Source organism: Microcoleus sp. Pol11C3 (genome assembly GCF_036701485.1).
Taxonomy (GTDB): Bacteria; Cyanobacteriota; Cyanobacteriia; order Cyanobacteriales; family Microcoleaceae; genus Microcoleus.
Map to the genome: position 1 here is coordinate 1 of NZ_JAUBQW010000006.1, position 96,660 is coordinate 96,660.

Consider the following 96,660-nt stretch of genomic DNA (forward strand, 5'->3'; position numbering starts at 1 on the left):
TCAATCTAAAATTAGAATTGAAGTCCCAATTACCAATGAAAAAGATAGACAAACTTATTTTGGTGCACTCAATTATCAAAGTAAAGAATTCCATATTCAGAGCCATCCATCTGGTGATGGAAAATCAACAGTTACATTCATAAAATACTTACAAGATAAATATAAAAATCGCAATATTATCTTGATTTGGGATGGAGCTAGTTATCATAAATATGGAGAGTTTAGAGACTTTTTATTAGAACTAAATGGTGACAAAGAACCTGATAATTGGTCAATTACTTGTATTTTATTTGCTCCCAATGCTCCCCAACAGAATCCCGTTGAAGATATTTGGTTACAAGCTAAAAACTTTTTAAGAAAGTATTGGTATTTATGTAGGTCTTTTAAGATTGTCAAGTTTTTGTTTGAGTTTTTTACTAACGAACATAAATTTGATTTTCCCAAAATACGTCAATATACTTACACAGAGAAAATCATTTAGGATTGCTCTAGATATAGAAAATCATTTAGGATTGCTATAACTCGAAGCCGTGGTCAGAAAAATTAGAGAAACATCCGTAGTCGCCGCGAGTGCTGTAAAAGCAAATGGTCATTACCAGAAATTACCTTTTATAGCTTGGATAAATTTTAAGTAAACTTGATATAAAGCTAATCCAATTATACAATTTATACAATAATAATGAAAAAACGGAACACTAATTATGCAAATTCACATTCAAACCTTCACTCTTAACAAACGATTTGCCCTTACCATCAGCCGTGGTACAACGACTACAAGTACCAATTTATGGGTGAAGCTAGAACAGGAAGGCATCGAAGGCTGGGGAGAAGCTTCGCCGTTTTCCACAGGTTCTGGGCCTCAAACTACCGAAATTCTGTTAGCCGCATTGCAGGAAGTTGCACCGCTGCTAGAAAAGTTTACTCCGTTCGATCGCCAAAAAATCGCACAAGTATTAACAGAGGTCAACTTACCCTCAGCCGCCCGCGCCGGCATCGACATGGCAATGCACGACTGGCTGGGCAAAAAAGCAGGCTTGCCGCTGTGGAAAATGTGGGGATTAGATCGATCGCGCATCGTCCCCACCTCGGTCACAATCGGCATTAATTCGCCGTCTGGTGCAAGAGAAAGAGTACGCGATTGGTTTGGTAAAGATGCGACAGATCCAGGAAGCATCCAATACCGCGCCGTTAAGGTTAAATTAGGAAATCCCGAAGGAATCGAAGCCGACAAAGCTATGTTAATAGCAGTGCTAGACGAAGCACCAGCTAACCTTAAAATTAGTGTAGATGCTAACGGCGGTTGGAGTTTAAAAGATGCAGCAGAGATGTGTCGCTGGCTGGAAAAATACAAGATAAATTATGTCGAACAGCCGCTTTCACCCGTCGCCGATATGGATGAATTCTCAGAACTGTACCGTCAATCCCCCCTACCAATTTTTGCTGATGAAAGTTGCTTTAATAGTTCCGATATACCCAAGTTGGCGCACTGCGTCCACGGCATCAATATCAAAATGATGAAGTCAGGCGGATTGACTGAAGCGATGCGGATGATTCACACCGCAAAAGCCTGCAATTTGCAAGTAATGTTCGGCTGCTATTCAGATAGCGCGATCGCAAATACAGCAGCAGCACAACTTTCACCGCTAGCTGACTATTTGGATTTGGACAGTCACTTAAATTTATTAGACGATCCTTTCACCGGTGCTACCATAGAAAATGGGTGTTTGCTGCCAAACGGGCGATCGGGATTGGGAGTGCAGCGAATGAAGATTGTAGAATAGAAGTATCGCTCAAAATAAATCTGGAGATAGTATGATACCAGTAGAATCAATAGGACAGGGAATTGATAGAGAAGCCAAGCTTTTTTTTGAAGAACATAAACCGCCCACTGATTTAATTTTTGATGATGGTGCAGAAATAAAAAGCAACCGCCACCGTATAGCAATGACCGTTTTAATCCGTTCCGTAGAACAAGGTTTAGCTAACCGGAACGATTTTTTTGTCGGTGGCAATATGTTTATTTATTACAGCGCTAAACAGATTCGCAATCAGGATTTCCGAGGCCCGGATTTTTTCGCTGTGTTGGGTGTTGACAGCAATACTTCCCGACAAGGCTGGGTAGTTTGGGAAGAAAACGGACGTTACCCCGATGTCATTGTGGAACTGCTGTCGCCGTCAACGGCAAATCAGGATACAGGCAAAAAAAAGGATATTTACGAGCAGGTTTTTAGAACGCCCGATTACTTTGTTTTCGATCCTTTCGAGCCGAATTCTTTGCAAGGATGGCGTTTAGATGCCACACTGCGTTATCAGCCGTTAGTGCCCAACGAGCGGGGTTGGCTGTGGTGCGAAACGTTAGGTTTTTGGTTGGGTACTTGGGAAGGAATTGTCGATCGAGAAACAGCAACTTGGGTGCGTTTTTTCGATGAATCTGGCAATTTAGTTTTGTTGCCGGAGGAAGCCGCTCAACAGCAAGCCGAAGCCGCTCAACAGCAAGCCGAACAGCAACGCCAGCGAGCCTCGCGACTAGAGGCCAGATTGCGAGAATTGGGAGAAGATCCCAATGATCTTACCCTGAACCCAAATCACAGCTAACACCCAATAGATTTTAGATTTTAGATTGGATCTAAAATCTAAAATTGCCAATTTCAAAAGTGAACCAATGACTAAAAACTATCCCATCAAAAATGGCAAAGTGGCTATCCTGCTGCACGAGGGAATTCTCGGTTCTTCCGGCAAAACAGGTTTAGCATTTTTACGCTACAGCGAAGCACAAATTGTAGCAGTAATAGACTGCCAATGTGCCGGAAAATCTTTACCTGAATTAACTGGCATTCCTCAACAAGTACCGATAGTTGCTTCCGTTGCAGAAGCACTGCAATTTGGGCCGGATATTCTGCTAATTGGTATCGCTCCTTCCGGCGGTGTTTTGCCGGCGGAATGGCTGCCAGAAATTAATCAAGCGGTAGCAGCAGGTTTGTCAGTTGTCAACGGTTTGCACGCGAAACTTGCACCTTTGATAACAGTTCCGTTAACCGAAAATCAATGGATTTGGGACGTGCGTCAGGAACCGAAATCTGTCGGTGCGATCGCCTCTGCCGCCGCCGCTAAATTAAGCTGCCGCCGCGTGTTAACTGTCGGCACAGATATGAGCGTTGGTAAAATGTCAACCAGTCTGGAACTCAATCGCATTTGCTTACAGCGGGGTTTGCGTTCCCAATTTTTGGCAACCGGACAAACGGGTTTAATGATCGGAAATGAAGGCATTCCTTTGGATGCAGTGCGAGTTGATTTCGCGGCTGGTGCTGTCGAACAAATGGTGATAAAATTGGGTTCTGAATGCGATATTCTGCACGTAGAAGGGCAAGGTTCGCTATTGCATCCAGGTTCGACGGCGACTCTGCCGCTGTTGCGGGGTGTACAGCCAACTCACTTAATTTTAGCCCACCGAGCCGGACAAACTAGCATTCGCAATCACCCGCACGTATCGATTCCCAGGCTATCAAAAGTGGTCGAATTGTACGAAATGTTAGCTGCTGCTGCGGGTGCTTTTGCAGGGGGAAAAGTGAGCGCGATCGCCCTCAACACTCATCACTTAAATGAGGCAGAAGCGCTGTTAGCAATAGCTGAAGTTCAAGCAGAAACGGGATTGCCTTGTACCGATCCGGTAAGGTGTGGCGCCGAGGTTTTGTTGGAGGCGATCGACAGTTGATATGTTACAATTAACACCAACTAGCCAATCGCTACAGAAAACTATGACACAATCACTTCAAGCCAAAATACTGACACTGCGCGATGTCAAAACAAAATTTAATTTCCAACTTGCAGAAGACGAGCAATTCTTCCGGGAGTGGATTGACGATTTACCTGAAATTACTGATGAAGAAAAGCGATATCTAGACAAAATAAAAGCTGGCTATACTAACAGTGCGGAGTATCCCATGATAGAAGATACCGTAAAAATGGTGGTACTGGCTCCCTTGCTATTTTTAGCAGGTTTCTTCTTGACTCCGTTTCACATAGAGTCAGAAAAATCGGTGGAACTGGTTACAGTGGATGAAGATATACTTGTCAGAGGAAGCATTGATATTCTGCTTTTAATGGAATCTTTCTGGGTTGTTGCAATCGAAGCCAAGCGATCGCAATATTCCGTTGAGGCAGGACTTCCCCAGCTACTCTTTTATATGCTGAGTAACCCCAATCCCGACAGACCAACTTTTGGGCTTCTGACAAATGGCAGCAACTTCAGATTCATTAAATTGATTAAACAAGACACTCCGCAGTACGCTTTATCTTATGAGTTCGTAATCGATCGCGCCCAGGACTTTTACGAGGTATTCCGCATTTTCAAACGAATTGCTGCTGTAGTTACCAACTATAACTAATGACGGAATTTTCTGTTTCCTTACCCCCAGAATGCGTTCTACGCCAAGCGTCGGAGCAAGATATCAAATCAATTAGAATGTTAGTGTGGAGTGCCAAACTCGATCCTACTCAGTTGCGCTGGGAGCAATTCTGGGTTATCGAATGCGAGGGAAAATTGGCAGCTTGCGGACAGTTGCGGAACTTTGCGGGCGCGCAAGAATTGGGCAGTTTGGTGGTGGCGAAAGATTGGCGCGATCGAGGTTTGGGAAGCTACCTCACAAAATATTTAATTCAACAAGCTACAGAACCGCTATATTTAGAATGTTTGGGAAAGCGACTCGCATCATTTTATACTCGCTTTGGCTTCGTAGAAGTTTCCGTACCAGAATTACCGCAGTCGCTTAAATTCAAGTTCGGTTTGTCTCAATTAGCTAAAACTTTATTCAAAATTCCTGTAACAATTATGCAGTATCAAGCAGGTTGTCTATAATTATGACTTTTATGAATTTAAGATTCTGAATTTATGAATGGACTTTAAGTTCGACCTGTTCAATAATTGGATAACAGGGTGCGATCGCTCGGCATTGATCAAAAACTCCTACCGCCTCCTGATATCTGCGTAAGTCTCGATCGCCTATTTTCTCTGCCTAAAGAGGTAGGTACAAATCAATATCGCGTGGGGAGGGTGGGTGAAAGGCGAAGTTTACTTGCTTATATCATAGATCCGCTTACGGGCCCCTAATACCGCACAGGGTGTCAGAAACCAGGTTTTTAGGGGTTTGGTGCGTAAGTTACGGAGTAGATATTTATGGATATTCCGGATTGGGCGATGGAGACGGCGTAAGTTCATAATTCACTGTTCGCGGTAGTCCAGTTAGCTAAATTGGCACAGCTACAAGCGCGATCGGTAGGCAAAAACCCTTGCAAAATCGTTGCTGGCAGGTGGAAAGGTGTCCTGTGCCAGTACCAAAACAGGAAAGTGGACTGGCGATCGCACCAAAGACATTCGACTCCTGGCAAATTAGTAAGTGTAAAGCAAGTGAGTCACAACCCAATCAAAACATACAACCCAAAAATAAAACATCTTCACAGCAGTAGTAATGCGGAATCAGACAATCTCTAATGTAGCTAACAACATCTACCCTTAAGGTAAATCCCACCAACTGCTCAACCACTAAATCCTTAATTCAATACCTCGGAATTACTGGATTTAGACCCCCCGCAACCGCTTCGCAAATCCCCTCAACATTTCAAAAATTCTTTGCCTTTTATCCTGATAAAACCACGGAAGGCAAGAACAATGAAATATCAAGGCAATCAATCAATCTTAACCGAGGAAATGCAGCCTCTCAAATAGCATAAACAGACAATTACACATCCATATATTTTAACACCACAGGAGTAAATATCATGTTCAACGTAGTAAAAGCTTTCGGCTCGATTTTCTCTACCCAAGGATACAGCGCAGCTAACAATATGCTCATCAAAAATTACATCAACACCAATTTTAACTATTTCAACGAAGAAGCAGTAGTTGATGAATCGATTTACCCGAATCAAACAGGTCGCGTCCGCTTCCAAGGTAGCTGGTGGCCCGCACGGTGCGATCGCCAAATCACCCTCACACCGGGAGACACGGTTTATGTCATCGGCGTTGACAACATCACTCTGTTAGTTTCCCTCGCTCCCGCAGACTAAATCAGAGCATGAACAACTAGGAAATGCAACCTTTCAAATAGCATCAATAGGCGATTAAACTTCGATATATATTAACACAAAAGGAGTCAACAAAATGTTTAACGTAGTAAAAGCTTTCGGTTCAATTTTTTCTCTTCACACCTACAGCACGGAAAAGAATATCTTAATGGATAACTACATCAACACCAATTTTGTCTATTTCAACGAAGAAGCAGTCGTGGATGAATCTATTTACCCGAATCAAACAGGTCGCGTCCGCTTCCAAGGTAGCTGGTGGCCCGCACGCTGCGATCGCCAAATCACCCTCACACCGGGAGACACGGTTTATGTCATCGGCGTTGACAACATCACTCTGTTAGTTTCTCTCGCTCCTGCAGACTAAACTAGAAAGTAATCTAAACCTTTTCACGGTTAGAGCCCCGACTTCTGGAAGAAGTCGGGGCTCTTGCTATTCTGTTTATTAGAAATTAGGAGACGGCAGTGCCGTGTCCCTACAATATTATTATCGAATATCGCGCTACAATAAAATGGCATTTGTGAGAGCTTGTTTGTTGAGGCGATCGCCAATTAGAGATTCGCTACTTTCTGGACTTTCTGCTGTTGTTTCTGATGTTTTAGCGATCGGCGGTAGTGGTTCGAGCAGTTGGGCTTGAGCTTCCTGAATTGAAGGGTAATTTTCTGCCCAGGATGAAATCGCTTCTGAAAGGACATCGATCTCATCGGATAAGGGTTCGATTAGCTGGGCTAGTTCGGTTAATTGTTCGGCCGAGAAGAGCGATCGCTGCTGAGTTAAGAGTTCGATAAATGAGTCGATGTTTTGTTCGGGGAGTGACATCGATTCCCGTTGGATTTTGTTAATTGTTTGCCGAACAAATTGGAGAGACAAATCTAATAATTGCGCGATCGTCTCTAAATTTATCCCCAACCCTATCGTGCGACGAATGGCTTGTAACTTCGCCTGCCTCTCACCTTGTTCGAGTCCTTCTTCTAAGCCTTCTTGCTTGACTTCCTGGTAAAATCGAGTTTGTCTGAGTTCGCTTAAATTCAACATGGCGGCAATTTCCTCGCGGCTTTTCTGGGGGAGTTTGTAGACGATAATTGTTTCGATGAGGTTAATTAAATCGCGTTGAACGGTGGGATCGGATATCTGTTGTCGGGCCATTGCGATCGACTGGCGTGCTTGTTCTGCTGCTGTCTCTGCTGGCTCGATTACCAGTTTAACAACTTTCACTCCGAGCGATCGATCTGCGGCTTCTGGCAATTCATCGAGGTAAATCCGTTGGACGCGCTGACTGGTTAAGAGTTCCTGAAATTGCAGCATCTGTTCGTGTTCGATGCGACGATTGGGATAAATGACAACCACCCGCCAAGGATTGAGGGGTTTGTATTGTCGCAGGTAGAGAAAGAGTTCGCCAAAGATGCGGTAGTACAAGTCGGCATCGGGTTGAAACTGAACTTCAGCCAAGTAAAATGGTTTTTCAGGTTCTTCGGTTTTGGGGAGAAATAACCCGTCGATGCGGAATGCAAGTTGTTTGATTTCGCGGGAGGTGAATTCATAGGCGGTGGCTTCGTCTGGAGGGCGATCGATCAGTTCAAAGAAGAAGCTGGGAAATTCCTGAAACAGGCTGTAGAAAATAGTGTCTGTTTTCATGAGTTGTCGATGCGAATCGAAGATGGGTACTATACCATGCCAAGATTGGTAAATGCGATCGCTCGATAGTTTGAGTAGCGATCGCATCGACTCATTTTTCAGATTTTCGCTTGTCGATTTCGGCGATGGGCAACGACAATTTTTTCTCAATCTACTCGTTTAGCATTTAACTTTTATCTATTTCACTCTCCTCATCTTTCTGCAACGCAGCCAAGATTTGAAAGCACAGCCGAAGCAGAAAGAGCAGAAATCCTGCTTGGGGATTGAGCCAAGTGGCAACACCCACTATGGTAAACTCCATTACTTTGAGCCATTTCTTTTTGTTGGATTTAGACATTAGAATCACCTTTTTTTAATGCTTAAATCCATTGGAACAATTAGAATTGAGAGTTATTTAAACTGACTTGACTGACTTAGGCTGATTTAACCTGACTTAGGCTGGCTTCGGGCCAAAAAAGTAGCTAAACTATCTGTGTACCCTTTGCTCGTTTGCTCGTAATGCCCTTTCCTCATGACTTCTTGACCGAAATCGCTGGCACGAAAAAGCTGACTGACCTAGAGATAGCTGTTTTTTTGCGGCTATTTGGTCAAGATAAAAATAAGGTGCAAATTGCCATTGAGCTTGATACAACTGAAAGCGTTGTTAGTACGCGGCTAACAGGGGTTTACAAAAAGTTTGGAATCAACGATCTGGGTCCTGTTAAAGAAAGGGAGTTACGGCGCTATTTAGAGGAGCTGCAGAAACGTAAACCAGCGAGTTCACTGTCCAATCTGCCTGCGGAGAGCGTCAAAGATCCTGTTGATGCGTTAGTTCAGCAGGTACGATCGCGCCTCCACGATGACATCCAAAAGTTGCACGGCACTATGCCGCTTTGCGGGATCGATCGTTGCGTGCCGTTGGGTGACTTGTTTGTGGATGTCAATATTCTGGAGGAACTCAGCAGTAGTCGTAAATCCGAATTGCATGACTTGTGGCAGGACTTCAGCCAAAATCGCAGCTACCGCAGTTTCGATCGCATTGGTTTGGGCAAAGAGCTAAAACGGGTATCAGGTTTAGAGGTGCTGGCAAAGAATGCGAACCTGATGGTAGTGGGCAAACCGGGTTCGGGAAAGACTACGTATTTGCAGCGAGTGGTGATGGAGTGCAACGCAGGTAATTTACAAGCGCGCCGGATTCCGGTTTTGATTAAACTGCGAGATTTTGTCGAGGATGGGCGTTTTGTCGAGGATGGGCGTGAGGTTGCCTACTCGCTAGAGCGTTATCTAGAGGGATGCTGGCTGTTATCGGATGCCGAAACTAAATTGGCGTTACATCGAGGTCGGGCGCTGGTGCTGCTGGATGGGTTGGATGAAGTGACGGGAGAAGATGGGAAGAACATCGCCAAGGAAATCAAGCGGTTTGCTCGCACTTATCCGCAGGTGCAGGTAATTGTGACGTGTCGAACGCAGAGTCAGGAATCGCGGTTTGAGCGGTTTGATTATGTGGAGGTGGCGGATTTTAATGAAACGCAGGCGCGGGCTTTTGCCCAACATTGGTATAAGGCGGTGATGGGGGATGAGTCGGGGGGACTGGCAAAAGCGGAGGAGTTTCTGCGGCTGCTCTTTTTGGAGGAGAATAAGTCGGTTCGGGAGTTAGCAATTACGCCGATTTTGCTGAGTTTGACTTGTGCGGTGTTTCACCAGACGGGGAAGTTTTACTCGAAGCGTTCCAAGCTTTATGAAGAGGGGTTGGAGTTATTGCTAAAGCAGTGGGACGAACGTAGGGGAATCGAGCGAGATGAAATTTATCGCGATTTGTCAGTGGAGCGAAAGCTAGAATTATTGAGCTTTCTGGCCGTGAAGAAGTTTGAAAAAGAGCAATATGTGCTATTTGAGCAGACAGAAATTGAGGAGTATATTGCGGAGTTTTTGGGGATTGGGCAGCGGGATAGTCGGGCGGTGTTGAGGGCGATGGAAGCGCAGCATGGATTGTTGATTGAGCGATCGCAAAAAATATGGTCTTTTTCGCATCTAACTTTTCAAGAATATTGTACTGCTTACTCCTTTGCAAAGATTCACAGTCGTGACTCAGAAGACAAAGCAACATTGCAAGCACTAGCTCATCATGTTAATGAGAATCGATGGAAAGAAGTATTTTTTTTGACTACAGAAATGTTGGATGATGCCAGTATTCTAATATTGAACATGGAATCAGCAGTCCACAAATTGAGCGCCGTTGGTAAACTTACGGCTTGGTTGAACTGGGCACATTCCTCAACAAATAAAGCAACAGGAGATTTTAAACCTGTTATAAAAAGAGCGGCAGCTATGTACATAGCTTGTGCATTGTCTCCAGATATTATCCATAATATGGCTCTGGCAGAATGTATGAATTACCTTTCAAGATTAATTGATAGAATAGCACATTCTGACGATATTAATGAGGTATTGAGAAAGTTCGATACCTTAGTTCGCAATCGCGAGCGCCCTCAGAATAAAGTTACTTATTTAGCTCAAGAAATTGTGCCTATCATTCATGAATTAGAAATTTTCAGTGTTGTTGATTTTGAACTTTTAATAAAAAATCTTCAGATGTTAGAAATTGAAACTCCAAAAATTGAGAAAATTGAGATAGTTTATGACGGAGAATCCTACAATCTACTTCGATGTTTTGTAAATCGGGTTTTCCAAGTATGGGCTGAAAGTTTAAGTCTTCAGCAAGAATGGAAAGCAATATTTAGAACCGAAGGGGAATTATGGAATTATCTATATGCAAACGAAATGGTTATAGCTTGTAAAGAAAGGGCAGTAAAAATTTCGATAAAAACATGGGAATCAGTTCTTGAGAGAATGTTACTACCGATCGCCGAAATCGAAAAACGCAAACAGGAAAAAGCAGAGTAGGCTAATTCGCTATAAATCCTGTCTTATCTAATTTTGGCAGGGTTTATTTGAATAAACCCTGCCTTGAGTATGCTTAAATAAGCTTAGACACTCGCTAACCATCTTTAAACCAGTGAACTTTCAATCAGTCATTGCCACCTTAAACAAATTCTGGAGCGATCGAGGCTGCCTGATCGCCCAATCCTACGACACAGAAAAAGGTGCAGGAACCATGAATCCCCACACCTTTCTCAGAGCAATTGGCCCCGAACCTTGGTCAGTCGCCTACATCGAACCCTGTCGCCGCCCCACAGACGGACGCTACGGCGAAAATCCCAACCGCTTCCAACATTACTATCAATATCAAGTTTTAATTAAACCCTCTCCTCCCAACATCCAAGACATCTATTTAGACTCCCTCAGAGCATTAGGAATTAGCCCAGAAGACCACGACATTCGCTTCGTAGAAGACAACTGGGAATCGCCCACCCTCGGAGCTTGGGGCGTCGGCTGGGAAGTCTGGCTCGACGGCATGGAAATCACCCAATTTACCTACTTTCAACAGTGCGGTAGCATTGACTGTCGTCCCGTCTCCATTGAAATTACCTACGGACTAGAACGCCTTGCAATGTATCTCCAAGAAGTCGATGCCATGACGAAAATTCAGTGGAAAGATGGCATCACTTACGGCGACGTTCACCTGCAAGGAGAAATAGAACAGTGTACTTATAACTTTGAAGCTTCCAATCCCGAATTGTTATTTACTCTATTTGGATTGTACGAGCAAGAAGCCGAACAATTGACAAAAAAAGGATTGGTTTTGCCTAGTCTTGATTATGTGTTAAAATGTTCTCACACTTTCAATTTGCTCGACGCTAGAGGTGTGATTTCGGTAACTGAAAGAACTCGGTATATCACCAAAATTCGCAATTTGGCGCGGCGAGTTGCTCAGCTTTATTTGGAACAGCGCGAGAAGCTGGGTTTTCCTTTGGAAAAAGCTGTAAAAGTTTGAGTTTGAGTTGGATTGTGGGGCGGGCATCTTGCCTGCCTTAATAACGGGCAAGATCCCCGTTCCACGAAGAGTGAGTTGGATTGGGGAGTGGGCATCTTGCCTGCTTTAAGAACGGGCCAGATCCCCGTTCCACGAAAGCCATATTTTTAATTAATTAAATGCCTAATTATTCGGAAAATAATACAGAAACAAATCCTCAACTGCGAATTGACGGTGTAAGCTTGAAAACACCGATCGCCTCCAGTTACTTGTTGGAAAATATATCGTTTCAGGTACACAAGGGATCTCGCGTGGCAATTGTTGGCCCTTCAGGTGCGGGGAAAACAACGCTGTTGCGGTTGCTAAATCGGCTCAGCAGTCCCACCAGCGGCTCCATTTATCTGGAAAATACAGAATATCGCCAAATACCTGCGATCGAACTCCGCAAACAAATCACCCTCATCCTGCAAGAATCCAAGCTTTTGGGAATGTCGGTGCGAGAAGCATTGGCTTATCCTTTGAAGCTGCGGGGCGTGACTTCATCAAACATTGCAGAGAGAATTAGCGGGGCGATCGAACAACTGCACATACCCCAAGAATGGCTCGATCGCAGCGAATTGCAGCTTTCCACAGGCCAAAAACAGCTCGTGGCGATCGCCCGCGGCATCCTCCTGCAACCAAAAATCTTGCTTTTAGACGAGCCAACATCCGCCCTAGACGCAGGAAAAGCCGCCCACCTTTTGCAAGTATTGACACAGCTAACAAACGGCCAAACCACAATTGTAATGGTAAACCACCAATTAGAATTAGCCGAGCAATTTAGCACGCGAATTCTGCATTTACACCGCGGAAAGCTCATCGAAGACTCGCCCTCCCATCAAATAAATTGGCTGCAACTGCGGCAAAATTTAATCCAAGCAGAAGCAGAAGCTCAACAAGAATGGTAAATAAGCTAAAAAATATTTAGTTGGCATTTTGAAAACTCTTAAAATTATTGTGGGGTGGGCATCCTGCCCGCCCCAAAGATGCAACGCACTCCGCGCCCTACAGAATCAATGAGCTCCCCCACCACCCGCACCCGGTTTCACCTTTTTAAAACCCAAAACAGCAATCCCACTTAACAGCAAAGCAATTCCCACAAAGTAAAAAGAATCATTAAAAGCCATTACATAAGCTTCGCGGCGCACAAGATTATCAATTGCCTTAACTGCCTGGTCGTGGGCCACGCTCAAATCAGCACCGCGACTCACAAAATACTGAGTCATTTGATTCATTCTCTCCTGCGTCGCCGGATCGTACAAAGAAACAGATTCCACCAATCGATTCGAGTGAAATTGCTCCCGCTTACTCACCAAAGTTCCTAGCGCCGCAATCCCCATCGCACCTCCCATATTTCGCATCATATTAAACAAACCCGAAGCAGAACCAGCCTCGTGTTTCTCCATACCAGCAGTGGCAATAGTTGACAGCGGCACCATAATTAAAGGCTGTCCCATTGCTCGAACTAATTGCGACCAACGCAACTGATCGATACCCGTCTCGTGAGTCATGCTGGCATTCATAAAACAACTCACCGCAAACAAACTCACACCGATGCCAATCATCAGCCGCATATCGATTCGCTGCATCAATTTCGGCACCATCGGCACGAGGAATAACTGCGGCACGCCGCCCCACATAATCACCTCGCCAATTTGCATGGCATTGTACTGCTGGATCTGACCTAAATAGAGGGGCAAAATGAACACCGAACCGTACAATCCCACCCCCAAGGAAACATTCACAATAGTTGCTAAGCCGAAATTGCGGCGAGTCAGCAATCGTAGGTTAATAAACGGTTTTTTTCGAGTGAGTTCTATCCAGAAAAAAGCGCTAATAAATATGGCAGCAATTACGCTTAAACGTACAATAACATCCGAACTAAACCAGTCCTTGCGGCTGCCTTCTTCTAACACAACTTCCAGGGAACCCAAGCCGATCGCCATCGAGATAATTCCCCACCAGTCGCCCTCTTTTAGCAGTTCGAGTTTCAGCGGTGCGGGGGCGACGGCGTACCACACAGCAGCTAGCAGCAGCAGCCCTGGAATTAAATTTAAATAAAAGACATATTGCCAGCCATAATTCTCAGTCAGCCACCCTCCCAATGTCGGCCCGATGGATGGTGCAAAAGTAGCTGTCAGTGCGAACATCGCCATACCGATTGGCTGCTTTTTGGGCGGCAAATTTGTCAGCAAAAACGTAAAAGACATCGGAATTAAAATGCCCCCCGTGAACCCCTGAAGCGCCCGAAACACAATCATTGAAGTCAAATCCCACGCCCAAGCGCAGGACATGGAAAAGAATATAAAGAAAGCGGCATTTACCAAGATGTAGCGGCGGACTGAAAACACCTGCGACAGCCAACCAGTCAGCGGAATTACGACAATTTCGGCGACTAGATAAGCGGTGGAAATCCAAGAACCTTCTTCTAAAGTTGCGCCTAAAGCTGCTTGAATATCTTTCAGAGAAGCGTTGGTGATTTGGATGTCCAAAACCGCCATGAAAGCGCCGATAATTGTTCCCATGACCCCGATCCAGGTTTTTAAGGGAACGCGATCGCTCTGCTGTGGTATTGCACTTGTATTTGCCATTGGTTTAACCTCTGGTTGCGTAATTAATTTGGATGTTTTAACCGCAGAGGGCGCAGAGAAAGAGAAGAGATAAAGAGAGAAGTTTACAAATTGTTGAGGATTGCTAGAGATACAGTCATATCTTCGCTTTGGGAATGTGGTTTAATGTTGGCCTTTGTGCTTTTAGGCTAAATAGCTACTGCGGAATTAAACCCATTTTTTGATAAAGTGGTCGGACTAAGTTTTTTAAAGCTGGCAACTGTTTGGTAAAAATTATCGAGCCTAAAATACAAATTATACCTCCAATGATGACTGTATTGGGAGCGCCGATATAATTTGCCAATCCGCCGGCAAGTAAATTCCCAAACGGTGTCACTCCAAAAAATGCCATCGTGTATATGCTCATCACTCGGCCGCGTTTGTCGTCTTCCACAATTGTTTGCAAAAATGTGTTTCCTCCTGCAAATTGCAAAATGAAACCAAACCCAACGAACAACATCATGATTAATGACAGCCACAAGACGCGAGACAAACCAAAACCTATCAGCCCGAATCCCATAATTGCCGGTGAAATCGCAATCCATTTGCCGAGGCCAACTATAGTTTTGCGCGAAATCAAATAAATCGCCCCCGCAAACGCTCCGACTCCCGAAGCCGCCATCAAAAAGCCGAGAGTTTGGGCGTCGCCGTGCAGGATTTTGGTGGCAAAAATCGGGACTAAAACTGTGTGGGACATTCCGGCAAAACTGACTAATGCTAATAGCAGTAAAATTGCTCGAATCGGGGGAAACCCGAAGGCATAAATGAATCCTTCTTGTAATCTTTGTAAGGGTTGGGTATTAATTGCGGCAATTTTACGGGGTTTGATTTGCATCGCTAATAAGCCGGCAATTACAGCGATGTAGCTGAGTCCGTCAATAAGAAAGCAATAACTTGGGCCGACTGTAGCTATCAGCAAACCTGCCATTGCGGGGCCGATTAGTCGGGCTGCGTTGAACATCGAAGCATTAATGGCGATCGCATTTGCTAAATCTTCTTTCTTTTCTACAAGTTCCGGCACAAAAGCTTGCCGTGCCGGTGCGTCAAAGGCGTTAATTGCGCCTTGGAAGAAACTCAGTAGCAGGATCTGCCAAATGTTCACGACTCCTGTTAGCGCTAAAAATGCTAGCGCTAAGGATTGAACCATTGCTAATATTTGAGTGGCAAGTATGACTCGGTGGCGGTTCCAGCGATCGATTAAAACTCCTGCAAAAGGCAGTAAAATTAATGTGGGGATTTGACTTGTAAATCCCACCACGCCGAGCATCCAAGGTGAATCGCTCAAATTGTAGACAAGCCAAACAGTAGCGACTTGCGTCATCCAATTGCCAATCAGTGAGATGCCTTGTCCTGCAAAAAACAGGCGATAATTTCTCGATCGCAGCGCTGGAGGAAGTTGTATTGTTTTGATTTTTGCTAGTAGATTCATGCTGCAAGTACGGCTAGAGCAATCCTATTTGATTGGTAAACATTTTTTAGGGGTAGCGCCCCTGGGCCTACCCCTAATTAGCGCAGGGCAACCATCGGGGGACTGCCCCTAGACTCATTATTACGAATCATTGAGAATTGCGATATGAGCCGGAGGTTCTATTTTACAGATGCCGACAACCAGGATTTGAGTAGAGTTAAATTTTTGCCCGTAGCAAAACGAGCGCAACATTTAAATTTTTCTGTCGCGATCGCTTGACTAACGAGACATTCCTTCGCCGAACTCTTCCCTTAATCAATGCTCAACAGCCAAGTACCGAGGTAACGCAGCAAGGGAACGTCTCCGGGGGTGCGGATGCGGACGTTGAAATGGTACATTCCACCCGGAGATGGGTTTCTGACGTTGGAGAGTACAACCTCAACATTGTTGCCTGCAGGAATTGGTTCTTTGGGATAAATTTCTATGAATCGATTTTCTTTGTCCCAGATTACTTCTGCCAATTCAATAGATTTATCTTTGACGCGCACTTTAATGTCTTTTTGGTCGAATTCGCCTTTGTAGTAGTCTGGATAGGATATGTTGAGTTGGGCGATCGCCAGACTTACTTTTTTGGAAGGAATTCGCAGCCGATATCTATCGCCGCTCATCCCCGCTTTGCCGTAATCCAAGCGATAGCTTAATTGGTTGGCGCGCTCAGGGCCGCCGAAAATTGTTAATCCTGGCATGGACTGGGCTACACTGATGGCGGGTAATCCAGCCACCAAGCAACCTGTAACCGCTAGTGCTGAAAATAATCGTCGCATAACAACTCCTCTAATTAAACTCTTGGTGAACCTTAAATATTGCTCGCCCGAAATTTGCGATCGTGCCTACAATATATCGAATGTCTCAGCAATTTGATGAGGGCGAGCTACCGCCGGCTGAGGTCACTTTTTTTTGCGTATTTTTTGCGTAATACTGATAACAGACATTCAAACTACAGAATTAGGCGACATAAAATTATATCATAATCGGTGGCAAACTTAACAATTTAGCGAGTTTGAATGTATAAGATAAGTTAAAGATACGGGTCGAATTTGGGCGATCGGCTTTAGTATCAACGAGAGAAGTTTAGGGCAACGGCTGTTTCAATGTAAAGCAAGGCATCGGGCGATTAAAAATCGCACTTCAAGAAACCTGCGGAGGCAGGTTTTGTCTGTGTAGGCGCGGTTTCAACCGTCCTAGGAAGGCTTAAATAAGGAGACTGTATGAAATTAGCGATCGCAAAAGAAATAGAAGCAGGCGAACGCCGGGTGGCTTTAGTACCCGACGCTGTGGCTAAATTGGTAAAACAAGGCGTCGAAGTTTGGCTGGAAGCCGGTGCCGGCGCAAAATCCTTTTTCTCGGATCTTGCTTACGAAGAAGCGGGAGCTCAGGTTGTCGCCGATACCGCTAGGCTGTGGGGCGAAGCCGATGTCGTCGTGAAAATCGGGGCCTTGCAAGAATCAGAAGTTCATCAACTCCGGGAAGGAGGAGTTTTCATCGGATTTTTGAATCCTCTGGGAGATCCAGCTTTAGTGCAGCGTTTAGCCGATCGCCAAGTAACGGCATTCAGCATGGAAATGATCCCGCGCACCAGCCGCGCTCAAAGCATGGATGCGCTGTCATCTCAGGCTAACGTCGCCGGTTACAAAGCGGTACTGATCGCAGCCGCCGCTTTGCCGAAATATTTCCCAATGCTGACAACGGCGGCGGGTACGATTCGCCCAGCCAAAGTATTGGTAATGGGTGTGGGCGTTGCTGGCTTGCAGGCGATCGCCACGGCGCGCCGTTTGGGTGCGGTAGTCGAAGCTTTCGACATCCGCCCGGAAACAAAAGAACAAGTGCAAAGTTTGGGCGCTAAATTCCTTGATGTCGAACTCAAGGAAGAAACCGTAGCCGCCGGAGGTTATGCAAAAGAACTATCAGAAGCCGCCACAGAATACACCCGCCAAGTGCTCACTCAACACGTCAGCGCTTCCGATGCAGTTATTACAACGGCTCAAGTTCCTGGCAGAAAAGCACCTATTTTAGTTACTAGAGAAATGGTTTCTCAAATGAAGCCCGGATCGGTAATTGTTGACCTCGCGGCAGAACAAGGCGGCAATTGCGAATGTTCTGAAGCGGGGAAAGATGTTGAATGGAACGGCGTTAATGTCATCGGCCCGATTAATGTGCCCTCGTCGATGCCGGTACACGCTAGCGAAACTTACTCCAAGAATATCTCCTCTTTACTTCAGTTGATGGTGAAAGATAAAGAGCTCAATTTGAATTTTGAAGACGATATCATCGCTGGTGCTTGCGTCGCCCGCGACGGTGAGATTAGCAATCAGCGAGTGCGCGATGCTTTGGCTGCTGAGGCTTCAGCAGTCAATAGTTAGGAGTCATTATAGCGAACCTAAATCATAATCTCTCTCGTTACAATGCTCTGCATTGTAATGTACTCCAGGAGGCTCTGCCTCCAGTCTATACCGGAGGCAGAGCCTCCGATGAATGCGTTCCCAGCCCGGAGGCTGGGAACGAGTAAATGACAAATTACCAATTACCAATTACCAGTTCACACTTGTTATGGCAGAAGGATTGATTGCAGGTTTAGTGGTGTTTACTCTAGCGTCGTTTGTGGGATTTGAAGTAATTAATAAAGTCCCGCCGACGCTGCACACACCTTTGATGTCGGGATCGAATGCGATTTCGGGAATTGCGGTTTTAGGTGCAATTCTGATTTCTGGCCAAGGCAATGTGACTGTTACTTCGATTTTGGGGACGATCGCGATCGCCCTGGCCACAATTAACGTTGTCGCCGGTTTCCTAGTAACCGATCGAATGCTGCAAATGTTCAAGAAAAAAGAGGTTAAAGCGTGAGCGATTTTCTGCCCAGTGGCATTCAACTAGGTTATTTAGTTGCCGCATCTTTATTTATTGTCGGTTTGAAACAGTTGGGTTCCCCTGCAACCGCCCGTCAAGGAAATGTGTTAGCTGCGATCGGGATGTTAATTGCGATCGTCGGTACGTTGCTGGAAAAGCAAGTCATCAGCTACGAATTGATTGCTGTCGGAATTATCATCGGTTCCATTTTGGGAACAATTATGGCGAAAACCGTCGCGATGACGGATATGCCGCAGATGGTGGGTTTGCTTAACGGTTTCGGGGGCGCGGCTTCTGCACTCGTTGCTGTGGGCGAATTCTGGCGCTATCTCAGCATCCCCCAATCGCCGACGCCTGATGCGACTATCACGATCCTTTTGGGTGTGTTGATTGGCGGAATTACTTTCACTGGTAGCCTTGTGGCGTTTGCGAAACTGCAAGAATTGCTGCCGGGTGCGCCTATGACGTTTCCGCTACAACAGCCGTTTAATGCCATGCTGGCGATCGCACTTTTAGCCGGCAGTGTTTATATGCTGACGAAGCCGGAGGATGTGCCGGTATTCCTGGCTTTGGTGGCGATTTCCAATATTCTGGGAATCATGTTTGTGCTCCCGATTGGCGGTGGCGATATGCCCGTGGTGGTGTCGCTGCTTAACTCTTATTCGGGGATTGCGGCGAGTGTGGCTGGGTTCATTTTGATGAACAATATGCTGATTATCGCTGGTGCATTGGTGGGCGCGTCGGGGATTATTTTGACGCAAATCATGTGCAAGGCGATGAATCGATCCTTGGGTAGTGTGCTGTTTAGCGCGTTTGGTAGCGGTGGCGGTAGTGCTGGGGCTGCTGCTGGGGCTGCTGGTGCTACTGACAAAACTGTTCGCAGCATCAATCTCGAAGAAAGTGCGATGATGTTAGGCTATGCGCGATCGGTGGTAATTATTCCCGGTTACGGAATGGCTGTAGCGCAAGCACAGCACGCGGTACGCGAGTTAGCCGACGGTTTGGAAAAAATGGGTGTTGATGTGAAATACGCGATTCACCCGGTGGCTGGGCGGATGCCGGGGCACATGAATGTGTTGCTGGCGGAAGCAAACGTGCCTTATCCGCAGTTGTACGATATGGATGATATCAATCCGCAATTTGAAGAAACGGATGTGGCGTTGGTGATTGGTGCGAATGATGTGGTGAATCCGGCGGCGCGTCACGATACGGCGAGCCCGATTTACGGAATGCCAATTTTGGAGGTTGATAAGGCCAAGCATACGATCGTGATTAAGCGCGGGATGAGTGCTGGTTTTTCTGGTGTAGACAATGAGTTGTTCTACAAGGATAAGACGATGATGTTGTTTGGTAGCGCTAAGGATGTGGTTGCCAAATTGGTTGCTGAGGTAAAGCAGTTGTAGGATTTTTTAACCGCAGATGAACGCGGATTAACGCGGAGGATTAAACCCGGTTTCTTGTAGAAACCGGGTTTTTGTTGGGATTTTGTTTAGATCTCAATATTCTTCAGTCTCTTAGAGAGGGACTTCGTTGTCGTTGATTTGGTAAATCCGTGGGCTGATGCCGAGGCTTACCCAGACGAAATTTAAGCAACTATTAAACAAAATAAGGCTGCTTAAAACATGGCACGAATTTGCCATAACAAGACTTACGGACTCCGACCAAGAAACCGGGTTTTTACCGAATCAGTCCGCAGCAACAAAGTATTTTCGTAAAAAACCAGATTTCTGGGCCGCCATGCGTAAGTCATTATAATTAAATCCCCCATTGCTCCCCAGATTAGGTAAAATTATTGGCGTGTCTGAGGATAAACTATATGCGCTTGGTTAAATATATTGCGATCGCGATCGTCAATGCTTTCGGTGTCGTCATCGGTATTATTTGGGTTGCAGTCCCCGCAACAGTGGCTCAACCTTCCCTAAACTACCAACTCGCACTCTCTGGGCGACAGCCAGAGCGCCAAACTCCGCAATCCCTTTCCGAACTCTACAAATTGCGCGATCGGCTGAAAGTACAATTAGATAACCTTGCCAAAACTCCCGACAGCGCCCCGTTTCCGGCAGAACTTTGGAAATCAGCAATCCACCGCCAGCAATCCCACACTCTGACGCAGCAACTCCAAAACGTTCAAAGTCAGATTCAAATAGAAGAAAGAGCCAAATATAATTGGGACGATGCTGCTAAATTAGCTGCCCAAGCAGTCGCCATTGGACGCACTTCTAATCCTTCTTCTGCTACTTGGGAACAGTCCCAGCGGCTGTGGCAGTTGGCTATCAATACGCTGCGACTCGTTCCTCACGGTTCTTTTTTGACTGATGGGGCGATCGACAAAACCATCGAATACCAAGGAAACCTCAGTGTCGCTACCTATGAAATGCAAGTTGCACGTTCTGTTGAGAAAGTTAGAGCCGAAGAAGAAGAGATAAGAGAGCGAGCCCGCAAAGAGCAAGAGAAAAAAGAATTTGCTCGTCGAGAAATAGAGAGAAAAGAGCAAGAGAAAAAAGACCGGGCTAGAAAAGAACTAGAAAGGCAAGAATTCCAAAGGCAAGAATTAGCCCGTAAAGAACTAGAAAGGCAAGAATTAGCCCGTAAAGAACTAGAAAGACAAGAATTCCAAAGGCAAGAGTTAGCCCGTAAAGAACTAGAAAGGCAAGAATTCCAAAGGCAAGAGTTAGCCCGTAAAGAAATAGAAAGGCAAGAATTAGTACGAAAAGAACTAGAAAGTCAAGAATTCCAAAGGCAAGAGTTAGCCAGAAAAGAACTAGAAAGGCAAGAAGTTGAAAGGCAAGAGTTAGCCAGACAAGAATTAGCGCAAAAAGAATTAGAAAGACAAGAGTTAGAGAGAAATCAGCAAGCAACTTCTCAACCAACTCCTGAATCAACTACAACACCAACTCCCGACCCAGTTACCTCCTCCGCGTCCCCCTCTAACTTTTTCTTTGCGGGAGATACTAACAGAGATGGCCAAATTAACGAGCAAGATGACGCCGGAAAAGAACAATGGTCTTTGTCCAAGGGCGCGCTAATTTTATTTAACGATCGCAATAACGATCGCGGCAAGATACCGACTTGGAAACAAACCAAAGTTAGCGCCCCCCGTCGTGCAGCAATGCTTTCTCAAGTTAACTTAACACTGTCTGAAAACTTCAAAACCTCTCAGTTGTTTATCACGGCTGACAGCAGTGCTACCCCCCACATCAGCGTTTTTCAGAAGACGGGCGACGGCTGGCAACCTGTAGATATATCCGGTGCTAAACCTCTAGTTTTTAGTACAAATATTGTTTTAGGTGTGGAAGCCAAACAATTTGCCGATCGCAACTGGAACGGCACTGTTAATCTCAAAGCAACTGCCCAAAACAACGGTCAAGAAATTGCCTCCACCACAATCCAAATGGGCGTTAGTCCTTGGATGATAGCGCCCAATACAGCACCAGTAACCGAAGTTCAGGTCAGCGACAGAGGCTCGGTAAACAGCGAATTTATCTCGCAACTAAAACAAGCAGTAGAACCCACGGGCGCTAGAGTAAAAATTCTCCAGGGCGATCGCACTTGGATGCAAGATACCCAGAAAAACGGCTACGTTCAACTCCCAGAAAAATTTGAAATACGCCAGTTTAATGTAGCTATAAAAAGCAATAGCGAGTCCGAGAAAAACCCGCCTGTTAAATCAGCTCAAAACCGGGATTTGAAAGTATTTAAAATTGGCAATCCTCGTTCTTTAGACCCTGTAAGTCAATGGTCTGATGGATACGGTAATTTGCAGGTGACACCGCCGATTCCTGGATACCCAATGGGTCGAGTTTATTACGGGAATTCGGGAAATGCTAGTTTTAATCCCGAGGTACTTGATTTTATTCAAGCTCAGAGAATTCAAGGGCCACCAGTGGATATTGATACTTCTTGGCTTTTGACTCGCCAAGTCGATGAAATTATCAATTTTATTCCCACTCAAGCTCCCGGAAAATATGTAATGGCGATCGCCAGTCCCGAAGCCGGAGTTAAGCTGTTGGAAGAATTGGAGGGAAAAGGTTACGGCGATGTGACGATCAATCGTGGTTTGAGCACTCAAACAACAGTCAGCGCCACCTTGAAAAATCGCGCTTTAATTCAACACAATCTTAATTTACAACAGCAGAAACTTAATCCGATTGTAGAGAAGTTGAAAAGAGAGTTTTTACTCGGAGACGACCAAATTATTCAAGTTCCGGTGATGTTTGGCTACAGCGGTTATGCTTGGTGGCCGAATATGGTCAATTCGGTGCCAGTTAACGGCAAGTTGTTAGTTTCAAATCCGCGCGGACCAATGATTGAGGGTGTAGATTACACTCAGGAAAGATTGCGCCAACTGCTGCTTCCTGCTGGCGTCAGCGTTAGTTTTCTGGATGACAGGTATTATCAAGAATTGAAAGGAAATGTGCAGTCGGCTACGAATACTGTGAGGAAGCCCGAAGAGCGGCCTTTTTGGGAGTCTTTGCCTAATAATTTAGCCCGGTATTAAGTTGCGATCGCAATTTGTGAACACTCAATATTTACGGAAAATGGGTAAATTGCGATCGCCCCAGCAGATAGATTTCTCGATCGACACGGATCGCATTTTGTCAAGAGCCGTGCCGTATGAGTGCTGTGCAGGCGATCGCACCAGTAACGTAAAATGTCTAAAAGCGGTCTTTGTAAAATAAATTTAGCCCCATGAGCGACGAACAGGAAAAAAAACAAATTTTGACTCAGCAACCGGAAACAATTTCCCCTACCAGCGATGAACTCGATCGCAGTGAAATTGCCAGGACCGATGCAACTTCCGCATCAGCAGAAACTCCCGCAGAAATTGCCGCGCCCGAAGATATTTCAGCGCCAATCGACGCCGCCGAAACAATTCCAGTTGCCGCCGATAGTACCCCGGAAACAGCTCAAATTACAAGTTATCAGCCTCCAACAATTCCACCTGCCAACCCCGAACCAAAACCAGCCCGCTCGTGGCAAATCTTGGCAGTTTTTTTCAGCGGAATGTTAGTCGGTTCCGTCCTTAGTCTCGGCAGTTTGCTAGCGTGGAAAATGTATCAGGAAAGAGCGAACCTTCAAATCAGACTCCCCGCTGACGTACCCCTCCCCCAAAGCCCTCCGCCTGTGGCAGCAGCGCCCGCAAACCGCCGGCCCGGACTTCCCCCAGTACCTGGAACTCGACTGCCCGCCACAATCTATCCGTCGCCCCGTCCCACTCAAATACCCTCTCTGTCTGGTGTTCCGCAACAAGCTTTGCCCTCGCCGTCGCCGTTGCCTTCTCCAACTCCAACTCCAACTCCCGCTGCGGTTGAAACCCCTGTAACTGAGCGAGTAAACTTTCAAGCCGGTGCTACGGGAACTACTCTGAGCAGTAGTTTGCGAGCCAACCTATCCAAGCGCTACTTGCTGGAGTGTAATAGCGGCCAAACCATGACAGTAAAGGTTCAAGAAGGTGAAGTTAGCGCCGCAATTATTGCTCCTAACGGTGAAAAAGTAGGCACTGCAAATAGCACAAGTCAGTGGGAAGCTCAACTAGCCAGCAGCGGCGATTATACTATTGAAATTTCCGGCGATCGCCAAGCAAACTACGGAGTTAAAATTGAAATCAAATAGCAAGTATAATTGGATCATGGGGTAGTTACAAAATACATAAGTCCCCCCTGTTGCTAATTACCAATTACCAATTACTTATTACCATGATCGCACAAGTATCTGAAAACATCTACGAAGCAAAAACCCAGGAAATTGCCAAAGAAATCCTGCGGGTAACTCAAGAGAAAAAGCGCTCTTTTTTCGGGCAACTCCAAGACCAAATGCGCTGGGACGACAAACTGATGGATTGGGCGATGGCCAGCCCCGGACTGCGGGTGCAGTTGTTTCGATTTATTGACTGTTTGCCGGCCCTCCGCAGCAGGCCGGAAATTGCCCGCCACTTGCAAGAATACCTGAGCGCTGAAGAGGTAGAATTGCCCGAAGCATTGAAAAAATTGCTCAACTTTGCTAGCCCTGATTCGGTTCCGGGTCAATTGGCGGCGACGACGGTTGCGCCTGCTGTGGAAACTTTGGCGCACAAGTATATTTCTGGGGAAAATATCAAGCAGGTAATTAAAACCTTAGAGCGACTTCGCAAAGATAAAATGGGTTTTACAGTTGACCTTTTGGGGGAAGCTGTCATCACTGAAGCTGAGGCGCAAATTTATCTTAACCGCTATTTGGAATTGATGGCTGAACTCGCCAATGCAGCGAAGAATTGGCCGCAGGTAGATGCAATTGACAAAGCAGACGGCGAAATTCTGCCGCGAGTGCAAGTATCCGTAAAGTTAACAGCTTTTTATTCTCAGTTTGACCCTTTGGATGCTAAAGGTAGCGAAGAGAAAGTCAGCGATAGAATTCGCCTGTTACTGCGCCGCGCGAAGGAATTAGGCGCGGCAGTTCACTTCGATATGGAACAGTATGCTTATAAGAGTTTGACTCTGAGCATTCTTAAAGACTTATTGTTAGAGGAAGAGTTTCGCAGTCGCACGGATATTGGAATTACATTGCAAGCATATTTGCGCGACAGTGCCCAAGATTTGCGAAACCTGATTTCCTGGGCAAAAAAACGCGGAAATCCGGTAACAGTGCGTCTGGTAAAAGGCGCTTACTGGGATCAGGAAACTATCAAAGCGATGCAGAAAGATTGGCCGCAGCCGGTCTACAATGACAAAGTTTCTACTGATGCTAATTTCGAGCAGATGACGCAGTTGCTGCTCGAAAATCACGAATATTTGTATGCAGCTATTGGCAGTCATAACGTGCGATCGCAAGCGAGGGCGATCGCGATTGCCGAAACTCTCAACATCCCGCGTCGCCGCTTTGAAATGCAAGTGCTGTATGGCATGGGCGACAAATTAGCTAAGCTTTTAGTCGATCGGGGTTATCGCGTTCGAGTCTACTGCCCCTACGGCGATTTGCTGCCGGGAATGGCTTATTTGATCCGCCGTTTGCTGGAAAATACCGCCAACAGTTCTTTCATCCGGCAAAGTTCCGAAGAAATGCCGATCGAACAATTGTTAGCCGCACCAGTTGCTAACGGAAATGACCAGCTAGTTTACAGCAAAGTATTTCCCAACGTTGCCGATACCGACTACGCCAATACCAAATTGCGGCAACAAGCAGAAACAGCCATCAAATCAGTGCGCGCCAACTTAGGTAAAACTTATTTACCCCTAATCAATGGCGAGTACCAAAATACTGAAGCAACAGTTAATTCCCTCAACCCTTCCAATCCCACAGAAGTAGTCGGCAAAATCGGATTGCTTTCGGAAGAACAGGCAAAACAAGCCCTTGAAGCAGCAAAAGAAGCCTCAACCAGTTGGCGGAAAACCCCCGTCCGCCAGCGCGCAGGCGTCCTCCGCAAAGCCGCAGAGTTGATGGAACAGCGGCGGCACGAACTATCAGCTTGGATGGTGTTTGAAGTCGGTAAACCAGTCAGAGAATGCGATGCTGAAGTTTCTGAAGCTATTGATTTTTGCCGCTACTACGCCGACGAAATGGAACGGTTAGAACAAGGGAAAAATTACGACATTCCCGGAGAAACTAACCGCTACAGCTATCAGCCACGCGGCATTTCTTTAATCATTTCGCCTTGGAATTTTCCCCTCGCAATTCCCGTCGGCATGACAGTTGCATCGCTGGTTGCTGGTAATTGTACTTTACTCAAACCTGCGGAAGTTTCCTCAGTAATTGCAGCGAAAATATCCGAAATTTTGCTAGAAGCAGGAATTCCCAAAGGCGTATTTCAATACGTTCCTTGCAAAGGTTCAACCGTCGGCGCTTACATGGTGAAACATCCTGATGTTCACATGATTACTTTCACCGGTTCTCAGGAAGTTGGCTGTCAGATTTATGCCGATGCTGCGATTTTGCAGCCGGGGCAAAAACACCTGAAACGAGTAATTGCGGAAATGGGCGGCAAGAATGCAATTATTGTCGATGAAAGCGCAGATTTAGACCAAGCAGTTGCAGGCGTAGTTTATTCGGCATTTGGATACAGCGGCCAAAAATGTTCCGCTTGTTCGCGAGTAATTGTGGTCGAATCTGTGTATGATAATTTTGTGGCACGATTGGTAGAAGCGACGCGATCGCTCAATGTCGGCCCAGCAGAAAATCCCGGCACTCAAGTCGGCCCTGTGATCGATGCAAATGCCCAGTCGCGCATCCGCGAATACATCGAAACAGGCCGCGCCGAAGCTAAAATAGCTTTAGAAATGCCGGCACCGGAAACCGGTTATTTTGTCGGCCCAGTCATTGTTACGGAAGTATCGCCGACAGCAACTCTCGCCCAAGAAGAAATTTTTGGCCCTGTTTTGTCGGTGATTCGGGCAAAAAATTTCAGCGAAGCGATTGTTATTGCTAACGGCACGAATTTTGCTTTAACAGGCGGATTGTATTCTCGCACGCCTTCGCATATCGATCGAGCCGCATCCGATTTTGAAGTCGGAAACCTGTACATCAATCGCGGAATTACCGGCGCTGTGGTATCGCGCCAACCCTTCGGAGGATTCAAACTTTCGGGAGTTGGTTCTAAAGCAGGTGGCCCGGATTATTTGCTGCAATTCCTCGAACCCCGCACCATAACCGAAAATATTCAGCGGCAGGGTTTTGCGCCGATTGAAGGAGTGGATGATTAATCCTTCCTTGGTTCGTAGTCAGGACTGAAGTTCTCTCTCTGGCTGTTAAGTTAGTAGGGTGCGCCTAGCGCACCTTACGGGTGGGGTGACAGAAAAAATTTGTGCCAGATTAGCTACTTATAAAATGGAATCTACGAAAGATCGCCATCGACTAAATTCTCACAACCCTTCACTTGACAACTGGCTGCGATTTTTAATTGTCGCCGTATTAGTCATCGGTATTTTATTTCGCTTCGCCAATCTCGATCGCAAATTTTACTGGGTCGACGAAACATATACTTCTTTGAGAGTTTCTGGCTATACCGAAGCCGAAATGCTCAAAGAAATTTCCTACCAGAAAATAACCTCGCCCTCGGATTTACAAAAATATCAGCAGATAAATTCCGAAAAAACTGTAAGGGATACCCTGAATTCTTTAGCAACAGAAGACCCCCAACACCCGCCGCTGTATTACGTACTAGCGCGATATTGGGCGCAGTGGTTCGGCAGTTCCGTTGCAGCAATGAGAAGTTTGGTCGCCGTGATTAGCCTGCTAGTATTCCCCGCAATTTATTGGCTGGCTTGGGAGTTGTTTGAATCTTCAGCAGTGGCGTGGATGGCGATCGCAATTTTCGCAATTTCTCCCTACCACATCTTGTTTGCCCAAGAAGCAAGACAGTACAGCTTGTGGACTGTTACTACTATTTTATCAACTGCCGCCCTGCTGCGAGCAATGCGCGCTACCGACGCAAATCAAAACCCAATTTGGCTTGTTTATCACTGGACAATTTACGCAGTCATGACAACAATGGGATTTTACACCCACTTGTTATTTGTCTGCGTCGCTGCTGCCCATGCAATCTACGTCGCAGTCATTGCCAACTGGCGCGATATTAAAACATTCATTGCCTATTATGTAGCAGCTTTAATCGCATTGATTGGCTTCAGGCCTTCCCTCATAAATACTGTAGAAAACTTCCCTCAAATTAGAAGCACAACAGCATGGCTAGAACAAACAAATTTCTTAAGATTAGTCAGCAGGTGGGTTGGTTCCGTCAGCATAGCCTTTTTTGATATAGGGATTGATGGAACGGCCAACGCCACACAACTAGCCTTGCTAATTCCAGTTGGTATGATGATTCTAGCTTTAGTCGGCTATGCCCTTTATTATCTATGCCGACAAACACCAAAGCGAGTGTGGTTGATTGTATGGTTATTAATTGCAACAACTGCTTTATTTTTAGCAGTACCTGATATAATCAAGGGTGGAAGGCGATCGGCAAATCCGCGATATTTAGTTCCTTGTTATGTTGGAATTCAGCTAGCAGTCGCTTACCTGCTGTATGCGAAAATTAGTAACTATTTGGATAATTTAAAACAGCAAAAACTCTGGAAAATAATTATAGTTGCAGTTTTTTCCGCAGGTATTATATCCGGTGGAGTTAGTTCTCAAGCCGATATTTGGTGGAATAAAGGCAGCGGTTGGTTGCGTACATTGGAAGTAGCCACGACTATCAATCAAGCCAGCAATCCCCTGATTATCAGCGATACCAACATTGTATACCTCATGCCTTTAAGTTATTACCTACAACCAAAAGTCAAACTGTTAATAGAACCCCGCTGTTACACTTCTTGCTACAAAAATCGAGAATTGGCAAAGAAAAAACCCCAACCCCCACAAATTCCCGGCGTTTTCACCGAGTTGTTTTTATACAGACCGTCAAAGGCTTTGCGATCGGCAATTCAGCAACAAAACTATCAAATAGATCCGGCTGACACTAATGTCGAGCTTAATCTGTGGAAAATTACCACAAAATAATCTAAAATATTAAGGCAAAAAACACGGGTTTGCTGCCAAAAAATAAATGTATTATTCAATGCGACATACTGACCATAAACGGCTTTTTTGAAAGTATGTCGCAAGTAGAGTTCGATAGGTTTGCTTTTCGTGGTAAACTAAAAGTTAAGAATCAAAAAATAACATCAAAAATCTCAAATGACAGTCACTGAAACTTCCAACATTCGTAAACTGCTATGTGATCCAGATTTAGGGCTGATCCCTCACTTAGAAAAGTGCCTGAAAGATTTGCACTCATCTGCGATCGCCAGTGGAGAGAAATTCAAGGTAGAACCTTACGATATAGAACTCAAAAGCTGCCACACCCAGAAGCATCCCAACGACCAAAAACCCCTCGTCACCCAGTCAGTGTTAATAAAAGTTCCCCTGACTGGGAAAGTTGAAGACAAGATGCACCTATATCTGATCGCAACTGAGTTGCAGAACCAAATCGACTTCAAAATTATCGACTGGAGTGCCTTAGAACGCCGCCAATACGACATTCAGGGCATCCCCTTAAAGCAGCCGATCACCAAAATAGACGGCCAGATGAATTACGAGTTAGTATTCGATCGACCAAGCTACTGCTGCATCACCCTGTGCCGCCAATTTGACTTAACTTACGCCGCCAATTTTTAATACCAATTCCCAAAAGTAGGGACACGGCATTGCCTGTCCGGCGCGGGGAGTAGGACACGGCATTGCGGTGTCCCTGCGGTTGGCTTTTAATAATTGGTAGAAGATTGAGGATTGTAGATCGATCGCACTTGCATCAAATTCAAACTGCTGGATTCGCAGTTTCCGCCAGAATCCTCTTAATATCAGCAGGAGTCAGACTCGGATTAGCTTGTAACATTAAAGCTATCACGCCGGATACTTGTGGCACGGCCATTGAAGTACCCGCAAAATATCGATAGGGAATCCCCGGCTGAGAAAGCGGCACAGTTGAATAAACATCACCAGAATCCGTCGTGCCACCGTCGCCGCCCGGAGCAACAAGATAATTAATGGCCTCCTCCGCACCCGCCCGGTTAGAATAATCCGCAAACAAGCCATTGCGGGTAACAGCACCGACAGCAATTCCTACCTCATTGGCAAACCGAGCCGGATAATCAGCTTGTGGGCGAGCATCATTTCCCGCCGCCGAAATCACGATCGCACCTTGAGCTTCAGCCGCTCGAATCGCATCCAATTCTTGAGCATTCAACTGTTGACCGCCCAAACTCAAATTTATTATTTTCGCTCCATTTGCTACCGCATAATTAATCGCATTAATTTCATCCCGAATTTTACCCACCCCTGCCCGATCGAGTATTTTCAAAGGCATAATCTTCGCAGTTGGAGCTGTGCCAGTAATCCCAACCCCATCTTGTTTCGCAGCAAGTAAACCCGAGATATGAGTGCCGTGATTGTTATCATCCATCGGGTCATTATCGTTGTTGACAAAATCCCATCCCCTGAAATCGTCAACAAAGCCATTGTTGTCATCATCAACCTCGTTGCTAGCTTTATTACGACCGATCGCATCAACACCAGTTTCCCCCACATTGCTCCAAATATTCCCCGTCAAATCCGGGTGATTGTAGTCAACTCCGCTGTCGATAACTGCCACCACAATGCCGTCTCCAGTCAAGCCCTGGGCCCAAACCTCTGGAGCTTTAATTAAATCTCTGCCCCACTCGTCGCCACCCAAGTCGGGAACATCAGGAAAAGTTGCAGTACCTTGAGCTTTAGCAACTGCCGCTGCTGCATTCACCAAACCAAACCCAAAACGAGAGTCAAAACCCTGCAAGTTGCTCGCATTGTTAGTAAAAATAGTTGCAGGGGTTGCAGACAGATTGAGGGAGAAATTTGTACTGCCTTGGTATTGATAAACTCGGACAAAGTAAGTTCCTGCGGCTAAACCGTTGATGTCGATCGACTCGGGCGATAAATCTGGTTCTTGAGAAGAAGCAATAATATCGGTGAAGTCAATAGAATTGTCGCCGTTAAGATCTTTGATCACAGCAACGTCAACATCCGCCGTCAAACCGCTGACAGTTAATTTAAAGTCGCTAGTTGCAGGCAAAGTAAAGCGGTAAAGGCCGTCTGGCCGGGCGTTGCTAACCGAGTCTGCGATCGTTTGAGTGCCACCCAAAACGCCTAAATCGCGAGCTTGATCCAGTTGGTTGCCCAATACGGTAGTTGCAGAGATAAATGTATTGGCAATGTCTTGTGGAGATGCGTTGGCTACCAAGCCTAAAATAGCATTGGATTGGCGAATTTTAATTAATGTATTGGAAATACCGGGGGCGATCGAGATTTCTTCAAAAATCAAGTCAGCTTCGGTAAGATTGTCAGTCAGTCCGATCGAATCCACAAAACTGTTAAAGTCAGTAATAACGTCTGCAACAGCCGGATCGGAGACTGCGGAGTCGCTGCGGAGGACAAAGGTATCGGGGCCAAAACCCCCTGTCAGCGTATCTTTACCACCATCGTCCACTAAAACGTCGCTGCCGTCGCCGCCGTTGAGGGCGTCATCTCCCTTACCTCCCTGCAAGGTATCGCTGCCGGCATCCCCAAACAGGAAGTCTGCGCCGACACCACCGTTAAGCAAATCGTTGTCCGCACCCCCTAACAGCGTATCGGAATTGCCACCGCCGAGAATGCGATCATTACCATTATCACCGCTGATGCGATCGGCATCGGACGAACCGACAATAAAATCGTTGCCGCCGAGGGCAAAAAATCCGTTAGGATAAGGAGTCAAAAAGCCCGGAGTCAAGGCGAAACTATTGGGGCTATCATCTAAAAGATAGGAAAGACCGTCAGGGCTCGGGCCGGGCATAGAAATGTACTCCTAGCGAGGTATATCGATTTAAATTTTAGATTTTAAATTTAAGTTTGTGGTTAAAAACGCTTTAAGTAGTCTGTAAGGCGCCTCTGAGGCACAGTCTGTAGAGGTCTGCATAGGTTAGGTTAAACTGAGATGTTCCACCATTTTCAATTACTTGTTTAGGAACAGGCAAGATGCCTGTTCCACAAAAATGTTGAGTTATTGTGGAACGGGCATCTTGCCCGTTCTTGACAAGGGTGCAACATCTCAGGTTAAACAGATTTATTCCGTCATATCATGCCGTGTAAATCAACCACAATTTTGCCTTAGTCGCTCTAAAATATAAAATCTAAAACAGTATAACTTAATCCCAAATTCAAAATCGGGATCGGAAAATGGGAAAACCACACTTGCATCGAATTCAGAATTTTTTCAACCTCGCGAAGTCGCATTTAAAGCCTTATTTGCGCTATTTGATTTTGGGCGGGACGTTTTTATTTATTGCCAAAGCGTTTTTAACTCACTGGCGAGAAGTCGCGAATATCCAAATTCGCGCCGAAAGTTTTCCGTTGCTGGCGATCGCCCTTGGCGTCACTTTACTTTCTCTAATTTTTGTCGGCTGGGTGTGGATGTTGATTTTGCGGGAATTCCGCCAACCTGTAAATGCGGCGTGGGCGATTCAAGTTTTTCTCAAAACTAATATTGCCAAGTATTTGCCGGGGAATATTTGGCATTTTTGGGGTCGAATATTGGAAGCCAAAAATGCCGGCATTTTCCCGAAAGCTGCTACTCTCAGCGTATTGCTGGAACCGCTGCTGATGGCTTCGGCGGGCGTGCTGATTGGGTTAATTTGTTTTGACAAATTCAATTGGTTTTTGCGGATTGTCGGTTGTGTTGCTATTTTAACGGCAATTCATCCCCGAATTTTAAATCCGATCGTTCTCTTTGTAGAGCGGTTGAAGTTATCAAAGAACAATGGAGAAAATTCAAAGGCTGAGGAAGCTGCGGGCGAGGAACTGAATTTTCGTGTAGAGTCTACCTCAAATATAGCTAAAAAAACATCTAATGTCAAGTCCCGCCGCCAAATTAATTTGCCAATTAAACGCTATCCTTTAGTGCCGTTAATCGGACAAATGTGTTTTATCGGATTGCGGGGGTGCGGTTTTTTGCTAACGGTAATGGTTTTAACTCCGGTGAATTTTAGCAATATTCCCAACTTGTTTGGTGCTTTTTGTTTTGCCTTTGTTGTCGGTTTAGTAGTACCGGGAGCACCGGGGGGAATGGGAGTATTTGAAGCAACGGCGATCGCCCTGCTGTCCGATCGCTTTTCTACGGGTATAATTTTGAGTGCAGTGGCTTTGTATCGGATAATTAGCATTTTAGCGGATGTTTCCGGTGCTGTTTTGGCAAAGCTCGATCGCCAGCGCGATCGGCACAGTCCAAAAAGGCGAATTTAAAACTAAATATTGTCGTGATTGTAGGGTGCGGGGCTGAGAATGTGAGATTATGTGCGATCGAACTACAAACCTGTTTAATTGCGGATGCGATATCCGATTAAAGCATTTTTTCCAGAAATTGCTTGGCCCGATCGCACTTCGGGTTACTAAAAAACTCCTGCGGCGGCACATCTTCCGCCACCTTTCCGCCATCCAGAAACAAAATCCGGTGGGCGACTTCCCGCGCAAAACCCATCTCGTGAGTGACAATTGCCATTGTAATTCCCGTTTTCGTCAAAGCTTTCATCACATCTAACACTTCTTTAACCATTTCTGGATCGAGTGCAGAAGTCGGTTCGTCCATCAACAAAATTTCCGGTTCCATAGCCAAGCAACGGGCGATCGCCACCCGCTGTTTTTGTCCCCCCGAAAGCTTAGAAGGATAAACATCCGCCTTATCTGACAAACCCACTTTTTCCAGCAATTCTAACCCCTTCAGACGCGCCTCATCCTTACCAACCTGCTTCACCTTTTCAGGCGCATAGGTCACATTTTGCAGCACAGTCATGTGCGGGAACAAGTGGAAATGCTGAAAAACCATCCCCACTTTCTGGCGGATTTTCATAATATCTGCCTTCGGCAAAGTAATATCCACTCCGTCAATGTAGATGTGTCCCGAAGTTGGAATTTCCAGTAAATTCAAACACCGCAAAAAAGTAGACTTGCCGCACCCCGAAGGGCCGATAATGGCAATCACTTCTCCTTTGTGAATCTCCGTGGTGATCTCGCGCAACACCTTCAGATTGCCAAAAGACTTATACAGGCGATCGACCTTAACTGCTACTTTGGAGTTTGCGTTCGAGTACATTGGCCCCCCAAGTTAAACTAAGCACCATCAAATAATAAATTGCGCCGACAAATATCAAAGGTTCAAAGTAAATATACTTTTCTGCTCCCACAATTGTAGCGCGGCGCAGCAAGTCTTCTACGCCAATTACTGAAACTAAAGCGGAATCCTTCAGCAAAGCAATACTTTCATTCACCAATGCAGGCAAGATGTTTTTCAACGCTTGCGGCAAGATAATATCGCCCATCATCAGTTTGTAGGGAACGCCAAGAGATTCTGCGGCTTCTTTTTGACCTTTATCTACGGCTTGAATTCCCGCGCGGATTGTTTCGGAAATATAAGCCCCAGAATTCAGGGAAAAAGTAATCACGCCAGCTTGCAGGGCCGATATATTATAGCCCGTAAGCTGCGGCGTTGCAAAATAAACTAAAGTCAACTGCAAAATTAGCGGCGTTCCTCGAAAAATTGAGGTGTAAGCAGTGCCAAACCAGAACAGCGGTTTAATGCTAGAAATCTTAAACAGAGACAGCACGATTCCCCAGAGGAAGCCCAGAAATCCCGACAGCAAGGTAAAAGTTAGCGTTACCCCAATCCCGGACAAAATATAAGGCAAACTCGGCAAGATTTTGCCAAAATCTAACCCGAACTTGGATGCTACCGCAGGTTGATTTGCTTGAGCAGGTTCTTGCGGAATCGGTCGAGAAAACCACTTAGTAGCTAGTTCCTTAATTTGACCGCTGGCTTTCATTTGCTGGAGGACTCGGTTGAATTCTGGAACTAATCTCGAACCTTTCGGAAAGGCGATCGCCGAACCGCTTTCTTCAGTATTCGGGATTGTGTTAAATTCCAAGTCCGGGTTCGCTGCTGCATAACCCGTAGCGACAGTATCCTCGATCACTCCCGCCGCGAGGCGGTTCGATTTAATTTCTTGAATAATGTCAGGAATCCTATTCAGAGGAGCCAGTTGCACCCCGGCCATTTTTTTCACAGCTTCCTGCTGAATGCTTCCGAGTTGAACGCCTACTTTTTTCCCGGATAAATCTTCAGGTTTGGTCAAATTGCTGCCTTTATTGGCGACAATTGTATTTTGAGCTTCGTAGTAAAGGTCAGAAAAATCAACATTTTTTTTCCTTTCTGCTGTGGGAGTCATTCCAGCCATCACAAAATCGGCTCTTCTCGCCTGCAAAGCGGGAATTAAGCCGTTAAAATCCATGCCAATTACTTTTAGCTCGTAGCCTAATTTTTTAGTAATATATTTGGCAATATCGATGTCAAAACCGATGATTTCGTTGCCGCTAACAGCCGTATCTTTAAATTCATAGGGCGGGTAGTCTGGGGAAGTCGCGAGTGTTAAAGTCTTGTTGGCTTGGGCGTAGCTGGCGATCGCAATTAAACAAAAGACGATCGCGATCGCCGCCGCCAGCATTGATCGGGATTTTAAACGTTTCATAAGGATATTAATTAAAGCTATTTGTCGAGCGACCGATTTTTTTTCATCTTGTTAAAAAATCTGCCTTAAAAAGAACCATTACCTATTGACTTGAAGAGAATTGTCGTGGTATATTTTAGATAATGGGAGTGGAAACATAAAATTTAATTTTGCCACCACTCCCATTATCTAATAATACGTTATTGAACGCTCAAAGTCAAGCGATTGACCCGAAAAAAAAGGCGATTTTTTTTTAATTAATTCAATTAAAATTAATCGAAGCTCATTACCAATTCCCCGTTCCCCTCAATCACTTCCCCGATCGCGAACGCACCAATTCCCTGAGATTCAAACCATTTAACAGCCTGTTCTACTTCCCTGGGATCGACCAACAGCACAAACCCAATCCCCATATTAAAAGTATTGAACATATCTGCTGTGGCAACTTGGCCCGCTTCAGCAATCCAGTCAAAAATGGGCAAACTTGGCCAGCTATTGCAGTCAATTTTCACAGATTGATGGGTTCCCAAACAGCGGGGCAAATTTTCCGGTAAACCGCCGCCCGTAATGTGAGCCATGCCGTGAATTTCTAAACCGCTCTTAATTGCTTCGAGGACTGGTTTCACATAAATTTTAGTCGGAGTTAGCAGGACTTCTCCTAAACTTTGGCCGCCTAACTTTTCTGGTTGGGAATGCCAATCAAAACCCAGATCACCAGCAATTTTTCTCACCAAACTAAAACCGTTGCTGTGCACGCCCGAACTTGCCAGCCCCACAGCCACATCTCCCACCTGCACCCGCGAACCGTCCAACAATTTGCTCTTTTCGACAATTCCCACGCAAAACCCCGCCAAATCGTACTCACCCGCTTGGTAAAAACCGGGCATTTCTGCCGTTTCCCCTCCGAGCAAAGCACAGCCCGCTTGCTTGCAACCGTCAGCAATCCCGGCTACCACCGCAGCTAATTGTTCGGGATTTAACTTTCCCGTGGCTAAATAATCCAGAAAAAAGAGGGGTTCGGCCCCGGATGTCAGCACATCGTTGACGCACATCGCCACCAAGTCGATACCTACCGTATCGTGCCGATCGAGATTGTGGGCCAATTTCAACTTAGTCCCAACGCCGTCAGTACCCGAAACCATCACCGGCTCTTTTAAACCCTCCGGGACGCTGAAAAACCCGCTAAAACCGCCGAATCCGCCCAAAACACCCGATCGGTGCGTGCTCTTGACCATACTCCCGATGCGCGAGACAAAAGCTCTGCCCGCCTCAACATCCACACCTGCTTCTCGATAATCCATAAGTCCGCCAAATCGATTTCTAATTTTTAGTTTATGCCCATAACAGTTGACAAACAGCTTTTTTTACACTAGCCCTTCGGCTGCCCACAAAAAAGGCTAAATTTGTGTAAATTTTTGTAAATTTTTCTGGAATATCTGAAACGGCTGTAAGCACTGGAAATAAAGGATTTTATGAGAGAGAGCTCTGAAAAGATTTAATGAAGATTTGGTGAAAATCGCGATCGGAGCGATCCCCAACCGCAAAAGTTTGTGGTAGTCTGTTGCAGTTCGTGAACAACACACAAATTGCGAATCGAGTATGAGTTGTCAAGTGTCAGGGAAATTTCAGCCAAATTTATTTGGGGCTGAAGCATTAAAGCAAAAACGCTCCCCGATACTTTGCTTTGACTCACGGGGGAATGGCGAAGGGCAAGAGAGAAATCTTTGACGCCCGCCGCCAAACGGCCAATCCTCCAATCTCGGTTGGCAATGGCTATTCACAAAAATGGACGTATGAAGGAAAAATTTGTTGGTGCTCTACTCGCTGTCCTGTTAGTTCCTGTGGTAGGAACGGCATCCTCTTGTCACGCACAAGCAACAGATGCCGACAAGCAAAACTCTCAGGCTTCCAAGCAAGTAATTTCCACCCAACCGTCCCCGCAGTTAAACGCAACTCGGGTCGAAGCACAAAAAGTCGGACAGTATCAGTATCAAGCAAGAGCTGACATTGACCGAGACTCGATCGCCAAAATTCAGCCCCATGACTTGGGCGGGCGACAAGCAGCGACAGTCTACGTGCGAAACATTCCAGTCATCACCTTTGTGAACACCAGTCCGGAAAAAAACACGCTTTTGGGAGAAACTGGCGACAGCAAAGCCGGTGCTAGCAGTCAGATGCAAGTAGGGGGCGCCAAAGAAAATCCCAAAGTTGGAAACACTGCCAGCAACGACCGCATCCAAGAATCTGATCCGGTGTGGCGGGCATCGAGCTTAGCAGCAAGACTCAACCAGCTAGCCCGCAACAACATCGATCCGAACAGCATTACCGTTAAGTGGGAAACAGGCGATCGCTACATTATCCAGGCAAACGGTGAGGATTTGGTAAACATCAACGCCGAAACCATGCTTCCGGACACCACCAGCGACTTTAGCCGAGACGCCCTACAAGCAACCAATCGCCTCCGCCGCCTTCTGGGCAACGCCCCACCCTTGGAAGAAGTCGCAGGCAAACCCCAAGCAGAACCCTCCCTGCTGTCTATGGGCCCAGTTCAATTGCGCCTCAGCGGCTGGGCTTCCTGGTACGGCCCGGGATTTGACGGCAACCTCAGCGCCAGCGGCGAGCGTTTCAACCAAAATGATTTGACCGCAGCCCACCGCCATTTGCCTTTTGGAACTAGAGTCATGGTGAGAAATCTCGACAACGGCCGCACCGTAGTCGTACGCATTAATGACCGCGGCCCCTATGTGGGCGATCGGCTCATTGACTTGTCCGCAGGCGCAGCCAGCGTGCTGGGAATGATGAGCAGCGGCGTTGCGAGAGTCGAAATCGAAGTGATCGAACCGCAGCAGCAAACAACTGTTGGACGCTGAACGTTACTCTAAGGCAGAATACAATAGTTATCGGAAGTATAGAAAGCAGAAAGTAGAATAAAACTGACATCTTGCACCATTGTTAGCAACAGGCTTTCCGGCCTGTTCCACAAAGAGTGAATTTCTTGTGGGCCGTTGCTCCTAGCCCAGAAAAGGCTTATTGAGTATGGTGCAACACTTCAGATAAAACTGACACCTTGCACCATTCTTTGTGGAACAGGCAAGATGCCTGTTCTTGAGTGTGGTGCAAGATGTCAACCCGAACAAATTCTGACAAATAAACTCTGTATTCTGCCGAATGCCTTCAGGAGATTCTACTGGTGCGCCTGTTTACTACCATTGCAGCACTTCGCTGCTACTTAAATTCACAAAAGTCTGCTGCACCTCATGTGACAGTCGGTTTGGTTCCGACGATGGGAGCTTTGCACGCAGGGCATCTGAGCTTGATCCAGCGGGCAAGGCAAGAAAATGCGATCGCCCTGGTCAGCATTTTTGTCAACCCGCTGCAATTTGGGCCGACAGAAGATTTTCAAGATTATCCTCGGAATTTCGAGCAAGACCGGCTGTTGTGCGAACAAGCTGGCGTTGATGCCATATTTGCTCCCTCAGCAACGGAAATGTTCGGCAACCAAGCGGTCGAGCGCACAGAAACAGAGCAAACCGCCGAAAAACAGATAGAGATTCACCTTTCATCCTTAACTCAAGTAGTGCCGCCACCAGCGATGACATCGGTTTTGTGCGGCAAAGCAAGGCCCGGTCATTTTCAGGGCGTCGCGGCCATTGTTACTAAACTTTTGAGTTTGGTGCAGCCGACAAAAGCTTATTTCGGTCAAAAAGACGCCCAGCAGCTAGCAATTATTCGGAAGCTGGCTTTTGATTTTAACCTGCCTGTAGAGATTGTCGCTTGTGCGATCGTCCGCGAAGAGTCGGGACTGGCAATGAGTTCTCGCAATCAGTATTTAACGACAGAGCAAAAACAGCAAGCCTCCGTACTTTACCGCGCCCTGCAACAAGCCTCGGAAACTTTTTCTTCAGGCGACCGTATCGCAGCGGCCGCACTCGCTGCGGTGCGTGCAGGAGTCGCAGGAGAACCCGCAGTCAAGCTCGAATACGCCGAACTCGTCGATCCCGACACTTTGACGCCCTTGCAGGTTGTGGAAACAGCGGGACTTTTAGCCGTGGCAGCCAGAGTCGGCTCTACTCGTTTGATTGACAATATAATTCTCAGGAATCGCCGGCCCATTGTGGCGATCGACGGCCCGGCGGGAGCAGGGAAATCTACCGTAACTCGCCTTGCAGCAACAGCTTTGAACTTGTTTTATCTGGATACCGGTGCGATGTATCGGGCGCTGACTTGGCTGGCATTGAAAACAGACACGCCGATTTCCGACGAATGCGCGATCGCCGAATTAATCAGTTCCAGTTATTTGGAATACAACCTCGATCCCGCATCAAAGATGTTGAAGATTAACGGCGAAGACGTAACCGAGGCAATTCGCAGTTTGGAAGTGACATCCCGCGTCTCGGAAATGGCGGCAATTCCCGCCGTGCGACAATTTCTGGTGGAGGAACAACGGCGCTGCGGCACAAAAGGCGGAGTTATAGCAGAAGGCCGCGATATCGGCACTAACGTGTTTCCCGATGCGGAACTGAAGATTTTTTTGACGGCTTCGGTACAAGAGCGATCGCGCAGGCGGCTGTTAGAACTTAAAGATACCGATCGGGCTAATATTAGCTTGGCCCAATTGGAACAAGACATCGCCCTGCGGGACGAAAAGGACAGCACGCGCGAGGTTGCACCTTTGCGTAAAGCGGCCGATGCTGTGGCAATTCAAACAGACAATCTGACTGTTGCCGAAGTTATCGATCGGATTGTCGGCTTGTACAAAGAGAGAATCGGTGTTAAAAGTTAATTTTACGGCGCTGGGGGCGGGTGATTGATCGCCTCATATCAAATCCGGTTAAACCAAATTGCAGTGTCAGGTAGGGGCGCGGGCGGAGGCGGTCTGAGCCCCTCAGAATATCGTGCCATGAATCCGACTTGAGCGCCGTCCCCCTGGCGGGGCAAAAATTTCAACCATCCCCCATTTTCATGGGTTAGGGAATTTATGGCGCACAAATCTTAATTTTTTTATCCGGAGGGACTTCCCCGCGCTCAGTTATTTCCAGTAGCTATTTTTACGGGCAGTCCAATTTAAGATTATTCTCTTAAGTGGATTAACTTGATATCAACATAAAATCTTAAATTAACTGTGCAAGGTGTGAAGGAGAGAATGACGTGACAAAAATGAAACGGTTGTTGAGGGGGCGAAAAACGTTAATCATTGCTTTTGTGGCCGCCACAGCAAGTTTTTTGCTGGGTGTGACGTTGCCGATGAACTTGCGGGCAAATCAGCCATTGCAACCGATTCAGGCGCAAGTCTTGGCCGTATCCCACTCCCAAGAAGAACAGCCGATATCCAATATTAATCAGTTCTCCGAGGCGATCGCCCATCGAGTTGAGTTTTCCGAACAGGCGATCGCCCAATTGCAGGAAATCCGATTTCAATCAGCCGTACCGTCGCAGTTTAAAGGTACAAGCATTCGTGAGGCCAAACTCGACTCCCAGCACAAGGCGATCGCCCTGACATTTGACGACGGCCCCTGGCCGACAACAACTACACAAATCCTAGATATTCTCAAGGAAAACAATATTAAGGCTACATTCTTCTGGGTAGGAAGATACCTGCAAACTTATCCCAAAATTGGCAAACAGGTCGCAGCAGCCGGTCACGCGATCGGCAACCACACTTGGAACCACCAATACATTCAGTATAACGAAGACGGTGCCGCTCGCGAGATCGATCGCACTTCATCGTTAATTGAAGAGTTGACTGGCATCCAAACATCGATGTTTCGCCCGCCTGGAGGTATTTTAAACAATGGATTGGCAGCTTACGCTCAAAAGAAAAATTATACAGTTGTGATGTGGTCTGCTGATTCTTTTGATTGGCGCAGTCTTACGGAATCTTTGATGGACAACGTGATGAGGCAGGCACATTCCGGTGGTATTGTGCTGATGCACGACGGCGGCGGGAATCGATCGAGAACTGTAAAAGTTTTGCCTGATATTATTGCTCGATTGAGAAAGGAAGGGTACATTTTCGTAACAGTTCCCGAGTTATTGCAGATGCAAGAACAAGAGTCAAAACAGCAGGAAATAGGACAAAAATAACACTTTGGAAAAGTGGTAGTTTACACCAGTTTTCCAGTTTTTTGTAAGTCGTTAGATGGATTTTTCATAACTCTAAGCTGTTCATCATTTAAATTTGCGAGGCTATCTAAGCCAGTAAAGGGTTTCAACATCTAAAAAACGCATTTTAAATGCACAACAGCTTATCGCGCAGGTGAAGGTTAATCGCAGTTATAAAATTAATAATATAGAGACGGTTGTGGTCATCGCTACCTCCCGCCGCCTACACTAAACCGCGCCGATATTCATGCCGGAGGGTATTATCACGTTCGAGGGCAAGGTAATCTTCGGGGCTAAACCCTGACGGGATGACAATCATAGCGTTAGAGGCAAAATCGATACCTTAATTGTAGCCATATTACCAATTTAGGCTTGAATCTAACGGCAAATTTTGCAACTGACCATTCACCCAATTAGCCCCCGCCAAACCCGATCGCAAAGCAGCTTCTATTTGACCTTCGCCGCACAAATCCCCCGCACAAACCAGTGGCAAATTCCCCCCAGCAGGCAAACAAGAAACAGGCAAAGGATTTCGACAAAAAGCATAGCGCCAGCGGTGAACCTGCAACCATTCCGGCTGTTTCAGCCAAGGGATTAAAGATTCAGAAGTGCGATCGAGCAATTCTTGACCCACTATTGGCAAATCAACTGATTCTAGATGGCGTTCTGCAAAATTTGCGCTGCTGTGAACCACAAACACCGACTGCTGCGGATCTAGCCGCTTGCTACTATCTAAACCAACCCAAGCTAAATCAGCATGATCTGGAAAAGAAACAGATTTCCACTGCGGATTTAGATTGCTCAAATCTTGCTGTTTTGGCACAGGATAGCCAGCCATAACGGTAATGCAAGGGTCGTACTCCACAGAACGCAATTTGTCAATAAAATCAGGCGACAAACCGATTGCCGAATTCAAAAACATTAAAGCTTGAGGAGTAGGAATTGCCACAACCACAGCCTTAGCAATCAATTCTTGAGGTATCTCTAAATTGTCGTCAGTAACTTCCAGAGAAAGATGCCACATTTGACTGTCGGTAGGAGAAATAGCTTTGACGCGGCGGCCGTACCAAATATCTAAATCCTCAGCCAGATACTTACCGATAGCATTCATACCCGCAGGTGCGACATAACAAGAACTAGGAATAGCCGAAAGTTTTCCCTGTCGAAATTCCCAGACACTATCAGTCCAGAGTTTGAGGATGTGCCGATCGACCAAAACCTCAATTAACCCCTGCACCGCATCCCCCTGCGGTTCCAGATACCGCGCCCCGTGATCGGCCCTACTACCCTGTACGCGGCGGGTAGCAACTCGTCCCCCCGCGCCGCGAGATTTCTCAACAACCGCCACAGAATAACCAGCTTGACGCAACCGTTGAGCGCAACTCAGCCCCGCCATACCCGCACCAATCACCGCAACATCGAACATAATTGAACTTTCAGATACATTACTTACCGGACTTTTTCTAGGAAATAAGCCTGCAGCTGATTTCTTAACTTGCAGTTAATTTGCGATAGCAACGAGCCGTGATTAAATAAGGGTGAAAAACCTCGATAAACTTCGACTGAAGTTGAGTAAAAAATGTGTTTATTTCTTCCTTGTCTTCTAGGTGAAAAGGATATTCTTGATGAAAACCTTTAAAGAAATACCAGTTAAGGATAATCTTCCCTGACGGAGCCAGCATTTGGTGCAAATCTATCAATTTCTGACTTGGATTTAGTAAATGTTCCATCACATCAAAACAAATAATCGCATCGAAAACTTCCGTCGGGGATACTTCCAGACAACAGGAAATTTTGTCACTCAATCCTAACTTAGCCGCTCGGCTTTGAACAAAATTGCAATTTATGGGGTTAAGATCGCAATAGACTACTTGTTCTACTTGAGGACAAAGAGCTGCTGCAATAGCATGAGTGCCAATACCGCCGCCAAAATCTAAAACTCGACCGGCCGCCATATCTGATATTAATGTTAAAGTACCTCCTATGTAATCCTGATTGGACATATGCCAAGCTCCCAGGTCAAATAGGTAAGCTTGTCCGACTCGATCGCGATAAAACTCGCTAGCTTTTTTCCAATCAAAATCCCGATGACCTATTTCTTTTAGGGATTGTTGACCGACGGCTAGCTCTTGTTCAATTGTTTCTAAATCTAAGTTTAAAAAATCCTGTAGATGCTGCTTGAGATTGAAAGTATCTTGCCAATATCCCTGCAAAAAAGACGGTGCGACAGAAGAAGACATCATTTACCTTATTCTAAAAATTCCCAACTTATTATAGGATTAACTGACCTTTTTGAACAGAAGTACACTAAATTATTTTTCCTTTGTTTATAGTCAATAAAATAGTGGGGGTTCAGGGCGACGGTTTGACTCTTCAAGCTACGGGGTTGCAGACGTACCGAGGGGTTCCGGGTTTGCTGTTGGGCATCTAAATTGTATTTTTAGGGCGGGCGGGACACCCCAAACTTGACTCTAAAATTTAGATGCACGTCCGCTTATCAATGTAGCTGCTGAGGTTATGGCTTCTAGCAGTCGGATATTCTGTGCCAAGCCTGTCGATCCCCTGCGCCAGGTAGTAGAATAGGGGCTGGCACGAATCGACGGGTAAGATTAGTTTAAAAAAAATGTAGCGCTCGGCAAGTTCCACAGGGCGATCGTTACTAAGCGACAATCAAAAATCAAAAATCAAAAATCGCATAGGGGAGGGCCAAATTTTGGACGAACTCAGAGCCGCACTAGAATTGACAACAGAAGAAGAATTGCAGCAACTAACAGAACTTCTGTTCAGCCGCAAGTTTAACCCTTTAGATTACGTGCAAACCCCCGCACCCATAGACATACAAAGTCGCGATCGCGAAGCATGGCTCGACGCAGTAGAACAGCGGTTTCGCTATCTAGCAGCCGACGGATTGACGGTACTCAAAGGGCGAACCGAACAAGTAACTTACAGACAAGCACTAATTCAAGTTTGTCGCTATCTCAAAATCCCTTATCCCAAACAGTTGTCAACCACCGACTTAGAGGCAGAAGTATTTCTGCACTTAATGGGCCGGGCGTGGAAGCGTTTGCCGGCAGAGGAACAGCAAGCACTGACAGTGCGCGTACAGCGAGCGATCGTTGATTCTAAACTCTCAGAACCCCTGCCAATTTCAGCAGAAAAAGACCCGCTGGGTTTACTGTTCAAAGGCGGCAGCGCTTTAGCTGTAAGTTCCATCTTAAAACCAATGTTGCTTAAATTGATGGCTAATCAATTTGCGCTGCATTTTGCCACCTATCAAATGGCAAAACAAGGAGTGCTTGCAGGCACTGCAACTGCAGCAACCCAGTTTCAAAATTATGTCGCCATTCAGACGGCGCGGCGGGGTATGGCGGTGAGTGCAGCTCGTTACGGTGCGACGCGGAGCGTATTTTCGTTGCTCGGCCCGGTGATGTGGACTTGGTTTTTTGCGGATTTGGGTTGGCGATCGATTTCCACGAACTACGGCCGCATTATCCCGACCATTTTTGCCCTAGCTCAAATACGCTTGACGCGATCGGAATGCGTTTGGGAACTAGCTTAACGATGGTAAATTGTAGATTTTAGATTTGAGATTGGGAGTGTGGGTGAATATCAAAAATCGGTTGAAATTAGCTACTAAACAGACACTTGAAAATCTCAAGTCTCGCCTGCACAAACATCCCGATCGCCGCCTGCAAATCCCTTGGAATTTAGCTCAAGTAGGGATACTGATTTTTCCCTTAATTCCGATTTTGGGAGCTTTAGGTTTATTCCTGGGATTGGCCGGCACTTGCAAGCAAAAATTCCGTCAAATTAGTCGCCGCCCGCTGAATCGAGGATTCGCAATTCTGAGCGCGCTGCTAGTCATCACAGCAGTTTTGGCTAACAACCGCATCGAGGCTTTTTTAGGGTTGTGCAATTTCTTGCCGTTCTTTATATTGTTTGCCGCTTTCAGCCGTTTAATTCAAACTTCGCCTCAATTGCGGCAATTGTCTTGGATGATTGTAATTAGTTCAATCCCGGTGATAATTTTAGGTCTGGGACAGCAATTTTTAGGTTGGAGTGGCATCGATCAATTGCAGCCTGTTTTTGGCTGGGTAATCGCACCCCAAGGCAATCCCCCCGGCCGTATGGCTTCTGTATTTATGTACGCTAATATTTTAGCTTGCTATCTGACAATTGCTTTTATTTTAGCACTGGGACTATGGATGGAAGAAGTCAGTTGGCAGTTGTCAGTTGGCAGTTGGCAGTTGGCAGTTGGCAGTTGGCAGTTGTCAGCAATGCCCAATTACCAATTACCAATTCCCAATTCCCAATTCCCAATTCCCAATTCCCAATTCCCAATTCCCAATTCCCAATTCCTGTTTTTAACTTTTGCAGTGGTGGGAAATGCTGTTTGTTTGATTTTTACTAATTCTCGCAATGCTTGGGGGCTGGCAGTTTGGGCCGTTTTGGCTTTTGCATTTTATGCGGGTTATAAAAAATTATTAGCGGCGGTTTTGAGTGTGGCTAGCACAATTTTTTTGTCTGCCTTTGGCCCGGAACCACTGCGGCAATCTTTACGAACAATTGTTCCGGCTTTCTTTTGGGCTAGACTCACCGACGAGATGTTCCCAAATCGGCCGACTGCTACTTTGAGAAAAACTCAGTGGGAATTTGCTTGGTCGATGACTCAGCAGCGTCCTTGGACTGGTTGGGGATTGCGAAATTTTACGCCTCTCTATCAAGCTCAGATGCAAGAATGGCTCGGTCATCCTCACAGTTTGATACTGATGTTAACTGCGGAAACGGGAATACCCGCAACGCTTTTTTTGTTTGGTTTAGTTGGTTGGGTTTTGGCTAGGGGTGTTTTGCTGCTGGCGAATTGGCCGCTTTTTCCTGCGGATATTAAACCGGAGCAAATACCACCACTGGAAAAAGCCGAAAATGCTTTAGTGTTCAATCAAAACTCAATATCTAGGATCACAAATCAGGTGGTTGGTCAAGATGTAAGAGCGGGCGATCGCCTAATTTTTTTCAGTTATTTATTAGCCTTCGTCGCCTGTACCCTATTTAACACTGTAGACGTGACGCTGTTTGATTTCCGACTCAATACTACAAGCTGGTTGCTATTGGCGGCGATTGGGGGTGTGTGCGATCGACAATCAGAAAACAATCCTAACTGACGCACCGAAAAAACGGGACGGGCTAGAAGCCCATCCCACAAATCATGGAGGATTGCTATATACCTCTTGCATTCATTGGCTCGCTTTTCTTGAAATAATGTGCCTTAATCTGCGTTAATCTGCCTATCATCTGCGGTTGACCGGCTCTATCAAAGACCTATGCAATAAGTCTGATAACTCAATAATCCGAAAAAACCTTACTCCACCGTCACCGACTTCGCCAAATTGCGCGGCTGATCGACATCCAAACCTCGACGCGCCGCAATGTGATAAGCCAACAATTGCAGCGGAATTACTGTTACAATCGGCGACAACAATTCATCCACCAAAGGCACCGGCAAAATGTGGTCAAAAATCTCGGCTTCTGCCACACCTTGCTTAGGCGTAACACCAATTAAACGGGCGTCGCGGGCCTTCGCTTCTTGAGCGTTGGAAAGCACTTTTTCGTAGACGCTACCGGGCATGGCGATCGCCACTACAGGCACTTTCGCATCCAAAAGGGCGATCGGGCCGTGTTTCATCTCTCCCGCCGGATATCCTTCGGCGTGAATGTAGCTAATTTCCTTAAGTTTCAGCGCACCTTCCAAAGCAATGGGAAAATTAATTCCCCGCCCCAAAAAGATAAAATCTTGGGTGTCTGTAAACTGGTGGGACAATTCCTCCACATACTGTTCTTGAATCTCCAAATACTTCTCAATTTCCCCTGGCAACTGGCGCAAACCAGCAATAATTTCTGCCAATCTCTCCGTGCTGATTGTTTGTCGCTGGTACGCCAAATCCAAAGCTAAGAAATAGAATGCCATCAACTGAGTGACAAAAGTTTTAGTGGCAGCAACGCCAATTTCTATGCCCGCGTGGGTGTTAATAATGTGTGGCATCATGTGGGCGATCGAACTTTCAGTCCTGTTAGTAATGCCTAACATTCTCGCCCGGAATTTATCAGTAAAACCCGCGCGGCGCTGCTGTTCCATCCCCAAAGCAGCCAGGGTGTCCGCCGTTTCTCCCGATTGAGTTACCCCAATAGTTAAAGTATTTGCTGTCAGCGGTGCGGGCGCATAGCGGTACTCAGAAGCGTACTGCACCGCAGTGGGAATATTAGCTAATTGTTCCAACAAATATTTGCCAATTAGCGAGGCGTGCCAGCTCGTTCCGCAGGCGAGAATCGATATTTGTTCGACATCGGCGCAAAGTTCCTTGGGCAAGTTGAGATTGATGGGAGAGCGCGGATTTTCTGGCTGCCAATCGCTCTCTAAATAAGCCTCCAAACAAGCTCGGACTACCGCTGGCTGTTCGTAAATCTCCTTGTGCATGAAGTGTTTGAAGCCTTGTTTTTCGACTAAAACCGGACTCCAACCAAGGATGCGCGGGCTTTTTTTCAGCCTTTCCCCTGCAAAGCTGTAAACTTCCACTCCCATCGAAGTTAGCCTTGCCAATTCGCCATTTTCCAAGGACAAAACAGTGCGGGTGTGAGATACTAACGCCGGCGTGTCGGAAGCGCAGAAAAATTCGCCTGCACCAAAGCCAATCACCAAAGGAGCTTGCTGTCTGGCGACAATTATTTCCTCTGGAAAATCTGCACAGATAACGGCGATCGCAAAAGCTCCTTCTAATTTATTTACCGCCTTTAAAACTGTTTCCAAAAACGATAAATCAGCAATTTTCTCGGTTTTTTTATCTTTTCTTTCTTCGTTCTCCCTTCTTGCTTCTTTCAAAAATTCAGCTATTAAATGAGGAATAACTTCTGTATCCGTATCCGAGACAAATTTATGTCCCTTTGCTTTCAATTCTTTCCGCAACTCGCGATAATTTTCGACAATACCATTTTGAACTACCGCAACTCGCCCGTTATTATCCATGTGAGGGTGAGCGTTATATTCCTCTGGTTTGCCGTGAGTTGCCCAGCGAGTGTGCCCGATGCCGATGGGAGCCGGAGACTCTATCTCTGCTAGCTTTTCCCGGAGGTTGTGCAATTTGCCCTTTGCTCGGATGCAGGTAATTTCTCCTTCGGAGATGGTAGCGAGGCCCGCTGAATCGTAGCCCCGGTATTCTAGTTTCTCCAATCCTGCTAGCAAAATCTCGCTTGCTGCTTGCGTGCCGATATAGCCAACGATTCCGCACATTTAACGTACTACTCCTGCTTAGCGATCGCAATAAAACTCAAGTTTTATCATTTTTACCTTCTTCCGGCCCCAGAATGCAGATTCCGCGACAAAAAAGAGGGGGCAATTTAATCGCCCCCTCTCTTGTGCCCGTAATTCGATCGGCGTGTCGATCGATTTTTAGTAAGCTAGACCCATACTGCGAGTGGTTTCTGCTCCCAGGTAAACCCGGATGCTGAGAAAATCGGTGGGGCAAGCAGTTTCGCACCGCTTGCAGCCTACACAGTCTTCGGTGCGGGGAGATGAGGCAATCTGAGCTGCTTTGCAGCCATCCCAGGGCACCATCTCCAAAACGTCAGTCGGACAAGCGCGGACGCATTGAGTGCAGCCGATGCAAGTATCGTAAATTTTGACTGAATGAGACATTGAATAAAGGCTCCCAACGAGTCACTAAAAATTTGCTGCCTCTGCGAATTAACAGATTTGACGGTGAGGTGCCACCGCTATAGCCTGCACAGAGAATTAAAGGTTAGTCTACCGCAGTGCCTGGAAGCACTTCGCGAAAAAGCGACAAAACTTCACAGTTATTCACGCTGGGAGTCTTATAGAACCCATTTGGGATTTACTCATTTGCCAACCGTTTGAGCATCAGCCTGATGAAATACAAATTGAGTTTCGCAGTAGGATTGGTGAGAGTCTGCTCAAAGTTCTTGAGCAAACTCTTACAGCCTTACATCCCAGCGTTTGACCGTTTAATCAGGAGCGCGAGTTGCCACCACGACAAATCCAGTTTTCCCCTCTAGTGCCACTTTTTCGGCTTTCGTTAGTTTCCGTGCCAGTTTAAACCGGATCTGGGTCATAATCTGGGGATAGAGTTTTTACTTTCTCTGCGATGAGCTGATCCGGGTGATACCCCTTGCCCTTGCAGAAAAATCGTCTTCGGAATATTGACGAGCCCGAGTGTGAAAGTAATCGAGGTTGTGACTCAACATTTCAATCAAGCCACAGTCATCGGACACACTGGCTTTTGTGCAATGGATCAAAAACGGCAAGCTGAGTGGTATCAACGGCTAGATGTTGTTTCATGCAAGGAGTGGATTTGTAATGGCAGAAGCCTTTAGACTCGACACTCGCAAATTGCACATATTTTTAATCGCTACACCGAGCTATTAGAGGAATTCTAGACGTTTGTTAATCAACTTTATGCTGTGAGGTAATGAAGGGATATCGGGGAGCCAAGAAGAAACCCACGAGACTAGCGAAGAGAATCGGTGTAAAAGTGCTCAATCCTGTCAACTTGGCGAGTAGCAGAGTTGTACTAATTGGAGTTCGAGTAACTGTTGAATTCAGAGCAGCCATTACACAAATCATTGCCAAAGTCTCGTTGGATGCGGGATTAATGATAGCGATTGCCTTTCCTAAACAGGCTCCTATAAAAAACAGTGGGATGATAATCCCCCCCCGCCAGCCTCCATTTACGGTCGTACTAATGGCAAACACTTTAGCAATAACTAAAGTTAAGACAAATCCCAAAGAAAAGTTGCCCTCAACAATTTTTTCAATTTGATGTTCACCAAAGAAACGAGTGAGCGGAAATAAAGCTGATAAAACACCAAGTCCTAGCCCCGCTAAAGTAGTTCGCACATAGATTGGACTGGGTATCGAATCAAATAAGCGACCTACAGTGCGAAATACAGCGATAAAAAACCACCCCATAATCGCACCTACGATTCCATAAGCAATCGCTGCACCAAAGTCATAAAGGCTGTCCACATTGTATTGAGGAAAATGCCAGGTAGGACCAATTCCTAGCTGGGTAATTGCTACAAAAATGGTGTAACTTGCACAACTGGCCACGACTGCAGGCAATATTGCTTCAAAATACTCCACCACATTCTGATGATGCAGGATTTCTAAAGCAAAAAAAGTACCACCCAATGGAGCGCCGAACAAAACTGTAAAACCAGATGCCATGCCAGCTATACTCAAAGTTCGTAGTGCCTCTCCACGCAATTGAAAGCGATCGGCTAACCACGTACCAATTGAACCTGTGACTTGCACCATTGGTGCTTCTGGACCAGCACTGCCTCCACTTGCAATACTAATTAGCGACGACAGAATCATCGAAGGATTCTCGTTCATTGGTAATCGGCCACCCTTGAGATGAATATTGTCAATAATCAACCCAATTTCGCCAGGATTTCCCAGCCAATGAATGAGCAAACCGATGAGCAAACCAGCCAGTGGCATGATGATTAGTAGAGAAACTCCACTAAAAGATTCAAATCCGTGCATCATGTAAGACAAACATATCCAATAAGTTGCAGCAAATAAACCACAAATGATGCCTAGCATTGCCCATAGCAATACCGAACGTGTGAGATTTACTGGGTTTCGTGTCATTGCTTTTTCCTTGTCTCTAACTAGGAAGTTAGGAAGTTTAAAAAACTATTTTGTATAATAGTATACTGTTTTTTGGGTCTGTATCTTCTATTGACTCAAAAATGTATGAGCCTGATCGAGCTTTCGGCTCGCGGACTCTGTATAAATCCGATCTAACCGGATTTGATTTGAGAAAAAACTCAAGTTTTTATGCCAATTTTCCAAAGTTGTGCAACAGTTGTAAGGACTTGTTGTTTGATATTTTGGCTTGTAGCAAAGATTTGGGTGAATTAGCCACTATACCAACTGTTGCAAACTTTTTGATAATTAGTATTGCTGCAAAGCGGTGCAAATCGATCGACTAAAAGCCTAATTTTTCTAACACGGGCTTAGTGGAAACAATATGTCGATCGAGCCCTAGTTTTTTTGGCTCCACACCCAAAGCCAAAGCCACCAATTGCGACAAATGCAACACCGGCAAACCCAATTTGCGCCCGATTACTTTTTCCACCTCCGGCTGTCGCGAATCCAAATTCAAGTGACACAGAGGACAAGGAGTTACCATACAATCAGCGCCATTGTCAAGAGCATCTTGAATATGTTTGCCTGCCATCTGAAAAGATTGGTTAGTGGCATAACTCGCCAACGGCCAGCCGCAGCACTGCGTCCGGCCTCGATAGTAAACCGGAGTTGCCCCGATCGCCCGAAACACATTTTCCATCGATTCCGGTTGGTGCGGGTCATCGTAAAGCAGCTTATCCTGAGCTCGCAGCAGGTAGCATCCGTAAAAAGACGCGCACTTCAAGCCCGAAAGCTTGCGGGTGACTCGCTTCTGCACCTCGTCGATCCCGTAATCGGCAACGATCGCCCACAACAGATGTTTCACTTCGGTACTGCCTTGATAAGGCGAACAACCTTGTTTTTTTAGTAAACCGTTGACTTTTTCTATGTAGTTGGGATCGATTTTCTGAGATTCCTTGAGGCGATCGTCCACATGACCGATGACCCCTTGACAAGTGCTGCAATGCGTAAGCAAAGGCAGATTCAGTTCCTCAGCCAACGCAATATTGCGAGCGTTGACAGTATCTTCCAGTAACTGCGAATCTTCCTTGAAAGTGCCAGAACCGCAGCAGGAAGCTTTCTTTAGTTCCACCAGTTCAATCCCCAACGCTTGAGTTAGCGCCATTGTAGACAAGTAAAGTTCGCGGGCCGCCCCTTGGGCAACGCAACCGGGAAAGTAAGCATATCTGAGAGTTTGGGATGGCATAGTCGTTTCTGCTGGAGACACAAGGTTCGGGAAAAGAAACTTGAGCGATCGAAGTCGGGAGGCTTCCTGCTTAGTTTTCCCTCTTTATAATTAACGTATCACCGCCTAGCTAGGAGCCAATTGTCAGCTTTTCTCAAGCATTTTGAGTTGAAGGCTGACGCACCATCGACCAAAAATCCGGTTCCTCAACGTTATCAGGTGGCTAAACGAGATGATTGATTTTGGGCTATTTGCGTTTTTTTACCTTAGTCGTAGAGTTACTGCGATCGTCCGTGTCCCAATTGTCGCTGGCCCGTGTCACTTAGAAAAGCGGCTAGCCTTTCTCCTGCCGATCCCCCTTTCGGATAAGATTAGATACGCAGCAACCAATGAGGACACGATGTTATGAGCCAAGACGACATTTTTGCTAGAGTCAAGAAAATTGTGGCTGAGCAACTGGAAGTCGATGCGAGCGAAGTCAAGCCTGAAGCCAACTTTGCTAACGATTTAGGAGCAGATTCCTTAGATACAGTAGAGCTGGTCATGGCCTTGGAAGAAGAGTTTGATATTGAAATTCCGGACGAAGCAGCCGAAGGAATTACTACGGTTCAAGCTTCTGTAGATTTCATCAGCAGTCAACTTGCAGCTCCAAAAGCATAAAATACCTGTCTTTTCCCCTAAGAGGAGAGAAGTTATAAAACTGGAAACTCCTCTTTTGTTCTGCGTTCTGGGTGTTTAATTTTTTGAAACTGAAATCATGACAAATTTAGAGCGTAAGCGCGTTGTTATCACGGGTCTCGGCGCGATTACACCGATCGGCAATACCTTGTCCGAATATTGGGACGGGTTGCTTGCCGGGAAGAATGGTATAGGCCCGATCACCTTATTCGACCCGTCGCGGCACGACTGCCGCTTTGCCGCAGAGGTGAAGGGTTTCGACCCACACGACTATTTAGAGCGCAAGGAAGCAAAGCGCATGGATCGCTTTGCTCAATTTGGGGTGTCAGCGAGCAAACAAGCTGTTGCTGATGCAAAGTTTGAGATTAACGACCTGAACGCAGAACAGGTGGGTGTCATTCTTGGCACTGGCATTGGTGGCCTGAAGGTTTTGGAAGAGCAGCAAGAGATATATCTGACTCGCGGCCCCGATCGATGCAGCCCGTTTATGATTCCCATGATGATTGCGAATATGGCCGCGGGGCTGACGGCGATTCAAACGGGCGCTAAGGGGCCAAACTCTTGTACCGTGACGGCCTGCGCTGCCGGGTCAAATGCCGTGGGTGATGCGTTTCGCCTAGTTCAGGGGGGTTACGCGCAAGCCATGATTTGCGGCGGTACGGAAGCTGCGGTGACACCTTTGTGCGTGGCGGGTTTTGCTGCGGCGAGGGCGCTTTCGACTCGCAACGATGATCCGACTCATGCTTGCCGTCCGTTCGATCGCGATCGTGATGGTTTTGTCGTCGGCGAAGGTGCTGGCATTCTGATTCTAGAAGAAATGGAACACGCTCTGGCGCGTGGCGCAAAAATTTACGCAGAAATCGTCGGCTACGGTTTAACTTGCGATGCCTACCACATGACTTCCCCAGTACCCGGGGGCGAAGGTGCATCGCGAGCAATGGCTTTAGCGCTCAAGGATGCGGGTTTGAGGCCGGATCAAGTGAGCTATATCAACGCTCACGGCACGAGCACGCTTCCCAACGATTCTACGGAAACGAAGGCGATTAAGAAGGTTTTGGGAGACCACGCTTACAAAGTAGCAATTAGTTCTACCAAGTCGATGACGGGTCACCTGTTGGGGGGTTCTGGGGGAATTGAAGCGGTGGCGGCGGTAATGGCGATCGCCAATGACAAAATCCCGCCGACAATTAATCTGGAGAATCCCGATCCTGAGTGCGATTTAGACTACGTGCCCCACACAAGTCGCGATCTAAAAGTTGATGTGGCGCTGTCGAATTCTTTTGGATTTGGCGGCCACAACGTGACACTGGCATTCAAGAAGTTTGTTCAGTAACGGGTAATTTGAAAGTCGAGGGTTCAGAGTTAAAAGGTGAAAAGTTAATTTTTCACCTTTTAATTTTAGATTGGGCGATCGGCTATTAACTAAATCAACTTTATTAACCTAAAATGCGATCGCCTGTTAGAGCCCTGCAGCAGTTAAAGTGCTGCAGGGCTCTGGCTATTCTGTTTTTTGATTACTGTTGCTCATATCATGTCCGAGCGAGCGCTTGACTCAAAATGCTTACTTGTCATGAGTCAAGCGCAACGAAGTAAGGGCTTTGCCGAAAGGGCTAGATTCTTCTTCCTTCAGGACTCAGAATGACAACTACTCAAGCGGACTTAATATCACTTAGTTTTATAACATAAGGAGAACTCTAAAAATATTTTTCCCCAAACAAAAAGCGCCCCTAGAAATAGGGGCGCTTTTTGTCAATCAAAAGCTAAAACTTAGCCATTGATAGAAGGAGCAACCAAAGCTACTGGAGTGACTTCACTTGCAGCCAAGTCAAGAGGGAAGTTGTGAGCATTGCGTTCGTGCATTACTTCCATACCCAAGTTAGCGCGGTTGATGACATCAGCCCAAGTGTTGATGACACGACCTTGCGAGTCGATAATCGATTGGTTGAAGTTGAAACCGTTCAAGTTGAAAGCCATCGTGGAGATACCCAAAGCGGTAAACCAGATGCCAACTACTGGCCATGCACCTAACAAGAAGTGCAAGGAACGGCTGTTGTTGAAGGAAGCGTATTGGAAAATCAAACGACCGAAGTAGCCGTGGGCTGCGACGATGTTGTAGGTTTCTTCTTCTTGACCGAATTTGTAACCGTAGTTTTGCGATTCGGTTTCGGTTGTTTCACGAACCAAGGAAGATGTTACCAAGGAACCGTGCATGGCGGAGAACAAGCTACCACCGAAGACACCAGCTACTCCCAACATGTGGAACGGGTGCATCAGGATGTTGTGCTCAGCTTGGAACACGATCATGAAGTTGAATGTACCGGAGATACCCAAAGGCATACCGTCTGAGAATGAACCTTGTCCGATTGGGTAGATCAAGAATACTGCGGTTGCTGCTGCAACTGGTGCAGAGTAAGCGACGCAGATCCAAGGACGCATACCTAAGCGGTAAGATAGTTCCCATTCACGACCCATGTAGCAGAAAATGCCGATCAGGAAGTGAAAAATTACCAATTGGTAAGGGCCGCCGTTGTACAACCACTCATCGAGGGAAGCTGCTTCCCAGATTGGGTAGAAGTGTAAGCCGATGGCGTTGGATGAGGGAACAACTGCACCTGTGATGATGTTGTTGCCGTACATTAAGGAACCTGCTACTGGTTCGCGGATGCCGTCGATGTCCACTGGAGGGGCTGCGATGAAGGCGATGATGTAGCAGATGGTGGCGCTGAGCAAGGTGGGAATCATCAAGACTCCGAACCAACCTACATAAATGCGGTTGTCGGTTGATGTGACCCACTCGCAAAAGCGTTCCCAGACGTTGGCGCTTTCGCGCTGCTGTAAGGTTGTTGTCATGGTTTTATGATTGCTGTATTTGGTTGTCAATGTTCGGATGATGTTTCTATTATTAACGGTATCGTTAACGTTTGTAAAGGGGTTGAGCGACAGTTAAACTGATTGAAGTCATTAGGAAAGCTGATGAAATGATAGAGAGGGTCGAAAAAAGTCGATCGTTGCTAGGTAGATCGAGATGACAGCTTAATTATGCCCGCACCAACTCCAACCGATATCGGTACAAAGCCACAGGATGCCCCCCAGCAGCAAAATAATTCGGGTCTTGGGGCGACAAATAAATCGCTGTCACCTGATTAGCCTCAATTCTTTTATTCGCATAACCACCATTTTCCTCGCCTCCAACCACTCGATAAGCCGTGGTTGTTTCCACTTCGTTTAAATAAATATCAGTCTCTCCCCGAAACACCTGCTGAGAAATCTCTGTAGACACAAACTCGCGAGGATTCGGCGTTTCAGTGTCGCGACTGGTAACAATGGAAATTAATTGGCGTTCCCCTCTCAAAACAGTAATTTGGCGGTTGGGATTGGTCGGATCGACTTTCACCGAAAGTAAGCCACTATCGCCTAAATAAGCCTTGGCAATATTCAAACCGTTAAAAGTGCGATCGGCTACAATCTTTGTAGCTTTCTTAGATGTATTTTTATAAATAACACCAATATTTTTTTCCGGTTGAAATCGCACTTTAAATAATACTGGCTGCTCCAAATACTGGCGGTTGCTTTCAAACCCAGGTGTGACAATATTTGGCGCTAAAGGAGCGGCTAAATCTACCAACGTGCTAGCAACATTCCAATTCCCAGCCATCCACTCGGGATATACCAAATCTCCCTTAGCTACAGCGATAGGAGGCTTGCTTTCCCAATTGGGAAAACTTGATATGCGATCGCCCAAAACCCCCGCCCTCGCACCGCCACCCCACAGCAACACCAGCAACACCAAACAAAAACTCCAAATTACCTTCATACCCAATTACATTCAAACAGCTAGCTTTCTCTTTCTTTCTCTCTCTCTTTTCTGTGGCCTCTGCGCTGTCTACGATTCATTAATTCAGAAAGTAGACAACAAATCAGTTAAAGATCCTATTTTATACCATTCTCACAAACAGGCATCCTGCCTGTTACACAAAAATCAATTTTATTCTTGTGGGGTGGGCATCCTGCCCGCCCCCAATATGCAATTTAAAGGTGAAAAAGCTTATGTTTTAAAGCGCCTCAACAGGTGCAGGTTCCCAAACCTCTCCGTATTTTTCTTTCAATTCGTGCCAATTCTCCACCTGTCCGGGTTCATATTCCCCCGGCTTTCCCCACTGCAAAAACGCGCTCAAAGCAGCCTCATTTTGTTCGTCCAGAAAACGGATTGCATAAGTAGTGAAATTGCCTCTTTTCGCCTCACCAGTTTCAAACTTCACCTGTATTATTTTGTCCATATTTAGGTGAAACTCAAATATTTCGGCGTGCATATTGGCATACTTTCCCTTGGGCAACTCCGCATAAAACAGCTTGTGAATTGAACCGCGCACTTCCAGCACCGCCGCGCTGCTAGTCACGATTAAACGCAGCGTTCCCAATTGTTCGCAAGCTTCCAAAAATTCTTTCAGGTTAGGCATAATTTAATTTGGGAATTGGGAATTTGGCATTGGATATTGAGCATTAAAACCAACAACCACTAACCATCAACCAATGACTAATAAATACTGACTACTGACTACTGACTATTTTTCGTGCAGTTCGTAAGCAGCGACAATCCGCTGCACTAGGGGGTGTCGCACCACATCCGCCTGAGAAAATTCGCAGAAAGCAATGCCCTCAACGTTACGCAGAATATTTTGGGCAACTGACAATCCCGACTGTTGGTTGGGCGGCAAATCTGTTTGAGTGATATCGCCCGTTACGACCATTCTCGATCGAAAGCCTAGACGAGTCAACACCATTTTCATCTGAGCCGGCGTCGTATTTTGAGCTTCGTCCAAAATTACAAAAGCATTGCTGAGAGTGCGCCCCCGCATATAAGCTAAAGGAGCTACTTCGATCAAGCCTCTTTCCATTAAATCGGCCATTTTTTCGGGGTCGATTATTTCTTGGAGGGCGTCGTAAAGCGGGCGTAAATAGGGATCGACTTTTTGCTGCAAATCTCCCGGCAAAAATCCTAATTTTTCCCCAGCTTCTACGGCTGGCCTGGTTAAAATCAGCCGTTCGTACTGTTTGCTTAACAGGGCTTGCACGGCGAAAATAGCTGCTAGAAATGTTTTGCCTGTACCGGCGGGGCCGATGCAAAATGTCAAGTCGTGGGTGCGTACTGCTTGGACGTATTGCCGCTGCTTGAAGGTTTTGGCTCTAATTTCTTCGCCGCGGCGCGTTTTGGCGAGTACGTCTCGCTGCAAGTCTTGCAAATCTTCTTGGCGGTTGGTATCCAATGCGTAGCGCGCCGTCTGGATTTCAACTGGGGTGATGGTTTTGCCGGATTTCCAATAGTCGGAGAGCGATCGCACTAATTTATGACACAATTCTACTTGAGTCTTTGTGCCGGAAATCAGCAGTTCTTGCCCTCGCATCACCAGGTTAGCGCCGGTTTGCTTAGAGATAATTTTCAGGTTTTCTTCTTGATGGCCCGAGAGCGACATCGCGCTTTGAGTGCTCGGCAACTCTATGGTTAGTTTTTCAGTCATGCCAACATAAGCTCCCTCCAAATAAGCAATTAAAAGTTAACAATTAACAATTAAATCAGTCACCTTTTGCGAACAAAAAGACGCCTTAGATACTAGGTTTTACCTAGTATCTAAGGCATATTTTAGATTTAGCTGCCAAATGAGTGTGGTGCTTGAGATACAAATCAAATCTCCTTTCAATCAAGTCAGGCAACTTTAGATTTTAGATTTTAGATTTTAGATTTACCTCATCCCGCTGACATTTGAGATTTAAAATTTTACATTTGTGTCCGATCGCAAAATCGGCAATCTCAAATCAAGCGGGGCTTGTAATACAAAGTTTACAACAGGCAATCTAAAATCTAAAATTGTTTTGGGGATATGCAGTTAATAACCGGGAGTATTTCTGCTCGTTCTAAACGTAGGTGTGTTAGTACGGCGAGGTTGTTCTCTCGGAGTTCTGCTAGCTAAGGGACTCGGCGACGGAGGTGGCATCCGGGGTCGGAAGTCGCCTCGTGGCTCGCGCGAGCCACGATCTGGCCGATCGCGATCCGGGCGGTCGCGATCGCCCCTGGGCGGCCCCGAGCCACGCTCGCTTGCTTCACCATCGTATATGTCTAAGTAGAGCGACTGACCCGCCGTCTGCGCCACCGCTTCGAGGGTAGTTCTAATGGCCTGAATATTTCGTCCGCCTCTACCGTAAACCCGCCCTTTGTCCGGATCTTCAAAAGCAAGCCTAACCCAGACCCGGGATTGACGCGGGTGCAGTTCGCAATCAACCCGCAAAGAGCCTGGGGTCTCTAAAAAAGGCCCAATTAAAAACTTAACCAGTCCAGCGTAGTTGGGACTAGCTGACTGCTGTTGTGCTGGATTCAACGTTGGCTCCGGCTCCGACTTGTTCAAATACATGGGCTTTTCTCAGGATGTCACGCACAGTGTCAGTTGGCTGAGCGCCGTCTTGCAGGCGCTTGACAATCGCTGGAACATCCAGCCTGGTTTCGTTATTTCTGGGGTTGTAATAGCCGAGCTCTTCAAGGGGACGGCCGTCGCGGCGGGTAGAACTGTTCATCGCTACAATCCGGTAGCTTGTCTCGCGTTTTTTCCCGTATCTCTTCAATCGCAGTTTGATCATCTTCTTGCAGAATAGTCCTGTTTCAATTCTAAGCTATTATGTCGGTCGTCTTTGTGCGAACCCCAACTCAACCCTTATTTCTTAACCTCCCAGCAAAATATCGCTGCGATTTGCTGCCCCCAAAGCAGGTCTGGCGCCGTCAATGTGCGGTGTAATTGCTAGTGGCAAAGTCGATGCAGTTCCCCACTGCTGCACTAATTTTTGCAAAAATATATCTTGCTGCGCTCTCAAAGAGTCCCAATCGGTGCCGCGATTAATAATTGCAAACCACACTAAACCCCGATCGCGCGTGGGTATGGCTCCAGCCAAAGCAATCACGGTGTCCAAACTACCTGTTTTCACCACAGCCGATCGCGGAATGTGCCGATGTTCCACAGTGCCTTTATCCCGCCCGGACACCGGAAACAAGTCAGCAATCGTCAGCCCAGTCGTCTGAAGGTTGCGGGCGATCGCCTGCATCATCCCACAAGCAGCCCTCGGAGACATCTGATTTTCCACTCCCAATCCCGAACCGTTAACTAATTGAAGTTCCTCCTCCGGCACCCCCGCAGCCCAAGTCGCTTGCTGCTGGACTATTTTTGCCCCGCCCAAATCGTCTGCCAGCATCTGAGCCATTTCATTATCGCTGTGGACGTTCATCTGCTTGAGAATTTCCGCTAAAGGAAGCGATCGGCGCTTCAGCAGCAAACGCCCCGAAGTCACAAATTTCTCAGCAATGACGCTGCCGGCCACCGTTACTTGCGGCTTTCTAGTTCCTGGAGCCATCTTAGAATACATTGCCACCACGTCTGCAGGCCAATTGCTACCCTCAAGAGCTTGCCGCAGTATCTCCCCTGCGGCCAAAGGATCGGACTGGTAATTCATGCGGAAATTGCCTGTCACCACCAAATTTCCTGCCACGCGCTCGATACCCATTTGATTGAGAGCATTGCCCACGGCGATCGCCTCCTCCCACACAAACAGCGGATCGCCCCCGCCGCTGACCACCAAATCTCCCTGCAATACACCATTGCTAATCGGCCCCGTTGCTCGGAACCGTGTTTCAAACTGATAATCCGCGCCCCAAGTCTCCAGCGACGCCAGAGAAGTCGCAATCTTAGTTAGCGAAGCCCCAGGCATCAGCGTCTTGCCCTGCTGACTTACCAGTGGCACCATTCCCGCTTGCACCCAAATTCCTTGATTCCCATTAATCAAGTTCTTGTCTTTCAAATCTTTTAAATATTCCCGCACCGTCGCTTCTGCAGGCAAGTCTGGATTTGCCGCATTTATTCCCCCAAAAGCCAAATCTTCGGCAACCACTAACCCGGGTATCCCTCCCCGCCAAGCCAGCACTGACGCAGCATTAGGCGCGGCAGTGCCTACCCCGGCCATGTCCAGCCACAGAGATATGATTCCTGAGCTAAATAAATCCAGCATTTTTTACTCCTAAAGTCATGTAAACTATTGCATTGATTTTTTCAATTTGCAGTCAAAAATAGTAAAGTAGTGACAAAACAAGTTCTATCAGAGTAGTCGGAAATGAGAATTGTCCGATCGCCCTTGCGAGCGGATTTTAGTTCTTTATTCAGACTTCTGGATTCACGCTCCTGACTTCCTGGTAGAATTTTTAATGTTTCTCAAACATTGGTCAATGGGATCGACACGCGCAAGAATTGCAATAGACGCTATGGGTGGGGATCATGCCCCCGCCGAAGTTGTAGCTGGAGCGCTTAAGGCACAAGAAGAATTAGGCGTAGAGATTTTGCTCGTGGGCGACCCGCAGCAAATAGAAGACTCGCTCCGGCAACAAGACGCGATCGGCCGCGTCTCTACAGGTCAGCTACAAATCGTTCCTTCTGAAGGAGCGGTGGAAATGCACGAAGAACCTTTGAGTGCCCTCAAACGCAAGCCCAACGCTTCGATTAACGTAGCGATGAACTTGGTAAAGCAGCAGCAAGCTGATGCTGTGGTGTCCGCCGGTCACTCCGGCGCGGCAATGGCTGCTGCCCTGCTCAGGTTGGGCCGGCTCCCTGGCATCGATCGCCCTGCGATCGGTGCGGTTTTGCCGACAATGGTAGCGGGCACCTCTGTACTCATTCTCGATGTCGGCGCTAATGTGGACTGCCGCCCCAAATTTTTGGAGCAGTTCGCTCTTATGGGAACTATTTACAGCCAGTGCGTGCTGGGCGTCGCCGAACCTAAAATCGGCCTGCTCAACATTGGCGAAGAACCTTCTAAAGGCAACGACGCAGCGGTGCGTACCCACCAGTTATTGGTGGACAACCCGAACATTCCTTTTGTGGGCAATGCCGAAGGCCGCGACGTGCTGTCGGGGAAATTCGACGTGATTGTCTGCGACGGGTTTGTCGGCAACGTGTTGTTGAAGTTTGCCGAAGCGGTGGGCGAAGTCGTCGTGCAAGTGCTGAAGGAAGAATTAGTCAAAGGACTCCAACATCAAATTAACGATCCTCTGCTGCAAAAAAGCTTGCAAGGATTTAAGCAGCGGGTAGACCACGTTGAACACGGCGGTGGTTTGCTATTGGGCGTTGCTGGAGTTTGCATTATCAGCCACGGTTCGTCTCAAGCTGGCTCGATTTTTAATGCCATTCGTTTGGCGAAGGAGGCTATTGACAACCAAGTGCTGGAGCGAATTCGATCGTCCAATCGCCAAAGCGCTCTGGAACAAGAAGCTGTGAATTAGAGGCAGTAAGTAGGAATTAAAAATTAAAAATGTAAAATTAAAAATGTCAGATTAAACCAACTGTTTTGCTTAAAAAAAGTAATTTCAGCAGTTTAAAAAATAATTTTAATTGGTAGTTTTTAATTTTTAATTTCTCGATCGAACAGCGAGTAAATGGAGAGGAATGTTGCAGCAATCAGGGTTCGGCATTGCCGTCACGGGTAGCGGTTCTTGTACACCGCAGGTTTCGCTGGATAATAACGGTTTGAGTCAGATCGTAGAAACTTCTGACGAGTGGATTGGGGCGCGGACAGGCATTCGTTCCCGCAGGCTGGCGGACGATCGCACTTCTTTGTGCGATTTAGCGTCGGAGGCATCGCTTCAGGCGATCGAAATGGCAGAAATTTCGCCGACAGATATCGATTTGATTATTTTGGCTACCTCAAGTCCCGACGATTTGTTTGGCACTGCCAGTAAAATTCAATATCAATTGGGCGCAACAAAAGCTGTGGCTTTTGATTTGACAGCAGCTTGTTCGGGCTTTGTTTTTGGTTTAGTTACAGCCTCGCAGTTTATTCGGACAGGGGTTTATCAAAATGTTTTGCTGATCGGAGCAGATATTTTGTCTCGCTGGGTGAATTGGTCGGATCGGGGTACTTGCATTCTATTTGGAGACGGTGCAGGTGCGGTGGTATTGCAAGCTTCAGAAGTTGATCGCTTTTTGGGATTTGAAATTCGCAGCGACGGCACGCAAAATTCCTCTCTCAATTTGCCTTACAAAGCCGAGCCCAAAGAATTAATTGAGGGCGTCAACATCGGAGTTGGCGGATTTCATCCCATCACAATGAACGGTCAAGAAATCTATCGGTTTGCTGTAAAAAAAGTGCCGGAAGTCATAGAAAAAGCTATGTTTCGGGCAAATATTAGCGCTGCTGAAATTGACTGGCTGTTGTTACACCAAGCCAATCAGCGGATTCTCGATGCAGTTGCCCAAAGGCTAAAGATTCCCCCCGAAAAAGTAATCAGCAATTTGGCGAATTACGGCAATACCTCAGCGGCTTCAATTCCCCTTGCCTTAGACGAAGCCGTGCGTCTGGGTAAAGTGAAAGCGGGCGATACTATTGCTGCGGCTGGTTTTGGTGCAGGTTTGACTTGGGGGGCGGCGATTTTTCAATGGGGCAGGTAATATTTGGCGGCCGGCTGTAAACTTGCTCGGGTTATTGTCGGGAGTTCGATCGAGTAAAATACAAATCCTTTAACACGCCATACATAAGGCAAGGTTCGCAGCGGCGTACCACCTGGACAGCAGTTATTGACAAGCGCGTGCTGAAATGGAAAATCCTCTATTCTTCGATCGACTTTCCCTCGCTTGAAGGTGAAAAATTTTGTTACGGCTATTAATGTGATTAAAGTCGCCAAAAAAATATAAACCTCGTAAAAAGCGCAATTATTATGTTATAATTGTGAGTCGCCAGTAGATAGTTCGTTAACCGAAAGATAGCGGATACCAGCGAGCGAACGAAAGAAGCGGGAAAGAAAGAATTTTTGCAATCACCAATTAGCAACCACCAATTAGCAGATTACCGGAAAAATGACTAAAACAGCATGGGTATTTCCCGGACAAGGTTCCCAGGCGATCGGGATGGGTGCAGACTTATTAAACTTGCCAACAGCCAAAGCCAAATTAGAGCTCGCTAAAGAAATTTTAGGCTGGTCTGTCCCGGAAGTTTGCCAAAAAGAAGAAGCAAAACTATCTCGGACTCTCTACACTCAGCCTTGCTTGTTCGTAGTAGAAAGTATTTTGACCGACTTAGTGCGAGAAAAAAGCGATCGACCAGCGGTAGTTGCCGGTCACAGTTTAGGAGAATATGTTGCCCTTTACGCAGCAGGCGTCTTTGACTTTGAAACGGGATTGCGCTTAGTCAAACGCCGCGCCGAACTCATGGACACTGCCTCCGGTGGGCAGATGGTGGCTTTGATCGGGTTCGACAGGCAGGAACTAGAACTGCAAATTCAATACAGCCGAGACGTAGTGCTGGCAAACGACAACAGCGAAGCACAAGTCGTGATTTCTGGAACGCCCGCAGCAGTAGAAGATTTGCTTGCCAAAATCAAAGTCAAACGCGCCGTTAAATTGAATGTTTCCGGTGCGTTTCACTCTCCGCTGATGGCATCAGTGGCGGCAGAGTTTCAACTAGCCTTAAAGTCTGCAAGGTTTTCCGATGCTAAAATGCTGGTGCTCTCGAACTCAGAACCGTCAGCCACTACCAGCGCAGCGACTTTAAAGCAGCGGTTGAACCAGCAGATGACTAAAGGCGTGCGCTGGCGGGAAATTTCTCTGCAATTGCCACAACAAGGAATTGATCGGGTAGTGGAAATTGGCCCCGGCAAAGTTCTCACAGGTTTGATCAAACGGACTTGTCCGGATTTAACGCTGGTAAATGTTAGTAGTGTTGCAGATTTGCCGGCTTAATCTATTTTTAGCCTGTTATTAAACGGCAGGTTATAAACTTTAGAGTTAATTGGCCCCAAGAGTGCCCAAAAATAAATAGCAAAACAGGGAAGTCCGAATATTGCCTGTTTTGCAACTTGGGGATAGACGATTCAGAAATTTAGAAAATATTAATCAAAATCTAGATATCGATCGACCTGACGGGGCGATCGGCAAATCCTGATGTAAACTAGGCGTAAAAAGCAAGCTTATCTGGTATTTATGTCAGGAACCTCAGCCTGAAGGCATGAGGCTTGAAAGAGAAATCTGACAAGCCGTTCTGACCAGCCTAAGTCTTAACTGACTACGTTTTTTGAGTCACGACACCCTGGAATGCGTAGCTAGTTCCTTGCTCTGTCGCTGAAGGTTAAACAGTTCTAAGGTCACTGGGACAGTGCTTTCAGCCTAACAAGCTCACTAAACATTGGCGAAGCTAACTTTACTCCGAAAGGAGATTGAGGCAACCATACCTCGCCGGAGGGGCAACCATACCCCTCCACCCCACAAAAGTTTTAACTCAATGTAAAGCCGTCCTAAAAGGACGGGGTTTCTAACCCATATTTCTGATGAAAAAAGTCCTTTACTGGTTGATGGGCGACAAGGCAGGCAGAACCATAGTAGGCGCGTGGAATTGGATGTGGGGACTGCCCGTGGAATCCGGCGGCCAGGTGTCGGTAGCGGTAGCCGAAGAGTCGTTGCGATCGATGCAAGAATCAGTGCAAAAGCTAGCAGCAGCAGTCTCCACCCAAGTCGCCGCCTACCAGCGCGCCAAAACTAAATATGAAGAAAAAGTTAGGGAAATGCAAACCGTAGAGCGCCAAGCCATCACAGCCCAACGCAACGGCAACGAAGAAGCAGCCCGCTTGGCAATGTCGAAAGTAATTCAGACAGAACAAATTCTGCCGCAGTTAGAATCCCAAGTAAAACAAGCCGAACAGTACGTCAACGCTTCCAAAGACAAGCTAAATCGAGAACGGATGAAGCTGGAAGCCTACAAAACAGATATGCAAAATATGAAAGATATGGCAGAAATTAACGAAGCCCTCAAAGCCATATCAAAAGTCAACAACGACCTCAGTATCGATTCAGCTCGATCGCAATTTGAGCAAGCCAAAAACGCCGTCCACGGCCGCAACCTCGAACAGCAAGCTTTAGCAGAACTATCTGAAAACCCCCAAGAAAGACTTCAGGCAGAATTAGAAAATATGACGTTAGACGATGAAGTTAATCGCAGACTGGAAATGTTAGACGACTCCAACAACAAAGAACTTCCCAGCTAAGGAGAATTTTATGGCTAAGAGTAGCGGGCCTCCCCCCATAGTTTTTATTTTGTTATTTCTGTTGCTCGCCGGCGGCGGTTGGTTCTTTTTTCTGAACAAACCAGCGTCCCAGGATGCTAATAATACACCCACTCCCACACCCGCAGGCGATGTAGTCGCACCTCCCGTCGCGCCCGTAGTCGGCGGTGCTAAGCCTGTTGCCGCTAGTACCTTTGCGCTGCCAGCTTCTGTTCCTGCGGGCACGGCGGTGAGAATTGACGGTTCCACCAGCATGGTGACAATCAATCAGAACCTCAAGAACGGCTTTCAAGGCAAGTTTTCCGGTACGACAGTCGATACCAAAGCAAATGGTTCTGCAAAGGGAATTCAGGATTTGGTGGCGGGAACAGCCGATATTGCAGCGATATCGCGACCTTTGACGGCTCAAGAACAAGGTCAGGGTTTGGCTGCTGTGCCTGTTGCCCTAGATACGATCGCCCTTGTAGTCGGCATTAACAACCCGTTTAAAGGAGGTTTAACCTCGGCTCAGGTGCAAGATATCTTCAAGGGAACTGCTCAAGATTGGTCGAAAGTAGGCGGCCCGGCAGGCCCGATTAAAGTGATAAATCGACCCGAAGTTAGCGGCACTCATCAGACGTTTAAAGAACAAGTGCTCTCTGGCGCTAATTTTGGTACGGGGCCGAATGTTACCACGCTCGATCGAGATGCTACAACTCCCCTGCTGCAAGCTTTAGGCAATAACGGTATTGGCTATGCGACTTTCGCTCAAGTAGCCAATCAGAAAACGGTGCGCGTTGTTCCCGTCAACAGTGCGACGCCGGATGCTGGTAACTATCCTTACAAGCGGCAGTTGTACTACGCCTACAAAAACCCTCCTAGCCAAACAGTTAAGGATTTCTTGGGCTACGCGACTTCTTCGGAAGGACAAAAAGCCATGCTGGCCGGAAATTGATCCTTTGCAAAATTTTGACATTCAGGAATTCGCCAGAATAAATTCTGGCGCTACACAAGCAAATAGTCCGCCAGAATAAATTCTGGCGCTACACAAGCAAAGTCCGCCTGCGCGGACTATATTCTTCAGTCCGCGCAGGCGGACTTCGTTTGACAAGAAGCGGTTTCAACCGCCGAATAATCTCAAACGGACTCGATCTGATAGGCTAATATTCGATGTAATTTAAAATCTCAGGTTTTTCTGTGAGCAAAAGTCGCGAACCAGTCGAAAGTTTACTTCTCTACTATTTATTCAAATGGTCAATTGTCAGCCCGATGCTGCACCTTTACTTTCGGGGCCGCATCTACGGTGCAGAAAATGTTCCGACAGAAGGGCCGGTGGTAGTAGTCAGCAATCACGCCAGCGATTTCGATCCGCCGATTTTATCTAGTTCCATGAGGCGACCGGTGGCATTTATGGCGAAGGAAGAGTTATTTAAAGTTCCTATTTTGAAACAGGCAATTACGCTTTACGGTGCTTATCCAGTCAAGCGGGAAAGTGCCGATCGCAGTGCTATTCGATCGGCTATCCACTCTTTGGAAAATGGCTGGGCGACGGGTGTATTTTTGCAGGGAACTCGAACGCCAGACGGCAGAATTACAGAACCCAAATTAGGTGCTGCGCTGATAGCTGCTAAGGCTAAAGCGCCGCTGTTACCTGTTAGTTTGTGGGGAACTCACGCGATTTCGTCGAAAGGTTCGGGAATTCCGCGTCCGGTGCCGCTGACGGTGCGAATTGGCAAGCTAATTGAAGCGCCCGGTTCCTCGGATCGTGAGGAGTTGCAAGCGTTGACTCAAAGATGTGCGATCGAGATTAATGCCATGCACGATTTGGGTCGCTGATTTTATAACTCTTGTTGCTGTTTTTTCAGGTTATATCTACAGATAGATGAATGCTGAATATAAACACCGAAAAATATCAATATAAGTGATTGAAAACAAGCGCAATAATTAGGCTTGAATTTGAGTTTAATTGGACAGGAGATAAGAAGAAAGATATGGTAACAAGCAATCAAACCCGCGCGTTGGGATTGTTTTCTAACAGCGAAGATGCCGAGCAAGCTCTGGCAGAATTGAAATCTTCCGGGTTTCCAATGGATAAAGTTTCGGTTGTTGCTAGGGATGCAGGCGAGTCTGTAGGCGATACTCAAACCAGCGCTCAGGTGGGCGATAAAAATCTAGACACAGGAGCGGGAGTGGTAGGAGAAACTCTGACAAATGCTTCTTTAGCCACCTTGCTAGTGGGTCTGGGAAGTTTAGCTATTCCGGGAATCGGGCCGATAATTGCAGCGGGGACTTTCGGCGCCTCACTGGTAGCTGGCGTAGCAAGCACTGGCGTCGCGGCTGCGGCTTTCGGTGGAGTGGTGAAGGCCTTGACTGACTTGGGAATTCCCGAAGAAACAGCTAGAAATTACACCGATCGCCTGCGGGCCGGCGATTATTTGGTAGTAGTAGATGGCGCTGAGGATGATATTAGTCGGGTTCAAGGGATTTTCAGCAGTCGGGGCATTCAAAATTGGGGCATTTTTTAAACAGGAATTGTGCACCAAGTCTATCCCTAGAGCGATGCACACCTCACCATTGGTGAGAAAAATCAGCTCAAATTTAGTACCCGACTTTTGTGTGAAAATTAGCGCATCGATCCCCCTAACTTAAAAAGGGGGGCGGTTTCATTCTCTGTAGGGGCAAACCCCCATGGTTGCCCCGATATTTGAAACACCGATTCCCTCGTCCGTGGAGGGGTAGGCACGGGGGCACTACCCCTACAAAACGATGATTTCCCTGAGAATGAAACAGCCCAGCCTAACTTAAAAAGGGGGGAACCGGAAACGGTCTTTCTTCCCCTAGGAAGGGGATCGAGATTCGGCTAAAACCCCGATCTAGACGTAGTTTTAGTCTTAAGTGACTTTCATTCATTGGCCACCCGATCCCTACAAGTAAATTATTGATTTTTAGGGTTCATCTTTTGATGCTGAGGCGGTGACATAAGCAACCGCTAAAGGCGAAATTTTTTCTGTAACTGCTGCGATAACTTGGCGATCGAAGTCAGTCCAAACTCTGGGGCGATCGAACATACAAGGCTGCAAAACCCCCCACAATAAGCCGTCATCACAAAGGTGAGCGTGAATCAAAGCTCGATGCCCGAACTCTTTTGCCTCAAAATCTTTGTTGACAACTTCAGGATTTGCTGTTTCAACATCCTCAACAAAAATCGAAGGTTCAGTTCGCAAAGCTGCTGCAAACAAAGGGTCTTCTTCCCCTAAAGATTCCGGTTCTTTTTTCCATTCTGCGTCCCAAACCTCTGGAATGTTCGAGTTGCGACGCCAGCAGTAAGGTACTCGGCCGATTTGGGTTTCAGGATTGCGGAGGTAGAGAAAGACGCGATCGCAATTTAACACCTCGCCTAAAGCCGGCACCAAAGCCGAAAAAACAGCATCCGCAGTCTGGTTGTTACTCAAAATTTGCTCCAGAACTTGCGGCAGAATTTGGTCGGTCATTAACTTTATATCTTGAAGTTCATCTACTAATTTTAAACTACTCCTTCTCTTCTCTTACGCATTTCTCATCAGCATCTTCCCGGTGCTTTAAATCGCTATAGAAGACAAGTTTTAAAACCAGAGACAATGGGAAAAAATTTAAAACTTGCTCAATGCTTTCCTTTGTTTATTCAATTCTGGCTTGGGTGAAGTTAGCACCCGTATAACCGGTTGTCAGCCAAAGAATAGCCCTAGCGCCGTCGCGAACAGCTTTTTGCACCGGTTCGGGGGTTCGCCCAGACGGAACTGCCACAGGCTTAAAACTAATGCCTCGACTGCCTAGCACGATTTCGCCGATAATCTGAGCTCGCCGCATATGATCGTCAGAAGTGATCAGATACACGCTCTCAATGCCTCTAGCTTTCAATTCATCTACCAGCGTAGTAAAATTTGTCACCGTATCCACGGCTCTGTAGTCTAAGTGGACGCGATCGGACTCAATTCCCGCTTCTGAAAATACCCATTCCGCAAACTCCGGATTGCTCCCAGAAGACACCCAAATCGGCAATGCAGGATGCGACCGAGCAAATTTGGCGGCGAACACCTCTCGCTCCGTAGCCCCACCTAGAACTAACACAGCTTGGGGTCTCATAAATTCGCTCTTAAGCTGCTGATAGCCAAACCAACCCGCCATCAAAAGTCCTACGAGGAACCAAAAACTGCGTGAAGTGTTCAAACGCTGGTAACGCCGCGTGTTTACATTGACTCTTAACCACATCTAAACCTATAAAAACTTTATGTAGCTGACAAAGGAACCATAACAAAAAATACCGCACGTAAAGCCCACTAACAGGAATTAAAAATTAAAAATTAAAAAAGGGTCGGGGGGATCATAGATTTTAGATATTAGATTGAGTCTACGCTTGTGCTGGGGCTTAAACAGGCGATTTTAGATTTGAGATTTCAGATGTGAGATTTCACATGGACTCTCTAGAGGTTCTGTGTATGTCCTCGTCTTCAAGCAAGTATTCGTCCTTGGGCGAATTGGTTAGCGGATATGCAAAAAAGAGGGGTAAAACTTAGGCTTACCCCTCCTGCTTTTAATTTTTCTTGGTTTTTAACGGGACTGGCCGGGTTCGAACCGGCGGCCTAGCGCTTCAGATTTGTGTGAGTTTCCCCACTCTCTGGACTATACCTTCACCATAGGCTTGCAGCCTTTAGGTGGTGACCGTCTAGTCTCTAAACCTTCCTGATTTCAATATAGGCGATCGTTTAATCGCCATGAACTCAGGCTTGGCTTGGTATTGCCTTAGAGTCATAGGAACCCACGAACTCTTTAGGTTTCACCAACTTTGACCACATTCACTCCCAGAGTTTCCTCGCAGGGTGCCCGATTCTTCAGGAGGCGCTTGCTCTATCCATCTGAGCCACAGCCCCAGTTGCTAAACCGTTTTGATTATAGCAGGTAATGTCGATTTTGATTTTTTTATTTGGGATGATTACTGATCGCCAGTTGCCAGTTTCGCAGCGATGCGGGCAAAGTTTTCTGCTGCGGTGAGTTTACCGGCACCGTAACAGGCGCGCTGTCTCCATGCGGTGACGGGGAGATGTCCGGGGGGAGCACCTTCGTTGAAGGAGAGCTCGCTGTAATATTTCCAATTTTCCTTGACTCGCCAGCCGACTCGATCGCAAAATTCAGTATAGTTAGCCTCGGTACTTTCCCAAATCTGCTGCTGCACGCTCAACCCGAACCGCCCGCTGCTGTATTGTTGCCAAAGTTGGTCGATCGTGCGAAGGTCTGTAGGAGGAAAACTGTCTATATCGGCGGAACTCAGCCAGCCTTCGTCTTGTCTGACAGCGATTTGCAGCAAGATTTCCCAAGTGTGTTCGTCAGCTTTGCGCCATTTTCCGGTTTCTAATAGCTTTGTCAGTTGTCGGTAGTCCATCCCCACTTCAGAGATAGCCGGAGTTTGGTTAGGTATGGCGCCGATTTTGTCTTCTAGTCGCAGTAGAGTGCTGACAATCAATTCGGGGTTTAGTTGTTCGAGGCGGTACAAAACCCATTCTAACTGAGATTGAAGGTATGTGCGGGCGATCGCACCTTGCTGCAATTCCCCCTGCAACTCATCTAATTTGGCTGACCAATTTTGTTGATTGCGGGCCAATTCCCACATTTGTTTTGCCCACTGCAATCTAACTTGTTCTTTTTTTAAATAAGTTTTGGAAGGCTTAGCACGCTGCGGGTAGGGAGTCAAATCCCAGCCGCAAATCGAGCAAAACTCTGCTTTTTCTTCTATGTATTCCGCACTGCACACTGGACAGTTAGACATATTGCCATAAATTCGGTTGCGAAGTAATTATATGACATCGGGTAAATTAACCGTAATTCGATTAGCTACGCACTTTGCAGCCTACAATTACAGTTTGTGTGTAGTAATGTGCGCCTTTGGCACCCGAAAGTTAGAGTTAATTATACCGCTCTAACAAGGCAAGCGAATAGTAAACAAACTGCCTTTGCCCAACTCTGATTTTGCCTCGATGGTGCCGCGGTGAGCTTCGACTATTTGGCGGCAGAGGTGCAGTCCCAAACCTGTGCTGGATCTCTTGTGAGTTCCCGAGCCAAACCTTTCAAATAACTTTGCTTGTTCGGTGGGAGAAATGCCGGCGCCTGTGTCTTTGATTTCTATGATTACCCATGCCAGCGGTTGGTTTTTGAAGCTCGTATAAGCAGGTGAATTAGCAGCTTTTAAGCTGACATCTATTGAGCCGCTGTCGGTGAATTTAATCGCATTTCCGATTAAATTTGTCATCAAGCGGTGCAGTTCCAGACGATCGCCCGGATACTTCGCAATCGGTGCACTTTCTGCACTTTCTGTCAAATCTAAATTTACCGACAAACCTTTAGCATCGGCTAGGGGAGCTAGTTCTTCAGCTACCTCAGTAATAAGCTGGCGCAAGTTCACGGCAGCGAAACTTAGGGATTTGCGGCCTGCTTCGTAGCGGTAGACTTCCAGCAACATATTTACCATCGCGATCAGGTTTTTGTTGCTGCGAACCATCGTCCCGAAAGCGTCGCGCATCTCAAGCGAAATGTCTCCCAAAGCTCCCTGCTGCATTAAAGTTAGCATTCGATCGGCTGCTACGAGGGGCGTCCGCAAGTCGTGAGCGAGTCGGGAGACAAAATCTTCGCGCTGGAGGGCGATCGAATTGCGCTCGTCTACGCTGTGTTTTAGCCGCAGGAGCGATCGAACCCTCGCCAGCAGTTCATCCATTTCAACTGGTTTGCGGATGAAATCGTCTGCTCCCATGTCCAATCCCTGGACTACGCTGGCACTGTCGTGAGCTGTGATCAGCAAAATCGGCATAAAGGGCAATTCTTTATTGTCTCGGATTCGTTGAGTGACTTCGTAACCGTCCATTCCCGGCATCATCACGTCTAGCAGTACCAAATCCGGGGCTGACTTGTCAATTTGACTCAAGGCAGAAAAGCCGTTCTCTGCGGTGCTAATTTCGTAACCTTCTTCTTCCAGGATTGTCTGCACCAACAAAACATTATCTGGTGCGTCATCTACTACCAGAATCCGATCGGCTTTTGTGGCATTCGGAACAGATAAATAACTCATTTAATTGTTAGCCTGGAAATAAATACTAACTTTAATTATGGCATCCGATTTATGTTTTCACACTTTTCCACTTGTTTACTCTGTCATAAGGAATATATCAAAAGTTTATCCAATCTTTTTACTTTTGAACATTCGGAGGTGATATAATATTCTACTTTCTGGTCATAGTATGCACGCCGTCCCAATCTTCGGGCGGGGGTATTTCCAAATAGCTCAGGGAGCGCTCGATGTGAACTTCCACAGGTCGATCGCTGGGTCGCATTGCTAAAGCCGCTTCAAAATAACTAATAGCTTGCTGAAAATTTCTAGCAATATAAGCATCCCGACCGTTACTGTAAAGTTCCAAAAACCGAACCGTTTCCCCGTCGATGGGTTCAGAACTATTTTGCAGCAACTCGTAAATACCCACAGGCTGATTTTTGCCCTTAACCCGCACCTTGTCTAACTCTCGCACCCAAATCCCTTCGGGGCACAAACTGTATGTAAATTCGCTCAAAATTATGTCGCATCCGTACTCCTTTGTAAGCTGTTCCAATCGCGAACTCAAGTTCACCGCATCCCCGATAACCGTGTAATCCATCCGCTTTTGGGAACCAATATTTCCCGAAACCACCTCTCCAGAACTAATTCCAATTCCGAAGCGAAACGGATCAGCGCCGGGGCGAGAATCATTAAACTCTTTCAAACGCCGGCGCATATCTAAAGCCGACTGAATCGCCATCCAACCGTGACTTTCCGGAGGATTGAGCGGCAGGGGCGCGCCGAAAACCGCCATTAAAGCATCGCCGATAAACTTGTCTAAAGTGCCTTCGTAGTGGAAAACGGCCTCCACCATAGTCTCAAAATATTCGTTCAGCAGGGATACCACATCGGACGCTCCCAAATTTTCAGTCAGCGTGGTGTAGCCACGAATGTCGGAAAATAAAATAGTGACTTCTTTGCGTTCGCCCACCATCAGGGCGCCTTCACCCAAGGCCATCACTTTATCTACGACTCCAGGAGTCAGGTAGCGGTACATGGTATTTTTCATCCGCTTTTCGCGGCTGATGTCTTCGAGTACGACTAAACCGCCGCGCACGCCGCCCTCTGGATTGATCAGCGGGTTGACAGTCAAATTCAAACTACGTTCAATTACTTTAATTCGAGAGGCGGGGATGGGCAGCGGACAATAAGGGTGATACAGGGCAGAATTTCGCAGGGCAAATAGAGATTGGGCATTCGCTAATTCGGCCAGCGCTACTTCCTCAGTCCAGGCGCTGTTTTCGCCCCAAGCGTAATATAAATTCGGGTCAATGCGATCGGGCACGGCCAAAATATAACTTTCTTCTTCTTCTTCTTCTTGTTGTTGTTGTTGTTGTTGTTGGGAATTTAGCGTTTTTTCTACCAACAGTCCCACAGTTAAACTTTGTTCGGGAACGTAATGTCTGGCAGCATGGTTGAGACTGTCTTCGAGTCGAAATTGTAAATTCTCGATCGGCACAACTTCCCAAACATAGCGATTCACCAGTTTATCTTCCCAAATCTGGGGATTGTGTTTGCTTTTAGCTTGATTTACCGGACAGCCCAACAATTCTAGGGCCGCTTCGTTAATCGTGACAACTCGCCCCTGTAAATCGGTGGAAATTACTGCATCGGAAAGACTTTGCAGCATATCTTTTTGATACTGCTTTTCCACCATCACGTTCTGAAACAGTTGAGAATTTTGCAGCGCCATTCCCGCTTGGGAATTAAACGCTCGCAAAAACTCTTCGTCGGAAGGGGTGAAAGTACCTTGGTTCTTATTAATTAGCTGAGTTACCCCGATCAGCTCACCTTTAGCGTTATGCACCGGCATACACAACACAGTCCGAGTGCGGTATCCCGTTTTCTGGTCTGTAGAAGGGTCAAAGCGGGGATCGTCGTAAGCATCTGTAATATTTAGAGGTTGACCTGTCGAAGCGACGTAGCCAGCAATTCCCTTATTAGCAGGAATGCGGATTTCGACCATCGTTTTGTCGTCGGCCTTGGCAATTTTTGTCCAGAGTTCGTTGGTTTCCCGATTTAACAAAAATAGCGTGCTGCGATCGGCTTGCATCAAGTCGCGAGCTTGATCCATGACAGATCGCAAAGTTGTTTCCAAGTCCAGACTTTGACCCAAAGTCGTGGTGGCTCTTAACAGTGCGGCAACCCCTCGCTGGTTGCGGGCGACGACGTAGAAAGATTGACAGCTTTCGAGAATAATCCCGATCGAATCTGCAAAAGCCTGGAACTGCTGTTCGTCTTCCTCGCTAAAGGAGACATTGCCAGCTTTATTTAACAGTCTGACCACCGCTACGGGTTCGTGTTGGCTCTTGCTGCTAAAAATCGGCATACAGAGCATGGTCTCGATCTGGTAGCCCGGTGGTTCGTCTACTTCGGAATTAAAATGCTCGTGCGATCGAGCTTCGGCGACATTTATCGATTTTCCGGTTGTTGCTACGTAGCCTAAAATGCCTGCATCCATCGGCAAACGAACTTCTAAATCTTCGCCCAGTGCATCGACTGTTTTGTGCCACAGTTGATTTTTGTTGGAGTCAACCAAAAAAATTGTTGTCCGGTCTGCTTGCAGAATTTGCCCAATTTTGACAGTGAAGGCATCTAAAAGTTGCTCTAAGAGACTTTCGAGTGCTTCATTGTTAATCAGATCCATCGCCCGGATAAATTGCTGAAATTCAGCCGTGATAAAGTCCAGCAGGCACACTAATTCAGGAACTGGCAGGCTCTTAACACGGGAGGTCAATGCCCCCATAAAATTGACTTGAGTCAGTGTAGCCAGAACGCTACCAGTATTGGAGAATGTCATGATTAACTGCTTGCTCAGAGGGGTAGACTGACCGCAGGTCGATCGGCGCGAGATTCGGCGGCGGTGCAAACTCTTGAATTTGTTTGCAAGCGCATCGGCACTCGCTTGTCGCTTTAATGAATCGTGAGTTCAATAGTGGCGCGCGCAACTTCAGTTTGCTGGTTATGTATGCTCGATCGATCTTTTTTACAACCTCGATAATGATGAGGGTTTGTCAATTCAAGCTGAACTTGAGTTCGCAAAACTGCTAGCCTGAAAATTAGGTAACAGGCTTTAGTTCGATCGAGAGTGCAGTGTGGATTTGACGCTCTGTGCTCGGCTGCAGCGCGCGATGTGACTGTTTTAGCGCACTCGGCGACCGTATCCGGTCAGGTAAAGGGCGCTATGAAAGCAGCGCGCAAGGCATTCCTACAGAGCTTACTCATAGTTTAATGGTAAATGCAACAGCAGGATAACGACGGTAATTTATACAGCAAAAAAGTTCGATCGGTCTTTGAAAACATCCCGACAACACTACCAACTGACGATCGAACAGCGAACCTAAGCTGGCGGTGATGTTTAAAGGTGCTACAGATCCTGACATTTAGGCCGCTCGGGGCACAGACTGGGCAAACACCACTGATTGATAGTACCGCTGGAGTTGTGCGGCGGCGGCGGCCCAACCCCAGCGTTCGGCTTCTCGGCGAGCGTTATGGCGCAGGGTTTCCCGTTCTTCGGGATTCGCAAACAGACGCTTGGTGGCGGCGAGTGCGCCTTCTTCGTCGGCGGGGTCAAATAAATATCCGTTAACACCGTCGGTGACGATATCGGGAATTCCGCCACTGCGCGCCGCCACTACGGGCGTCCCCGCAGCCATTGCTTCTAGGAGCACTAAGCCCAGGGTTTCGGTGCGGGAGGGAAAAATGAAGGCGTCGGCCGATGCGTAAGCTCTTGCGAGTTCTTGCCCCTTGAGGTAGCCGACAAAATTGGTGGGTGTACCGGCAAAATATTGTTCAAGGGTTTGCCGATGCGGGCCGTCTCCCACTAAGGCGAGGCGGGCATCGGGAATCGCTGCGAGAACTGGTTTGATGCGTTCGATTTCTTTTTCTGCACCGAGGCGGCCGACGTACAGCAGCAGGGGACTGTCTGGGTTATTTGTAGAAAGGCGCGATCGCATTTCTAGACTTGCCAATTCCGGGACAAACATTTCAGTATCTACGCCCCGCTGCCACAAATCTACGCGATCGATCCCGTGGCTTCTGAGTTCCTCCACCATTGCTGTAGAAGTACACAAATTCAGTTCTGCTTGATTGTGGGCACCTTTGAGCAATTCCCACAATAAAGGTTCAAGGACTCCAAAACCGTAATGGTGCAAATATTTCGGCAAATGCGTGTGGTAAGAAGCCAAAATCGGAATGTTCAACTTTTTGCCGTAATATATACCACCCAATCCCAAAATAGCGGGATTGACAACATGAATAATATCCGGTTTAAACTGCTCTAATTGGCGACCGACAGCCGGAGAAGGAAGTGCCATTTTCAGTTCCGGGTACATCGGCAAAGGCAAACCCTCAACACCGTAAACTCGGGCACCTTTGTATTCTTTAATCCCGTAATCTGGAGAAAAGATCAGAACTTGTTCGCCGGCGCGCTGCAAGTGATCTACAGTGTGAATCAGCCGTGTAACAATGCCGTCTATTTTCGGCAGAAAAGTTTCAGTAAAAAGAGCTATTTTCATAAAAATAAGTTAGTTTTAGTTAGGGAGCCGATAATCCTAGCCTCAAAGAAGTGTCGGGAGCGATGACAGTATATACTAGACGAGCAATTGCCTAAATCTTGGATTCCTAGGTCAACCGCAGATTTTAGGCAGATAAACACAGATTAACGCAGATAATTTCCTGTTATGGCGAGCTTGGGAATGCAATTTCTCGTCTACTAACTTGCCGGGAGTAAGTAATTGCGGGGTATCGGCTGCTTTTCTACACTTCCTCCTTCAGTTTCACCGCCCCTCATTCCGAGCGATAGGTTTCTGCGGTAAGATGCAAATTCCCTGAATGCCAATTGATACAATTATTCCACCTAAAAGCAATCCCACACATTCTGCCAAGCAGTTAATTCGATGAATTTCCTGTGCTGTTTTAGCCCTTAATATCTCCTTTTCCGTAGCAGAAGGCGATGCACTAACTCGACGGTAATTTTGATTACTCGCCGTTAGTGCAGCCCATTCCGGTACTAAATAATAAGCACAAACTGCACTTGCTGAAAATCCCGGCAGAACAACTAAAAGCAACAAGATGAGAATTCGACTTTTCACAGCATTTCTTCCCAAACAAGCCCGCACAAAAAAAATATGCAATTTTTCAATTAACCGCAGAAGAAGCAGAGGACCCAGAGCAAAATAGACAAAGATAGATCGTCTTCCCACCTGAAAAAAAGTAATATACAGCGAACTCCATTCAGAATTTGCGAACCTTTCCCTTTTCTTCCCTTCTCTTCTCTTCTCTTCTCTTCTCTTACTTCGCGCCCTTCGCGCCTTCGCGGTTCGTCAAAAAAAACTCTTGCAGCTTGTACCCAAAATTACCGCCGCCAAGAAACCTTCGGCAAAATCTGGTTTTTATCGACGCGGTGCTGATATTTTGTAGCAAAATTCAGCAGAGAATCGAGCAGGGAATCTGAGAGATAGTGCGGTAGCAAGCCGAGGTCTAGCAAGTTGGTGTTTTTGGCATTGAAATAATGTTCTTCTTTCTCGACTCTGGGATTTTCGATGTTGTTGATTTCTACCTTTAATCCCATTGCCATGCCTGCTTTTTGCACCAAGGAGGCTAAGTCGCCGACGCTGAATAGTTCGGTGAATTGGTTAAAGACTCGGAATTGTCCGGCTTCGGCAGGGTTGGCGATCGCTAATTCCACGCACCGCACGGTATCCCGAATGTCTAAGAAGCTGCGGGTTTGTCCGCCAGTGCCGTAAACAGTCAGAGGATGACCGATCGCAGCTTGGATGCAAAATCTGTTCAATGCTGTACCGAATACTCCGTCGTAGTCCAAACGGTTGATCAACAGTTCATCCATACCGGTTTCATCTGTCAGCACGCCGTATACTACGCCCTGATTTAAGTCGGTGGCTCTTAAACCCCAGATTTTGCAAGCAAAATGGATGTTGTGGGAGTCGTGGACTTTGGAAAGGTGGTAGAAACTGCCCGGTTGTTTGGGATAGGGTAGTGTATCCTTGCGGCCGTTGTGTTCGATCGTGATGTAGCCTTCTTCAATGTCAATATTCGGGGTGCCGTATTCGCCCATTGTCCCCAATTTCACTAGGTGACAATCGGGGAAGTCTTCGCGGATGGCGTACAGCAGGTTGAGTGTCCCGACGACGTTATTGACTTGAGTGAGGACTGCGTGTTCGCGATCGATCATCGAGAAAGGTGCCGAACGCTGTTCGCCGAAATGGACGATCGCCTCTGGTGCAAATTTTCTCATGCTTTTGCTGAGAAAATCGTAGTTGGTAATGTCACCGACGAACAAGTCGATCAACTTGCCCGTTAAATCTTGCCATCGCTGGAGTCGTTGCTGAATCGGTGCGATGGGAGTGAGGGTGTCGCTGCACAGTTCCAGATCCCAGTGCCGCCGCACGAAGCTGTCGAGGATGCCAACTTCGTAACCTTTGTTAGAAAGGTAGAGTGCGGTTGCCCAACCGCAATAGCCATCGCCACCAATAACCAGGACTTTCATAAATCAACGGTGAATCTTGCTTGCCAATACTGGGTTAATGTACCAGGTAATGGTGCATTCTGAACCTTTAATCAAGCGTGTTCACCCAGGAGGGACTCTGTTTTTTTGGATTAAACCGGAATTTCGTCGGCGAAACTGGCCCGGCGGGTGAATTCAAAGGGGCCGGCCTGGGCTCCCCAGACGTGGGCGTCGGTTTCTGGGTCACGTCCGCGATCGTGGCTAATAAATTTGTCTTGGTCAATCTCGAATTCGCTGTCTAGATAGGTTTTTTTACCCTTTCTGACCACCAGGCAGCCTTTTCCGGGTTCGACAGACCCTTTGAAGCTGTGGCCCGTCCACTGCGTAATAAAGGTGCAGCCGGGAAGCAGTGTCAGTTGTGCTTTTTTGATTTCTTGCAGCCGTTGCGGGTCGCGGGAAGCGCCGTAGAATTGTTCTTCGTTTTCTATGGCATAGTTTTCGATGTCGATGCGATCGCCCAGCGGGACTAATTTTAACACTCGGACTCGGTACGGTACGTGCAGTTCGATATCATAGGCTTGTTCTAGGTACAAGCTGAGCCCATCCAGAACTTCAACGGGTAAAGGCCTCATGCACACGCGGATGTGGGCGAAGAATGGCGGGTTTTCAAAGGCTTGGGCTTGGTTGCTGAAGTCGGCGGCCATCCAGCGGGCGAGGGTGACGATATCGGTGGAATGAGTCATTTCGATTTTAGATTTTAGATTTTAGATTTTGGATTGAGGGAGTAGAAATTATTTTAGGGGAAATTCAGGTGCGATCGGGCTTTAGATCCCTGACTTCTTTAAAAATCAGGGATCTGGGTATGCTGTTTTTTTCAGGTAGCCTTACTTATCGGGAAATCATGAAACTATAACCAGTCGAATCCAGCAGGATAAAAGCTGTGGGTTATGACGAAACAACTTCTACTCTGGAGGTTGTTTTTAATAGTGGCAAAACCTATCTATACTTTGAAGTGCCGAAGAATGTCTATTTAGAACTGATGGAATCTGACTCTAAAGGTAGTTACATGAGAGATTGTGTGATTGACTGCTATCCGTACCAACAGGTGAAGAAACGGCGGCGGTAAGTACGGCATTAATCTAGGCGTTTTGAATATCTAATCTTGATTTTTGCGATCGACGAACTCTAACCCAGATTTTTTGATTGTGGAGGTGAGAGGAACAATTGGAATTGCTGGAGACTCACCCTTTGTTTACCACTTGGTGTCCCCAATGCGATCGCTCGTTTCCCCATTCCGAAAATCCCGGTGAATTTTTAAGCCCCTTCTAGTTTCCTCTTGACATCAATATTTGAGTCCCTCTCTAGCCCAAGTTATACCCCATAGTTTATCGGAATCTCAATTACAAAAATTGTCCCGCTGCTGATGGTCGAATCACAGGTTAATTTACCCCCATGTTTTTTGATAATAGCATAGCTTACAGATAAACCTAAACCTGTGCCACTCCCGACAGGTTTAGTTGTAAAAAATGGCTCGAATATGCGTTTTTGAATATGGGTAGGAATCCCACTACCATTATCAGCGATCGCAATTCTTACCCACTTTTTTTCTATAACTTCAGTCTGAATCTTAATAAAAGGATTTTTATTAGTTTTACTAACTTGTTTGAGAGCATCAAGAGCATTACTAATAATACTAATAAATACCTGATTCATCTCACTCGCATAACAGGTGACATGAGGAAGGTTGCCATACTCTTTAATCACTTGTACCTTGGGTTGATTATCACTTTCTTGGAAGCGGTTTTGTAAAATCAGTAAAGTGCTTTCAAGTCCGGCGTGTAAATCTACAGATTTCATGTCTGCTTCGTCTAAGCGAGAAAAATTACGCAAACTCAGGATAATTTGTTTGATTCGTTCGCTTCCGACTTTCATGGATTGCAGGATTTTATTTAAATCTTCCGTGATAAATGCTAACTCAATTTCCTCAATCCTTGCTTTAATTGCTGAGCTTTTATTTGGATATTCTTGCTGATAAAGTTCCAGCAAATTTAGCAAAGCTTTGATATGATTTTCGGTCGGCTGAAGATTACTATGAATAAAAGTAACTGGGTTATTAATTTCGTGTGCTATCCCCGCTACGAGTTGACCGAGGGCTGACATTTTTTCACTCTGAATTAGTTGTGCTTGGGTTTGTTGTAAATTTTTTAATGTTTGCTCTAAATCAAAAGCTTTTTGGCTTAACTCTTCTGTTTTTCGCTCTACTTCGGCTTCCAAGGTTTGAGAGTAGTTCTCTACTTGTTCATACAAACGGGCGTTTTCAATGGATATAGCGGCTTGAGCACTAAGAATTTGGAGGGTTTCGATGCGCTCGCTTGTAAACGCTCCCACTGTAAGATTATTTTCTAAATACAAAATCGCGATTAATTTTCCCTGGTTGCTAATCGGAATACATAAAGCTGATTTAGGCTGCTGGGTAATGATATAGCGATCGCCTGCAAATTGAGTGGAAGCACTCAAGTTATCAAAAACCGCCGTTGTTTGACTTCGGGCTACAGAATAAATAAACATTTGGGGTAATTCTTGACATTCAGCTAAAGCAATATGTCTCTTTTCTGTATGGTTTTGATCCGCTTTCGCCACTACTAACCATTTTGCCTCTTGATCGATTACTAAAATTCCGGTTTGCGCTCCGGCATGGGCGATCGCAATTTGCATCAAAGTGGCTAATAGTTTCTCTAATTCAATTTCCTGTGAAATAGCTTGTGCTGCTTTCATCACCGCCGGAAAATCCAACCATAAATTCTGGCTGTTGCTGTTACTGGTGCTAGTTACGCTTCTCATCAGCGTGGGAGAGATTGTTCCCCCAGATATGATACCTCGTTTAGTCGGTTGGAGAATAGCTCCTAGTAGTTGGGGATAGTGTTGTTCTAAATAAGCAACTTTCGCCTTCGCACCCCATCGACTGTAACAGTAGTATGCTTCCTGCATATATCCAGAAGCAACTTTTTCTTTGCCCCAGGCTAGATAAAATTTAGCTGCTAGTTCATTAGCTAACGCTTCTTCTTGGATATATTGGTTTTCTTTGGCTCCGGCAATTGCGCGATCGTACAAATCTCCTGCTTCATAGCTCTTGCCTAAAACTCGGCATTTTTCGGCCTCTACTAAGTTAACTTTATGTTGGTGATTCATGGGGGCATGGTGCGCCCATTGAGCGAGAATATTTTGATGGGTTTCCAGTAGAGCGAGTGTGTTACCTTGCTCGATTTCTGACTGAGTAGAGAATACTGCCCAGTAGGTTAACCCGGCATAGAAATGAAAAACCGGAGCATGAATCGTTGCTGCCGCTACCATAAAATATGCCTTAGCTTGGGCAATGTAGTCTAGGCCGTTGGCGTAGTTGCCAAAGAGATAGGCAAGTATCAGTTTGTAGCTACAGCCCAAAGCAAGCGCAGCAAACTCACTATCCTGATCGTGCTTAGGAAACATCACAGTTTCATTGTATGCAGTGCCGATTAATAAATCGGGTTGATTGAGAATTTCCCTCAAGTTATGCACCGTCTGTTGTATCATCCTCACGTAAACCATAGGAGAATATTGCTTGATAGTCTCTAAGGCAACACAGTAATTTTCTATTTCTGCTTCCCAAGCATCAATCTCTACTCCCGAGAAAAAATTATTCTCAAAATAACTACTGAGGCTGAAGCCAGCATTTAGAAAATCACCTGTTTCCATTCCGAGCAAATATCCCTGTTTCGCGGTTGGGATTATTCCCCTCAGTGCTTCTTGACGATGCTGGATAAAAGCGCCAAACCAAAGTAAAGTTATACACTTAAATTCCAGCCAATTCAACTGATTGAGTAAGCTCAGTGCTATTCGCCCAAACCGATAACCTTGTTCTACTTCTCCAAAAAAACCCGACAGCACAATGCCATAACCCACATACCCGATGGTTGATGCGGGTGCATTTCCAAATTGGAGTGATAGACTGACCATTGTGGCGGAAAGCAGAAGCTGCAAGGCAGGATTTCCCATAAAAATAGGTGGAAACAAGATGCCTAAAAGTTGCATGGCCGCCATTGTCCGAGGATCGCTCATTACAGGAAGGTTAACCAGTTCCTCAATCTGTTTACCCTCCATTTGACTGGCAAGGTTTTGTAGTGCAATGCGTGTCAAGGCTTCGTCAGTTTCACAGGGGAGTTCAATGCCCAATTGTGCTAGGGCATTTGTGCCGAGTGCGATCGCTTTTAACATCTGACTCTGAGTTGTCAGTGCGTTGATTTGAATCTCAAATATCTTTACTTTATCTAGTATTGTTTTTGCCGATCGCAAAACTATATCTGCCATTTCTTCCATACCATCAAAATCAGCATTCAAGTAGGCAGTTTCCGCCGCCGCTACATACAGATTGAGGGTTAATTTATACTGAGTTTGCCAACAGTCTGGGGTTAGCAACTCAATTCCTATTTGCACAAAACTTCTGGCGGCTGAATAGGCTGTAGAATTTCTGGCTTTCTGTCCGGCTGCTAAGTTAAGTCTGGCTAAGGCTTCTCGTTCTTCAGCTTGAGTAATTAACCCACTTCCTACATTCAAATGCCCGACAATATCAAATAGATTTTCTTCCTTTTCTATCTCGGATAAGTTTTGTTGCAGCAGTTGACCGATTTTGAGATGAGTTGCCTGTTTTTGGTTTTTGGGAATCAGGGAATAGGCAGCTTGTTGAACGCGGTCATGCAAAAATCTGTATTTAGCATTTTGTTTATTAGCATTTGCATCTTCTGAGTTTAAATTATCATCGCCCTCAAGCTGATAAAACTTATAAAAATTACTAATCGGTAAAATCAAACCCTCCTGCAATGCTCTCCATAAAACCGTCGCCGTCTCGATTTCTGATTCTTGTGAAACTATTGCCAAATTATGCAAATCGAACTGCGCCCCAATACAAGCAGCCAACTTTAAGACATCCTGAGTTGGAATTGGTAATTTCTGCAATTGCAACGCCATGAATTCAACAACATCATCAGTAATTGCCAAGGCTTTGATTTGGGAAATATCGCACTGCCAATGCTGGATATCCCAATTAAAGGTAATTAACTTGTCATCGTGTAAAGCTTTGAGGAACTGAGTTGCAAAGAAAGGATTTCCCTTGGTTTTTTGATAGACTAATTTTGTCAAAGGCTGGGCAACAGATAGTTCGCAAGTTAGCGTATCTGCTACCAATCGATTAATATCCGATTCTCTTAACGGTGGTAATGTAATCGTATTTACTGTTGCCCCAGTTTTGAGCAGTTCATCTACGGTTAAGATAAATGGATGTACTGGTGACACTTCATTATCTCGATAAGCACCTAATATCAATAGATGTCCTGTATCTTGTTGCCTCAATAATGAGAGCAAATTCAGTGATGCAGAATCAGCCCATTGCCAGTCATCTAAAAACATCACTAAGGGATGTTCTTTACTGGTAAAGACTTTGACAAATTTTTGAAATAATAAATTAAAGCGATTTTGGGCGGCTGTTCCTGATAACTCTAGGGATGGCGGCTGTTTACCGATGATGTTTTCTAACTCAGGAATTACATCAATTAATACTTGCCCGTTGTCTCCCACTGCTGCGAGAATATTGGTTTTCCATGTTTGCAATTGTTCTTCTGATTCTGATAATACTTGCCCCATTAAATCGCGAAAAGCTTCCACGAAAGCCGAAAAGGGAATATTCCGTTGAAATTGGTCGTATTTCCCTTTAATAAAATAGCCGCGTTGCCGAACAATAGGTTTATGTACTTCATTAACTACTGCGGTTTTCCCAATCCCAGAAAAACCCGCTACTAGCACCATTTCTGTTGTGCCATTGGCGACACGATCGAAGGAATTTAATAGTTGATTAACTTCGGCTTCTCTTCCGTAGAGTTTTTCGGGAATTAGGAAGCGATCGCTGATATCTCGCTTTCCTATTTCAAAAGGTTCTATTGTGCCTGTAGTTTGTAGTTGCGCTAGACAGATTTCTAAATCGTGCTTAATTCCCAAGGCACTCTGATAACGATTTTCGGCATTTTTTGCGCTCAGCTTACTGACAATTTCTGACAAAGCTAGGGGAATTTCTGAATGAATTTGATGGATGGGAATCGGCTGTTTCGCGAGGTGACAATGTACCAATTCCATTGCATCTTCCGATCTAAATGGTAATGTTCCAGTCAATAATTTATAAAATGTCATCCCCAGAGAATAAAAGTCACTCCGATAATCTATGCCTCGATTCATTCGACCCGTTTGTTCAGGAGAAAGATAGGCTAATGTGCCTTCTAAATCATTAGTATTCTGAATCTCTTGGGTTTCTCTTGGTAGGAGAGAAGCAATACTAAAATCAATTAATTTGATTTGTTGTGTTGCGGGATCGATCAGAATATTAGCGGGTTTTATGTCTTTGTGTATGACTCTATTTTGGTATAAATAGTGCAGAATTTCTGTTACTTTAAGAGATATCTTGAGAAACTCACCTAAAGGTAAATATTGAGATTTGTGGTTTTCATCCGTGGCTGTTTGGAGATAATCAGATAGGGAAATTCCACCAAAGTCTTCCATGACTAAGGCATAGCCATTGCCATATACTTCTAGGGTTAAGGGTTTGATAATACTAGGAAAGTCTAGATTTTTTGCAATGGTATATTGGTTGCGGAATTGAACGAGTTCGTTAAAGTTTGGGTATTCATTTCGTAGTAATTTGATGACGACGGGTTGTTGGTCACTGGTACGGATGCCTCGATAGACAAGGGTGCGCGTACCTGTGTATAATTGCTCTGTGATTTGATAATCTGGTAAGTTGGCGATCGCATTCATAATTTTTTAAGATAATGTTAAGTTATTTTGTATTGCTGCCCCAGTAGCAGGATTTACTGGTTTGGGATAAATTTATAAACAAGCTCGATCGTAGCTAATGACTTGTCAAATATTATCAGAGCGCTTGTTAAAACGCCTGCTTGGCAATAATTGTGACCTTGTGTAAGTAGGTGCAGATATTTAAACAAAACTTACGCGACAATAGCTGAGGATGGATAAACTGGCGACTACTCCCCGTACCGCTCTGGTTTGACTTCCTGGTAACGTCGCTTTGTTGTTATTTAATTGGAGCGATAGCTTTATTTTAGCAAACATAGTTGGATCTTCCAATTAATTCAGATGCCAGGGTGAGAGTTTTCACCTATAACTTGTTGCAACGAATAGGTTTCGGTATATTTAGTAACATATTTGACTATCGGAGTCTTACTCTTTTGATTCGCAACAACTACCAGCCTTACTTTCGTTTCATTTTCCAAGATTTTTCTGGTCTGTTGCTGTGTGCCAAGAAGTATGTTCGGGGTTAGATTAATTAGTTCTCGTTAAGAATTGTCAGTCAGCCAAGAGTCTAATTAAGCTAATTTTACTGTCACGTTCTATCGACCGAAGCATTTGCGCGCAAAATCTCTAAGTTTAATCAGAGATTTTTGGGGCGCAAAGACTTCGCACGATCAATACTTTTACCAGAGGTTTCAATCTCTGAGTTCCAAGTCACAAAGCAGGCGAATTAGATGAGTTTGACAGCCCGCAGACCAAACATCAGCACTGTCGCCAAGCCGACCATTCCGCCGAAAAGCCCGAAATAAGTTATTGCTCCGCTAAGAGTCATTGCAATTTCTCCAAAACAATCAATAAAAAGACATATAAGAACTATAATCTAAAATCTAATATCTAAATTAGATAAATATGCAATCCATAATTAAAGTTGACTTGGGGCCACAATCTTACAATGTTTGCGTGCGATCGGGCGGTTTAGACGAACTCGGCAGTCTGATGGGCGATCTAAGTTTGGGCAAAAAAGTTCTGCTGGTGTCGAATCAGTCGATTTTTCGGCAGTACGGCGAAAGAGCAACAGCAGCCCTCGAATCGGCCGGTCTGGAAGTCAGTAGCTGCATTTTACCACCGGGAGAACAGTACAAAACTTTAAATTCGGTGCAGAAAATTTATGGTGCGGCTTTGGCAAACCGTTTAGAACGTTCCTCGACAATGGTGGCTTTGGGCGGCGGGGTGGTGGGCGATATGACTGGTTTTGCTGCGGCGACTTGGCTGCGGGGAATTAATGTCGTGCAGGTTCCGACTTCGCTGCTGGCGATGGTTGATGCTGCTATTGGCGGCAAAACGGGGGTAAATCATCCTTTAGGGAAGAATTTAATCGGGGCTTTTCATCAGCCGCGTTTGGTGTTGATTGACCCGGATGTCCTCAAAACTCTGCCGGCGCGGGAGTTTCGTTCGGCGATGGCGGAAGTCATCAAGTACGGGGTGATTTGGGATGCTGAACTTTTCGGGAAGTTGGAAAATTGCAAGCGTTTGGATCAAATGCGCTATGTAAAGGCGGATTTGTTGGCAGAAATTTTGAGCAGGTCTTGCCAAGCTAAGGCTGAGGTGGTAAGCAAAGACGAGAAGGAATCGGGTTTGCGGGCGATTTTGAATTACGGGCACACCATTGGTCATGCTGTGGAAAGTTTGACCAATTACAAGGTGATCAATCACGGGGAAGGAGTGGCAATCGGTATGGCTGCGTCAAGCCGATTGGCTGTGGAGTTGGGAATGTGGGATGCTGAGTGCGATCGCCGCCAGTCTGCTTTGCTTGAAAAAGCGGGTTTACCTGCCAAATTGCCGGGGGGTGTGGATGTTGAGGAAATTTTGCATACTTTGCAACTCGATAAAAAGGTGCAGGATGGCAAGGTGCGGTTTGTGCTGCCGGTGCGGTTGGGTGAGGCTGCTGTGAGCGATCGGGTGGATGGGGATTTGATTATACAAGTTTTGAAGGAAATGCTTTAGATTCTCGTTTTTGGGGTTGTTTAACCGCCGTTGAACGCCCATTAACGCCGATCGCCAAAAATGTTTTTTCTTTCTATCGGCGATCGGGGTTGAGTTTAGGAACCGCTCGACCGCGAATTAATTTCCTCCAGAATTTTATCTACTCTGTTAGCGGCTTGAGTTCTGCCTTGCTTGATAAATAACTCCTTAGCTTTTGTGAGGCTGGCTACGGCCTCGGCTTGGTTTTCCTTGTCTCCTTGCTGGTACAAACCGACTCCTAAATTGTTTAAAGCATCGGGATATCGATCGTTAATTTTAACGGCTTGTCTCCACTGAACAATTGCCTCGGGCAACTGCCCCTGACTTGCCATCGCCACGCCTAAATCGTTGTGAGCTTTGGCGTACTGTGGGTTGACTTCAATTGCTTTTTGGAATAGACCGATCGCATCGCTCATTTTACCTTGCCCCGACAGCATAGTTCCCAACTTGTAATAAGCATCAGCTTGTTTGGGATAGCGAGCGATTAGTTGCCGATACAAAGCTTCGGCATTGACAGCATTTCCTTGACCGTAAAGGTCGTTGGCAGTTCTCAAGCCCACCGTGTAGCCTTTACCTACAACTTGGCACTTTTTCTCGGAGTTGCCTTCCTGCTTGCAAATCCTGAGTTCGTCTCCCTTCATTTCGTAGGATAGAACTTCCCGAACAGCAGGTGCTCGGCGCGGTGGCTGCAAGTTCTGCGACTGCAAGTTTTGCGAGAGTTGCAGGGCGATTGGCTCAGCTTGTGCCGGTTGGGCCGCTGCTACATTGCAGATTCCTGCACCCACCAAAATGCTTGGGGCGATCCACCTCAAAGGTTTGAACAAGCGAAACTCTCGATCCTTTTTCATGTCTTTTGTGGAAACGTGTTGTTGATATCGTGGGTTTCACTAGCCCCGTAAGAGTCGGAGCAGATGGGGGCCCACCCAATGTAATAGTTAGTTATTAACAGTCGAGATATTTTAGCACTGTGTGACCGAGTTTGAGTTAAATTAGAGAAGAATTCCGATCGATTCTCAGTCAACCTTAGCAGGAAAGTAGAAATGGGGCAGTCTATTCTCACCATGCTCTTTGCGCTCATGCTCGGCTACGCTGTTAACTCAAGCGTCAAAATAGTCAGCGGTGGCGACGAAGCTTTAGTCGAACGTTTGGGTCAATACAAGCGCACCCTCAAGCCAGGATTCCACTTTATCAGTCCCCTGGTCGAAAAAGTCGTCTGCGTCGACACAAGCCGTGAAAGAGTTTTAGACATTAAACCTCAGTCAGCAATCACGGGAGATAATGTGGCTCTCGAAGTCGATGCCGTTGTGTATTGGCGGGTTGTGAATTTACAGAAAGCTTATTATGGAATCGATCAAATTGAAAATGCGATCGCCAACTTAGTTTTAACGACGTTTCGCGCTGAAATTGGTCGATTGCCAATGCAAGACATCTTGGGTTCCCGAGATGACATGAATAAAAAGTTACTCAAGAAGTTGGACGAAGCTACTGACACCTGGGGCGTCAAAGTAATTAGGGTGGAAATTCAAAGCATTACACCTCCGAAAAGGGTGCAAGAAGCTATGGAATTGGAGCGGGCAACTAAGAGCGAGTGGCAAGCAATGGTCAATAAGGCGATCGGCACTAAGGAGTACATGAGGCTCTTAGTTGAAGCTTTAGACTCCCATCCCAATAGTAAGCAAGTTTTGAATTACTTAGTAACCGAAAAATACTTAGACGCTCAACAAAAATTGGGCGAAAGTGACAATGCCAAAATTCTGTTTATGGACCCGAGAAACATGACAGAAGCCATCAACGAATTGATGGGTTCTATGCCTGATGTGATGCCTCATTCTGAGGCTCAGGAAATGAAAGTTATCGATACTCACACTTCTCAAGATTGATTTCTGAAGATAGCGTCGGCAACCAGACAAACATCGTGCATTTCTCTGACATCGTGAACTCGCAAGATATCTGCCAAATTTGCGATCGCACCTGTACAAGCCGCCGCTGTCCCCCAAACTCTTTGTTTCGCTTCTGGCTGATTCAAAATGTGACCGATGAAGCTTTTTCGCGATACTCCGACTAAAATCGGACAGTTTAAAACACGGAATTTTCGCAACTCTCGCAGAATTTCTAAGTTTTGACTGTAATTCTTAGCAAAGCCAATACCAGGGTCGAGAATTATTTGAGATTTGTCAATCCCCGCAGCAACTGCTGCCGCAATTCGACTCTCGAAAAATTCCCCAATTTCCCCCATTAAATCCTGATAATCTGTCAATTGTTGCATCGTCTGGGGAGTTCCCCGAATGTGCATTAAAATTATTGGCACTTTTAACTTAGCAACGGTTGACAGCATTTCTGAGTCAAAAGTAGCTCCCGAAATATCGTTAATTATATCAGCTCCCACCTCAACCGCAGCTTTGGCAACCTGCGCTCTGGTAGTATCGACAGAAATAGGAACTGAGCCAAAAATATCCGCTTTTTCTCGCAGTATTTGTACTAGAGGTATAACGCGATCGATCTCCTCTTCTAAGAATATTTCCGCTGCACCGGGCCGAGTAGATTGACCGCCAATATCAATAATATCTACCCCCGAGTTTACCATATTTTCCGCTTGCGCTAAAGCAGATTCTAGAGTATAGAAATCTCCGCCGTCGCTAAAACTATCAGGGGTTACGTTCAAAACGCCCATTAAATAAGTGCGTTTTCCCCACTCGAAAGCTTTATTTCTAATTGTAATTTTTTTGTTATTTATCATATCACCTCCTCACTCGGCGAGAGAAATCGCTTCTTGTCAAACGAATTCCCTCTCTAAGAGATTCAAGAATAAAGCAGAAGCGCCATTCTTAATTTAACCAAAACTTAACCAGCTAAAAACAGTGTCAACTGTCAATTCTAATTCAATTTTATCAATTATTGGCAACAGAGCTGCACCTTTGTACAGTTCTACTTTTTGTCCGGAAAATACCGCCAAAATACTCTCTTCTTCTGGATCTAGTAACCACCCCAACTCAGTGCCGTTTCGCGAACAGTGGAGTAAGTTACTCAGCACTTTTGTTTGGCTTTGGTTTGGAGAGAGAATTTCTATTGACCAGTCGGGATTAATATCAAAGCGGTTAGCAATTCTACCAGACGGCAAAAAAGGAATTCTTTCCCATCGGAATACTGCTACATCTGGAACGATTGATGCGCCGCCAAAAGTGCAGCGCAACTCGGGAAAAGCATTGGCAATTTTCCGAGTTTTCGCTACTTGATTGATAGTCTTGCAGAGATCACCTTGAAGTACGCTGTGTTCACCTTGAGGCATCGGCTTCTGAATGATTTCTCCCTCAAGAAATTCTGAGGCCGGTTCAGTTTCAGGAAGTTTGAGGAACTCGTCTAAGGCGGGTTTGGGTTTAACGATCGCACTCATAGGTTAATTCTCCCGATCCGAGAAACACTGAACGGCACATCACAATTGTACGCGATCGCTGTTTAATTCCCGCTGCCCTTGTTCCACTTACCACTTAGCAATTACCTATTAGCAATTACCTATTACTGATAATTGACAATTCGAGCAAAACTCGCAGCTTCCAAACTAGCACCGCCTACCAAAACCCCGTCAATCTCAGGCATCGCCATAACTTCATCAATATTCTCCGGTTTAACAGAGCCGCCGTACTGAATTGGCACGCCAGGATTAGTCAATTTACTGCGAATCAAACCAATAACTCGGTTAGCTTCCTTCGTTTCGCAAGTATCGCCAGTGCCGATCGCCCAAATCGGTTCGTAAGCAATGACTAACTTTTCTTGGTCAACATCAACTAAATCTTTTTCCAACTGAGAAAAAATGTGAGCTTCAGTTTCCCCTGCATCTCGCTGCTGCTTGGTTTCCCCAACGCACAGAATCGGAATTAAATCGTATTTCTGAGCAGCTTTCAGCCGCAAATTCACCGTTTCGTCAGTTTCCCCAAAATATTGGCGTCGCTCACTGTGGCCGATGATGACATAACGGACACCAAGTTCACTCAGCATTGGCCCGGAAATTTCCCCAGTAAAAGCTCCCGACTCTTGCCAGTGGACGTTCTGAGCACCGAGTCTCATCCGGCTGCCGTGCAAATTTTTCGAGAGGACAGCCAAGGAAGTGAAGGGAACGCAAAGCACGACTTCCCGTTCCTCTGGGGTTTCCGTCAGGCAGGACATGAATCCTTGAAGAAACTCTAGGGATTCTGCCCTAGTTTTGTACATTTTCCAGTTGCCAGCAATAACTATTTTCCGCACGGGTGACTCAGTAGCTCTGTGAACATCAAAATCAGGCAACTTATAGTGTAAAGCTTTAGGGTACTTTTCGAGCCCTTATTGCCCGAACTCGATGCGAGCTTGCTCAACTAAGTCAACTGTAACAACTGTGGTGTCGGCTTCGCGGGCCAACTGCTCGATGCGGACGCGAGCTTGTCCCCGGACAAAATAGGGAATATTTTTCAGCTTCGCCTTGGCTTCTGGCGTCCATTTTAGATCGTCGGAAAATTCGGAATCGGGCATGGCGTATTGAGCGATCGACTACAAGCCTTTATTGATCTGGCTGTGATGGAAAGCCAGGATCTCTTAAATTTACCATAAGTGCGATCGAGCCACACCTTCTCACTCTGCCTTAAATTTGTTGCCTAAAATAGCCGACGCTTCTTGTAAAAGCTGATTCTGCTCTTGTCGAATTGCCTCCAACCTTGTCATCCCCAAGGTCGTATCCAAGTAACTGATGAACTCTCCACTGTGTAACACTTTTAACCTTCGTTTAGCAACTCTCTCAACCGCGCGGATGGCCGGGTCGCGTCCGAGCAGCAGCCTCAGACTCGTCAGGGCTTTCATACCTTAGCAATTTTTTGATAGAATTTTCACTATCATTGGGCTTCAAATATAATGTGCATTCTCTACTAACCTCTTCTTCAGAAATCTGATTTTGAGCGCACCATTTTCTAATAGCCATATCAGCCAACTCTTCTACTATGTCCGCCTCTACTAAAGCAACTTCAGTTTCAGGAGTACATTCAATTAAATCTAGAATATACTCAGGTGAAGGAGAGCGCAAGTTGTCTTTTTGTCCATCGTACAATAATATTTTATAGTCATCATTCTGTTTCAAAAGAATATATATAAGAATATATTCACCTGAATAATTTAAAGCACTAACCAAATCACTTTCGAGACTTTCCGCATGAGCGCGATGGAAATGTAGTTTACGAGTATGTTGATAATAACGAGAAACGTCTTTATCATCGGCATTATCAAGAGTTAAAATCCCCTTTTTAACTTTAGTGTCCGAAGCAAAATCTGGCATATTAATTAATTGGTTATCATCTGATGTTAAAACAGGCAAATCAGTTAATTTACGAGATTCTTCATGGCGTTGCATTAACTTATCCCAACGTTTACCTATATCTACAAATTCATCTTGTAACTCTTTGGTCTCTGTAAGAATTGGAATGAAAGTATATATTCTTACAGTCCGAAAATTATCCCAAAGTCTTAAAATTCTTCCGGCTCTTTGAATCGGCTCAATAGGAGTCCATGCTATGTCATAATTAACTACAACTGAGGCATCCTGCATATTAACGCCAATGCCATAATTATCAGTAGTGATAAATACATCATAAGTATCTTCACCATTTGGAGAAGTATGATTAGCAATGGGGGCAAACTTTTCAATTGCTTTTTCTATTTTATTTAAAGTTTTTGGTTTATATTTAGTATCTTTATTTTTTTCAATCGTGCTAAATATTCTTAAAAATGGCTTTAACCATTTAATTGTTTCTTCTAAATAAGAAGCAGTAGGATAACGTTCACAAAAAATAACTAATTTTTCTTGAGGACAGTGAAAATCTATAATCTTCAGCAAATTTTGGAGTTTTTTATCTTGTTGTGGTTTGGATTTATCTAGCTTACTAATAATTGGATTTAAAACTTCTTGACGTTCTTCTTTTGAAATCAAAAATTCAGACTTCTCCAAAATAAATGCTTTTTCTCCTCCAGGGGTATCGACAACACTTTCTAAACTTTCTTTTAATGCTAAAGGAGAACTTGCCCAGGCTTTCTTGATCTGAGTAACAATATTTTTTCGATATATAGCATTAGGTATGTTTAAATCAAAATAGCCTTGAGTAATTACTGAGCTTAACTCAGATTCCAAAATTACAGGAAAAGAAATAGTAAAAAGAAGAACATCAGGAAAATATTTTTTTTGTTCTCCCAAATTGATATAACGTCCTTTTTCATCTGATTGACCATAATATTTAGCAACGTGGGGAGTTGTTAATTGGTGAGCAACAGGTAATTGTGTGAATTGACTTGATTCTTCAATTTTCCAAGCACGAGCATTATCAAAAAAATCCGGAAATAAAACATCAGGTGCAGGTGGGGCAGTGTGAGGTAATAAAAGAAGTTGAACATTAATATTCTCAATATCTGTGGCGTAAGGTGAACCTGTTAACAATAAAACTTTAAGTCTTTCGGGGTTTCCAAATTTATTCACCACTTCATGGATTCTAGTGAAGGCTTTTCTTTCTCTTCTTCTTTCAATTTTAGAATATTTATTTCCAAATGGATCGGGATAACGCTTTCTTAACTTATGACTCTCATCAAAAATTAATAAATAACGTCCTTTCCCTGAGCGGATATCCTTAATAAAATACTCCCAACTATCCAGATCCCTGGCTTTATTTGAATCTTCTTTATCTAAAGTTTCAAGATTGAAAAAATCAGCAGATATACTAGCATCTCGCATTTCTTTACGCCAACTAGCCTTAACAGGCATAGGACAAATAATAATCACTTTATCAATAAAATCTTCTGATTTTAATTGAACCGCAATTAAAGTTCCCATCACAGTTTTACCTAGTCCTGTTGAAGCAACTAGCATTGAGCCACCATGTTCATGAATTTGGCTTAATGTTAAAGAAATCATATCTTGTTGATAAATGAGAGGCTTTTTACTATAAGTAGTTTTAACTGGTTTAATTTGCTCTAAAGTTAATAGTGTTTTTAGATAAATATCCCAAGGTGTAGCAAATTCTAACCATTTTAACAATATTTCTAGCAGGTCTTGGGTTAAATCTTGAGCCTTGTTAAAAAAGTTATCAAATTCCTGAATTAAGTCTATCACTTCCGATTTTTCAGTAATAATATTTCCGCCTTCGACTTGCTCGATGAGTCCTTTTCCAGTTAAATTTGAGGAGGTTTGAATAGCAGCTCTTTCATCAAAAATATAAAGCTTGTTATGGTGGTCTTTTGCCCTAGCATCAACAATTTCAAATTGATTAGACTGTATTTTTTTCACAAGGTCACGAACCGACTTTCTTCTATCTCTGTCTAATCCTGTTCGTAAGTCTCGCATTATTTCTTGAATTAAAGCCATTCTTGCTCGTTGTTCACCAGGATCGTCTAAGCCAACTAAAAGATATGTTTTTTTACCTGTAGTGTAACGACGGATTAAGTTCCATCCTTTTATTGTAAAAAATCCTGTAGCAATCCGAATTTTTTGTTTAGCTTCTTGTAACAGAGCAATAATATATTCCAAGGATTTACCTGATTCAAACCAACTTAAACGTTTTTTATTGTGTTGCACAATTAATCTCCCCTAATAATATTCCTTCCCTCAGCCGTCAGCCCATACAGACGCTGGTTTTCCCTCTCCCCGCTCAATTTTTTATATCCATATCCCCTTGGGAATTCAATGTTTCCATAATCCTCCCTATTTGTCAACCCACATTCCGCACCCCCAACTGGCACATAGGCGGATTGAGGGGGTAAAAGTGAATCATCCGAGACAATTATGAGTAGAAATACTCAACTATCTCGGTGACTCAGCATTACCCAGTAGTCCATTCTGGAAAATTGACGTGAGGGCGTGAGTTAAATCTGATATCAGTTAAAATTACGAGCGGTAAAAAACCAAGTTTATTACGTATCCGTAACGCGCTCAAAGTCGCGAAAAAGCGTTAATAGCGCTCGCTC

General features: G+C 45.9%; 79 protein-coding genes. 39 read left to right on the forward strand and 40 right to left on the reverse strand.

Annotated features, from left to right (window positions below):
- The 8 genes from QUA40_RS03105 to QUA40_RS03140 all read left to right on the forward strand — a co-directional run.
- Positions 1-481 (forward strand): transposase (locus QUA40_RS03105; protein WP_333121695.1); only part of this gene is annotated, 481 nt, incomplete at its 5' end.
- Between the two features lie 220 nt (positions 482-701).
- Positions 702-1,781 carry a dipeptide epimerase gene (locus QUA40_RS03110; protein WP_333121696.1) on the forward strand — a complete coding sequence of 360 codons (1,080 nt, stop codon included), beginning with the start codon at positions 702-704 and terminating at the stop codon, positions 1,779-1,781.
- A 31-nt stretch (positions 1,782-1,812) separates the two neighbouring features.
- On the forward strand, positions 1,813-2,595 hold the full coding sequence (locus tag QUA40_RS03115; RefSeq protein WP_333121697.1) for a Uma2 family endonuclease: 783 nt from the start codon (positions 1,813-1,815) through the stop codon (positions 2,593-2,595).
- 67 nt (positions 2,596-2,662) lie between these two features.
- Positions 2,663-3,712 carry a DUF1611 domain-containing protein gene (locus QUA40_RS03120; RefSeq protein WP_333121699.1) on the forward strand — a complete coding sequence of 350 codons (1,050 nt, stop codon included), beginning with the start codon at positions 2,663-2,665 and terminating at the stop codon, positions 3,710-3,712.
- 43 nt (positions 3,713-3,755) lie between these two features.
- A complete protein-coding gene (locus QUA40_RS03125) occupies positions 3,756-4,385 on the forward strand; it encodes a restriction endonuclease subunit R (protein WP_333121701.1) in 630 nt (209 codons plus the stop codon).
- Positions 4,385-4,855 carry a GNAT family N-acetyltransferase gene (locus tag QUA40_RS03130; RefSeq protein ID WP_333121702.1) on the forward strand — a complete coding sequence of 157 codons (471 nt, stop codon included), beginning with the start codon at positions 4,385-4,387 and terminating at the stop codon, positions 4,853-4,855. Before QUA40_RS03125 ends, QUA40_RS03130 begins: the two co-directional genes overlap by 1 nt.
- Before the next feature lie 920 nt (positions 4,856-5,775).
- Positions 5,776-6,063, forward strand: a complete 288-nt coding sequence (locus QUA40_RS03135) for an NfeD family protein (RefSeq protein WP_333121703.1) — start codon at positions 5,776-5,778, stop codon at positions 6,061-6,063.
- A 94-nt stretch (positions 6,064-6,157) separates the two neighbouring features.
- Complete coding sequence (locus tag QUA40_RS03140; RefSeq protein ID WP_333121705.1) at positions 6,158-6,445, forward strand: NfeD family protein; 288 nt, start codon at positions 6,158-6,160, stop codon at positions 6,443-6,445.
- A 135-nt stretch (positions 6,446-6,580) separates the two neighbouring features.
- Here QUA40_RS03140 and QUA40_RS03145 read toward each other — a convergent pair whose 3' ends face one another.
- A complete protein-coding gene (locus QUA40_RS03145) occupies positions 6,581-7,714 on the reverse strand; it encodes an Rpn family recombination-promoting nuclease/putative transposase (protein WP_333121707.1) in 1,134 nt (377 codons plus the stop codon).
- Positions 7,715-7,880: 166 nt separating this feature from the next.
- Complete coding sequence (locus QUA40_RS03150; protein WP_333121709.1) at positions 7,881-8,051, reverse strand: hypothetical protein; 171 nt, start codon at positions 8,049-8,051, stop codon at positions 7,881-7,883.
- Between the two features lie 161 nt (positions 8,052-8,212).
- Here QUA40_RS03150 and QUA40_RS03155 point away from each other — a divergent pair, with 161 nt between their 5' ends.
- From QUA40_RS03155 to QUA40_RS03165, 3 genes are all read left to right on the forward strand, one after another.
- Positions 8,213-10,597, forward strand: coding sequence for an NACHT domain-containing protein (locus tag QUA40_RS03155; protein ID WP_333121711.1), 2,385 nt, complete (start codon positions 8,213-8,215; stop codon positions 10,595-10,597).
- A gap of 112 nt (positions 10,598-10,709) precedes the next feature.
- Entirely contained in the window at positions 10,710-11,588 is an 879-nt protein-coding gene (glyQ, locus tag QUA40_RS03160) for a glycine--tRNA ligase subunit alpha (protein WP_190660228.1), read from the forward strand.
- A 158-nt stretch (positions 11,589-11,746) separates the two neighbouring features.
- Positions 11,747-12,514: an ATP-binding cassette domain-containing protein gene (locus tag QUA40_RS03165; protein ID WP_333121712.1), complete on the forward strand. Its 768-nt coding sequence runs from the start codon at positions 11,747-11,749 to the stop codon at positions 12,512-12,514.
- A gap of 105 nt (positions 12,515-12,619) precedes the next feature.
- Here QUA40_RS03165 and QUA40_RS03170 read toward each other — a convergent pair whose 3' ends face one another.
- The 3 genes from QUA40_RS03170 to QUA40_RS03180 all read right to left on the reverse strand — a co-directional run bounded on the left by QUA40_RS03170 (position 12,620) and on the right by QUA40_RS03180 (position 16,447).
- Positions 12,620-14,197, reverse strand: a complete 1,578-nt coding sequence (locus tag QUA40_RS03170) for an MDR family MFS transporter (protein ID WP_333121713.1) — start codon at positions 14,195-14,197, stop codon at positions 12,620-12,622.
- A gap of 175 nt (positions 14,198-14,372) precedes the next feature.
- Positions 14,373-15,644 carry an MFS transporter gene (locus QUA40_RS03175; RefSeq protein ID WP_333121715.1) on the reverse strand — a complete coding sequence of 424 codons (1,272 nt, stop codon included), beginning with the start codon at positions 15,642-15,644 and terminating at the stop codon, positions 14,373-14,375.
- Between the two features lie 290 nt (positions 15,645-15,934).
- The gene (locus QUA40_RS03180) at positions 15,935-16,447 is read right to left on the reverse strand and encodes a DUF2808 domain-containing protein (RefSeq protein WP_333121717.1); all 513 of its coding nucleotides are present in this window, start codon (positions 16,445-16,447) and stop codon (positions 15,935-15,937) included.
- Positions 16,448-16,891: 444 nt separating this feature from the next.
- Here QUA40_RS03180 and QUA40_RS03185 point away from each other — a divergent pair, with 444 nt between their 5' ends.
- The 9 genes from QUA40_RS03185 to QUA40_RS03225 all read left to right on the forward strand — a co-directional run bounded on the left by QUA40_RS03185 (position 16,892) and on the right by QUA40_RS03225 (position 29,654).
- Positions 16,892-18,043 (forward strand): Re/Si-specific NAD(P)(+) transhydrogenase subunit alpha, encoded by a 1,152-nt coding sequence (locus QUA40_RS03185; RefSeq protein ID WP_333121719.1) that lies wholly within the window; start codon positions 16,892-16,894, stop codon positions 18,041-18,043.
- Positions 18,044-18,230: 187 nt separating this feature from the next.
- Positions 18,231-18,524 carry an NAD(P) transhydrogenase subunit alpha gene (locus QUA40_RS03190; protein WP_106150865.1) on the forward strand — a complete coding sequence of 98 codons (294 nt, stop codon included), beginning with the start codon at positions 18,231-18,233 and terminating at the stop codon, positions 18,522-18,524.
- Positions 18,521-19,930, forward strand: coding sequence for an NAD(P)(+) transhydrogenase (Re/Si-specific) subunit beta (locus tag QUA40_RS03195; RefSeq protein ID WP_333121721.1), 1,410 nt, complete (start codon positions 18,521-18,523; stop codon positions 19,928-19,930). Before QUA40_RS03190 ends, QUA40_RS03195 begins: the two co-directional genes overlap by 4 nt.
- Before the next feature lie 413 nt (positions 19,931-20,343).
- The gene (locus QUA40_RS03200) at positions 20,344-23,025 is read left to right on the forward strand and encodes a protein-arginine deiminase family protein (protein WP_333121722.1); all 2,682 of its coding nucleotides are present in this window, start codon (positions 20,344-20,346) and stop codon (positions 23,023-23,025) included.
- A gap of 16 nt (positions 23,026-23,041) precedes the next feature.
- Positions 23,042-23,206, forward strand: coding sequence for a hypothetical protein (locus tag QUA40_RS03205; RefSeq protein WP_333121724.1), 165 nt, complete (start codon positions 23,042-23,044; stop codon positions 23,204-23,206).
- 10 nt (positions 23,207-23,216) lie between these two features.
- Positions 23,217-24,140: a hypothetical protein gene (locus QUA40_RS03210; RefSeq protein ID WP_333121726.1), complete on the forward strand. Its 924-nt coding sequence runs from the start codon at positions 23,217-23,219 to the stop codon at positions 24,138-24,140.
- 83 nt (positions 24,141-24,223) lie between these two features.
- The gene (gene pruA / locus QUA40_RS03215; RefSeq protein ID WP_333121728.1) at positions 24,224-27,199 is read left to right on the forward strand and encodes an L-glutamate gamma-semialdehyde dehydrogenase; all 2,976 of its coding nucleotides are present in this window, start codon (positions 24,224-24,226) and stop codon (positions 27,197-27,199) included.
- A gap of 124 nt (positions 27,200-27,323) precedes the next feature.
- Positions 27,324-28,997 carry a glycosyltransferase family 39 protein gene (locus QUA40_RS03220; RefSeq protein ID WP_333121729.1) on the forward strand — a complete coding sequence of 558 codons (1,674 nt, stop codon included), beginning with the start codon at positions 27,324-27,326 and terminating at the stop codon, positions 28,995-28,997.
- A 177-nt stretch (positions 28,998-29,174) separates the two neighbouring features.
- On the forward strand, positions 29,175-29,654 hold the full coding sequence (locus tag QUA40_RS03225) for a hypothetical protein (RefSeq protein ID WP_333035252.1): 480 nt from the start codon (positions 29,175-29,177) through the stop codon (positions 29,652-29,654).
- 139 nt (positions 29,655-29,793) lie between these two features.
- Here the strand turns inward: QUA40_RS03225 and QUA40_RS03230 are convergent, their stop codons facing one another.
- A complete protein-coding gene (locus QUA40_RS03230; protein ID WP_333121730.1) occupies positions 29,794-31,842 on the reverse strand; it encodes a S8 family serine peptidase in 2,049 nt (682 codons plus the stop codon).
- A gap of 383 nt (positions 31,843-32,225) precedes the next feature.
- On the opposite strand from QUA40_RS03230, the gene QUA40_RS03235 reads away from it, so the two are divergent.
- On the forward strand, positions 32,226-33,287 hold the full coding sequence (locus QUA40_RS03235) for a lysylphosphatidylglycerol synthase domain-containing protein (RefSeq protein WP_333121732.1): 1,062 nt from the start codon (positions 32,226-32,228) through the stop codon (positions 33,285-33,287).
- Positions 33,288-33,384: 97 nt separating this feature from the next.
- On the opposite strand, the gene QUA40_RS03240 is transcribed toward QUA40_RS03235, so the two are convergent.
- From QUA40_RS03240 to purM, 3 genes are all read right to left on the reverse strand, one after another.
- Positions 33,385-34,134, reverse strand: coding sequence for an amino acid ABC transporter ATP-binding protein (locus tag QUA40_RS03240; RefSeq protein ID WP_333121734.1), 750 nt, complete (start codon positions 34,132-34,134; stop codon positions 33,385-33,387).
- Entirely contained in the window at positions 34,100-35,563 is a 1,464-nt protein-coding gene (locus QUA40_RS03245) for an ABC transporter substrate-binding protein/permease (protein WP_333121736.1), read from the reverse strand. The genes QUA40_RS03240 and QUA40_RS03245 overlap by 35 nt, the downstream gene beginning before the upstream one ends.
- A 251-nt stretch (positions 35,564-35,814) precedes the next feature.
- A complete protein-coding gene (gene purM, locus QUA40_RS03250; protein ID WP_333121738.1) occupies positions 35,815-36,843 on the reverse strand; it encodes a phosphoribosylformylglycinamidine cyclo-ligase in 1,029 nt (342 codons plus the stop codon).
- A 468-nt stretch (positions 36,844-37,311) separates the two neighbouring features.
- Here purM and QUA40_RS03255 point away from each other — a divergent pair, with 468 nt between their 5' ends.
- The 3 genes from QUA40_RS03255 (at position 37,312) to QUA40_RS03265 (ending at position 41,626) form a co-directional block, all read left to right on the forward strand.
- Positions 37,312-38,412 carry a septal ring lytic transglycosylase RlpA family protein gene (locus tag QUA40_RS03255; protein ID WP_333121740.1) on the forward strand — a complete coding sequence of 367 codons (1,101 nt, stop codon included), beginning with the start codon at positions 37,312-37,314 and terminating at the stop codon, positions 38,410-38,412.
- Between the two features lie 320 nt (positions 38,413-38,732).
- Entirely contained in the window at positions 38,733-40,325 is a 1,593-nt protein-coding gene (locus QUA40_RS03260; RefSeq protein WP_333121741.1) for a bifunctional pantoate--beta-alanine ligase/(d)CMP kinase, read from the forward strand.
- 374 nt (positions 40,326-40,699) lie between these two features.
- On the forward strand, positions 40,700-41,626 hold the full coding sequence (locus QUA40_RS03265; protein ID WP_333121809.1) for a polysaccharide deacetylase family protein: 927 nt from the start codon (positions 40,700-40,702) through the stop codon (positions 41,624-41,626).
- Positions 41,627-42,002: 376 nt separating this feature from the next.
- On the opposite strand, the gene QUA40_RS03270 is transcribed toward QUA40_RS03265, so the two are convergent.
- Both QUA40_RS03270 and QUA40_RS03275 read right to left on the reverse strand, forming a co-directional pair.
- On the reverse strand, positions 42,003-43,070 hold the full coding sequence (locus QUA40_RS03270; protein WP_333121743.1) for an FAD-dependent oxidoreductase: 1,068 nt from the start codon (positions 43,068-43,070) through the stop codon (positions 42,003-42,005).
- Positions 43,071-43,134: 64 nt separating this feature from the next.
- Complete coding sequence (locus QUA40_RS03275; protein WP_333121744.1) at positions 43,135-43,887, reverse strand: methyltransferase domain-containing protein; 753 nt, start codon at positions 43,885-43,887, stop codon at positions 43,135-43,137.
- 470 nt (positions 43,888-44,357) lie between these two features.
- Here QUA40_RS03275 and QUA40_RS03280 point away from each other — a divergent pair, with 470 nt between their 5' ends.
- Positions 44,358-45,203 carry a YaaW family protein gene (locus QUA40_RS03280; RefSeq protein ID WP_333121745.1) on the forward strand — a complete coding sequence of 282 codons (846 nt, stop codon included), beginning with the start codon at positions 44,358-44,360 and terminating at the stop codon, positions 45,201-45,203.
- Positions 45,204-45,246: 43 nt separating this feature from the next.
- On the forward strand, positions 45,247-46,806 hold the full coding sequence (locus QUA40_RS03285) for an O-antigen ligase family protein (RefSeq protein WP_333121746.1): 1,560 nt from the start codon (positions 45,247-45,249) through the stop codon (positions 46,804-46,806).
- Between the two features lie 197 nt (positions 46,807-47,003).
- Here the strand turns inward: QUA40_RS03285 and glmS are convergent, their stop codons facing one another.
- Positions 47,004-48,926, reverse strand: a complete 1,923-nt coding sequence (gene glmS / locus QUA40_RS03290) for a glutamine--fructose-6-phosphate transaminase (isomerizing) (RefSeq protein ID WP_333121748.1) — start codon at positions 48,924-48,926, stop codon at positions 47,004-47,006.
- A gap of 159 nt (positions 48,927-49,085) precedes the next feature.
- Positions 49,086-49,331 carry a photosystem I iron-sulfur center protein PsaC gene (gene psaC / locus QUA40_RS03295; RefSeq protein ID WP_015175986.1) on the reverse strand — a complete coding sequence of 82 codons (246 nt, stop codon included), beginning with the start codon at positions 49,329-49,331 and terminating at the stop codon, positions 49,086-49,088.
- A 536-nt stretch (positions 49,332-49,867) separates the two neighbouring features.
- Between psaC and QUA40_RS03300 the strand changes: the two genes are divergently transcribed.
- Positions 49,868-50,026: a hypothetical protein gene (locus tag QUA40_RS03300; protein ID WP_333121749.1), complete on the forward strand. Its 159-nt coding sequence runs from the start codon at positions 49,868-49,870 to the stop codon at positions 50,024-50,026.
- A gap of 70 nt (positions 50,027-50,096) precedes the next feature.
- Here QUA40_RS03300 and QUA40_RS03305 read toward each other — a convergent pair whose 3' ends face one another.
- Both QUA40_RS03305 and QUA40_RS03310 read right to left on the reverse strand, forming a co-directional pair.
- On the reverse strand, positions 50,097-51,308 hold the full coding sequence (locus tag QUA40_RS03305) for a chloride channel protein (RefSeq protein WP_333121751.1): 1,212 nt from the start codon (positions 51,306-51,308) through the stop codon (positions 50,097-50,099).
- A gap of 340 nt (positions 51,309-51,648) precedes the next feature.
- Positions 51,649-52,554 carry a CoB--CoM heterodisulfide reductase iron-sulfur subunit B family protein gene (locus QUA40_RS03310; protein ID WP_333121753.1) on the reverse strand — a complete coding sequence of 302 codons (906 nt, stop codon included), beginning with the start codon at positions 52,552-52,554 and terminating at the stop codon, positions 51,649-51,651.
- A 384-nt stretch (positions 52,555-52,938) separates the two neighbouring features.
- Here QUA40_RS03310 and acpP point away from each other — a divergent pair, with 384 nt between their 5' ends.
- Positions 52,939-53,193 carry an acyl carrier protein gene (gene acpP, locus QUA40_RS03315; protein ID WP_333121755.1) on the forward strand — a complete coding sequence of 85 codons (255 nt, stop codon included), beginning with the start codon at positions 52,939-52,941 and terminating at the stop codon, positions 53,191-53,193.
- Positions 53,194-53,290: 97 nt separating this feature from the next.
- On the forward strand, positions 53,291-54,544 hold the full coding sequence (gene fabF, locus QUA40_RS03320; RefSeq protein ID WP_333121756.1) for a beta-ketoacyl-ACP synthase II: 1,254 nt from the start codon (positions 53,291-53,293) through the stop codon (positions 54,542-54,544).
- Positions 54,545-54,978: 434 nt separating this feature from the next.
- Here fabF and psbA read toward each other — a convergent pair whose 3' ends face one another.
- The 7 genes from psbA to QUA40_RS03355 all read right to left on the reverse strand — a co-directional run bounded on the left by psbA (position 54,979) and on the right by QUA40_RS03355 (position 61,254).
- A complete protein-coding gene (psbA, locus tag QUA40_RS03325; protein WP_333121757.1) occupies positions 54,979-56,061 on the reverse strand; it encodes a photosystem II q(b) protein in 1,083 nt (360 codons plus the stop codon).
- Between the two features lie 187 nt (positions 56,062-56,248).
- Positions 56,249-57,025 (reverse strand): DUF6816 family protein, encoded by a 777-nt coding sequence (locus QUA40_RS03330; RefSeq protein ID WP_333121759.1) that lies wholly within the window; start codon positions 57,023-57,025, stop codon positions 56,249-56,251.
- 238 nt (positions 57,026-57,263) lie between these two features.
- The gene (locus tag QUA40_RS03335) at positions 57,264-57,668 is read right to left on the reverse strand and encodes a ChuX/HutX family heme-like substrate-binding protein (protein WP_333121761.1); all 405 of its coding nucleotides are present in this window, start codon (positions 57,666-57,668) and stop codon (positions 57,264-57,266) included.
- 105 nt (positions 57,669-57,773) lie between these two features.
- Positions 57,774-58,727, reverse strand: coding sequence for a PhoH family protein (locus QUA40_RS03340; RefSeq protein WP_333121762.1), 954 nt, complete (start codon positions 58,725-58,727; stop codon positions 57,774-57,776).
- Positions 58,728-59,093: 366 nt separating this feature from the next.
- Entirely contained in the window at positions 59,094-59,582 is a 489-nt protein-coding gene (locus QUA40_RS03345; RefSeq protein WP_333121764.1) for a KH domain-containing protein, read from the reverse strand.
- The gene (gene rpsP / locus QUA40_RS03350; RefSeq protein WP_333048223.1) at positions 59,554-59,838 is read right to left on the reverse strand and encodes a 30S ribosomal protein S16; all 285 of its coding nucleotides are present in this window, start codon (positions 59,836-59,838) and stop codon (positions 59,554-59,556) included. The genes QUA40_RS03345 and rpsP overlap by 29 nt, the downstream gene beginning before the upstream one ends.
- Positions 59,839-59,919: 81 nt before the next feature.
- A complete protein-coding gene (locus tag QUA40_RS03355) occupies positions 59,920-61,254 on the reverse strand; it encodes a D-alanyl-D-alanine carboxypeptidase (RefSeq protein WP_333121766.1) in 1,335 nt (444 codons plus the stop codon).
- A 214-nt stretch (positions 61,255-61,468) separates the two neighbouring features.
- Here QUA40_RS03355 and plsX point away from each other — a divergent pair, with 214 nt between their 5' ends.
- The 7 genes from plsX to QUA40_RS03390 all read left to right on the forward strand — a co-directional run bounded on the left by plsX (position 61,469) and on the right by QUA40_RS03390 (position 68,790).
- Positions 61,469-62,518: a phosphate acyltransferase PlsX gene (gene plsX / locus QUA40_RS03360; protein WP_333121810.1), complete on the forward strand. Its 1,050-nt coding sequence runs from the start codon at positions 61,469-61,471 to the stop codon at positions 62,516-62,518.
- A gap of 163 nt (positions 62,519-62,681) precedes the next feature.
- Complete coding sequence (locus tag QUA40_RS03365; RefSeq protein WP_333121768.1) at positions 62,682-63,683, forward strand: beta-ketoacyl-ACP synthase III; 1,002 nt, start codon at positions 62,682-62,684, stop codon at positions 63,681-63,683.
- A gap of 405 nt (positions 63,684-64,088) precedes the next feature.
- Entirely contained in the window at positions 64,089-64,970 is an 882-nt protein-coding gene (gene fabD / locus QUA40_RS03370; RefSeq protein WP_333121769.1) for an ACP S-malonyltransferase, read from the forward strand.
- 584 nt (positions 64,971-65,554) lie between these two features.
- On the forward strand, positions 65,555-66,268 hold the full coding sequence (locus QUA40_RS03375; protein ID WP_333121771.1) for a PspA/IM30 family protein: 714 nt from the start codon (positions 65,555-65,557) through the stop codon (positions 66,266-66,268).
- A 10-nt stretch (positions 66,269-66,278) separates the two neighbouring features.
- Positions 66,279-67,220 (forward strand): phosphate ABC transporter substrate-binding protein, encoded by a 942-nt coding sequence (locus QUA40_RS03380; protein ID WP_333121773.1) that lies wholly within the window; start codon positions 66,279-66,281, stop codon positions 67,218-67,220.
- A 242-nt stretch (positions 67,221-67,462) separates the two neighbouring features.
- Positions 67,463-68,101, forward strand: a complete 639-nt coding sequence (locus tag QUA40_RS03385) for a lysophospholipid acyltransferase family protein (RefSeq protein WP_333121775.1) — start codon at positions 67,463-67,465, stop codon at positions 68,099-68,101.
- Positions 68,102-68,256: 155 nt separating this feature from the next.
- Positions 68,257-68,790 (forward strand): hypothetical protein, encoded by a 534-nt coding sequence (locus tag QUA40_RS03390; RefSeq protein WP_333121777.1) that lies wholly within the window; start codon positions 68,257-68,259, stop codon positions 68,788-68,790.
- Positions 68,791-69,210: 420 nt separating this feature from the next.
- On the opposite strand, the gene QUA40_RS03395 is transcribed toward QUA40_RS03390, so the two are convergent.
- From QUA40_RS03395 to QUA40_RS03440, 10 genes are all read right to left on the reverse strand, one after another.
- The gene (locus tag QUA40_RS03395) at positions 69,211-69,756 is read right to left on the reverse strand and encodes a GAF domain-containing protein (RefSeq protein WP_333121779.1); all 546 of its coding nucleotides are present in this window, start codon (positions 69,754-69,756) and stop codon (positions 69,211-69,213) included.
- A gap of 166 nt (positions 69,757-69,922) precedes the next feature.
- The gene (locus tag QUA40_RS03400; RefSeq protein ID WP_333121781.1) at positions 69,923-70,513 is read right to left on the reverse strand and encodes a YdcF family protein; all 591 of its coding nucleotides are present in this window, start codon (positions 70,511-70,513) and stop codon (positions 69,923-69,925) included.
- A gap of 721 nt (positions 70,514-71,234) precedes the next feature.
- Complete coding sequence (locus tag QUA40_RS03405; RefSeq protein ID WP_333121783.1) at positions 71,235-72,065, reverse strand: GUN4 domain-containing protein; 831 nt, start codon at positions 72,063-72,065, stop codon at positions 71,235-71,237.
- A gap of 150 nt (positions 72,066-72,215) precedes the next feature.
- Complete coding sequence (locus QUA40_RS03410) at positions 72,216-73,358, reverse strand: hybrid sensor histidine kinase/response regulator (RefSeq protein ID WP_333121785.1); 1,143 nt, start codon at positions 73,356-73,358, stop codon at positions 72,216-72,218.
- A 151-nt stretch (positions 73,359-73,509) separates the two neighbouring features.
- Entirely contained in the window at positions 73,510-76,179 is a 2,670-nt protein-coding gene (locus QUA40_RS03415; protein WP_333121787.1) for a GAF domain-containing protein, read from the reverse strand.
- 421 nt (positions 76,180-76,600) lie between these two features.
- The gene (locus QUA40_RS03420; RefSeq protein ID WP_333121789.1) at positions 76,601-76,762 is read right to left on the reverse strand and encodes a hypothetical protein; all 162 of its coding nucleotides are present in this window, start codon (positions 76,760-76,762) and stop codon (positions 76,601-76,603) included.
- The gene (locus QUA40_RS03425) at positions 76,763-77,896 is read right to left on the reverse strand and encodes a glycosyltransferase (RefSeq protein WP_333121790.1); all 1,134 of its coding nucleotides are present in this window, start codon (positions 77,894-77,896) and stop codon (positions 76,763-76,765) included. It abuts the gene before it with no gap.
- Positions 77,897-78,157: 261 nt separating this feature from the next.
- Entirely contained in the window at positions 78,158-78,472 is a 315-nt protein-coding gene (locus QUA40_RS03430; protein ID WP_333121792.1) for a hypothetical protein, read from the reverse strand.
- Positions 78,473-78,735: 263 nt separating this feature from the next.
- A complete protein-coding gene (locus QUA40_RS03435; RefSeq protein WP_333121793.1) occupies positions 78,736-79,887 on the reverse strand; it encodes an NAD-dependent epimerase/dehydratase family protein in 1,152 nt (383 codons plus the stop codon).
- A 110-nt stretch (positions 79,888-79,997) separates the two neighbouring features.
- Positions 79,998-80,588: a chromophore lyase CpcT/CpeT gene (locus QUA40_RS03440; protein ID WP_333121795.1), complete on the reverse strand. Its 591-nt coding sequence runs from the start codon at positions 80,586-80,588 to the stop codon at positions 79,998-80,000.
- A gap of 188 nt (positions 80,589-80,776) precedes the next feature.
- Between QUA40_RS03440 and QUA40_RS03445 the strand changes: the two genes are divergently transcribed.
- Positions 80,777-80,971 carry a KTSC domain-containing protein gene (locus QUA40_RS03445; protein WP_333121811.1) on the forward strand — a complete coding sequence of 65 codons (195 nt, stop codon included), beginning with the start codon at positions 80,777-80,779 and terminating at the stop codon, positions 80,969-80,971.
- A 245-nt stretch (positions 80,972-81,216) separates the two neighbouring features.
- Here the strand turns inward: QUA40_RS03445 and QUA40_RS03450 are convergent, their stop codons facing one another.
- Both QUA40_RS03450 and petL read right to left on the reverse strand, forming a co-directional pair.
- Positions 81,217-86,679, reverse strand: coding sequence for an AAA family ATPase (locus tag QUA40_RS03450; RefSeq protein ID WP_333121797.1), 5,463 nt, complete (start codon positions 86,677-86,679; stop codon positions 81,217-81,219).
- A 724-nt stretch (positions 86,680-87,403) separates the two neighbouring features.
- Positions 87,404-87,505 carry a cytochrome b6-f complex subunit PetL gene (gene petL / locus QUA40_RS03455; protein ID WP_190741595.1) on the reverse strand — a complete coding sequence of 34 codons (102 nt, stop codon included), beginning with the start codon at positions 87,503-87,505 and terminating at the stop codon, positions 87,404-87,406.
- A 77-nt stretch (positions 87,506-87,582) separates the two neighbouring features.
- Here petL and aroB point away from each other — a divergent pair, with 77 nt between their 5' ends.
- On the forward strand, positions 87,583-88,677 hold the full coding sequence (gene aroB, locus QUA40_RS03460; RefSeq protein ID WP_333121799.1) for a 3-dehydroquinate synthase: 1,095 nt from the start codon (positions 87,583-87,585) through the stop codon (positions 88,675-88,677).
- A gap of 95 nt (positions 88,678-88,772) precedes the next feature.
- Here the strand turns inward: aroB and QUA40_RS03465 are convergent, their stop codons facing one another.
- Positions 88,773-89,543 carry a tetratricopeptide repeat protein gene (locus tag QUA40_RS03465; RefSeq protein ID WP_333121801.1) on the reverse strand — a complete coding sequence of 257 codons (771 nt, stop codon included), beginning with the start codon at positions 89,541-89,543 and terminating at the stop codon, positions 88,773-88,775.
- Positions 89,544-89,735: 192 nt separating this feature from the next.
- On the opposite strand from QUA40_RS03465, the gene QUA40_RS03470 reads away from it, so the two are divergent.
- A complete protein-coding gene (locus QUA40_RS03470) occupies positions 89,736-90,575 on the forward strand; it encodes a stomatin-like protein (RefSeq protein ID WP_333121802.1) in 840 nt (279 codons plus the stop codon).
- Here QUA40_RS03470 and folP read toward each other — a convergent pair.
- The 5 genes from folP to QUA40_RS03495 all read right to left on the reverse strand — a co-directional run bounded on the left by folP (position 90,566) and on the right by QUA40_RS03495 (position 96,271).
- Positions 90,566-91,432, reverse strand: coding sequence for a dihydropteroate synthase (folP, locus tag QUA40_RS03475; RefSeq protein WP_333121803.1), 867 nt, complete (start codon positions 91,430-91,432; stop codon positions 90,566-90,568). The genes QUA40_RS03470 and folP overlap by 10 nt on opposite strands.
- 93 nt (positions 91,433-91,525) lie before the next feature.
- Positions 91,526-92,086, reverse strand: coding sequence for a Uma2 family endonuclease (locus QUA40_RS03480; RefSeq protein ID WP_333121805.1), 561 nt, complete (start codon positions 92,084-92,086; stop codon positions 91,526-91,528).
- Positions 92,087-92,208: 122 nt separating this feature from the next.
- Complete coding sequence (tpiA, locus tag QUA40_RS03485; RefSeq protein WP_333121813.1) at positions 92,209-92,934, reverse strand: triose-phosphate isomerase; 726 nt, start codon at positions 92,932-92,934, stop codon at positions 92,209-92,211.
- A 75-nt stretch (positions 92,935-93,009) separates the two neighbouring features.
- Positions 93,010-93,195, reverse strand: coding sequence for a PCP reductase family protein (locus tag QUA40_RS03490; protein WP_333121807.1), 186 nt, complete (start codon positions 93,193-93,195; stop codon positions 93,010-93,012).
- 262 nt (positions 93,196-93,457) lie between these two features.
- Positions 93,458-96,271, reverse strand: coding sequence for a helicase-related protein (locus tag QUA40_RS03495; protein ID WP_333121808.1), 2,814 nt, complete (start codon positions 96,269-96,271; stop codon positions 93,458-93,460).
- Positions 96,272-96,660 lie beyond the last annotated feature (389 nt).

What these genes read in the sequence shown, in the direction of transcription:
- psaC (WP_015175986.1), bottom strand. Translation starts at nt 49,331, where the DNA reads ATGTCTCATTCAGTCAAAATTTACGATACTTGCATCGGCTGCACTCAA.
- aroB (WP_333121799.1), top strand. Translation starts at nt 87,583, where the DNA reads ATGCAATCCATAATTAAAGTTGACTTGGGGCCACAATCTTACAATGTT.
- QUA40_RS03170 (WP_333121713.1), bottom strand. Translation starts at nt 14,197, where the DNA reads ATGGCAAATACAAGTGCAATACCACAGCAGAGCGATCGCGTTCCCTTA.
- QUA40_RS03210 (WP_333121726.1), top strand. Translation starts at nt 23,217, where the DNA reads ATGAGCGACGAACAGGAAAAAAAACAAATTTTGACTCAGCAACCGGAA.
- QUA40_RS03405 (WP_333121783.1), bottom strand. Translation starts at nt 72,065, where the DNA reads ATGTCTAACTGTCCAGTGTGCAGTGCGGAATACATAGAAGAAAAAGCA.
- QUA40_RS03235 (WP_333121732.1), top strand. Translation starts at nt 32,226, where the DNA reads ATGGGAAAACCACACTTGCATCGAATTCAGAATTTTTTCAACCTCGCG.
- QUA40_RS03425 (WP_333121790.1), bottom strand. Translation starts at nt 77,896, where the DNA reads ATGAAAATAGCTCTTTTTACTGAAACTTTTCTGCCGAAAATAGACGGC.
- QUA40_RS03490 (WP_333121807.1), bottom strand. Translation starts at nt 93,195, where the DNA reads ATGCCCGATTCCGAATTTTCCGACGATCTAAAATGGACGCCAGAAGCC.
- pruA (WP_333121728.1), top strand. Translation starts at nt 24,224, where the DNA reads ATGATCGCACAAGTATCTGAAAACATCTACGAAGCAAAAACCCAGGAA.
- QUA40_RS03115 (WP_333121697.1), top strand. Translation starts at nt 1,813, where the DNA reads ATGATACCAGTAGAATCAATAGGACAGGGAATTGATAGAGAAGCCAAG.
- QUA40_RS03355 (WP_333121766.1), bottom strand. Translation starts at nt 61,254, where the DNA reads ATGCTGGATTTATTTAGCTCAGGAATCATATCTCTGTGGCTGGACATG.
- QUA40_RS03420 (WP_333121789.1), bottom strand. Translation starts at nt 76,762, where the DNA reads ATGTCAGGATCTGTAGCACCTTTAAACATCACCGCCAGCTTAGGTTCG.
- purM (WP_333121738.1), bottom strand. Translation starts at nt 36,843, where the DNA reads ATGGATTATCGAGAAGCAGGTGTGGATGTTGAGGCGGGCAGAGCTTTT.
- QUA40_RS03200 (WP_333121722.1), top strand. Translation starts at nt 20,344, where the DNA reads ATGCGCTTGGTTAAATATATTGCGATCGCGATCGTCAATGCTTTCGGT.
- QUA40_RS03135 (WP_333121703.1), top strand. Translation starts at nt 5,776, where the DNA reads ATGTTCAACGTAGTAAAAGCTTTCGGCTCGATTTTCTCTACCCAAGGA.
- glmS (WP_333121748.1), bottom strand. Translation starts at nt 48,926, where the DNA reads ATGTGCGGAATCGTTGGCTATATCGGCACGCAAGCAGCAAGCGAGATT.
- QUA40_RS03380 (WP_333121773.1), top strand. Translation starts at nt 66,279, where the DNA reads ATGGCTAAGAGTAGCGGGCCTCCCCCCATAGTTTTTATTTTGTTATTT.
- QUA40_RS03125 (WP_333121701.1), top strand. Translation starts at nt 3,756, where the DNA reads ATGACACAATCACTTCAAGCCAAAATACTGACACTGCGCGATGTCAAA.
- QUA40_RS03480 (WP_333121805.1), bottom strand. Translation starts at nt 92,086, where the DNA reads ATGAGTGCGATCGTTAAACCCAAACCCGCCTTAGACGAGTTCCTCAAA.
- QUA40_RS03330 (WP_333121759.1), bottom strand. Translation starts at nt 57,025, where the DNA reads ATGAAGGTAATTTGGAGTTTTTGTTTGGTGTTGCTGGTGTTGCTGTGG.
- QUA40_RS03245 (WP_333121736.1), bottom strand. Translation starts at nt 35,563, where the DNA reads ATGAAACGTTTAAAATCCCGATCAATGCTGGCGGCGGCGATCGCGATC.
- QUA40_RS03225 (WP_333035252.1), top strand. Translation starts at nt 29,175, where the DNA reads ATGACAGTCACTGAAACTTCCAACATTCGTAAACTGCTATGTGATCCA.
- QUA40_RS03395 (WP_333121779.1), bottom strand. Translation starts at nt 69,756, where the DNA reads ATGACCGACCAAATTCTGCCGCAAGTTCTGGAGCAAATTTTGAGTAAC.
- QUA40_RS03240 (WP_333121734.1), bottom strand. Translation starts at nt 34,134, where the DNA reads ATGTACTCGAACGCAAACTCCAAAGTAGCAGTTAAGGTCGATCGCCTG.
- acpP (WP_333121755.1), top strand. Translation starts at nt 52,939, where the DNA reads ATGAGCCAAGACGACATTTTTGCTAGAGTCAAGAAAATTGTGGCTGAG.
- QUA40_RS03340 (WP_333121762.1), bottom strand. Translation starts at nt 58,727, where the DNA reads ATGACTGAAAAACTAACCATAGAGTTGCCGAGCACTCAAAGCGCGATG.
- QUA40_RS03180 (WP_333121717.1), bottom strand. Translation starts at nt 16,447, where the DNA reads ATGCGACGATTATTTTCAGCACTAGCGGTTACAGGTTGCTTGGTGGCT.
- QUA40_RS03220 (WP_333121729.1), top strand. Translation starts at nt 27,324, where the DNA reads ATGGAATCTACGAAAGATCGCCATCGACTAAATTCTCACAACCCTTCA.
- QUA40_RS03375 (WP_333121771.1), top strand. Translation starts at nt 65,555, where the DNA reads ATGAAAAAAGTCCTTTACTGGTTGATGGGCGACAAGGCAGGCAGAACC.
- QUA40_RS03335 (WP_333121761.1), bottom strand. Translation starts at nt 57,668, where the DNA reads ATGCCTAACCTGAAAGAATTTTTGGAAGCTTGCGAACAATTGGGAACG.
- QUA40_RS03130 (WP_333121702.1), top strand. Translation starts at nt 4,385, where the DNA reads ATGACGGAATTTTCTGTTTCCTTACCCCCAGAATGCGTTCTACGCCAA.
- QUA40_RS03310 (WP_333121753.1), bottom strand. Translation starts at nt 52,554, where the DNA reads ATGCCATCCCAAACTCTCAGATATGCTTACTTTCCCGGTTGCGTTGCC.
- QUA40_RS03415 (WP_333121787.1), bottom strand. Translation starts at nt 76,179, where the DNA reads ATGACATTCTCCAATACTGGTAGCGTTCTGGCTACACTGACTCAAGTC.
- QUA40_RS03190 (WP_106150865.1), top strand. Translation starts at nt 18,231, where the DNA reads ATGGCAGAAGGATTGATTGCAGGTTTAGTGGTGTTTACTCTAGCGTCG.
- QUA40_RS03165 (WP_333121712.1), top strand. Translation starts at nt 11,747, where the DNA reads ATGCCTAATTATTCGGAAAATAATACAGAAACAAATCCTCAACTGCGA.
- QUA40_RS03450 (WP_333121797.1), bottom strand. Translation starts at nt 86,679, where the DNA reads ATGAATGCGATCGCCAACTTACCAGATTATCAAATCACAGAGCAATTA.
- QUA40_RS03150 (WP_333121709.1), bottom strand. Translation starts at nt 8,051, where the DNA reads ATGTCTAAATCCAACAAAAAGAAATGGCTCAAAGTAATGGAGTTTACC.
- QUA40_RS03185 (WP_333121719.1), top strand. Translation starts at nt 16,892, where the DNA reads ATGAAATTAGCGATCGCAAAAGAAATAGAAGCAGGCGAACGCCGGGTG.
- fabF (WP_333121756.1), top strand. Translation starts at nt 53,291, where the DNA reads ATGACAAATTTAGAGCGTAAGCGCGTTGTTATCACGGGTCTCGGCGCG.
- rpsP (WP_333048223.1), bottom strand. Translation starts at nt 59,838, where the DNA reads ATGATCAAACTGCGATTGAAGAGATACGGGAAAAAACGCGAGACAAGC.
- petL (WP_190741595.1), bottom strand. Translation starts at nt 87,505, where the DNA reads ATGACTCTTAGCGGAGCAATAACTTATTTCGGGCTTTTCGGCGGAATG.
- QUA40_RS03230 (WP_333121730.1), bottom strand. Translation starts at nt 31,842, where the DNA reads ATGCCCGGCCCGAGCCCTGACGGTCTTTCCTATCTTTTAGATGATAGC.
- QUA40_RS03305 (WP_333121751.1), bottom strand. Translation starts at nt 51,308, where the DNA reads ATGACACGAAACCCAGTAAATCTCACACGTTCGGTATTGCTATGGGCA.
- fabD (WP_333121769.1), top strand. Translation starts at nt 64,089, where the DNA reads ATGACTAAAACAGCATGGGTATTTCCCGGACAAGGTTCCCAGGCGATC.
- QUA40_RS03255 (WP_333121740.1), top strand. Translation starts at nt 37,312, where the DNA reads ATGGCTATTCACAAAAATGGACGTATGAAGGAAAAATTTGTTGGTGCT.
- QUA40_RS03435 (WP_333121793.1), bottom strand. Translation starts at nt 79,887, where the DNA reads ATGAAAGTCCTGGTTATTGGTGGCGATGGCTATTGCGGTTGGGCAACC.
- psbA (WP_333121757.1), bottom strand. Translation starts at nt 56,061, where the DNA reads ATGACAACAACCTTACAGCAGCGCGAAAGCGCCAACGTCTGGGAACGC.
- QUA40_RS03265 (WP_333121809.1), top strand. Translation starts at nt 40,700, where the DNA reads ATGAAACGGTTGTTGAGGGGGCGAAAAACGTTAATCATTGCTTTTGTG.
- QUA40_RS03275 (WP_333121744.1), bottom strand. Translation starts at nt 43,887, where the DNA reads ATGATGTCTTCTTCTGTCGCACCGTCTTTTTTGCAGGGATATTGGCAA.
- plsX (WP_333121810.1), top strand. Translation starts at nt 61,469, where the DNA reads ATGGGATCGACACGCGCAAGAATTGCAATAGACGCTATGGGTGGGGAT.
- QUA40_RS03110 (WP_333121696.1), top strand. Translation starts at nt 702, where the DNA reads ATGCAAATTCACATTCAAACCTTCACTCTTAACAAACGATTTGCCCTT.
- QUA40_RS03120 (WP_333121699.1), top strand. Translation starts at nt 2,663, where the DNA reads ATGACTAAAAACTATCCCATCAAAAATGGCAAAGTGGCTATCCTGCTG.
- QUA40_RS03400 (WP_333121781.1), bottom strand. Translation starts at nt 70,513, where the DNA reads ATGTGGTTAAGAGTCAATGTAAACACGCGGCGTTACCAGCGTTTGAAC.
- QUA40_RS03470 (WP_333121802.1), top strand. Translation starts at nt 89,736, where the DNA reads ATGGGGCAGTCTATTCTCACCATGCTCTTTGCGCTCATGCTCGGCTAC.
- QUA40_RS03440 (WP_333121795.1), bottom strand. Translation starts at nt 80,588, where the DNA reads ATGACTCATTCCACCGATATCGTCACCCTCGCCCGCTGGATGGCCGCC.
- QUA40_RS03155 (WP_333121711.1), top strand. Translation starts at nt 8,213, where the DNA reads ATGCCCTTTCCTCATGACTTCTTGACCGAAATCGCTGGCACGAAAAAG.
- QUA40_RS03410 (WP_333121785.1), bottom strand. Translation starts at nt 73,358, where the DNA reads ATGAGTTATTTATCTGTTCCGAATGCCACAAAAGCCGATCGGATTCTG.
- QUA40_RS03140 (WP_333121705.1), top strand. Translation starts at nt 6,158, where the DNA reads ATGTTTAACGTAGTAAAAGCTTTCGGTTCAATTTTTTCTCTTCACACC.
- QUA40_RS03270 (WP_333121743.1), bottom strand. Translation starts at nt 43,070, where the DNA reads ATGTTCGATGTTGCGGTGATTGGTGCGGGTATGGCGGGGCTGAGTTGC.
- QUA40_RS03390 (WP_333121777.1), top strand. Translation starts at nt 68,257, where the DNA reads ATGGTAACAAGCAATCAAACCCGCGCGTTGGGATTGTTTTCTAACAGC.
- QUA40_RS03465 (WP_333121801.1), bottom strand. Translation starts at nt 89,543, where the DNA reads ATGAAAAAGGATCGAGAGTTTCGCTTGTTCAAACCTTTGAGGTGGATC.
- QUA40_RS03175 (WP_333121715.1), bottom strand. Translation starts at nt 15,644, where the DNA reads ATGAATCTACTAGCAAAAATCAAAACAATACAACTTCCTCCAGCGCTG.
- folP (WP_333121803.1), bottom strand. Translation starts at nt 91,432, where the DNA reads ATGATAAATAACAAAAAAATTACAATTAGAAATAAAGCTTTCGAGTGG.
- QUA40_RS03365 (WP_333121768.1), top strand. Translation starts at nt 62,682, where the DNA reads ATGTTGCAGCAATCAGGGTTCGGCATTGCCGTCACGGGTAGCGGTTCT.
- QUA40_RS03145 (WP_333121707.1), bottom strand. Translation starts at nt 7,714, where the DNA reads ATGAAAACAGACACTATTTTCTACAGCCTGTTTCAGGAATTTCCCAGC.